Origin of the sequence: Streptomyces sp. CAU 1734 (assembly GCF_039888735.1) — a bacterium.
Lineage (GTDB): Bacteria > Actinomycetota > Actinomycetes > Streptomycetales > Streptomycetaceae > Streptomyces.
In genome coordinates this window covers 288358-398585 of the sequence record NZ_JBDQQP010000008.1, presented here as the reverse complement: position 1 = coordinate 398585, position 110228 = coordinate 288358, and the positions used below count along the sequence as shown (strand labels likewise).

Below are 110228 nucleotides of genomic sequence, written 5' to 3'. Positions count from 1 at the left end.
CGGACACGTGCAGTACACCCGCAACATGGTCACCGGCGCCTCCACCGCCGAGCTGACCGTCGTCCTCGTCGACGCCCGCAACGGAGTGGTCGAACAGACCCGCCGCCACGCCGCCATCGCCGCGCTGCTGCGAGTGCCACATGTGGTGCTGGCGGTCAACAAAATGGACCTGGTCGAGTACGCGGAGCCGGTCTTCGCCGCCATCGCCGAGGAATTCACCACCTACGCCCGCGAGCTGGGCGTACCGGAGATCACCGCGATCCCCATCTCCGCCCTCGCCGGCGACAACGTCGTCGAACCCTCCGCCCACATGGACTGGTACGGCGGCCCCACCGTCCTGGAACACCTGGAGACGGTGCCGGTCAGCCACGATCTGACCAGCTGCCACGCCCGGCTGCCGGTCCAGTACGTGATCCGGCCGCAGACCGCCGAGCTCCCCGACTACCGGGGGTACGCGGGCCAGATCGCCGCGGGCACCTTCCGGGTCGGCGAGCCGGTGACCGTCCTCCCCTCGGGCCGGACGACGACGATCGCCGGGATCGATCTGCTCGGCAAGCCGGTGGACATCGCCTGGACCCCGCAGTCGGTGACCCTGCTGCTCTCCGACGACATCGACATCTCGCGCGGCGATCTGATCGTGCCGTCCGGGGACGCCCCCGCGACCACGCAAGACGTCGAGGCGACGGTCTGCCATGTCGCCGACGAGCCGCTCACCGTGGGCCAGCGGGTGCTGCTCAAGCACACCACCCGCACCGTCAAGGCGATCGTCAAGGCGATACCGTCCCGGCTCACCCTGACCGATCTCTCCCAGCACCCGGAGCCCGGCCGGCTCGTCGCCAATGACATCGGCCTGGTCACGGTGCGCACCGCGGAGCCGCTGGCGCTCGACGCGTACGCCGATTCCCGGCGCACCGGCTCCTTCCTCCTGATCGACCCGGCCGACGGCACCACGCTGGCGGCGGGTATGGCGGGCGACTCCTTCGCGAGCGACGCCAAGGCCGCCCCGGCGGCCGACGACACCGAATGGGATTTCTGATGAGCGATGTGTTCGCTTCCTTCGCGAAGGAGGGCGGCCGTGTGGGCAGCGGCACCCTCGGCGCCGGATCGGGGGGTGTTGCCCGATGTGTCCGATGAACTCCATGGACGCGCTAACCCGAGAGCACCACTGGCACCACCAGCACCACAGACGAAGACAGAGAACCGCCATTGTTCCGGCCGCGCTCTCCCATGGACGAGACCATGGGCGCGATCGCCGGAGCCTCCGAGAGGAAACCCTCCCGTGTCTGCCACCCGTATCACCCTCCGCCGCGGTGTCACCGCGGCGGCCGCCCTGCCGCTTCTGATCGGCGCCCTGGCCTCGTGCGGCTATGGCTCGGACTCCGAGAAGGACGACAAGGCCGCAGTAGCCGCCAAGGGGAAGAAGCTCTCCGCCGACACGGTGAAGGTGGGCTACTTCCCCAATCTGACCCACGCCACCGCCCTCGTCGGTGAGCAGGAGGGCATCCTCCAGAAGGAACTGGGCGGCACCCAGATCAAGTCGACCACCTTCAACGCCGGCCCCTCCGAGATCGAGGCGCTGAACGCCGGCGCGATCGACATCGGCTTCATCGGCCCCTCCCCCGCGATCAACGGCTTCACCAAGTCCAAGGGGAAGAACCTGCGGATCGTGGCCGGCTCCGCCTCCGGTGGCGTGAAGCTGGTCGTCAACCCCAAGAAGATCAAGACGCTGGACGATCTCAAGGGCAAGAAGATCGCCACCCCGCAGCTGGGCAACACCCAGGACGTGGCCTTCCTCAACTGGATAGCCGAGAAGGGCTGGAAGACCGACGCCCAGAGCGGCAAGGGCGATGTCTCCGTCGTCCGCACCGACAACAAGATCACCCCGGACGCCTACAAGTCCGGCTCCATCGACGGCGCCTGGGTGCCGGAGCCGGTCGCGTCCCGGCTGGTGAGCCAGGGTGCCAAGGTGCTGCTGGACGAGGCGACGATCTGGCCCGACAACAAGTTCGTCATCACCCACATCATCGTGTCGCAGAAGTTCCTCAAGGAACACGCCGATGTGGTCGAGGCCGTGGTGCGCGGCTCCGTGAAGACCAACGCCTGGATCAACGCCAACCCGGAGCAGGCCAAGCTCTCCGCCAACGCCAAGCTGAAGGCGCTCACCGGCAAGGAACTGCCGGCCGACATCCTCAACCTGGCCTGGCCGTCGATCCAGTTCACCGATGACCCGCTGGCGTCCACCCTCCAGACCCAGGCCGGTTACGCGGTGAAGGCCGGGCTGCTGGAGGAGCCGGACCTCAAGGGGATCTACGACCTGAAGTCGCTGAACAAGATCCTCGCGGCGGACGGCAAGCCCGAGGTCTCCGACGCCGGTCTCGGCGTCAAGTAAGCCCGCAGCCACGATCCCCAAGAGGTGACGACCATGACCACCCTCACCAAGGACCAGGCCGAGGAGCGAACGACGGCCGGGCACGCCGCCCGAATCGAGCATGTCTCGAAGTCCTTCACCGGACCCGCGGGCCGGCAGCTCGTGCTGGACGACATCACACTCGATGTCGCGCCGGGCGAGTTCGTCACGCTCCTGGGGGCCTCCGGCTGCGGAAAGTCCACTCTGCTCAATCTGGTGGCGGGCCTGGACAAGCCCACCGCGGGGTCGATCGAGACCCCCGGTGGGCGGCCCGCCCTGATGTTCCAGGAACACGCGCTCTTCCCGTGGCTGACCGCGGGCAAGAACATCGAGCTCGCCCTGCGGCTGCGCGGAGTCGCGAAGAACGAGCGGCGCACCGAGGCCGAGCGGCTGCTCGAACTGGTCCGCCTCACCGGCTCGTACGGAAAGCGGGTGCACGAGCTGTCCGGCGGTATGCGGCAGCGGGTCGCCCTGGCCAGGGCGCTGGCCCAGGACAGTCAACTGCTGCTGATGGACGAGCCGTTCGCGGCGCTGGACGCCATCACCCGGGATGTCCTGCACGACGAGCTGACCCGGATCTGGCGGGAGACCCGGGTGTCGGTGCTCTTCGTCACCCACAACGTCCGCGAGGCGGTACGGCTCGCGGAGCGGGTGGTCCTGCTCTCCTCCCGGCCGGGCCGGATCGCCCGGGAATGGACGGTCGGCATCGAGCAGCCGCGCCGGATCGAGGACGCCGCCGTGGCGGAGCTGTCGATCGAGATCACTGAAGAACTGCGTGGGGAGATCCGCCGACATGGCCAGCACTGACACCACCCCGAAGGCCGTCAAGAACGACGACCTGGCCGGGCTGGAGGCGGGACTGGACGCGCTGGACGCGATCCAGTCGCACCGCACCCCGGTGCGCGAGGTCCTGCTCAAGAAGGTGCTGCCGCCGCTCGCGGCGGTGGCACTGGTGCTGGCCGTCTGGCAGATCCTGGTCTGGGCGAAGGTCACCGACGAGGGCAGTCTGCCCGCGCCCACCGCGGTGTGGGACAGCGTCTCCGCCCTGTGGCTGAAGGGCACCCTGCTGGAGGTGGTGTGGACCAGCGTCTCGCGCGGTCTGCTCGGCTTCCTGCTGGCGCTCGCCATCGGTACGCCGCTGGGGCTGCTGGTGGCCCGGGTGAAGTTCGTCCGGGCGGCGATCGGGCCGATCCTCTCCGGTCTCCAGTCGCTGCCGTCGGTGGCCTGGGTCCCGCCGGCGGTGATCTGGCTCGGGCTGAACAACCAGATGATGTATGCGGTGATCCTGCTGGGCGCCGTGCCGTCCATCGCCAATGGGCTGGTCTCCGGTGTCGACCAGGTCCCGCCGCTCTTTCTGCGGGCGGGGCGGACCCTGGGCGCCACGGGGCTCAAGGGCACCTGGTTCATCGTGATGCCGGCCGCGCTGCCCGGCTATGTGGCCGGTCTCAAGCAGGGCTGGGCCTTCTCCTGGCGCTCCCTGATGGCGGCGGAGATCATCGCCTCGTCGCCCGATCTGGGGCTCGGTCTCGGCCAGTTGCTGGAGAACGGCCGCAACAACTCCGACATGCCCGGTGTCTTCCTGGCGATTCTGCTGATCCTGATCGTCGGTATCGCCATCGATCTGCTCATCTTCAGCCCGCTGGAGCGCGCGGTTCTGCGCGGCCGCGGTCTGCTCGTCAAGAACTGAGTACCGCGATGCGTCCTCCCGTTCTCCTCGTCGTCGCCCACGGCAGCCGCGATCCGCGGCACGCCGCGACCGTCCACGCCCTCCTTCGCCGGGTCCGGTCGCTGCGGCCGGGGCTGCGCGTGGAGACGGGGTTCCTCGACTTCAACGCGCCCTCGGTGACGAGGGTGCTGGAACGGCTCGCGGCGGAGGCGGCGGACGGCATCACCGATGTGGTGGCGCTTCCGCTGCTCCTCACCCGGGCCTTCCACGCCAAGTCCGACATCCCCGCGGTGCTCGCCGACGCCTCGGCGCGGCTCCCGGGGCTGCGGATCCGGCAGGCCGAGGTGCTCGGCCCCGATCCACTGCTGCTCGCGGCGGTGGACCGGCGGCTGCGGGAGGCCGGCGTACGGGAGGCGGACAAGCGCTCGACGGGGCTGGTACTGGCCTCGGCGGGCTCCACAGACCCGGAGGCGATCGCAGTGATCGCAGATATGGCGCGGGAGCTGCGGCACACCGGTTGGTGTTCCGTGCGGCCTGCGTTCGCCTCCGCCATCGTGCCCGGGGGTATTCCGCGCACCGGTGACGCGGTGCGCCTGCTGCGGGCGGAAGGCTGTGCGCGGGTGGCGGTGGCGCCCTTCGTCATCGCTCCCGGGCGGCTGCCGGACCGGATCGCGGAGGGCGCGCGGGACGCGGATGTCCTGGCGGATGTGCTGGGACCGGCTCCCGAACTGGCCCGGCTGCTGCTGGACCGGTACGACGAGGCGGCCCTCCGCACATCCGCGGAGGCGGTACGGCTGCGGTTCGCCGGAGCGACCGGGGTCCCGGCGGCGGGGGGCGTCACGGGGCTGCGGATCGGAGTTCCGGCCTGACGCGTACGGACTCCTCGGGTCCGGCTGCCCGGCCGGGTGGTTTCCACCACCCGGCCGGGCTTCCGGCGTTCCGGCACCGGGTTCCTTCCGGCGGTGAACCGTCCCCGGTGACAGATCCGTGGCCTTACGGTGACGGATACGGGGCGCGTATCGCGCACCATCGAGGAAAGGAGGCCCTTATGTCGTTTCACTACCACAAACGGATCACCGTGATTCCCAGGGTGCTGCATCTGAACATCAGCTCGCGCGGCTGGTCCTGGACCTTCGGCACCCGCAGGGCACACATCACCCGGGACAACCACGGGCGCCGCAGCGCCGCGGTCCGTCTGCCCGGGGGTTTCAGCTGGCGGCGCCACTCCCACCGACGCTGACCGGTCCCGCCCGGGCGCGGTTCAGCCGGGCCGGCCGGGGGCGGTCAGTTCGGCGAGCCTGACGACGGTGTTCCAGTTGCGGGTGGTGGCGACCAGGCCCTTGTTCAGGGCGGGCCGGGCCAGCGCCGCGCCCAGCTTGGAGCGGCCGAGTCCGTCGGGCGCGTACAGATAGAGCGCCCGTGCCCCGAGCCGGAACTCCTCGGGCGCGAAGTCCGCCGGAGCGAGGGCGGCGAAGCGTTCGGGGGCGACCGGCTCCGAGAAGTAGGTGACATGGAGCTGCCGGGGCTCCAGACCGGCGGCCGGGAACGGGCAGTCGTCGACGACCGCGCGGAGATACCGTCCGTCGCGGACGAGACAGTCGACCCGGAAGCCGAACCGCCGTTCGATGGCCGCCTCCAGCTCCGCCGCGAGGGCGGCCTCGTCGGCGGGCTCATGGCTGAAGGCGGCATTGCCGCTCTGAAGGTGGGTGCTGACCTCGCCGAACCCCAGCTCCCCCAGGACTTCGCGGAGCGCCGCCATGGGGACCTTCTTGTGGCCGCCCACATTGACACCGCGCAGCAGTGCCGCGTATCTCGTCGTCATGGGGGTTCAGGGTAGATCGTCCCGGCCGGCGCGGGCGGTCGACCCGGGCGCGCCTCGATGATGTGCGGGCCGGGGGCGCCGCGTCTCCGGGCGGCACCGGCCGGAGTCGCGACCGGCACCGCCGCCCTCCCGGGCCGGGACGGAGCGGGACGGGACGGAGCCGGACGGGACGGAGCCGGACATCGGGACGCGGCGGCGGACGGACCCGGGGCCGGGTGCCCTTCCGGGCCCGGGGTCCGGGGCCGCGCGGCACGCCTCCGCGGGGGATGTCAGCGCGGGAGCTCCGCCTCGATCAGGTCGGCGGCCATCGCGGTGCCGCCCTCCCCCGCCATCTCCTGCCGGACCGACTCCAGCCGCCGGGCCACCGCCGGATCGGCGGTCAGCTCCAGCACGGCCGTGCGCAGCTCCCGGGCCGTGGCCGTCAGGGAGTCCATCCGGCGGGCCACACCGAGGGAGACCAGCATGTCGGCGTTGCCGAACTGGTCCACCGCCTGCGGGACCGCGATCATCGGGGTCGCCGTGGCCAGTCCCTCCTGGCTGCCGCCCGCGCCCGCGTGGGTGATGAAGGCGTCCGCCCGCCGGAGAATGGCGAGCTGGGGCACCCAGTCGCGGACCTCCACCGAGGGCGGCACATCGCCCAGCTCGGACTCGTCCACATGACGGCCGATCTGGAGCACGGTGTGCCAGCCGGGCAGGTCGCCGAACGCCTTCACGCACTCGCGGTAGAAGGCCGGCTGCTTGGTGAAGCTGGAGCCGAGCGAGACCAGCAGCACCTTCTCCGTACCGGCCGGGGGCTCCCACTCCCCCTGGTCGGCGCGCTCCCCCTGACAGGCGCCCACAAAGGTGTACACCGCCGGGTCCACCCGGTCCGCATGGGGCTGGAGCGCTCGCGGGATCAGTACGACCGACCGCCGGGGCCTGCCCTGGAAACGGTCGGGATCCGGGTCCAGTCCGTTCTCCCCGAGCCAGGACCGGAAGCGCGCGTAGTACGCACGGCCGCGCTCGGATGCCTTGAGCTCCCGGAAGAGAGGTTCGGCCACCTCCTCCTCGTACCCCTCCCAGGCGACCAGATTGGGGGAGAGCGAGACGGCCGGCACACCCCACCGATGGGCGAGGACCGGTGCCGGATAGGAGGTGATGTCATGGATGACGAGATCGGGTTCATCGCCCTCGAACGCCGCCGCCAGCTGGGGCAGTACCTGCATGGCGTCGCGGAGGAAGGGCTCGATGTTGTCGATCAGCTCGGTGCCCCACGCGTCCGGGTCGTCACCGGTCGGCAGGGTGGAGTCGTAGACCACGGGCACGGCCCCGGCGGCGGCGACCCGGTCGGCGAAGGAGGCCGGGATGGCGTAGCTGACCCGGTGCCCGCGCGCCACCAGCTCCCTGATGACCTCGAGGCTGGGGTTCACATGGCCGGGCGCGGCGATGGAGAACATGGCGATATGGGCGGACCGGTGGGATGTCATACCGCCAAGCTAGCGAGACGAACCGTATCGTGCAAGCCGAATAGATCAGCGCTGATAGCGGGCCAGTACCCGATTCCCGTCCCTGACCAGCCGTTTCTCCAGTTCACCGGCGTCGATCGCACCGGCGTAGTACTCCTGGTACGCCGGGGTCGCCACCTTGTCCTTCCACTCCGGGTAGCCCCGCACCGACTGGGCGGGCGCCGGCCGCAGCCCCTCGGCGAGCGCCGCGCCGACCGCCCAGCCGTCCTCCGCGGTCCGCAGCGAGGGGTCCGCCAGGGCCCGGGTGCCGGTGGGCAGCATCCAGTCGCCCCGGGCGAGGCGCACCATGTTCTCCGGCCGGAGAAGGAAGTCGATGAACCGGGCCGCCTCCTTCTTGTGCCGGCTGTCCCGGGCGATCGACAGGGTCTGCGGGCTGACCCCCTGCACCGGCCCGTCCGCTCCGGCGGGCGCGGGCAGCACCGTCCACTCGAAGCCCTCGGGGGCCTGCTGGGCGATCTGCTGCCGGTAGGCGAAGCCGAGCGGGACCATGGCGTACTTTCCGCCGAAGAGACCGGGCAGCGCGTCGGACCCGCCGGAGCCGAGGGTGGAGCGGGAGGCGGTCCGGTCGGTGTTGACCTGGTCGTGAATGGTCCCCGGGACGACCTCGTCCCCCCGGGTGAAGCGGATGGCGACCCTGGAGTCGGCCCCCCGGTGGAAGAGCCGCCCGCCGGCCGAGAGGCCGAGGTTGAGGGTGACCGAGACCGGCTCCTTGAGCGGCCAGGCGACCGCGTACTTCCCCTGGCCCATGGCGGCCGTCAGGGTCTTGGCGACGGCCCGGAACTCCGGCCAGCTCCAGGGGTGTTCCGGGGTCGGGATCCGGACCCCGGAGGACTCCAGGATCGCGCGGTTGGCGATCAGGACCCGGGGCTCCTGGAGGAAGGGCACCCCGTAGATCCCGCCGTCCGCGCCGAAGGTGGTCGTCTCCCAGCTCCGCGCCGGGATGTCGGAGCGCAGCCGCTCGGAGAGGAGTCCGCGCAGATCGGCGAGGTAGCCGCCGTGGGCGAAGTCCGCGAGGTCGTCGGAGGCGTCATGAATGATGTCGGGCGCCTCGCCGCCCTCGAAGGAAGTCAGCAGCTGATCGTGGACGCTGTCCCAGCTGCCCTGGACGTACTCGACCCGGACGCCGGGATGACGGGCGTTCCACTCCCGTACCAGCTCCTTGTTGGCGTCCACCGACTCCTTCTGCCAGGCCAGCGACTGGAAGGTGAGCCGGATCCGGCCGTCGGAGCTCTCGCCGCCGCCCGCACAGCCGGTGAGCAGCAGGGCCAGTACGGCGGCCACCGCCGGCAGACGGGTGCACCGGGCCCGGATTCCGCTCCTCACGCCTTCACCGCCCCTGTCAGCATGCCGCCGGTGATCCGCTTCTGGATGATCGCGAAGATGATGAGCGAGGGGATCGTGGCCAGGAACGCGGCGGCGGCGAGCGGTCCGAGATCGGCGACGCCCTCGGCGCCGAGGAAGTGGGTCAGCACCACGGGCAGCGTCTGTTTCTCCGGTGTCTTGAGCAGGACGAGGGCGAAGAAGAATTCATTCCAGGCCGTGATGAAGGCGAAGAGCGCGGTGGCGGCGATGCCCGGGGCCAGCAGCGGGGCGACCACCGAGACCAGGGTCCGCAGCCGGCCGGCGCCGTCGACCGCCGCCGCCTCCTCCAGTTCGCGCGGTACGGCCCGGACATATCCGGCGAGCATCCAGAGCGCGAAGGGCAGCGCCCAGACCACATAGACCAGGATCAGCCCGGAGAGCGTGTTGATCAGCCGCAGGTTCTTGAGGATCAGAAAGAGCGGGATGATCACCAGCACAAAGGGGAACGCCTGGCTGATCACCACCCAGCCGGTGGCCGCGGTGGCGAGCCGGGAGCGCCGGCGGGCGATGACATATGCCATCGGGGTCGCGATCACCACACAGATCACTGCCGCGCAGACGGCGGCGATCAGGCTGTTGGCGGCGGCCTGGAGCAGGGGCTGTTCCTCGAACGCCTGGCGGAAGTTGGCGAGGGTCGGATTCCCGGGGATCCAGGTGGGGTGGAGGGAGGCGAGCTCCCGGGCGGGTTTGAAGGAGGTGGAGATCAGCCACAGCAGCGGAAAGGCGAGAAAGACCAGATAGCAGAGGAGGGCGAGGTACTGCCCGGCCCGGCCCGCTCGTCTCGCCGCCGCCGCCCGGCTCGCGGGGGTCACTGGTCGTCGCCTCCCTTGAGCCGCCCCACCAGATACACGGCGAGCAGTACCGAGATCACCGCGACCATCACACAGCTCATGGCGGCGGCGTAGCCGAACTGTCCGTACCGGAAGGCTTCCTCGTACGCGAAGAGCATGGGCAGCCGGGTTCTTCCGCCGGGTCCGCCGTTGGTGAGGACGTACACCAGGGCGAAGGCGTTGAAGTTCCAGATGAAATTGAGGGCGGTGATGGCGAGCGCGACGGGTTTCAGGGCCGGCCAGGTGACGGTGCGGAAGCGGCGCCAGGCGCCCGCGCCGTCGATGGCGGCGGCCTCGTGGAGCTCGCGCGGGGTGTTCTGGAGCCCGGCCAGCAGCGCCACGGTGGTCTGCGGCATCCCGGCCCAGATGCCGACCAGGATCACCGCGGGCAGTGCGGTGGCGAGATCGGTGAGCCAGTCGCGGCCGTCACCGAGGCCGAGGGTGCGCAGGGTCTCATTGAGGATCCCGGCGTCGGGGTTGTAGACCAGCCGCCACATGATGCCGACGACCACCTCGGGCATCGCCCACGGGATGATCGCCAGGGCCCGGGCGAGCCAGCGCAGCCGCAGCCGCTGGTTGAGCAGCAGCGCCAGGCCGAGGGCGAGCAGAAACTGCGGGACGGTGACCCCGACGGCCCACACCAGGCCGATGCCGAAGGAGTCCAGGAACAGGGTGTCGTGGGCGAGATCGCGGAAGTTGAGAAGGCCGATCCACTGGGTGGGTTCGGTCCGGCCGGCCTGGGAGTCGGTGAAGGCGAGGGAGATTCCGTAGAGCAGCGGCCCGACGCTGAGCACCAGGATCGGGATCAGGGCGGGGAGGACGAGGAACCAGGCCCCATGGTCCGGATGCCTTCCGGACCGCGGTGGCGCGGTCGCCTTTGCCACAGTTCGACTCCTCAGGAGTGCTTTCTGATGGTCTGACTGTCCTGGTGGTCCCCGTCATGGTGCTGACGGGCCGTCCGTTCGTCAAGGAGGCCGTGGCCGGATGGCAGACTTTGGCGGATTCGTACTGGTGAGAGCGGGATGGAAAGGGGCGAGGCGCGGCGATGGACGAGACACGTGCCCGGGAGGTGCTCCGCGCGGCGGGGCTGCGGCCGGGGGAGGCGGACGGGGCGGAGCTGCTGGCGCTCGGCGAGAACGCGGTCTTCGCGGCGGGCGGGACGGTCGTCAAGGTCGGCCGGTCGGCCGAACTGCTGGACCGGGCCGAGCGCGAGGTGGCGGTGGGGGTCTGGCTGGAGCGGGCCGGGGTGCCGGCGGTGCGTCCGGCCGAGCCTGCCGCGCGGCTGGTGGACGGGGTGCCGGTGACCTTCTGGCACCGCCTCCCGGACGCGGTGCGCCCGCCGGAACCCGCCGATCTGGCAGCACTGCTGCGGCTGGTGCACGCCCTGCCCGCGCCCGATTTCCCGCTCCCCCGGCGGGAGCTGCTGGGCGGGGTGGAGCGGTGGCTGCGGCTGGCGGGCGAGGCGATCGACCCGGCGGACGCGGAGTTTCTGCGCGCCCGCCGCGACGGCTTCGAGGAGGCGGCGGCGGCGCTGACGCCCCGGCTGCCGGCGGGCCCGATCCACGGCGACGCGCTGCCGCGCAATGTGCACATCGGCCCCGGCGGTCCGGTGCTGGTGGATCTGGAGACCTTCTCCTCGGATCTGCGGGAGCACGATCTGGTGGTCCTGGCCCTCTCCCGGGACCGGTACGGCCTGGCACCCGAGGCGTATGACGCCTTCACCGAGGTGTACGGGTGGGATGTGCGGGAGTGGGAGGGCTGCGAGGTGCTGCGCGGCGCCCGGGAGACGGCGAGCTGTGCCTGGGTGGCCCAGCATGCCCCGGCCAATCCCCGGGCCGGGGAGGAGTTCGCCCGCCGGGTGGCCTCTCTGCGCGACGGCGCGCACGAGGTGCGGTGGTACCCCTTCTGAGCGCCGGGTGACCCCGCGCCGATGCCGGGCGGGCACCGACGGCGGGCCGGCGGCCGGGGCGTACGCCTCCGTCCGGCGCCGGGTGGCGGCTTCCCCGGCACGGTGGCGGGACGTCTCCCCCTCCGCGCCCGCTGCCGGCGGCCCGGGACAGCCGGGCCGCCCCGGGCCCGGCTTCCGCCGTCGGCGCGGGGCTCAGGCGTCGACCGGGGCCGGCTGCCGGAGCGGCCAGTCGGCGTCCACCACCGCGTCCGTGTTCCCCTTCTTCCGCAGAAACGCCTGGAAGCTCTTGGCCCACTCCGCGTACCAGCGCACCTGGGACTCATGGAGGCGCGCCGGGTCGAGCGCCGCCACCGAGGGATGCCGCTCGGCCACCGCGCGGGCCACCAGGACCGCCGCCAGCGCGTCCGAGCCCGCGTCGTGGGCGGTGCCGAGCGGGACGCCGTACTCCGCGCAGACGGCCTCCAGGGTGCGCTTGCCCTTGCGGTACCGGTCGACGGCCCGGTCGATGGTGTACGGATCGATCACCGGGCCGATGGCCCGGCCGCCCAGCCGGTCGCCGAGCGACGGGAGGCCGTACCGCCGCAGCTCGGCGGAGAGCAGCGACAGATCGAAGGAGGCGTTGTACGCCACCACCGGGACACCGCGCGACCAGTGGCCGGTCAACTCCGCGGCGATCTCGTCGGCGACCTCCGGTGCCGGCCGGCCCTCCGTGCGCGCCCGCTCGCTGCTGATGCCGTGGATCGCGGACGCCTGCTCGGGGATGTGCACCCCCGGGTCGGCCAGCCAGCCGCGGCGATACCCGCCATGGCCCGGATCGCCCGCCTCGACCCGTATGACGGCGGCCGTCACGATGCGGGCCTCCAGCGGATCCGTGCCCGTGGTCTCCAGATCGAACCCGACCAGTGGTTCCCCGTGCCAAGCCATGACGGCCCCCTCCTCCATGCTGCTGTGGTGCTCTCCCCCAGTGGTTCCCACCCTGCCACGCGCCACTGACAACTCAGGAAACAGGACGGGAGTCGGCCCATACCGACTCGAATTCCTCCCGGTATGTCTGGAACAGCCCGTGTTCGCCCTCCGCGCCGGCGCGGACGACCGAGCGGCCACCGCCCCGGAGTACGAGCACCGGGGCCTCCATGCCCCGGGCCTTGCGCAGGTAGGTCTGGACGACGGCCAGCCCGTCGGGGCCGTCGCCGTCGACCAGATAGGCGGTGAAGCGGGGCGTCTCGTCGAAGACCTGGATCTCGAAGGCCCCCGGATCCCGCAGCCGGGACCGCACCCGGCGCATGTGGAGGATGTTCATCTCCACGGTGCGGCTCAGTTCACCCTTGCGGATGCCCAGCTCGCGCTCGCGGCGCTTGACCGCGCTGCTGGCCGGGTTGAGGAAGAGCAGCCGGACCCGGCACCCGGACTCGGCCAGCCGGACCAGCCGCCGGCCGGAGAAGTTCTGCACCAGCAGATTGAGCCCGATGCCGACGGCGTCGACCCGGCGCGCGCCGCCGAAGAGGTCCTCGGCCGGGAGCATGCGCTGGAGCCGGACCCGGTCGGGATGGACCGAGACCACATCCGCGTACCGGTCGCCCACCAGATCCTCGACGGCGTCCACCGGCAGCCGGTCGGCGGAGGGCACCCCCGCCCCGCTGCCCAGGATCTCCAGCAGCCGGGCGGACGCCCGCTCGGCCTGGGCGAGCACCGCCTCGTTCAGCGCGCGGTTGCGGGAGACCACATTGCGGGTGACCTCCAGCTCGTCGAGGGCCAGCTCCACATCGCGCCGGTCGTCGAAGTACGGCTCGAAACACGGCCAGTGCTGCACCATCAGCTCGCGCAGCTGGGGCAGGGTGAGGAAGGAGAGCACATTGTCGTCGGCGGGGTCCAGCAGATACCCCTTGCGGCGCGAGACCTCGCGCACCGCCACGGCGCGCTGCACCCACTCCTGCCCCGCCGGTCCGGCGGCGGCCACCACCCAGTCGTCGCCGTGCACCGGTTCATAGATCGGGCGCAGCACGGCGGCGACCACCGCGCGGAGCCGCTGTTCGACCAGGTTCAGCCAGATGTACGCGCGTCCGGCGCGTTGTGCGCGCGTACGCACTTCGCTCCAGGCGTCCGCGTCCCAGTCCAGTTCCGCCCCGATCTCCATCGGTCTGGCGAGCGAGACCGCACCGGGCGGAATGCCGCCGGAGTCCCCCTCGTGACCGATGTCACCGGGGGGTAGCTCCAGACCTCCAGAGCCCACCGCGTACCGCCTTCCCGTCCCCCACCCAACGATCAAGGAAGACTACTCCGCCTGCGGGACGCGGTGCAGCCCGATCGCCGGGGTCCCTTCCCAACTCCGCCGCCCCTCAGCCGGGTTCCCGCTGGCCGGATCGCGCGGAGTGAGCTGATTCATAGCCAAACGGACGCGCCGCGGGCGGTGGGGGGATGAAGGAACCCGATGTTGACCCGCGTCGTCCACCGCCGCCGGGGCGCCGCCGCGATACTTTCGGTGGGGATCCGGCCCATCTGTCCCTCAGCGTCCGGATCGGAAGGGGATGAGTCATCCATGCAGGTCTGGCCGGGACGGGCCTACCCTCTCGGTGCCACCTACGACGGCGCCGGCACCAATTTCGCGGTCTTCTCCGAGGCGGCCCGGCGCATCGAGCTCGCCCTGCTGCACGACGACGGTTCGGAGACGGCGGTCGAGCTGCGCGAGACGGACGCCTTCGTCCGCCACGCCTATCTGCCGGGGGTGATGCCGGGTCAGCGGTACGGATTCCGGGTGCACGGCCCGTACGCGCCCGAGCGGGGACAGCGCTGCAACTCGGCGAAGCTGCTGCTCGATCCGTACGCCCGGGCCATGAGCGGACGGGTGACCTGGGGCGAGTCGGTGTACGGCTACCACTTCGGCCGGCCCGATTCGCGCAATGACCTGGACTCTGCGCCGCACACCATGGCGTCGGTGGTGGTGAATCCGTACTTCGACTGGGGTGACGACCGCTCACCCCGGACGGACTATCACCGCACGGTGATCTACGAGGCCCATGTGAAGGGTCTGACGATGCGCCACCCGGAGCTGCCGCCGGAGCTGCGGGGGACCTATGCGGGGCTGGCGCATCCGGCGGTGATCTCGCATCTGACGGAGCTGGGCGTCACCACGCTGGAATTAATGCCGGTGCATCAGTTCGTCGACGATCACCGGCTGGTGGACGCCGGGCTGAGCAATTACTGGGGTTACAACACCATCGGATTCTTCGCCCCGCACAACGCCTACGCCTCCTGGGGCGACCGGGGCGAGCAGGTGCTGGAGTTCAAGCACGCGGTGCGGGCGCTGCACCAGGCGGGCATCGAGGTCATTCTCGATGTGGTCTACAACCACACCGCGGAGGGGAACCACCTCGGTCCGACCCTCTCCTTCCGCGGTCTGGACAACCGCTCCTACTACCGGCTCGCCGAGGACCGCCGGCATTACACGGACACCACCGGGACCGGGAACTCACTGCTGATGCGCAGCCCGCACGTCCTCCAGCTGATCATGGACTCGCTGCGGTACTGGGTGACGGAGATGCATGTCGACGGCTTCCGCTTCGATCTGGCGGCGACACTCGCCCGGCAGTTCCACGAGGTGGACCGGCTCTCCTCGTTCTTCGATCTGGTGCAGCAGGACCCGGTGGTCAGCCAGGTGAAGCTGATCGCCGAGCCGTGGGACGTGGGCGAGGGCGGCTACCAGGTGGGGAACTTCCCGCCGCTGTGGACGGAGTGGAACGGCAAGTACCGGGACACGGTGCGGGATCTGTGGCGGGGCGAGCCGCGCACCCTCGCGCAGTTCGCCTCCCGGCTGACCGGATCGTCCGATCTCTACCAGGACGACGGCCGGCGCCCGCTGGCCTCGATCAACTTCGTCACCTGCCACGACGGGTTCACCCTGCGCGATCTGGTCTCGTACGACGAGAAGCACAACGCGGCCAACGGGGAGGGCAATCGCGACGGCGAGAGCGACAACCGGTCGTGGAACTGCGGGGCGGAGGGCGAGACGGACGATCCGGCGGTGCTGGCGGTGCGGGAGCGCCAGACCCGGAATTTCATCGCGACCCTGATGCTGTCGCAGGGCGTTCCGATGCTCAGCCACGGGGACGAGTTCGGGCGCAGCCAGAGCGGCAACAACAACGCGTACTGCCAGGACAACGAGGTGTCCTGGGTGCGCTGGCCGGACGGCTCCGGGCCCCCGGACCCGGACGACGGCTCCGCGGCGGGGGACGGGGCCCGGCAGTCGCTGCTCGAATTCACCCGGGCGATGGTCTGGCTCCGCCGCGACCACCCGGTCTTCCGCCGCCGCCGCTTCTTCCGGGGCCGCCCGGCCGAGGGCTCCCCCGACGAGCCGGCCGACATCGCCTGGTTCACCCCCGAGGGCAGGGAGATGACCCCGAGGGACTGGCAGGCGGCCCGGCCGGGCGCGCTCTCCGTCTTCCTCAACGGACAGGCCATCTCGGAGCCCGGCCCGCGCGGCGAACGGATCATTGACGATTCCTTTCTGCTGATGTTCAACGCGGGAGCGGACGAGCTGGATTTCGCGGTGCCGGCCCATCACGGGCGGCGCTGGCGGCTGGTGGTGGACACGGCCGCCGCGCAGGGCGTCCCGCCGGGCGGGGGCCCTTCGGTGACGGCCGGTGAGCGGCTGCGCATGCCCGCCCGGAGCATGACGGTCCTCCGGCGGTACCCCTGACCGGCGGAGGAGTGCCGAGCGGGGCGGCGGACCCGCCCGGCGCCCCGGTGAGGCCGGCCGGCACCGGGGCGGCGCCCCCGCGCGGGCGGGGGCGCGCGGGGCGCGTACGGCCGGGCGCGGGGCGGCTCTCACCCGATCGGCGGCCGATTCCATGACAGAGATGCCCTCAGGGCGGGTACGAACGCCACCATGAAGCCCACCGCCACCTACCGGCTCCAGCTCCAGCCCGCCTTCCCCTTCGCCGCGGCGGCGGCAGCGGTGCCGTACCTCGCCGGACTCGGTGTCTCGCACCTCCATCTCTCCCCCGTGCTGGAGGCCGTACCGGGATCCGCCCACGGCTATGACGTCACCGATCCGACCCGGGTCCGGGAGGAGCTGGGCGGCGAGGAGGGGCTGCGGGCACTCGCCGGCACGGCCCGGGAGCACGGGCTGGGACTGGTGCTGGACATCGTCCCAAATCACATGGCCGCCCACCCCCGCCACAACCACGCCTTCCGGGAGGTGCTGCGCGAGGGGCCGTCGTCGCCGTACGCCCGCTGGTTCGACATCGACTGGGAGGCGGGCGGCGGCAAGGTGCTGCTGCCGGTGCTCGGCGGCCGGATCGGGGACGAACTGCATGCGATGCGGGTGGACGGCGATGTCCTGCGCTACGGCGAGCAGAGCTTCCCGCTCCGCTCCCGGGGCGACGGGGTGCCGCTGCCGGAGCTGCTGGACGGCCAGTGGTACCGGCTCGGCTGGTGGCGGCTGGCCCGTACCGAGCTCACCTACCGGCGGTTCTTCACCATCTCCGATCTGATCGGGGTGCGGGTGGAGGACCCGGAGGTCTTCGCCGCCACCCACGCCAAGATCATCGAGCTGGTGCGGGACGGGGTGGCGGACGGACTGCGGGTCGACCACCCGGACGGGCTCGCCGACCCGGAGACCTATCTGCGGCGGCTGGACGAGGCGGTCGGCGGTGCCTGCTGGACGGTGGTCGAGAAGATCCTCACCGGCGAGGAGCGGCTGCCGCCCGGCTGGCCGGTCGCCGGCACCACCGGCTATGACGCGCTCCACCGGATCGACGGACTCTTCACCGACCCGTCGGGAGCGGCCGAACTCGCCCATCACTACCGGGAGTACACCGGCCAGGCCGGGGACCGGGGCGGCTTCTGGGACGCGACGGTGCGCCGGGCCGCGTACCGGGTCGTCACCCATGAGCTGGCCGCCGAGACGGCCGCGCTCACCCGGCTCGCCGAGCGGGTCTGCGCCGGGGATCCGGCGCTGCGCGACCACGCCCCCTGGGCGCTGCGGACCGCCGTGCGCGAACTGCTGGTGCGGGTGCCGGTCTACCGCCCGTACCGCATCGGCGGCGACGAGGTGCTCACCGTACGGGCGGCGGCGGGCGCCAAGGCGGCGTTCCCGGTCCCGGAGGAGGCCGCGGCGGTCGATGTCGTACGGGATCTGGCCCTCGGCAGGCTCGGCGAGAGCCCCAGCCGCGACGCCTTCCGCGCCCGGTTCGCCCAGACGGCGTCCGCGCTGCGCGCCAAGGCCGTCGAGGACACGGCCTTCTACCGCTACACGCCGCTGATCAGCGCGAACGAGGTCGGCGGCGATCCGGCCAGGCCGGCGGTCGGCCCGGCCGAGTTCCATGCCTACGGGGAACGGCTGGCCCGGGACTGGCCCTCCGGCGGAACCGTGCTGACCACCCATGACACCAAGCGCAGCGCGGATGTCCGGGCCAGGATCGCGGTGCTCTCCGAGTGCCCGGGCGAGTGGGCCGAATTCATCACCCGGGTCACCGCCGAGGCGGAACTCCAGGACGGCGGGCGGGCGCCCGATCCCCATGTGGCGTGGGTGGCCTGGCAGACGGCGGCCGGATTCGGTTTCCCCTACGGGGACCGGCTGCGCGCGGCGCTGCTCAAGGCGGTGCGGGAGGCGGCGCTGCACACCAGCTGGACGGAGCCGGACCAGGTGTACGAGAAGGCCGTCGCCGACTTCGTGGCCGCCGGGCCGGCCGGGCCGCCGCTGTACTCGATGGCCCGGTTCGCCCGTGAACTGGCTCCGTGGGCGCGGGCCAACACCCTCGGGGCGGCGCTGCTCCATCTGACGATGCCGGGCGTGCCGGATCTCTACCAGGGGACGGAGCGGGAGTATCTCGCCCTGGTCGACCCGGACAACCGGCGGCCGTTCGAGGAGGGCCCGCCGGACGAGAAGACGGCGCTGACCCGGGCGGCGCTCGCACTGCGCCGGGAGCGGCCGGCCGTCTTCGGCGAGTCGGGGACCTATGTGCCGCTGCGGGCGGGCGGACCGGCCGCCGACCACTGTGTGGCGTACTGCCGTACGGGAGAGGCGGTCGTGGCCGTCACCCGGCTGTCGCTGCGGCTGGAGCGGGCGGGCGGCTGGCGGGAGACGGAGCTGGTGCTGCCGGAGGGGCGCTGGGCGGATCTGCTCGCGGAGGGGCAGGGGGAAGGGGAAGGCCGGGAGGGGGCGGGCGGGACTCCCGTACGGCTGGCGGAGCTCTTCGCGGACCGGCCGGTGGCGCTGCTGGGACGGGTGCGTCAGTCGCCCTGACCCTCGATCACCGTGCTTCGACCGGATGACGGTGGGTCGACGCGTTTCGGCGACGGGCGGCCGGTCCATGTGGTTCGGTCATATGACGGCCGGTCACCGCATCGCGGTCAGCGGGAGGTCAGCCGGAACCACATCTGGCCGAAGCCGACCATGTCGCCCTCCTGGACCGGTACCGACCCGGTCACCCGGCGGCCGTTGACGGTGGTGCCGTTGGTGGAGCCGAGATCGCGGAGGATCCAGACTCCGTTGCGCATGCTCAGCTCGGCGTGGTGGCGCGAGACGGTGTCATGGCTCAGCCGCAGCCCGTTGTTGGGGTCGCGGCCGATCCGCAGCGGGAAGGGATCGGGCTCGGGCAGCAGCAGTGGCGGCAGCTTCTGGGTGTGCCAGGCGCGCCGGAGGCGTACGACGAAGGCGGAGACCCCGCCCACCGCGCCGACCAGCCGCTGCGAGAGGCCGCCCGGCGCCGCCGTGTCCAGATCGGCGGTGAGTGCCCGCAACTCGCCCTGGCTGCGGGCGACGAGAGCCAGCTCCATCCGGCGCAGAAAGGTGTCGTGTGACAGCTTCCCCTCGGCCGCTCCCTCTCTCAGCAAACCGACGAACCGATCCCGCTCGGCGTCGGAGAGCCGGGCCGGAGCGGGGTGCGCGGGGAATTCGAAGGACGATGTCACTCTGTGATTGTCGGGCCGGGGATTGACCCTGTCCAGAATGAGAACCGGCTCCCGCCGGCGGCCCGCGGCCCGCCGGCCCGCTCCGGGGGGCCGCGGGAAATCGGCTGGACGGTTCCGGAGCTGCCGTCTATGGTGATGATCAACGCCTGAAGTGACGGAGAGGAGGCGAGTGCCGTGTTCACCACATCGTTCCCGCGCTCCCGCCCCGTCCGCCCGGCGTCCGCAGTCTGACCGGGAGCGCTTTCACCGCTTCTCCGGAGGACTCTCCCATGACCGATCTGGTCATCCGCGCGCTCACCGAGCGCGACGCACATCTCTTCGACACCCTTCCCGACCCCCTCGGCGTCGGACAGGCCCTCTCCCGGGTCACCCACCGGCCCGACTGGAAGCGGGTCGCCCTGCGCGACGGCGTGGTCGTGGCGCGGGCCGCCTGGTGGGGCGCGCCCGATGACGAGCGCCCCGTCAATGTGAACTGGTTCGACTTCGCCGACGGCGAGGAGGAGGCGGGCGCCGAGCTGCTGCGCACCTCGCCCCATCGGGCCGAGTACCAGCTGATCCTGCCGAAGGACTGGCGGGCGGATCCGGTGACCGCCGCGGCCGGCGAGGCCCGGCTGCGGGCCGCGAAGGCCGCCGGGATGGAGCTGCTGGTGGAGCGCTACCAGTACCGGTGGACACCCGACTGCGGGCTGCCCGAGCGCCCGGGGCGGCTGGTCTTCCGGCCCGAACCCGACGACGAGGTGATCCTCTCCGTACTGCGCCGGGTGCACTCGGGCACCCTCGACGCGCATGCGCTGCTCGCCATCGCCGAGGACGGGCTCGACCGGGCCGCCCGCGAGGAACTGGAGTTCTTCCACTGGTGCCCGTCACCGCGCGAGTGGTGGCAGCTCGCCTACACCCCCGGCGGTGAGCTGGTCGGACTGCACATCCCGGCGCACAACCCGGCGGGACCGTGCATCGGCTTCATCGGGGTCGTGCCCGGGCAGCGCGGGCACGGCTACGCGTACGACCTGCTGGTGGAGTGCACCCGGGTACTGGCCGAACAGGGCGCGGAATTCGTCGCGGGCGCCACCGACCAGGGCAACTTCCCCATGGCGGCGAACTTCGCCCGGGCCGGGCACCCGATCGTGCAGGAGCGCATCCATCTCGTTCCGGTGCCGGTGCCGCCGGTTCCGGTTGCGCCGGTGCCCGGCGGTTCCGCCGGCTGACGGGTCACGGGGGTGTCCATGGGCTCTCCCGGGCACCCCCCGCGGCGCGGGACACCCGTTCCGTACCGCGTTCATTGCCAGGATGACCTCCGGGGGTCCGGACGGCCGGGCTCCCGTGACGAGGAGGTCGCCGGTGCTGTTCGAGGTGTGGGCCCCCCGGGCCGGAGAACGGGTCGCGCTCTGGCTGGACGGTACGGAACACCCGATGGCCCCGGTGCCGGAACGGGCCGGCTGGTGGAGCGCGGAGGCCGCGGCCGGGGAGGGCGCGCGGTACGGCTTCCGGCTCGACGGGGGGCCGGTCCTGCCCGACCCCCGCTCCCGCCGCCAGCCGCTCGGCCCGGACGGGCCGAGCGCGGTGGCGCTCCCCGACACTCATTCCTGGCGGCACGAGTGGCCGGGCCTGCCGCTGCGCGGCGCGGTGGTGTACGAGCTGCACATCGGCACGTACACCGCCGAGGGCACCCTGGACTCGGCCGCCGGACACCTCGGCGAACTCGCCGAGCTGGGCGTCACCCATGTCGAGCTGATGCCGCTCTGCCCCTTTCCCGGAGTGCACGGCTGGGGCTACGACGGTGTCTCGCTCTGGGCGGTCCACGAGCCCTATGGCGGACCCGCGGCACTGAAACGCTTTGTCGACACGGCACATGCGCACGGTCTCGGTGTGATCCTGGACGTGGTCCACAACCACCTCGGCCCCTCCGGCAACCATCTGCGCGCCTTCGGCCCCTACTTCACCGACACCCACCACACACCCTGGGGAGCCGCGGTCAACCTCGACGCGCCCGGCTCCGACGAGGTGCGGGCCCATCTGCTGGGCAGCGCCCTGCGCTGGCTGCGGGAGTTCCGGCTGGACGGGCTGCGGCTCGACGCGGTGCACGCGCTCGCGGACGGCCGGGCGCTGACCTTCCTCGAGGAGCTGACCAGCGCGGTGGACAAGCTCTCCGTCGAACTGCGCCGCCCGCTCTTCCTGATCGCGGAGTCGGACCTCTGCGATCCGCGCACCACCACCCCCCGCAAGGCCGGCGGCATCGGCGTCCACGCCCAGTGGAACGACGACTTCCACCATGCGCTGCACACGGCGCTGACCGGTGAGGCACAGGGGTACTACGCGGATTTCGCGACCGCGCCGCTGGCCGCCCTGGCCAAGACGCTCACCCGGGTCTTCTTCCACGACGGCACGTACTCCTCCTTCCGGGGCCGAACCCACGGGCGCCCCGTCGACCTCACGGCCACCCCCGCGCACCGCTTCCTCGGCTACTCCCTCACCCACGACCAGGTCGGCAACCGCGCCCTCGGCGACCGGCCGGCGCACTCCCTCTCCCCCGGCCTCCTCGCCTGCGCGGCGGCCCTGGTGCTGACCGGGCCCTTCACCCCCATGCTCTTCATGGGCGAGGAGTGGGGCGCCCGCACCCCCTGGCAGTACTTCACCGACCACACCGATCCCGCCCTCGCGACGGCGGTGCGCGAGGGCCGCAAGCGGGAGTTCGCGGCCCACGGCTGGCCGGCGGCGGACCTCCCGGACCCCCAGTCCCCCGCGACCCGCGCCCGCTCCTGCCTCGACCGCGCCGAACGCCTCCGCGCCCCGCACGCCCGCCTGCTGACCTGGCACCGCGCCCTCATCACCCTCCGCCGCACCCACCCCGACCTCCTCGACCCCGACCTCACGTCGGTCCGTGTGGCATGGGACGAGTCGGCGCGGTGGCTGACACTCCGGCGGGGAGAGGTGTGTGTGGTGGTGAATCTGTCGGGGGGTGGGGGTGGTGCGGTGGATGTGGAGGTGGGTGGGGGTGCTGCGGGGCGGGTGTGGGGGGTCTGGGGGGAGGCGGAGCTGAGGGGGAGGGTGGTGCGGGTGGGTGGGGAGTCGTGCGTGGTCCTGACGGAGTGCGGCTGATCTTGCGGGGGTGCGGGTCCTCGCCGGGGCGGAGCCCCGGTTACGGGAAACGGCCCCCGCAGGAGCACCCCACCCGCACCCGGGGGCACCCCACCCGCGCGGAACAAGCGTCCCGCCGCCCGGAGGGGTCAGGTGACCACGGCCAGGTCGTGGGGCGTGTTGTTCAGGCGGCGCGGCCCCTCCGCCGTCACCGTCACGATGTCCTCGATCCGCACACCGAACCGCCCGGGAAGATAGATCCCCGGCTCCACCGAGAAACACATCCCCGGCACCAGCGGCAGCGTCTCCCCCTCGATCATGTAGGGGGGCTCATGCGTCGTCACCCCGATCCCGTGCCCGGTCCGGTGGATGAACAGGTCTCCGTACCCCGCGTCGGTGATGACCGTGCGCGCCGCCCGGTCCACCTCCTCGCAGGGGACACCCGCGCGCGCCGCCTCGAAGCCGGCCTGCTGGGCCTCGCGCACCACGTCGTGAATGTGCTGTTCGGCGGGGGTGGGCTCGCCCACATGGACGGTGCGGGTGGTGTCGGAGCCGTAGCCGTCCTTGAGGCCGCCGAAGTCGAGCACGACCATGTCGCCGTGTTCGATGGTGCGGTCCCCGGCCTCGTGGTGCGGGTTGGCGCCGTTGGGGCCGGAGCCGACGACCGTGAAGTCGACCTGGGAGTGGCCGAAGCGCCGGAGCAGGGCGGCGAGGTCGGCGGCGACCTCGGTCTCCCTCCGTCCGGCGAAGGGGACCTTCAGGATCTCCTCGTAGGCGGCGTCGGCCGCCGCCCCCGCCGCGGCCAGGCGCTCCAGTTCATGGGAGTCCTTGACCGCCCGCAGCATCGGAAGCGCCTCGGTGAGGGCGGCGTACGTGGTGGACGGGAGCGCCTGCTGGACGCCGAGGAGGTGCAGGGCCCAGGTGTTGTCGCTGACCGCGAACCGGCCGGACGCGGTGAGGAGCGGCGCGGTCACGGCGTACGGGTCGTCCTTGCCGTCCGTCCACGGCCGCAGGGTCGTCGCGGGGGCGCCGGGGGCCCGCTCCGCGTCGGGGGCCTCCAGGGCGGGGACGACGAGGACGGGGTCCCGGTCCGCGGTGAGGACCAGCAGGGTGAGCCGTTCGGTGGCGGCGGGGGGCTGGTAGCCGGTGAGGTGGACCAGGTCGGGGCCGGGGGCGATGAGGATGCCCGCGAGTCCCGCTTCGGCGGCGGACTCGGCGGCCCGGGCCATCCGGGCCCGGTAGTCGTCGGCGGTGAAGGGCGCGGGTGGTGTGGGCATGGGTTCATCGTGCCCGGGGTCGCACGGGCCCGCGACCCCGCGGCTACCCGCGTTCCTCGTTCACCAGCCGTTCCAGGAGCTCCTGGAAGTCCTCCCCCACCACGATCCGCAGCCCTTCGCCGTCGTCGTCCCGGTCGCTGAGCTGGGTGAGCCTGCCGTCGCGCCACCAGTAGACATACGGGCTGATCGCGCCGGGGGTGTCGGTGTACCCGGCGGCGGCGAAGGAGGCCATGGCATTGAGCGCGGGGATCATGCCGGCGTCGTGGATGACATGGAAGGCGAGCTGGTGCCGGAAGGGCATGGCGACCAGTGCGCCGTCCGCCGTCAGCAGGTCGCCGGTGGTCTCGCGGACGACGCTCTCCAGGGCGAGGACCCGGCTGGCGGTGTAGAAGGAGTCCCCGAGGACGACCTCGAAGCGCATGCCGTCGTCGCCCTTGACGGTCTCGTGTCCTTCGATGGCCAGGCCGCGCAGATTGTAGAGCGCCTGTTCCCGCAGGTAGCGGTGGTCTCCGAGGGGTTCGAGGGCGTCGTCGGTGAGCATCATGACGCTCTCCGGGAGGTCGAGCGCGATGATCTCGTACAGGCCGGGCGCGAGCTCGCGGGCGTAGTCGAAGTTCTCGCGCTCGAAGCCCTCGGAGCTCATGATCCGGGGGTAGAGCTGGGAGCGGATCTGCTCGGTGGAGAGGGTGTCGAGCGCGGAGGGCGCGTCCATGGTGCGCAGGACCATGCCGACATGGCGGCGGACCAGTTCGGGCCAGGAGCGCGGGCCTCGGTCGTCGTTGTGGAGGACGGCGGCGAGATTGGCGAGTCCGAACTGGCGGCCGGAGCTGTCGGAGACGACATCGGCGTAGACGGTGACCTCCAGCCCGTGCTCGGCGAAGGCTTCCCGTACCTGGGCACGGAACCGGGTGCCCTCATTGGCCGAGAAGTAGGAGAATTCGGGGTCGCGGGGGGCATCTTGCCCGTCGCGCCTCGGCCCTCGCCGGAACAACCCCACGTCGTCTGCCTTCCATTCGTCCGTCATCCGCGCTGAGAGGGTACCCACCCGTGGCGCTCCCACCCCGCGCGGGGCTGCTCAGTCGATGGGTACGACCAGGTCAGCACGGTTTTTTCGGCGGGCGACGAGTTCGGCGTTGAGCTCGTCGGACCCGCGTACCCAGCGTTCGGCGCCGGCCCGGTCGCGGCCGTGCCGGACATGCCGGTCGATCAGCCTGCGCACCCGTACCGCGGGGTCGGGTTCGAGGTACCAGACCTCGTCGAGGAGTGGCCGGATCCGTGCCCAGGGTCCGTCGTCGTGGAGGAGGTAGTTCCCTTCGGTGACGACGAGCGGGATGCCGGGGGGTACGGGGACGCTGCCCGCGATGGCTTCTTCTAGGGAGCGGTCGAAGGCGGGGGCGTAGACGGTGACGCCGGGCTCGGGGGTGCGGAGCCGGGTGAGCAGGGCCGCGTAGCCGTGCGGGTCGAAGGTGTCGGGGGCGCCTTTGCGGTGGGCGCGGCCGAGGCGGCGGAGTTCGGCTCCGGCGAGGTGGAAGCCGTCCATGGGGACGAGGGCGGCCAGCGGGCCGAGGGCGTCGGTGAGCTGTCCGGCGAGGGTGGACTTCCCCGCTCCGGGTGGTCCGGTGATGCCCAGGACATGGCGGCGGCCCGGGACGGCGAGTGCCCGGGCCCGTTCGAGGAGGCTGGACTGGATTTCGGGCATGGTGCCAGTGAATCACCGGGGCCCGGAGCCGTACGGGGCCGTTGTGCGCGCTCCGTACGGCTCCGCGGCTCAGCTCTCGTCGGGGGTGAGCCGGAGCGAGATGGAGTTGATGCAGTACCGCTGATCGGTCGGGGTCGCATACCCCTCACCCTCGAACACATGTCCGAGGTGTGATCCGCAGCGTGCGCACCGTACCTCGGTACGGAGCATTCCGTGCGAGCGGTCCTCGATCAGCTCGACCGCGTCCGTGTCCTTCGGGTCGTAGAAGGACGGCCAGCCGCAGTGCGAGGCGAATTTGGTGTCGGAGCGGAACAGCTCCGATCCGCATGCCCGGCAGGAGTAGACGCCCTCCGTCTTGGTGTCCGTGTACTCACCGGTGAAGGCGGGCTCGGTCCCGGCCTGGCGGAGCACCTGGTACTCGGCCGGGCTCAGCTCCTCGCGCCACCGCTCGTCCGGCTTCTCGATGTCGTAGGCCATGACAACCGCTCCTCAGCTCGACAGACGGGCCAGGATCTCCGGACCGAGGTCCGTGACGTCGCCCGCACCCATGGTGAGAACGAGATCCCCGGGCTTCGCCATTCCCGCGACCACGGCGGGCACCGTGTTCTTCTCCCCCACCGCTGTGACGTCGGCGCCGGCCGCACGGGCGGCGTCGATGATGATGTCGCTGGTCACACCGGGGATCGGGTCCTCGCGTGCCGGGTAGATGTCCAGCACCACCGAGGCGTCGGCCAGTGCGAGTGCCCGGCCCATCTCGGTGCCGAGCTCCCGGGTGCGGGAGAAGAGGTGCGGCTGGAAGACCACGAGCAGCCGGGCGTCGGCGGCGGCCGACCGCATGGCCTCCAGGTCGGCGGCCATCTCGGTGGGGTGGTGCGCGTACGAGTCGATGACCTGCACCCCGGCCGCCTCGCCCTTGAGCTGGAGGCGGCGCTTGACCCCGGTGTACTTGCCGAGGGCGGAGGCGAGGTTGTGGGCGGGGATGCCGAGGGCGACACCCGCGGCGAGCGCGGCCACCGCGTTGTGGGCGTAGTGCCTGCCGGGGACGGAGACGGTGAAGGTCAGGAAGCGGCCGTCCAGGACCACGGTGACCTCGCTGGTGAGCCCGCGCGGGGTGACCTTGTGAATCCGCACATCGGCGGTCTCGGACTCACCGTAGGTGACGATCTTCACATCCCGCTCGGCGGCGGCGCGGCGCACCCGGCCGGTCAGCTCGACGGCGCCGGACTGGTCGGCGGCCACGACGAGGGTGCCGCCGGGAACGATCCTGCCGGTGAAGGTCTCGAAGGACTCGTGGATCTCCTCCATCGACGCGTAGTTCGCGTGATGGTCGAGCTCCACATTGAGGATGATCGCGACCTCGGGCGCGTAGGCGTGGAAGCTGCGGTCGCTCTCGTCCGCCTCGGCCACGAAGATCGCGCCGTCGCCGTGGCGGGCGTTGGTGCCGGGGCCCCCGAGGTCGCCGCCGATGGCGTACGAGGGGTCCAGGTCGAGCGCGGCCAGGGCCACGGCCAGCATGGAGGTGGTGGTGGTCTTGCCATGGGTGCCCGCCACCGCGATCGGGCGCAGACCGTCCATCAGGGAGGCGAGGGCGTCGGAGCGGTGCACCACCGGAATGGCGAGCTCCGCGGCGCGCACCAGCTCGGGGTTGTCGGCGCGGATCGCGCTGGAGACGACGACACAGCTCGCGTCGGCGGCCAGATGTCCGGATGCGTGGCCGATGTGGACGGTGGCACCGAGGGCGCGCAGGGCGCCGGCGGTGGGTGATTCCTTGGCGTCGCTGCCCGCGACCTTCGCGCCGCGCTCGGCGAGGATCTTCGCGATACCGGACATGCCGGCACCGCCGATGCCGATGAAGTGCGGGCGTTCCATGGCGCTGGGGGCGGCGGATGCCATGCAGATGTCTCCCAATGATTCCGACGGGCGGTCCGGCCCGCGGGACGCGCGGGGCGGTGGTGTGGACGGACGGCAAGCCTATTCGCTGTGCGCGAAGAGTTTGAGCACCGGTACGCCGACCTTGTGGCGGGCCCGCGAGGCCCAGTCGCGGTGGAAGAACTCCTCGACGTAGTGGGGTGCGGTCAGCACGATCACCTCATCGGCGCCGGCCTCGTCCACCACGGCCTTGAGCCGGTCGAGCGGATGTGCCTCCACGACCTGGCCGGTGGCCTCGCAGCCGGCGGCGCGCAGTGCGGCCAGCGAGTGCTCCAGGGCGAGCCGGGCGGGGGCCGCGGCGTCCCGTCCCTCCGGCACCTCGTTCTCGTGCACGGCCTCCCCGAGTTCGCCGAGAGCCACGTCGTCGATGGCCCGCAGCAGGAGATCGGCCTGGTCTCCGCGGGGCTGCATCAGCACGATGAAGGAGATCCCTTCGTCCCCGTGGAGCGTGGTGACGAAGTCCACGTCGTCGGGCGTCAGGGGCTTCTCGATCATCAGTACGCTTGTGAACACGTCGGGACCCTTCTGCGGAAACCATCCTTCCCCGTGCCCGCACGGGGTCTGCGAGAGTAAGTGTGCCCAGCCGAAGCTAACCGGAACGGCAAATTCCGCCGATTGTCAGATGCGACGGTAGCGGGTGAAAAGGAACCCCGCCTCCTCCAGCACCGAAGCCAGGGCAAACCGCTCGGGGACGGCCGTGCCCGGCCCGCCCGCGATCCGCTGGGCGTCCCCCGCCGTCATGGCCGGCGCCACGGTCAGACAGAGCTCGTCCAGGGTCCCGGCGGCGACGAACTGTCCGAGCAGCCGCGGACCGCCCTCGGTGAGCAGCCGGGTCAGACCGCGCTCCCCCAGCGCCCGGACGATCCGGGCCGGCTCCGCCCCGGGGCCGTCCCCGGCGATCACCACCTCCGCACCCGCCCGCTCGGCCGCGCGAATCCGGTCCGGGGGCGCCGCGGCGCCGGTCAGCACCAGGGTCGGCACCAGGGGCTCGGTGAAGAGCGACAGCCCGAAGTCGAGCTCCAGCGAGGCGCTGACCACGGCGATCGCGGGCGCTTGGCCCTGACCGGCGGCGGCCCGCCGGGCGGCGAAGACCTCCCGCGCCCTGGCCGGGCGGTAACCCTCCAGGCGTACCGTTTCCGCACCGACCACGACGGCATCGGCGAGTGCCCGGAGCGTGCCGAAGATCCGCATGTCGGTGTCGCAGGACAGGGGCTGGGAGCGGCCGTCGTGCTGGGCGGCGCCGTCCAGTGAGGACACCATGTTGGCGCGCAGCCAGGGGGTGCCGGACGCGCCCTCGGCCCGGGTGCCGGCCGGATACGCATAGGCGTCGGCCAGCTCGTCGAACGACCACTCACGGTCGTCGGCGGGTGTCTGATCGGTCACAGGGAGCAGGCGTCGCATGGGATGCAGTGTGGCACGCCCCTTACAGTGGGGTTTTGTGTCGACCCGTGCCCCGAGTGCCATATCAGAAGGCGTGCCGCTCTCCCTGTGCGCCCGCGAGCCGTTCGTCCCCGCCGGCCGGCTGGTGGCCGAGATGGTGCCGCCACCGCGTTTCGACTCGGTCCGTTTCGACACCTATGTGCCCGATCCGGGGCAGCCCAGCCAGTCCGAGGCGGTGACCGTCCTCTCGTCCTTCGCGGCGGGTCTCGGCGGTGCCCATGCCGGCGGCGCGGGCAAGCGGCGCTGGTTCGCCCGGAAGCCCGCCCCGGCCGCCGGGCCGCGCGGGGTCTATCTCGACGGCGGTTACGGCGTCGGCAAGACCCACCTGCTCGCCTCGCTCTGGCATGCGACCCCGGCCGAGCCCTCCCTCAAGGCCTTCGGGACCTTCGTGGAGCTGACCAATCTCGTCGGCGCGCTCGGTTTCCAGCAGACGGTGCAGACCCTGAGCGGTCACCGGCTGCTCTGCATCGACGAGTTCGAGCTGGACGACCCGGGCGACACCGTCCTCGTGTCGAGCCTGCTGCGCCGGCTGGTCGAGGCGGGGGTGGCGCTGGCCGCGACCTCCAACACACTGCCCGGGAAGCTGGGCGAGGGCCGGTTCGCCGCCGCGGACTTCCTGCGGGAGATCCAGGGGCTCTCGGCGCACTTCCGCCCGCTGCGCATCGACGGCCAGGACTACCGCCACCGCGGCCTGCCGGACGCGCCCGCCCCGTACTCCGAAGAGGTGGTCGCGAAGGCCGCGTACGCCACCGACGGCGCCTCGCTCGACGACTTCCCCGGGCTCCTCGAACATCTCGCGAGGGTCCACCCGAGCCGGTACGGCGCGCTGACCGACGGCGTGCGCGCGGTCTGTCTCACCGGTGTGGGCCCGGTGCCCGACCAGTCCACCGCGCTGCGGCTGGTGGTACTGGCCGACCGCCTGTACGACCGCGAGGTGCCGGTGCTCGCCTCCGGGCTCCCCTTCGACCGGCTCTTCAGCGACGACATGCTCAACGGCGGCTACCGGAAGAAGTATTTCCGGGCCATCTCCCGTCTCACCGCACTGGCCCGTGACGCGAAGGTTCTGGCGGGGCAGTAGGTTCTGGTGCGTAACCAGCTTTCCGTCAGAAGGGATCCACCACCATGGCCACCACCCGCACGGCGCACACGGTCTGGGAAGGCGAGCTGCTCAAGGGGACGGGCACCGTCACCTTCGACTCGTCCGGCATCGGCTCCCAGCCGGTGTCCTGGCCGTCCCGCGCCGAGCAGGCCAATGGCAAGACCAGCCCGGAGGAGCTCATCGCGGCGGCTCACTCCAGCTGCTTCTCGATGGCGCTCTCGCACGGCCTGACCGGTGCCGGCACCCCGCCGACCCGGCTGGAGACCAAGGCCGATGTCACCTTCCAGCCCGGTGAGGGCATCACCGGAATCCACCTCTCCGTCCGCGGTGAGGTGGAGGGCCTGGACGCGGAGGGCTTCGCCGCCGCCGCCGAGAACGCCAAGCAGAACTGCCCGGTGAGCCAGGCGCTCACCGGCACCACGATCACGCTCACCGCCGAATTGGCCTGACCACACCTGTGACACCGGCGATTTTCGGCGTCTCCTGAGGTCCTGTGGCCCGCACCGTTCACACACCGTCAAGGTGCGTGATACACCGTGCGGGTCACATCTCTGTCCGCCAGCAGGGAGTTGCCTCATGTCAGCGACACGACGTCATGTTCTGGCCCGTACCGGCGCGCTGAGTGCCGGAATCGCGTTCACGGGCGCGCTCACCGAACTCTTCGCGGGAACGGCCGCCGCCCACGGGCGCGGGGGCTATGGGCCGCTGCTCCCCGATCCGGCCGGTCTGCTCGATCTGCCGGAGGGCTTCCGCTACCGGGTGCTCTCCCGCGAGGGGGACCCGCTGCGCTCCGGCGAGGGCCCGGTGCCCGGCCGCCACGACGGCATGGAGGCCCTCGCGGGCCGCCGGGGCAGAGTCCATCTCGTGCGCAACCACGAGAACCGGCACAGCTCCTCCCCCGGCGTCCCCACCGTCGACGGCCTCACCTACGACCCGGCGGCACGGGGCGGCTGCACGGTCCTGGAGCTGGACGGCCGGAACAATGTGCTCTCCGAACGGGTCGGCATCGCCGGTACCGCCGTCAACTGCGCGGGCGGCCGAACCCCCTGGGACACCTGGCTGACCTGCGAGGAGAACGAGGACAAGGCCGGCACCAACGGCTACACCAGGGATCACGGCTTCATCTTCGAGGTGGACGGCGCCGATCCGCGGCGCACCGGTGCGGTACCGCTGACCGCGATGGGCCGGTTCCAGCACGAGGCGATCGCCGTCGACCCGGCCACCGGAATCGTCTACGAGACCGAGGACGCCTTCCAGCCACCGTACGGACTCTTCTACCGCTTTCTGCCGAGGAAGCCGCTGGGCGGTACGGGGTCGCTCCGCGCGGGCGGCGAGCTGGAGGCGATGCGGGTGCCCGGCGTGCCCGATCTGTCGGCGATCGACGAGACAGGGGCGTGTTTCCAGCGGGTGGAGTGGGTGCCCGTACCGGACAGCCAGGCGCGGCAGACACCCGTACGGCTCCAGGACTTCGGCCCCAGGGGCATCACCCGGGCGCAGAAGCTGGAGGGCTGTTACTGGGGCGGCGGTTCGGTGTACTTCGTCTCCAGCTTCGCGCGGAGCGACGAGGGCTCGGCACGGGACCACTTCGGGCAGGTGTGGAAGTACGAGCCGCACCGCAGGCGGCTCACCCTGGTGATCGTCTTCGGCCCGGACACCGACATCCAGCTCCCCGGGGAGTCGCCGGACAACATCTGTCTCACGCCCAGCGGCGGGCTGATGGTGTGCGAGGACGGCGACGGCGCCCAGCACGTGTACGGGCTGACCAGGCGCGGCGACCTCTATGAGCTGGCCCGCAACCGGCAGAACATCGGCTCGCCGGAGAGCCCCCGCTGGGGGGAGTTCGCCGGGGCCTGCTTCTCGCCGGACGGGGAGACGATGTATCTGAACGTCTACCGGCCGGGGACGACCTTCGCGATCACGGGCCCCTGGAGCCACCGGGACTGAACGGCCGCCGGCCGTCTGTCCGCCGTTCGCCCGCTGTCTGCCGTCTGCCGTCTGCCGTCTGCCTGCCATTCGTCCGCCGTGCGCCGTGCGCGCGGGGCGGGTGGGCGGCGGGTGGGCGGCACCCGGCGCTACTCGATGACGAGCTCGACCGGGATGTTGCCCCGGGTGGCCTTCGAGTACGGGCACGTCTCGTGGGTCTTCTTCAGCAGCGCCTCGCCCGCCTCGCCCAGGAGGTGGTCGGGGAGCTCGACCCGCATCACGACGGCGAGCCCGAAGCCGCCGTCGGTGTCCTTGCCGATACTGACCTCGGCGGTGACCGAGACGTCCTTGACGTCGATCTTCTCCATGCGGCCGATCACTCCCATGGCACTCGCGAAACAGGCGGCGTACCCGGCGGCGAAGAGCTGCTCGGGGTTGGTGCCCCTGCCGTCGCCGCCGAGAGCGGCGGGGAAGGCGAGCGGGAGATCGACCTGGCCGTCGGAGCTGACGGCGCGGCCCTCGCGGCCGTTGGCGGTGGCCACAGCGGTGTAGAGCGCGTCCATGAGTGGTGAACCTCTTTCGTCGTCGGCGTTCCCTGATACGAGTGGAGCCAGTAGAGCACGCAATTGAGTTGTGCACAACTGAATGACGTGAGGGGTATGCTGTGCTCATGGAGAGAGCGACGCTCAGCGATGTGCCGGACGAGGACTTTCTGCGCCTGGACCATCAGATCTGCTTCTCGCTGCACGCGGCGTCGCGGGCGTTCAACGCGGTGTACCGCGCCGCGCTCAAGGATCTGGACCTGACCTATCCGCAGTACCTGGTGATGCTGGTGCTCTGGGAACACGGCGAGCTGCCGGTCAAGCGGATCGGGGAGCATCTGCGGCTGGACTCGGGCACACTGTCGCCACTGCTGAAGCGGCTGGAGGCGGCGGGCCACGTGGAGCGCCGCCGCAGCCGCGAGGACGAACGCTCGGTGACGGCCCGCCCCACGGAACAGGGCACCGCGCTGCGGGCCCGCGCGCTTGAGGTACCGCGGCGGATCGCGGCGGCGACGGGGTTGCCGGCGGGGCGGATCGGGGCGCTGCGGAGGGAGTTGGCGGAGCTGACGGAGGCGCTTGATTCGGCGGACGAGGGGATCCTGCGGGGCGGGTGACGCCTTGCGGGGGCGGTTCCGGGGCTCGGCCCCGGGCGGGTGCCTCTGGCGGGGCGGGGTTTGGTCGCCCTTGCGCGGGGTGGGCGCCGCCTCAATCGCCGGCTGGGCTGTTGTTGGTGCGGGTTGCCCGTTTGCTCGGGCTGGGTGCTTGTTGGTGCGGGTTGGGTGCCGCTCCGGTTCGGCACTGGGGCTGCATGATTTACGGCGCGGCCACCCGGTCTTGTTTTGTTCGCCCGGGTTTGCGCCGCAAATCACGCTTGATGCCCCAGTACCGCTCCTGCGCGTCCCCCTTTCCGCGAGTAAGCCCAGTGCGTGATCACCGTGCTCTGGCTGTCCGCGCGTTCCGAGTCGGTTTCACAAGGCGGGGAACCCCGGTCCGGAACGTCACCCAGGGGTCGGATCGTGATGGGCGTCAGAGTGGGCGGGTGCCTCTGGGCGGGCGCTCCCGCACATGCGAGGAGAGCAAACGGAACAAGGGACCGAGGCACCGCAAGGCGGACGCGACACCGCCCACGCACATCACCCCAATGCACAGTCACATTTACCTACAAACACGACATGCTCAGATATTTTTGAGCCATGATCACCCCCGTACGCCGGATGACCGCCGCCCTCACCGCCGCCCTCACTCTCACAGCCTGCGGCGGCAGCGGAGGCGACGGCGAGACCGGTGAGCAGGCCCGCCCCACACCTCACGGCGCCCAGGCGCCCGCCCCCGCGCCGCGGGCCGAGCGCGGGCGGGTGGTGGCTCCCGTCTTCGAACGAGCCGCCGCCCCGGCGGCAGGCGCGGAGAAGACCGTCGCGCTGACCTTCGACGCCGATATGACCGCCGACCAGGGCCCCCGCGCGGCCCGCGGTGAGCGGTTCGACAATCCGGAGCTGATCAACACCCTGCGCGAGCTGAAGGTGCCGTCCACCGTCTTCATGACCGGCCGCTGGGCCGAGGAGTACCCGGCCCAGGCGCGGGCCATCGGTGCCGATCCGCTCTTCGAGGTGGGGAATCACTCCTACAGCCACTACGCCTTCACGGCCGATTGCCACGGACTCCCGGTGGTGGACCGGAGCCGGATGCGGTCCGATGTGGAGCGGGCGGCCGGCTCCTTCCGGAAGACCGGCGTGCGGCGGACCGTGCCGTACTTCCGCTTCCCCGGCGGCTGTTACGACGACGCCGCCCTGCGGGCCGTCGCACCGACCGGGGTGACCGCCGTGCAGTGGGACGTGGTCGGCGGCGACGCCTTCGCGACGGACGCGGACGCCGTGGCCGAGCAGGTGCTGGACGGAGTGCGGCCGGGGTCCGTGGTGGTGCTGCACTGCACCACCAGCGCCGCCCCGGCCACCGAGCGGGCGATCCGGCGGATCGTGCCGGAGCTGCGCGCACGCGGCTACCGGATGGTGCGGGTCTCCGAGCTGATGGGGAACGGGAGCCCGGCGCGGTGAGCCCGCCGGGCTCAGCCCGAGCAGGCCCCGCGCTGCGCTTCCTGCCATTCGCAGACGGGACAGAGCGTCGCGCCCTTCACCGACTCCGGGTACTCCGTCGGTTCCCGGCAGAGGACGCACTCGGCGAAGGGCGGCCCTCCGCTGTCGGACGGGGCAGGGGCCGGAGCCGGCGGCTCACAGGGGTACCGGGGAACGGATTCCATACCCCCGAGAGTACGTCCGCGAAGGGGTCAGCCCGATGCCTTCTGCGGTACCAGCTCGCTGGGACGCACGATGACGAAGCCCTCGCCCTGGAGCATCAGCTGCACCGCCTCGCCGGAGCCGCCGCGCACCATCGAGCCGAAGGACTGGGAGCGGTTGAGCGAGGTCTCCAGCTGGGCGCTCCAGCCGACGACCGCGTCGGTGTCCACATACACCGGCTGCTGCGCGGTGACCGGGATCACGATCGGGTTGCCCTCGCAGATGACGGCGAGCTTCCCGTAGCCGGTGAAGACGCTGTTGAAGAGGCCGCCGCCGGCGGAGCCCACGCCCTTCACGGTCTTGATCTCGTAGGAAAGGGTGGGGTCGAAACAGAGCACATTTCGGCCGTTGATGGTCAGCGCGTCGCCCTGGTCGAGCTCGACGATGAAACAGTTCGCCGCCTCGTGGGCGAACCACGCCTCGCCCTGGCCGCGCACCGCCATCAGCGCCAGGCCCTCGCCCGTGACGGCCCGCTTGAGCATGCCGCCCAGGCCCTGGCCCTTGCGCTCGAACTGAAGGTTGCCGCGGAAGGCGATCATCGACCCCTGGCGCGCATGCATCTCACCGTTGACGACATAGCGGATGGATTTCGCGTTCTGCTGGGACATGCCGGGCACGGTCGCCTGCTGTGCCATGTTCTCCGAGGCGAAAAGTTCACTCTTCATGGAAAGCATCCTCACCCGGAGGGGTGTGTTCCGACAACCATCGCTCCAGGTGGGGGGCGGAGGCCCCGGCGCCGCGGGCTGGCAGACTGGCCGGCGTGAGCAGCGAGAGCGTGAAGCCCGGCACCCTGGAGAACCAGGCCGAGAGGCCCGAGACCGCCTTCCGGCACGAGGCCCGGCAGTTCGTACTGCCGCTGGTGGTGCGGATCGAGAAGACCGCGCCCCCGGCCCGTACGGACGCCCTGGAGACGGCCGCCCGCGCGGTGCTCCGCATCCTCGCGGACGAGCGGTCGCACGGCGACGGGGAGTGGGCCGGGGCCATGCGGGACTGGCAGGACGCCCGGATCCGCAAGGTGGTGCGCCGGGCGCGCGGCGCGGAGTGGCGGAAGGCGTCGGAGCTGCCCGGTGTCACCGTGACGGGCCGGACGGCGGAGGTGCGGGTGTTCCCGCCGGTGCCGCTGGACGGCTGGCCCAGGGAGCTGGCGAAGCTCCAGGTCTCCGGGACGGATCTGGACGACCCCGAGCCGGCCGCCGCCCCGGACCTCTCCGGGCCCGTGCTGTGGATGAGCCCGGCGGTGGAGATGTCGGCCGGGAAGGCGATGGCGCAGTCCGGCCACGGGGCGCAGTTGGCGTGGTGGGAGCTGACGGACGAGGAACGCGCGGCATGGGCGGAGGCGGGGTTCCCGCTCTCGGTGCGCACCCCGGGGGCGGAGCGGTGGCGGGAGCTGGCGGCCAGTGGGCTGCCGGTGGTGCGGGACGCAGGTTTCACGGAGATCGCCCCGGGGTCGGCCACGGTGGTCGCCGACCATCCGGCGCTGCGCGGCGGGCGCTGACCGCAGGGCCGGGTGCCGCGCACCTTGCTGCGGCGCAACCTCAAATGAACCTCTGAACGTCCTCCCTTCCGGATTCGGATTCGCCCGGCGGGGCCATCACCCCTGCACGCACACCGTCATACCGGTGCGGTGGGCGTGAGGAGGGGGACATGGAACTCGGTATCGGAATCGGCTGGCGACCGGAGATCGCCCGGACCGTGGCGGAGCTGCCCGGCATCGACTGGGTGGAGGTGGTGGCGGAGAACATCTGCCCCGGTCATCTGCCCGAACCGCTGGCCCGGTTGCGCGAGCGCGGCACCAGGATCATCCCGCACGGGGTGTCGCTGGGGCTGGGCGGCGCCGACCGGCCCGATGAGCGGAGGCTGGCGGAGCTGGCGGAACGCGCGGTGGCGCTGGGGGCGCCGCTGGTGACGGAGCACATCGCCTTTGTCCGCGGCGGCGGTCCGCTCACCGCGTCGCCCCGACTGGAGGCGGGTCATCTTCTGCCCGTGCCCCGGACCCGGGAGGCGCTGAAGGTGCTCTGCGAGAACGTCCGGATCGCCCAGGACTCGCTGCCGGTGCCGCTGGCGCTGGAGAACATCGCGGCTCTCTTCTCCTGGCCGGACGAGGAACTGACGGAGGGGCAGTTCCTGGCCGAGCTGGTGGAGCGGACCGGGGTCGGCCTGCTGATCGATGTGGCCAATCTGCATACGAACCGGGTGAACCGCGGCGAGGATCCGGCGCGGGCGCTGGACGAGCTGCCGGTCGAGGCCATCGCCTATGTCCATGTGGCGGGGGGTGTGGAGCGGGACGGGGTGTGGCACGACTCGCATGCCCATCCGGTGACGGAGCCGGTGCTGGAGGTGCTCCGGGAGCTGCTGTCCCGGGTGTCGCCGCCCGGGGTGCTGCTGGAGCGGGACGAGGACTTCCCGCCGGCGGCGGAGCTCGCCGCCGAGCTGGAGACCATCCGGCGGACGGTGCTTGAGCCGGCTCTCGTACCGGCCCGCGAACCGGTCACGACGGCGCCGCGCGGGGAATCCGCGCCCGCCCCGGACACCGGCGCCCGGGAGCGGCTGGCGCTCGGGCAGACCGCGCTGCTCTCCGCGCTGGTCGCGGGCACCCCCGCGCCCGAGGGCTTCGACTCCCGGCGGCTGCGGGTGCAGAGCCGCGCGCTGGCGGCCAAGCGGGCCTCGGTGGTGGCCAGGATCGCGCCCGAGCTGCCCGAGATCCTCGGTGCCGACTACCGGACCGGCTTCCTGGCGTACGCCGGGGCCCGGCCCATGCGCGCCGGCTACCGCCGTGACGCGCTGGACTTCGCGGAGCATCTGCTCATCGCGGGGCGGCCCGCCGACGACGGAGCGCGCCGCGAGCTGACCCGGTGGTGGGAGGAGCGGATCGCACCGCATCCGCCCCGCCCGCCCCGCAGGACCGGCCGGATCCTGCGCGCCGCCCGTGCCGTACTCGTCAGGAGGTAGTGCCGTGAACCTGCACACAGCCACGCTCTTCACCTACATCGTGATCGCCGCCTCCACGATCGGGCTGATCGCCGGATGGAGCCGGGTCACCAGCCGGGTTCCGGCCGCGTATCCGCACCGGGCGCGCGGTGGCATGTACGAGGCCGCCTTCCTCAGCGGCGGGCCGGGCAGGGTGGTGGACGCCGCGCTCGCGGAGATGCACGCCGCCGGGGAGCTGCGGATCGGCGGGCCGGGCATCGTCGCCGTGCTCCGCGCCGAGGGCGGGGGCACGGTCGAGCGGGCGATTCTCGATCAGCTCGCGGCCGCCCCGAACGGTTCGCTGAGCGAGCTGCGCCATGCGGTGATGCGGAGCCCTGCGGTCCAGAAGATCGGCGACCGGCTCGCGGAGGAGGGGCTGCTGCTGCGGCCCGGCACGCCCTGGCGCCCCTTCCGGATCTGGGGCATCACCCAGGGGGTGGTCTGCATCGTGGCGATACCGGCCGCGATCGCGCTCACCATCGTGGGTCTCGTCCACGACTGGGAGGGCAATCTCCCGCCGTTCGTGCTGACGGTGCTGCCCGCCCTGCTGGTGGGCAGCGTGAGCGGTTTCATCATGGCGGGCCGCGCCCGGCGGCTCACCGCCACGGGGCGGGCCGTGCTCCAGAAGCACCGGTCGGCGTCCCGCCATGTGACGGGAACCGGCGAACTGGTGGCGCTGCGCGGGCCGTGGCGCGGAATGATGAGCGACCCCTCGGCCGCGTCGGCACTGGCCGCGGCGGCCGTGGCGCCGGTGATCCTCGCCTCGGTGCCGGACGGCGGCCCGGGGTGTGACGCGGGTGCCTCCTGGTGCGGTGCCGGCCCCGGCAGCGGCGGCTGCGGCACCTCGGGCGGGGGCGGTTCGAGCTGCGGGGGCGGCGGGAGCGGCGGCGGCGGCGGTTTCGGCTGCGGAGGAGGAGGCGGGAGCAGCGGCGGTTCGAGCTGCGGCGGCGGGGGCGGGGGCTCCAGCTGTGGTGGTGGGGGCGGGGGCGGGGGAGGCTGCGGAGGAGGAGGCGGCTGCTGATCCCGGACGGCCCGCGCGGACCGCCCCGTACCCGAACAGGGATACGGGGCGGTCCCGCGTACGGGTCGCCCGGACGGTCTCGTTGGGGTCATGCGACGCGACACCCGCCTCCGGTGCTTTACAACTCCCGCCCGCGCACGAAGGATCCCCGGACCGCCGTTCGCGCCGCGGTGGAGTGCCCCGTACGGGACGCCCCGCCGACCGCGCACCACACCGGCCGTCCGCACAAAGGGGAATGCGATGCGATCAGTGGCGAAGTACGGAATCGGGATGGTGGCGGGTTCCCTGGTCGCCGGAGTCCTGACCGCCGCCCCGGCCGGTGCCACCACCACCGACGCGGAGGCCCTGGGCACCGCGCTCGCCGCCCGGCGGGCCGCCGCCGGGGGAATCGACTTCGGGGTCTGCCCGAAGTCCGAGGCACTGCCCGGGCATGTGCGCTGCGGCACCGTCGAGGTCCCGCTCGACTACGCGGCGCCGAACAGCCGGAAGATCAGACTCACGGTGAGCCGGGTGAAGGCGAGCGGCGCACCCGCCGCCCGGCAGGGCGCCCTCGTCTACAACCCGGGCGGCCCCGGCGCCTCCAGTATGTGGTTCCCGCTCGCCGCCGCACTCCCCGAGTGGGAGCGGATCGCGAAGGCGTACGACATCGTCGGCTACGCCCCGCGCGGAGTGGCGAGGTCCGCGCCGCTGAGCTGCCAGGACCCCAAGGGATTCCTCAAGGCGCCCACCCTCGCGCCGACCCACCCCTCCCCCGCCCACAAGGCCGAGCGGATCGCGGAGGCGAAGGCGTACGCGGCGGGGTGCGCGCGCCGGGGCGGCACCGCGCTGCGGCACTACACCTCGCTCAACAACGCACGCGATCTCGACGTCCTGCGGGCGGCCCTCGGCGAGGAGCGGCTGACCTTCATGGGAGCCTCGTACGGCACCTACTTCGGCGCCCTGTACGCGACGCTCTTCCCCTCCCATGTGCGGCGGATGGTCTTCGACTCGGCGGTGAACCCGGAGCGGAGCAGGATCTGGTACCGCAGCAATCTCGAACAGTCGCTGGCCTTCGAGAGCCGCTGGGCCGATTTCCGCGACTGGGTCGCCCGGCACGACGCGACCTACGGCCTCGGGACCACGGCGGCGGCCGTCGCCGAGCGGTACGAGGAGGCGCGGGCCAGGCTGGCGGTCGAGCCGGCGGGCGGGGTGGTCGGGCCCGGTCAGCTCCAGTCGGCGTTTCTGGGCGCGGGTTACTACGACGACTACTGGGTGCCGCGGGCCACCGCGCTCTCGGAGTATCTGCGGGGCAACGCGAAGCCGCTGATCGAGCAGGCGGCGCCGGACCGGGGCGCCGCGGCGGAGGCGGAGAACTCCACCGCCGTGTACACGGCGATCGAGTGCAATGACGCGCCCTGGCCCACCGACTTCGCGGTGTGGGACCGCGACAACACCGAGCTGGCCCGGCGGGCGCCCTTCGAGACCTGGGACAACGTGTGGATGAATCTGCCGTGCGCCTACTGGGAGGGGCCTCGGCAGCAGCCGCTGGAGGTGCGCACCGAGCGGGGTGAGCTGCCGCCGGTGCTGATCCTGGCGGCGGAGCGGGACGCGGCGACCCCGTACGAGGGGGCGAAGGAGCTGGCGCGGCGGCTGCGGGGCGCGGTGCTGATCACCGAGCGCAATGCCGGTACGCACGGTATCGGCGGGGGCGGCAACGAGTGCGTCAACGCCCACCTGGAGAACTATCTGCTGCGGGGGCAGACGCCGGTGCGGCGCGCGTACTGCGCGCCGCACCCGGAGCCGGACCCGGTGTCGCTGGAGCGGCGGGCCGATGAGGCCGGACAGCCCCGCCACGCCCCGGCCGAGAGGGCCGGGGTGCGGGGGCTGCCGCACACCGTCTGATCTTCCGGGTCGGAGGAGCTGGTTCCGCCGGCTGCGGACCGGCTCCTTCGTTCAGGGGGCCGCACCCTCGCGGGTGGCGGCCGGGTCAGGCGAGACCGGCGACCAGTTCCGCGACGGAGCGGAGGCGGCCGGTGTAGAAGGGGACCTCCTCGCGGACGTGCATCCGGGCCTCGGAGGCGCGCAGATGACGCATCAGGTCGACGATCCGGTGCAGTTCGTCGGCCTCGAAGGCGAGGAGCCACTCGTAGTCGCCGAGGGAGAAGGAGGCGACCGTGTTGGCGCGCACATCCGGGTACCCGCGGGCCATCTTGCCGTGGTCGGCGAGCATCCGGCGGCGGTCCTCGTCCGGCAGCAGGTACCAGTCGTAGGAGCGGACGAAGGGGTAGACGCTGACATAGTCGCGCGCCCGCTCGTCGGCGAGGAAGGCCGGGATGTGCGACTTGTTGAACTCGGCGGGGCGGTGCAGCGCCATGTTCGACCAGACCGGCTCCAGAGCGCGGCCGAGCCGGGTGCGGCGGAAGAGGTTGTACGCCTCCTGGAGCTCGTCGGCGGTCTCGGCGTGCCACCAGATCATGAGGTCCGCGTCGGCGCGGAGCCCGGAGAGATCGTAGGTGCCGCGCACGGTGACGTCCTTGGCGGCGAGCCGGTCGAACAGCTCCTGGACCTCCTCGGCGTAACCGGACCGGTCCTCGGGCAGCACATCGCGCAGCTTGAAGACGGACCACAGCGTGTACCGGATGACCTCGTTGAGGTCCTTGGCCTTCTTGCCTGCGTTCGGGATCTTTTCGGGCGCACTCATGACGCTATTGTCCCGCGTCCCGATCAATGCCCCGCGCCAGGGTCGGCGTGGCGAGAATCTCGTCCGCCGCGCGCCGGCCGCCGGCGATGCAGGCGGGGATGCCGACCCCGTCGTGGGCCGCGCCGCAGAGCCCGAGGGCGGGGAGTCCCGCGAGGGCGGCGCGGATGTCCGCGACCCGGTCGAGATGGCCGACCGGGTACTGCGGGAGGCCGTCGGTCCAGCGGGTCACCACGGTGGCGACCGGCTTGGCCCCGACCCCGGTGGCGGTGCGCAGATCGGCGGCGGAGAGCTCGGCGAGCTCGCCGTCCGGGCGGTGCAGATGCTCCTCGTCGCCGTACCGGCCCATGGAGGTCCGCAGCACGAAGAGGTCGGCGGAGCTCTCGGAGACCCAGCGCCACTTCTGGCTGGAGAAGGTGGACGCCTTGATGACCCGGCCGTCGACGGGCGGTACGAGAAAGCCGCTGCCGGCCGGGAGCCCGGCCAGGTCGGCGCGGCGGAAGGCGTGGGTGACCAGGGTCATGGAGGCGTACTCGATCCGGCCGAGTCCGGCCGCGGCGGCGGGCGCCTCGGCGGCGAGGAGCGCGGCGGCGGCCGGGGCGGGGACGGCGAGGATCACCCCGTCCGCGGCGAGGGTGCCGGTGTCGGTGCGGACCAGCCAGCCGGTGGCCGTGCGGTGCAGTGCGCGGACGGGCGTACGGGTGCGGATCTCGCCGCCCCCGGCGCGCACGGCGTCGGCGACGGCCCCGGGGAGGGTGCCCACACCGCCCTCGATGCCGAGGAAGACGGGCCCGTCCTGCTGCTGTGCCCGGATCTCGTCCTGGACCTCGGCGACGGCGCCGAGGAGGGTGGGGTGGCGCCGGGCGGCCTCGAAGAGACGGGGCACGGCGGCGCGCATCGAGATCCGGTAGGCGTCGCCCGCGTACACCCCGCCGAGGAGTGGTTCCACCAGCCGGTCGACGACCTCGCGGCCGAGGCGGGCGGCGACGTGCTCGCCGATGGCGATGTCGTCGCCGAGGTCGGCGGGGGGCAGCTCGCGGTCGCGGGCGATCCGGGCGACGCCCTCCGGGGAGAGCAGTCCGGCGAGGGCCTCGGGGGTGCCGGGCACACCCATCACATGGCCCCTGGGCATGGGGCGCAGCCGGTCCCGGGTCCAGACGGAGGCGGTGTGGGTGGCGGGCGGCCGGAGCCGGTCGCCGAGTCCGGCGGCGCGGGCGAGGTCGATCGCCTCCGGGCGGCGGGCGAGCAGGGATTCGGCGCCGAGGTCGACGGTCACGCCCTCGATCTCACCGGTGCGGAGTTTCCCGCCGAGGCGGTCGCCGGCCTCCAGCAGGGTGACCCGCGCTCCGGCGGTGATCAGCCGGTGGGCGGCGGCGAGACCGGAGATGCCGCCGCCGATGACGACGGCATGGCCGGTTCCGGTGCGGGGTGCGGTGTCCGCATGCGGGGTGTGCTGCATGGCCCCACTCTCTCAAACACCGTTCCGAGTCCCGACCGTGACCGGTTCGGGACCGCCGGACGGAAACCCGGCACGGGGGTGGACCGTCGAAGCCGTGACAGGTTCATTCAGGTTCATTGGGGGGTTTCATGCGGATACGCCGCGGATGTGCCGTGCTGTTGATCGCCGCCTCGCTCGGGGTGGCCGGATGCAGTGCCGGGGACTCGTCGTCGTCGGAGAAGTCCTCCGGGGCCGCAGCGAAGGATCAGATGGCGGACCCCCGGGGCTCGCGGCCGGAGGCCGGGGGCGAGGCGGCGAAGCAGGGGGCGCCGGGCGCCGCCGCCCGGGCGCCGCTGCCCGCGGCTCATGTCATCCGCACCGCCGAGCTGGAGGTGGAGGTGAAGAACTCGCGCCGGGCGGTCGCGGACGCCCGGCGGGTGACGGAGGACGCCGGCGGCCATGTCGCGAATGAGGCGACCGAGCGGGTCGATGACGTACAGCTGTCGTCACGGCTGGTGCTGCGGGTACCGCAGGAGCGGTACGAGACGGTGCTGTCGGAGCTGGCCGGCTCGGGAAAGCTGCTGCTCCGCAAGGCCGGCGCCAAGGACGTCACCGACCAGGTGGTCGATGTGGGGAGCAGGATCGCCACCCAGCGGGCGAGTGTGGAGCGGGTGCGCGAGCTGATGGACCGGGCGGAGAAGCTCTCCGACGTGGTCACCCTGGAGGGGCAGCTGAGCAGCCGCCAGGCGGAGCTGGAGTCGCTGCTGGCCAGGCAGGCGTCGCTGAAGGACCGTACGACCCTGGCCACGATCACCCTGACGCTCTCCGAGGCGCCGAAGCCGGTGAAGGACGACGGCGACTCCACCCCGACCTTCGGGGAGGCGCTCGGCGGGGGCTGGGACGCGCTGGTGGGGACGGTGCGGTGGATCGGGATCGTGATCGGCGCGGTCGCGCCCTTCGCACTGGTGCTGGGCGTGCTGTACGGGCTCTGGCGGGTACTGGGCCGGCCGCTGCGGGCCCGGCGAGCGGCGGACGCGCCGCGGCAGGCCGGGGGCGCGGCCGAAGGGAAGGAGCCCGGGGAGGGCTGACGGACCGCACCCCGTAGCGTGTTCCCCATGACAGAGCGACTGGTCGTGATCGGGGGCGACGCGGCGGGCATGTCCGCCGCGTCGCAGGCACGCAGGCTGAAGGGCCCGGACGAGCTGGAGATCGTCGCGTTCGAACGCGGCCACTTCAGCTCGTTCTCGGCATGCGGCATTCCGTACTGGGTGGGCGGCCGGGTCCAGGACTGTTCCGAACTGATCGCCCGCACCCCGGCCGAGCACCGGGAGCGGGCGATCGATCTGCGGATGCGGACCGAGGTCACCGCGATCGACGTCGCGGGCGGGCGGGTGCGCTCCCGCGACCTGGAGTCGGGCGCGGAGGAGTGGACGGGGTACGACAAGCTCGTCATCGCCACGGGCGCCCGCCCGGTCCGCCCGCCGCTGCCGGGCATCGACGCGCCGGGGGTGCACGGGGTGCAGTCGCTGGACGACGGCCAGGCGCTGCTCGACTCGCTGGTCGCCCTGGAGGGCGGGGGCCGCGCGGTGGTGGTCGGCGCGGGCTATATCGGGGTGGAGATGGCGGAGGCGCTGCTGGACCGGGGCCTGGAGGTGACCGTGCTCAACCGGGGCGCGCAGCCGATGGTGACGCTCGACCCCGACATGGGGCGGCTGGTGCACGAGGCGATGGACGGCCTGGGGATCACCACGGTCAACAACACCGAGGTCACCGCGGTCCTGACGGGCTCCGACGGGCGGGTCCGCGCGGTGGCGACCGGGGACGCGGAGTATCCGGCGGATGTCGTCGTGCTCGGGATGGGCGTCGAGCCGGAGACCGCCCTGGCGGAGGCGGCGGGGCTGCCGCTGGGGAGTTACGGCGGTCTGCTCACCGATCTGTCGATGCGGGTGCGCGGCCGGGAGAACATCTGGGCGGGCGGCGACTGTGTGGAGGTGCTCGACCTGGTCTCCGGCCGGGAGCGGTATGTGCCGCTCGGCACCCATGCCAACAAGCACGGCCAGGTGATCGGGGCGAACGCGGGCGGCGGCTACGGCACCTTTCCCGGTGTGGTGGGCACGGCCGTCAGCAAGGTCTGCGATCTGGAGATCGCGCGGACCGGGCTGCGGGAGCGGGACGCGGCGGAGGTGGGGCTCCAGTACGTCACGGCGACCGTGGAGTCCACCAACCGGGCCGGCTACTACCCGGACTCCGCGCTGATGACCGTGAAGATGATCGCGGAACGGCGCACCGGCCGGCTGCTGGGGGTGCAGATCGTGGGCCGCGAGGGCGCGGCGAAGCGGGTGGACATCGCGGCGGTGGCGCTCACGGCGGGGATGACGGTGGAGCGGATGACGGCGCTGGACCTGGGGTACGCGCCGCCGTTCTCCCCGGTGTGGGATCCGGTTCTGGTGGCCGCCCGCAAGGCCGTGGCGAAGGTGCGCGCGGAGGGCTGAGAACCGCCGCGCGCCCGGTCCGGGCGCGCGGCGGGGTGTTTCAGCGTGCGGTGCGCTCGTGGACGTGGGCGACCAGGCGGGTCAGCGCGTCCGGGTCCATGGACGGCAGCACCCCGTGGCCCAGATTGAAGACATGGCCCTCCAGGCCGGCCGCCGCGGCGAGCACCTCGTCGGTCTTGGCCTCGACGGCGGCGCGCCCGGCGAAGAGCACCGCCGGGTCCAGATTGCCCTGGAGCGCCTTGCCGGGGCCGACCCGGCGGGCCGCCTCGTCCAGCGGTACGCGCCAGTCGACGCCGACGACATCGGCGCCGGCCTCGCCCATGAGGCCGAGCAGCTCTCCGGTGCCCACCCCGAAGTGGATGCGCGGCACGCCGAAGGACTCCACCGCGGCGAAGACCTTGGCGGAGGCGGGCAGCACCGAGCGGCGGTAGTCGGCCGGGGCGAGCGCGCCGACCCAGGAGTCGAAGAGCTGGACGGCGCTCGCGCCCGCCTCGATCTGGACCTTGAGGAAGGCGCCGGTGATCTCGGCCAGCCGGTCCAGCAGATCCGCCCAGAGCTCGGGGTCGCCGTACATCATGGCCTTGGTGTGCTCGTGGTTGCGGGACGGCCCGCCCTCCACGAGATAGCTGGCGAGGGTGAACGGCGCCCCCGCGAAGCCGATCAGCGGGGTGGCGCCCAGCTCGGCGGTGAGCAGCCCGATGGCCTCGGTGACGTACCAGACGTCCTCGGGGGTGAGGTCGCGCAGCCGGGCGAGGTCCGCACGGGTGCGGAAGGGCTCCGCGACGACCGGGCCGACTCCGGGCTTGATGTCGAGGTCGACCCCGATCGCCTTGAGCGGCACCACGATGTCGCTGAAGTAGATCGCGGCGTCCACGCCGTGCCGGCGCACCGGCTGGAGGGTGATCTCCTTGACCAGCTCGGGCCGCATGCAGGAGTCGAGCATCCCGATGCCCTCGCGGACCTTGAGGTACTCGGGCAGGGAGCGTCCCGCCTGCCGCATGAACCAGACCGGCGTATGCGGCACCGGTTCGCGTCTGCACGCCCGCAGAAAGGCGGAGTCGTGCGTTTCGGTGCGGCGGTCCGCGGGCTGGCTCAGGGGGAGGTCGTTGGCGCTCACGCCCCAAATCTTCGCACGGCCGCGGGAAGTGGCGGGCCCGCCCCGGGTGTCCTTCCCTGCGCCGGGGCTCCGTTCCGCCTACTCTTCCCCGCATGGCTGCGGCTCAGGGACACTTTTCCGATCATCCTGATCATTCCAATGGCGCTGACGACAAGGACGGCGCGGAGGGCGACACGGTTCCGCGCGCGTTCCGGCTGGCGGTCGAGGCGGTGCGGGGGGCGCGGCTGCGCCCGGAGATCGAGGTGGACCCGGCGCGCCCGCCGCAGCGGCTCGCGCCCCATGCGTACGCCCTGGAGGCCGCGGTCGTCGACGGCGAGGACGATCTCGCGGACGGGCGGCTGGTGCTGCTGCACGATCCGGCCGGGCACGAGGCGTGGCAGGGCACCTTCCGGCTGGTCACGCTGGTCCGCGCCGAGCTGGAGCCGGAGATGGCGGCCGATCCGCTGCTGCCCGAGGTGTCCTGGTCCTGGCTGACGGGGGCGCTGGAGGCCCGGGGGCTGGCGTACGGGGAGCCGAGCGGGACCGTCACCCGCGCGGGGTCGCACTACTTCGGCGGACTGAGCTCACGGCGGCCCGCCACCCAGATCGAGATCCGGGCGTCCTGGACGCCCGAGACCGGCCCGGACGGGGTGCCGGACACCGCCGGGCACCTGGTGGCCTGGTGCGATCTCCTCTGCCAGCTGGCCGGGCTGCCGCCGTCGTCCGCCGGCTCCCCGGAGACGGGGACGGGGACGGGTGTGGTCTCGCTGCCGCAGCGCCGGGGGCCGCAGCACCGGTGAGCGCGGGGCTGTGCCTCCCGGGGACTTCGCGGGGCTCCTTCGGTAGCGGGGTGCGCGGGGGGCGTGCGCCCCTGGCCGGCCGGTGACTCTCCGCTTTCCGGATCACTCCTTCGATGACAATCCGTCAGGTTGTTCGTAGGATGATCGATCACTAGTCCGAATTGCCCCAATTGTTACTCACTAAATCGTGATCATTCTCTAAAGGCGATCAGGTTTGGTGCCGAAGAGGTCAATGACCCTGACAGCACGGTTCGCCCCGGCTTCATCCCCGAGCCGGCCCCACCCCACCTTCCCCCAGGAGGCCTGGTGTCCGTTCTACTTGAGCAGCCCGCAAGCCTGGTCGCCTACCGCCCGAACAAGCCGACGGCCATGGTCGTCGTGGCAGATCCGCGCGTACGCTCCACCGTCACCCGGCATCTGTGGGCGCTCGGAGTGCGTGACGTGATCGAGGCTTCGTCCATCGCGGAGGCCCGTCCCCGCATCGGCAACCCGCGCGACATCTGCGTTGCCGACGTCCACCTGCCCGACGGTTCCGGGCTGACCCTCCTGTCCGAAACCCGTGCCGCGGGCTGGCCCAATGGCCTCGCCCTCTCCGCGGCCGATGACATCGGCGCCGTGCGCAACGCACTCGCGGGCGGCGTCAAGGGCTATGTCGTCACCGGCACCCGTACCAATATCGGCCACCCCGGCCGCCCCGGCGCCGCCCCCATCGGCGCCGCGGCAGCCCGGCTCGGCCACCGCCGCCCCCCGGGCGCCCCGAGCCACCCGGGCGGCTACCGCGAGCTGTCCGGCCGGGAGGTCGAGGTCCTCAGACTGGTCGCGGAAGGCCAGTCCAACAAGGCCATCGGCGTCTCCATGGGCCTCTCCGCCCTCACCGTGAAGAGCCACCTCGCCCGGATCGCGCGCAAGCTCGGCACGGGTGACCGGGCCGGAATGGTCGCGGTCGCCCTGCGTACCGGCATCATCCACTGACCGTTCACCACTCCCGCGCGCCTGTCGACGGAACGTTCCGTCGACAGGCGCGCTCCGTTCACGGATACCCTTGACACGTGACCGACGCCCAAGACACCGCAGCAGAGACCGCACTGCGAACCGCCGGGGGCGCTCCCCCGGACGCCGGCGTCGCAGCCGCAGAGGCCCCCGTACCCCTGCTGGAGCCCCGCGAGGGGGTTCCGCCCGTCGTCGCCGACGCCCAGGGGCTCGCCGAGGTGATCGCCGCCTTCGCGGCCGGAAGCGGCCCCGTGGCCGTGGACGCGGAGCGCGCCTCCGGCTACCGCTACGGCCAGCGGGCCTACCTCGTCCAGCTCCGCCGGGAAGGCGCGGGCAGCGCCCTGATCGACCCGGTCGGCTGCCCCGACCTCTCCGGCCTGGGCGAGGCGCTCGCCGGTACCGAGTGGATTCTGCACGCCGCGACCCAGGACCTGCCGTGCCTGCGGGAGATAGGCATGGTCCCCACCAGCCTCTTCGACACCGAGCTCGCCGGCCGGCTGGCCGGCTTCCCCCGGGTCGGCCTCGGCGCGATGGTCGAGTCGGTGCTCGGATACGCCCTGGAGAAGGGCCACTCCGCCGTCGACTGGTCCACCCGCCCGCTGCCCGAACCGTGGCTGCGGTACGCCGCGCTCGACGTCGAACTCCTCGTCGACCTCCGCGACGCGCTGGAGAAGGAGCTGGACCGGCAGGGGAAGCTCGACTGGGCCCACCAGGAGTTCGCCGCGATCGTGGCCGCGCCGCCCGCTCCCCCGCGCAAGGACCCGTGGCGGCGCACCTCGGGCATGCACAAGGTGCGGCGCCGCCGTCAGATGGCGGTCGTCCGCGAGCTCTGGACGGCCCGCGACCGGATCGCCCAGCGCCGTGACGTCTCGCCCGGGAAGGTGCTGAGCGACGGCGCGATCATCGAGGCGGCGCTGGCGGTGCCGGCCAATGTGCACGCGCTCACCGCGCTGACGGGATTCGGCCATCGGATGGGCCGCCGCCAGCTCGAACAGTGGCAGTCCGCGGTGGAACGGGCGAAGGCGCTCCCCGACGCGGAGCTCCCCCAGCCCGGCCAGCCCATGAACGGCCCGCCGCCGCCGCGCGCCTGGGCGGACAAGGACCCGGCGGCGGCGGCGCGGCTCTCGGCGGCACGGGCCGGGGTGTCGGCGCTCGCGGAGGAGCTGAACCTCCCCCAGGAGAACCTGATCACACCGGACACCGTGCGGCGTGTGTGCTGGGAGCCGCCGGCGGACGCCTCTCCCGAGGGCGTGGCCCGCGTCCTCGAGGCCCTGGGCGCGCGGGCCTGGCAGGTGGAACTGGTCTCCCCCCTCCTCTCGGAGGCCCTGACGACGGAGTAGCCCCGCGCTTGGGGTGGGGTGCGGGGTGCTTGTCCGGGGCTCGGCCCCGGGTCCGGCGCGGCTGCCTTCGGCGGGGCTGTTGTTGGTGCGGGTTGCCTGTTTCCCCGGGTGGGGTTCTTGTGTGTGCGGGTTGGGTGCCGCTCCGGTTCGGTACTGGGGCTGCATGATTTACGGCGCGCGCACCCGGTCTTGTTCTGTGCACTCTCCTTTGCGCCACAAATCACGCTTGATGCCCCAGTACCGCTCCTGCGCGTCCCCCCTTCCGCGAGTAAGCCCAGTGCGTGATGACAGTGCTCTGTCTGTCCGTGCGTTCCGGGACGGTTTCACAAGGCGGGGAACCCCGCTTCGGAAGGTCACCCAGGGGTGGGTGGGTGAAGGGCGTCAGAGTGGGCGGGTGCCTCTGGGCGGGCGCTCCCGCACCAGAAACAAGCGGCTCGGGGACAGGGGCCGCCTATCGGGCGACGCCCGTGGAGGGGGTGTGCAGGGTCGTCCCCGGAAGAGCCGGCGGTAAGACCCGGGTGATCAGTGCAAGCGGGCCGGTTTCCGCTGGCTCTGAGGAGTCGAGCCCGGAGGACCCCCGGGCCGCACGAATGCGAAGGTGTCCCGCCCCGTACCCGCGCCCCGGACACGACCGGGCTGGACAAGACCCCGAGGCACCGCAAGGCGCCGAAGGTGCCTGAAAGCCCGCCCCCCGGACAACCCGAACAACACGTGCGAGGACGCCACACCGCCCACGCACCGGCCCGCACCAGCGAACGAGGGCGAGCAAAATTCAGCCTCGCTGGGGGTACCTCCCAGGCGAAGCTCTGGGGGAGTTTGAGGCGCCGGGCCCGGGGCGGAGCCCCGGAAAGGCACCAGCACCCGGGGCGAGGGCGCCACAAACTCAGCCTCGCCGGCGATTGAGGCGCCGGGCCCGGGGCGGAGCCCCGGAAGAGCACCCGCACCCCCGGGCGACCCGAACGACGCGGGCGAGGATGCGACACCGCCCCCACACCAACCCGCACCCGCGAACGAGGGCGCACAACACCCCGCCCCGCCGGAGGCAGCCGCGCCGGGCCCGGGGCGGAGCCCCGGGAAGGGACCCGCACCACGGGCAGGGGCGCACAAGACTCCGCCCCGCCGGAGGCAGCCGCGCCCGGGTCCGGGGCGGAGCCACGGACGAGCACCCGCGCCCGCGACCCCAAGGGCACCCGCGTGTGTGACCTTCGCCGCTCCCCGCAAGGGGACCACCCCAGGTACTGGGCACAATGGTTACCCACAAGTAGCATGGCGACAAGCGCATGCTTAGCCCGTGCGCCCCGCAGCAGTGCCACCCCGCACCCTGGAGGAGAGCTCGTGCCTCGTACCGTCAGGGATGTCGTCTTCGTCGACGGCGTCCGCACCCCGTTCGGCAAGGCGGGCCCGAAGGGCATCTATCACGAGACACGGGCCGACGACCTCGTCGTCAAGGCCATCCGGGAGCTGCTGCGCCGCAACCCCGGACTCGACCCCGCCCTGATCGACGAGGTCGCCATCGCCGCCACCACTCAGATCGGCGACCAGGGGCTCACCCTGGGGCGGACCGCCGGGATCCTCGCCGGGCTGCCGCAGTCCGTGCCGGGGTACTCCATCGACCGGATGTGCGCCGGCGCGATGACCGCGGTCACCACCACCGCCGGGTCGATCGCCTTCGGCGCGTACGACGCCGTCATCGCGGGCGGTGTCGAGCACATGGGGCGCCACCCCATGGGCGAGGGCGTCGACCCCAATCCCCGCTTCGTCAGCGAGAAGCTGGTGGACGAGTCGGCGCTCTTCATGGGCATGACCGCGGAGAATCTGCACGACCGCTACCCGGCCATCACCAAGCTCCGCGCCGACGAGTACGCCGTGCGCTCGCAGGAGAAGGCCGCCAAGGCGTACGCCAACGGCGCCATCCAGCAGGACCTGGTGCCGATCTCGATCCGCCGCACCAGCCCGGAGGCCGGGGAGACCGGCTGGGGACTGGCCACCCGCGACGAGCCGATGCGTCCCGGCACCACGCTGGAGAACCTGGCCGGGCTGAAGACCCCCTTCCGCGCGCACGGCCGGGTCACCGCCGGCAACGCGGCCGGCCTGAACGACGGCGCGACCGCCTCGCTGATCGCCTCCGAGGACTTCGCCCGCGCCAACGACCTCCCGGTGCGGATGCGGCTGGTCTCCTTCGCGTACGCCGGTGTCGAGCCCGAGGTGATGGGGTACGGCCCCATCCCGGCGACCGAGAAGGCCCTCGCCAAGGCGGGGCTGGCCATCGGCGACATCGGTCTCTTCGAGATCAATGAGGCCTTCGCCGTACAGGTGCTGGCCTTCCTGGAGCACTACGGCATCGCCGACGACGACGCGCGCGTCAATCAGTACGGCGGCGCCATCGCCTACGGCCACCCGCTGGCCTCCTCCGGTGTCCGGCTGATGACCCAGCTGGCCCGGCAGTTCGAGGAGCAGCCGCAGGTGCGTTACGGCCTCACCACCATGTGCGTCGGCTTCGGCATGGGCGCTTCGGTCATCTGGGAGAACCCGCACTTCGACGGAGGAAGCAAGTGAGCACCACGGCTGAGCTGCTGAAGGGCGCTGCGGAGCTGTTCCCGGACGAGGTCGTCACCAGCGCGCACGTCCGCCATCTCGACCTGCCCGCCGGGGCCGGCAGGTTCGCCCTGATCACGCTGGACAACGGCCTGGACCACACCAAGCCGACCACCTTCGGCCCGCAGTCGCTGGCCCATCTGAATGCCGCGATCGACCAGGTGGAGCAGGAGGCCGCGGCCGGCTCGATCGTCGGTGCCGGTCTGACCGGCAAGCCGTTCATCTTCGCCGTCGGCGCCGACCTCAAGGGTGTCGAGCTGCTGAGGAGGCGCGAGGAGGCGCTGGCCATCGGCAGGAGCGGCCACGATGTCTTCAAGCGTCTCGCCGGGCTGGCCGTGCCGACCTTCGCGTACTACAACGGCGCCGCGATGGGCGGCGGCGTCGAGGTCGGGCTGCACTGCTCGTACCGTACGGTCTCCCGGGCCATCCCGGCCTTCTCGCTGCCCGAGGTGTTCCTGGGCCTGGTCCCCGGCTGGGGCGGCTGCGCGCTGCTGCCGAATCTGATCGGCGCGGACCGGGCCGTCAGTGTGATCATCGAGAACTCGCTCAACCAGAACCGCCAGCTCAAGGGTGCGCAGGTGTTCGACCTCGGGATCGCGGACGCGATCTTCGACGGCGCGGACTTCCTGGAGCGCTCGCTGGTGTGGACGGCCGCCGTGCTGAACGGCGAGACCGTGGTGGAGCGGGCGGAGATCGACCGCGGTGAGGCGTGGGACGCCGCCGTGGCGCGGGGCAGGTTCATCGCCGACTCCAAGGTGCACGGGGCGGCCCCGGCCGCCTATCGCGCGCTGGAGATCATCGCCGCCGCCAAGGACGGCGATCTCCAGGCCGGTTTCGACGCCGAGGACACCGCGCTCGCCGATCTGATCATGGGCGGCGAGCTGCGCAGCGGGATCTACGCCTTCAATCTGGTGCAGAAGCGCGGCAAGCGCCCGGTCGGCGCCCCGGACCGCGGTCTGGCCCGCCCGGTCACCAAGGTCGGTGTGGTGGGCGCGGGTCTGATGGCCTCGCAGCTGGCGCTGCTCTTCCTGCGCCGGCTGGAGGTGCCGGTGGTGCTCACCGACATCGACCAGGAGCGGATCGACCGGGGTGTGGGGTATGTCCACGCCGAGATCGAGAAGCTGCTCGGCAAGGGCAGGATCGGCCAGGACAAGGCGAACCGGCTGAAGGGCCTGGTCACCGGTGTGCTGGACAAGGCCGATGGCTTCGCCGACGCCGATTTCGTGATCGAGGCCGTCTTCGAGGAGATGGGTGTCAAGCAGCAGGTGTTCGCCGAGGTGGAGGCGGTCGCCCCGGCTCACGCCATCCTGGCGACCAACACCTCCTCGCTGTCGGTTACGGAGATGGCGTCGAAGCTGAAGAACCCGGAGCGGGTCGTCGGCTTCCACTTCTTCAACCCGGTGGCGGTGCTGCCGCTGCTGGAGATCGTCCGCGGCGAGCGGACCGATGACGCCTCGCTGGCCACCGCCTTCGGCGTGGCGAAGAAGCTGAGGAAGACCGCGGTGCTGGTGAAGGACGCGCCGGCGTTCGTGGTCAACCGGATCCTGACCCGTTTCATGGGCGAGATCCAGAACGTCATCGACGAGGGCACCCCGGTCGAGGTGGCGGAGCGCGCGGTGGAGCCGCTGGGTCTGCCGATGTCCCCGCTGGTGCTGCTGGAGCTGGTGGGTCCGGCGATCGGTCTCCATGTGTCGGAGACCCTCAACCGCTCCTTCCCGGAGCGCTTCACCGTCTCCCCGAATCTCAAGGCGGTCGTCGAGGCCGGCAAGCGCGGCTTCTATGTGTACGACTCCGGCCGGCCGGAGCTCGACCCGGAGGTCGCGGCGCTGCTGCGGCAGGGCGACACCGTGCTGACCGAGGAGCAGGCGCGCGTCCGGGTGCTGGACGCGGTGGCGCGGGAGATCGGCCTGATGCTGGAGGAGGGTGTGGTGGCCGAGGCGCAGGACATCGACCTCTGCCTGATCACCGGCGCGGGCTGGCCGTTCCATCTGGGTGGCGTGACACCGTATCTGGACCGTGAGGGTGTCTCGGAGCGGGTGAACGGGAAGCCGTTCCTGGCACCGGGTGTGGCGAGCGTGCCCGCGTAGGGTCGCGGACGCGCGAGGGGCCGTACGGGGCGTTCCCGTACGGCCCCTGTGTGCGTTGTTCCGAGTGGAGGGCGGGTGGTCGGGGTGCCGGTGGCACTGCTGGTGGTCGACGGCGCGAATGTCGTCGGTTCGGTCCCGGACGGCTGGTGGCGCGACCGTCGCGGGGCGGCGGTACGGCTGCGGGACGGGCTGGTGCGGTACGCCGCCGAGGGCGCCGCGGGCCTGCCCGGTCCGCTGGAGGTCGTCCTGGTGGTGGAGGGGGCCGCCCGCGGGGTGGCGTCGGTGCCGGGCGTACGGGTGGAGTCCGCCCGGGGCAGCGGTGACGATCTGATCGCCGGGCTGGCGGCCGGTGCGGCGGGCCGGCCGTGTGTGGTGGTCACGGCCGACCGTGAGCTGTGCGCCCGGGTGACGGCCGCGGGCGCCCGTACGGCCGGTCCGAGGACGGTGTACGGGCGCGGGAGCCGCTGAGCTTCCTCCGGGGCCGGGAGCGGGTCAGGAGCCCGGCGTACGGCTGCCGGGGCCGCCTCCCCCGTGCGGCACCGCGGCGCCCGGTTCGAGCCTGCTGTGGCGGCGCCCGTAGAGGAAGTAGACGACGACGCCGATCAGCATCCAGGCGCCGAACCGCAGCCAGGTCTCGGTGGGCAGATTGATCATCAGCCAGAGCGAGGCGGCGACGGAGGCGATCGGCAGCCAGGGCACCAGCGGGGTGCGGAAGGCGCGCGGGAGGTCGGGACGGGTGCGGCGGAGGATCACGACGCCGATCGCGACGACCACGAAGGCGAAGAGGGTGCCGATGTTCACCAGGACGGCGAGTTCCTCGATGCTGGTGCAGCCGGCGACGATCGCGATGACCACACCCAGGAGCACGGTGGCCCGGTAGGGGGTGCGGAAGGTCGGGTGCACCCGGGAGAAGAAGCGCGGCAGCAGTCCGTCCCGGCTCATCGCGAAGAACACCCGGGTCTGGCCGAGCAGCAGGATCATGCAGACGGAGGTGAGGCCGACGACCGCCCCGAAGCTGATGACACCCGCGTACCAGGGGTGGCCGGTGGCCTTGAAGGCGTCGGCGAGCGGGGCGTCCACGGAGAGTTCCGTGTAGTGCTGCATACCGGTGACGACGAGCGAGACCGCCACGTACAGCGCGGTGCAGATGAAGAGGGAACCGAGGATGCCGCGGGGCATGTCGCGCTGGGGAAGTCTGGTCTCCTCGGCCGCGGTGGCCACCACGTCGAAGCCGATGAAGGCGAAGAAGACGACGGAGGCGGCGGTGAAGATCCCCATGACGCCGAAGTTGGTGGGGGCGTAGCCGAACATCAGCTGGATGAGCGGTTCCTTGAGGCCGGAGCCGCCCTCGGTCGCCACGGCCGGGGGGATGAAGGGGTCGTAGTTGGACGCCTTGATGAAGAACGATCCGGCGATGATGACCAGCAGGACGACGCCGACCTTGATGGCGACGATCAGCGTGGTGACCCGGGCGGAGAACTTCATCCCGATGACCAGGATCGCGGTCAGGACCAGGACCAGCAGGAATGCCAGCAGGTCGAAGGCGAAGCCGCTCTCGCCGGTCCCGGAGAGGGCCCGCGGCAGCTCCCAGCCGATGTTCTCCATCAGGGAGCGCAGATAGCCGGACCAGCCGACGGCGACCACCGCCGTGCCGAGGGCGAACTCCAGCACCAGGTCCCAGCCGATGAGCCAGGCGGGGAGTTCACCGAGGGAGGCGTAGGAGAAGGTGTAGGCCGATCCCGCGACGGGGACCGTGGAGGCGAATTCGGCGTAGCAGAGCGCCGCGAGTCCGCAGACGACTCCGGCGACGGCGAAGGCCAGCGCGGTGGCCGGGCCCGCGTTCTCCTTGGCGACCGTTCCGGTGAGGACGAAGATCCCGGTGCCGATGATGACACCGACTCCGAAGACGGTGAGATCGAGGGCGGAGAGCGACCGCCGCAGTGCGTGTTCCGGTTCCTCCGTGTCGCTGATGGACTGCTCGACGGTCTTCGTCCGGAAGACGCCCCGCCTGCCCGCGGGGTCTGTCTCTGTGCTCACGTGCACCTCCACGCTTGTTGTCCCCGACATGATCGGGACTACGGGGAAGCGACCGGCGTCCGAGCGGGGGGATTTCACGCGAATGGGCCGGGAGGACCACCCATCCAGGGTGCCCCCGCCCGCTCCTCCCGCACGGACGTGCTCGTACCGGGAGGGCGGGCGAGGAGGCGGGATCGCCCCGGCCCGCGCCGGGCGGGGCAGGGCCCGGGTACGCGTCCGGGGGTACGGGACCGGGACCGCCGCCCGGAGGCCGTCAGGGGAGCCCGTGCGGGCAGCGGCGGGCGTGCGGTACGGGCCCGGGGTGCCCCCGTGTGCCCGTACCGCGTCCCGACGCGCCGCGGGGCCGGTCCCCGGCGGCTGAGCGGCGAGGAGCGGCCCCGGGGGCGCACGGGGGTGGATCAGTCGCGGACCGGCTCCTCCACCGGCTCGCCCGCCGCCTCCGCGGCGGAGCCGAAGCGGCCGTCGAGACGGGAGACCAGACCGGTGACCTGGCGGGCGATGTCCGGCGCGGTCAGTCCGATCTCGGCCATGATCTCGTTGCGCGAGGCATGGTCGAGGAACCGCGGCGGGATGCCGAAGTCGCGGAGCGGCACATCGACGCCCGCGTCGCGCAGCGCCTGCGCGACGGCGGAGCCGACACCGCCGACCCTGCTGTTGTCCTCCACGGTGACGACGACCCGGTGCTGTTCGGCGAGCGGCGGAAGCTGTTCGTCCACCGGCTTGACCCAGCGGGGGTCGACGACGGTCGTGGAGATGCCCTGCTTGTCGAGGAGGTCGGCGATCTCCAGGCACATCGGGGCCAGCGCGCCGACGGATACCAGCAGCACATCGGGCGTGTCGGAGCCGGGCCTGCGCAGTACGTCCATGCCGCCGACGCGGCCCACGGCCTTGACGGAGGGGCCGACCGCGCCCTTGGAGAAGCGCACCACGGTCGGCGCGTCGTCCACCGCGACGGCCTCGCGGAGCTGGGCGCGGACCTGGTCGGCGTCGCGCGGGGCGGCGATCCGCAGGCCGGGGACGACCTGGAGGATCGACATGTCCCACATGCCGTTGTGGGAGGCGCCGTCGGTGCCGGTGACGCCCGCGCGGTCGAGGACGAAGGTCACACCGCACTTGTGCAGGGCGACATCCATCAGGACCTGGTCGAAGGCGCGGTTGAGGAAGGTGGCGTAGACGGCGAAGACGGGGTGCACCCCGCCGGTGGCGAGACCGGCGGCGGAGACCGCGCCGTGCTGCTCGGCGATGCCGACGTCGTACACCCGGTCCGGGTACGCCTTGGCGAACTTGTCCAGGCCGACGGGCTGGAGCATGGCGGCGGTGATCGCGACGACGTCCTCGCGCTCGGCGCCGAGCTTGACCATCTCCTCGCCGAAGACGGAGGTCCAGTCGAGGCCGGAGCTGGCGATGGGCAGCCCGGTGTCGGGGTGGATCTTGCCCACGGCGTGGAAGCGGTCCGCCTCGTCCTGGAGGGCGGGCTGGTAGCCGCGGCCCTTCTCGGTGAGGCAGTGGATGATCACGGGCCCGCCGAAGCGCTTGGCGCGGATGAGCGCGGACTCCAGGGCCTCGATGTCGTGCCCGTCGATGGGGCCGACGTACTTGAGGCCGAGGTCCTCGAACATGCCCTGCGGGGCGATGAAGTCCTTGAGGCCCTTCTTGGCGCCGTGCAGGGTCTCGTAGAGCGGCTTCCCGACGACGGGGGTACGGCCGAGGATGTCCTTGCCGCGGGCGAGGAAGCGCTCGTAGCCGTCGGTGGTGCGCAGGGTCGCCAGATGGTTGGCGAGGCCGCCGATGGTGGGCGCGTAGGAGCGCTCGTTGTCGTTGACGACGATGACGAGCGGGCGGTCCTTGGCCGCGGCGATGTTGTTCAGCGCCTCCCAGGCCATGCCGCCGGTGAGCGCGCCGTCACCGATGACGGCGACGACATGGTCGTCCTTCTTCAGGACCTCATTGGCCTTGGCCAGGCCGTCGGCCCAGCCGAGGACGGTGGAGGCGTGGGAGTTCTCGATGAAGTCGTGCTCGGACTCGGCGCGCGCGGGGTAGCCGGAGAGGCCGCCCTTCATCTTGAGCCGGGTGAAGTCCTGGCGGCCGGTGAGCAGCTTGTGCACATAGCTCTGGTGCCCGGTGTCCCAGAGAACCTTGTCCTTCGGGGAGTCGAAGACCCGGTGCAGGGCGATGGTCAGCTCGACCACACCGAGGTTGGGGCCGAGATGTCCGCCGGTCTTGGAGACGGCGTCCACGAGGAAGGTGCGGATCTCTGCGGCCAGCTGATCCAGCTGCTCCGGGCTGAGCCGGTCCAGATCGCGCGGTCCCCTGATACGGGTAAGCAGTGTCACCCGTGCCTCCTTGCGTATTGAGCTGGGTGTATTGAGCTGGGTGTGACAGCCGGTTCGAGCCTTGCCGATTTGGACGAGTCTAATGTTCCGATCTGAACCATGGTTCCCGGGCGGTCCGATAGGAGTCATGCCAATGGCCGATTTCCTCCGCGGGTGGTCCGGATGCGCGACAATGCCCGGCACCGCGCGGGCGGTGCCGGGCACCGGGTCCGGCCCCGGCCGGGGTGCCGGAGCGGGTCCGGCGGGGAGGGAATCCGCTGGTGCGGACGGGTGTGGCGGGGGACGGGCGGCGGGTGGGCGGTTCTAGGGCCGGCCGGCGGTGCGGCGGGTTGGGCGGGTGAGGGAGTCGATCACCACAGTGGCGAGCAGCACACCACCGGTGATCATGAACTGCACCGGGGACTCGATGCCCTCCAGCGCCAGCCCGTACTGGATGGAGACGATGACCAGCACGCCGAGCAGGGCGTTCCAGGTGCTGCCGCGTCCGCCGAAGAGGCTGGTGCCGCCGATGACGGCCGCCGCGATCACATTCATCAGGAGTTCACCGCCGCCGGCGCTCTGATTGGCGGCGGCGATCTTGGAGGCGAGGAAGAGTCCGCCGATGGCCGCGAAGGTGCCCGCGACGGCGAAGACGGAGACACGGACGGCAGTGACATTGACACCGGCCCGGCGGGCCGCTTCCACACTCCCGCCCAGGGCGAGGACCCTTCGGCCGCAGAGGGTGCGGCGGAGCACGAAATCGGTGATCACCAGGACGGCGAGGAAGAGGACCACCGCCAGCGGCAGGCCCTTGTACTGGTTGTAGGTGAAGGCGGCGCCGAAGGAGACCAGCGCGAGCAGGGCCGTGCGCAGCACGATGCCGGCGAGCGGGCGGGCGGGTACGCCCGCGGCGGTGCGGCGGCGGCGGTCGAGGAATCCGGCGAGGAAGTATCCGGCGACGGCGGCGGCGGCGAGTCCGTGGGCGGCGGCCACATCGGTGAAGTAGTACGTGGTGAGGCTGCCGACGATGCCGTCGTCCGCCAGGTTGACGGTGCCGCTGTCGCCGAGCAGCTGGAGCATGAAGCCCTGCCAGAAGAGCAGCCCGGCCAGGGTCACGGCGAAGGCCGGGGCGCCGACACGGGCGAAGAAGAAGCCGTGCAGGGCCCCGATGGCCGTGCCGCCCGCGACGGCGGCCAGGACCGCCAGCCATTCCCGGACGCCGTGGGAGACGCTCAGTACGGCGACGATCGCGCCCGAGACACCGCTGACGGCGCCCACGGAGAGATCGATCTCGCCAAGGAGCAGGACGAAGGTGATGCCGACGGCCATCATTCCGGTGCCGACCATCGAGACCGTGATGTTGCTCAGGTTCTCGGCGGAGAGGAAGCCGCCGTTCATGTGCTGGAAGGCAGCCCAGATGAGGACCAGGCCGATGATCACCGGGGTGGAGCCGAGGTCGCCGGCACCGGCCCGGCGCCGGAGGCCGGCGAGATGTCCCGTGAGGCCCCGCTCCCCGGCGAGCGGCCGGGGGTCCGCGGCGGTGACGGCCGGCGCGGTGTCCTTCGGGAGGTCGGCCGGGGTGAGGTCCTTCGGAGGGCCGGCCGGGGTGAGGGCCTTCTTCCGGAAGCCGGCCGGCGCGGTGTCCTTCCGGAGGTCGGCCGGGTCCGGAGCCGCTTCCGCGGAATCCGGCGGGTCCGCTGGTGTCACCGGGTGACCTCCTCCGTCTCGTGGGGATCGGGCCCGGGCGCCGCCGGGGGCCCCGCGCCGCGCGCGGCCCGGCGGGTCACGGCGTTCTCGGCGGCGCCGGTGATGGCGGAGACGATGTCCTCCCGCGAGGTGTGGCGGACATCGAAGTCACCGTTGTTCCGGCCCAGGCGCAGCACGGCGACCCGGTCGGCGACCGCTCGGACATCGGCCATGTCGTGGCTGACCAGGATGACGGCGAGGCCGCGCTCGCGGAGCCGTTCCACCAGGTCGAGAACTTGGGCGGTCTGTTCGACGCCGAGGGCGGCGGTGGGTTCGTCCAGGACGACCAGCCGCGGTTCGCCGAGCAGGGAGCGGGCGATGGCGACCGTCTGCCGCTGGCCGCCGGAGAGCGAGGCGACGGGGACGCGGACGCTGGGGATGCGGATGGAGAGCGTACCGAGGAGTTCGAGGGTGCGGCGCTCCATCTCCACCTCGTCCAGGACACCCCGGGTGCGCAGCTCCCGGCCGAGGTGGAGATTGCCGACGACATCGAGGTTGTCGCAGAGCGCGAGGTCCTGGTAGACGGTGGCGATGCCGAGTTCCCGCGCGTCGTGCGGGCTGCCGACCGACACCGGCCGGCCGTCCCACTCGATGGTCCCGTCATCGATGGGATGGACCCCGGCGATGGCCTTGACCAGGGTGGACTTTCCGGCGCCGTTGTCGCCGACGAGGGCGACGACCTCTCCGGCGCGGACCTCCAGCTCGACATCGGTGAGTGCCCGGACGGCACCGAATCGCTTGGAGACTCCGCGCAGCGCCAGTACGGGTGGGGCGGACATCCGCATCATCCCCTCACTTCAGGCCGAGCTTGTCGCAGGCGGCCTCGTAGGCGGGTGCGCAGATTTCCCGGATGGTCCAGATGCCGTCCCTGACGACCGTGTCGGCGATGTTCTCCCTGGTCAGGGAGACCACTGGGACCAGCACCGAGGGCACTCCCCGTACCGTCGGGCTGTCGACCGTGTCCTCGGCGATGCCCGCGAGATCCTCGCCCCTGGCGAGGGCCACGGCCATCTCCGCCGCCGCGCTCGCCTCGCCGGCGTAGGGCTTGTAGACGCTCTGGTACTGCTCGCCGGCCACGATCCGCTGGACGGCGGCGAGTTCGGCGTCCTGGCCGGTGACCGGTGGCAGCGTTGCCGGACCGGCGCCCTTGAGTGCGGTGATGACGCCGCCCGCCATGCCGTCGTTGGCGGCGTAGACGCCGGCGATCCTGTCCTTGCCGAGGGCGGAGATGGCCGCCTCCATGTTGGCGTTGGCGTTCTCCGGCTTCCACTCCTTGGTGTCGTACTCCTTGCCGATCCTCACCTTGCCGTCGAGCACCGCGTGCGCACCCTTCTTGTAGAGCGCCGCGTTGGGGTCGGTGATGGAGCCGTTCATCATGACGATCAGGCCGGAGCCGGCCTTGTCGCCGAGCGCGTCGAGGAGGGCCTGTCCCTGGACGCGGCCGACCTCCTCGTTGTCGAAGGAGGTGTAGGCGTCGATCGGGCCCTCGGCGAGCCGGTCGAAGGCGACGACCGGGATCCCGGCCTCATCGGCCTTGCGCACCCCGGCCGCGACGGCCCTGGAGTCGACCGCGTCCAGGATCAGCACATCGACCCTGTTGGTGATCATGGTGTCGATCTGCTGGGCCTGGAGCGCGGCGTCCTGCTTGGCGTTGGCGTACACCATCTCGGCCTTCCCGTCGGTCAGTTCGGCGAGCCGCTGCTCGATCAGCGGCTTGTCGAACCTCTCGTAGCGGGCGGTCTGGTTCTCGGGCAGGAGGAGGCCGACCGAGATGTCGTCGCCCTGCGCACCGCCGGACGCCTTCCCCTTCGCCTTGTCCCCCGACTCCCCGGCACTGCCGCAGGCGGCGAGTGAGACGGCCATCGCCGAGGCGGCGGCGGCAACGGCGGCCCGGCGCAGTTGTGCGTTCATCTCTGAACCTCCCTGACGGGGCCGCGACATCGCGGCCGAGGTGGCAGGCAGTCAACTCGGCCCCGGAGTCGGCGTCAAGGAGTAAATCCCCGACAAGATGACAACGGTGCCATGCGTTCTCTAGATGAACACTGAATCCGTACCGGGGAGTTCGCTGTCGAGCAGGGCGCCGTCGCCCATCTCGCTCAGCACCAGGGCGAGGGCGCCCAGCACCTCGGCGCGCGGGCCGAGGGCACCGGTGACGAGGGAGAGCTGCCGGGCCGCGCTCGGGATGGCGTACCGGGCGAGGGATTCCCCGACGGGGCCGAGGACCAGGTCCCCCGCGTCCGCCAGATCACCGCCGATGATCACCCGGCTGGGATTGAGGAGATTGCAGAGGACCGCCACCCCGCTGCCGATGTGGCGGCCGGCGTCGGCGATGACCCGGCGGCAGCCGGGGTCCCCCTGCCGGGCCAGCCGGACCACCTCCTCCATCGTGAGACCGGGGCCGTGGCTGGTGTGGAGCAGCGGGAGCACATGGCGGGCGGCGGCGAAGGTCTCCAGACATCCCCGGTTGCCGCAGCGGCAGACCGGACCGGACTCGTCCAGGGTGATGTGGCCGATCTCGCCGGCCGTGCCGCCCGGCCCCCGGTAGACCCGGCCGCCCATCACCAGACCGGCGCCGACCCCGCCCGCGACCTTGATGTACGCCAGATCCCGCACGCCCCGGCCGGCGCCCCAGACGAGCTCGCCGAGGGCCCCGAGATTGGCATCGTTGTCCACATGGACGGGGACTCCGAGCCGACCGGACATCTCCTCGCCGGGGTTGGTGCCGATCCAGCCGGGCAGCATCGCGGTGGAGCCCAGGATCCCGGAGGCGCCGTCGATGGGCCCGGGCAGCCCGAGCCCGACCCCGATGACCTTGTCCTGTACGGTCCCCGCGGTGGCGATCATCTGCTTGACCAGGCGTTCGGCCCGGTCGAAGCCCTCCGCGGCCGAAGCGTCCACGGCGAACGGCTCGGACTCCTCGGCGAGCACCCGATGGGTGAGATCGGCGATCGCCACCCGCAGATGGGTATGGCCGAAATCAACGCCCACCACACAGCCCGCGTCCCCGCTGAGCGAGATGGAGCGGGCACGGCGACCGCCGGCCGAGGTGGGGGTGACCTCCACGGTCCCGCCCTCTTTGAGCTCGCGGACGATGTTGGAGACCGTGGCCGCCGAGAGACCGGTGCTCCGCGCGATCTCGGCCTGGGTCAGCGAACCGGCCATGCGCACCGCGCGCACCACCCGTTCGAGATTGGCCCGGTGCAGTGATGTCTGCGATCCCGGAGTCCCCATTGGCTCACCACTCCCGCCCCGGGGCCGGCACGATGGCCCGCCCCCGTCCGGGGCCGGCTCGGGCCGCCCCGGATTTCTCCAACTTGTGAAGCCTAAGCTCACTGTCCGGTGGGTATTCCGTCAAGAGCCGATCTCACCGGCGGGACGACGAAGGCCCCCGGCGGAGAGTTCCGCGGGGGCCGTCGCCTTCACTGTCGTACGAGAGGGGTCACGGTCGTACGAGAGGAGTTCGTTGGGTTCGAGTCCACCAGGGTCCGCACGAGACCTGCTGGAGCCGTACCGGAGTGGCGGGCGGCGTCCGGCCGGGCCGGAGGCGTACCGCCGGGGCCGCTACTTCACCGCCCCCGCCGTCAGTCCGGCGACCACCTGGCGCTGGAAGATGATGTACGCCGCCAGCACCGGCAGCATCGCCATCACCAGACCGGCGAAGAGCCCGGACCAGTCGCCCTTGTAGCCCTGGCTGACCGCGAGCTGGACCAGGCCCTGCGAGAGCACCTTCTTCTCCGGGTCGGTGTTGAGCACCGTGGGCAGCAGATACTGGTTCCACTGTCCCAGGAAGTTGAAGATACCGACGCTGATCAGGCCGGGCTTCGCCATCGGCAGCATGACCTGGAAGAACGTCCGGGTGTGCGAGGCGCCGTCCATGAAGGCCGCCTCCGCCACCGAGGACGGCAGGGTCCGGAAGAACGCCGTCAGGAAGAAGACGGTGAACGGCAGCGAGTAGGCGATGTAGACCAGGATCAGACCGTGCAGGGTGTTGACCAGGGCCATGTTCTGGAGCACGTAGAAGAGCGGCACCAGAGCGAGGATGACCGGGAAGCTCATTCCTCCGATGAAGAGGAAGTAGAGGAACCGGCTTCCGGGGAACTCGAAGCGCGCCAGCACATAGGCGGCCATCGAGCCGAAGAGCAGGGTGCCGAAGAGCGATCCGCCCACCACCAGGATGGTGTTGAGGAAGTAGTCGCTCATATGGGCTTCGGTCCAGGCCCGCGACCAGTTCTCGAAGTGCAGCTTGTCCGGCAGTGCCCACGGATCCGTGAAGATCGACTTGTCGTTCTTGAACGAGGTCATGACCGCCCACAGCAGCGGCATCACCACCATGATCGCCCAGAGGATCAGCACACCGTGGGAGAAGACATTGAGGACGCCGCCCTCGGACTTCGCCTTCTGCTTGGCCGCGCTCCCGCTGGGGGCGCTGGTCTTCGTCTCGGTTCCGCCGGTGGCGGTGGCCTCGACGGAGGTCTCGGTCGTCTTCATCAGAACTCCAGCCGCTCGCGCCGGCCCAGCTTCATCACCACGGCCGCGAAGAGCATCGTGACGATGAGCAGTGCGACACCGATCGTTGTTGCGTAGGCGGCCTGACCGTCACGGAAGGCCTTCTGGTACACGTACAGCGGCATGACGATCGTGGAGAAGTCGGGGCCGCCGCCATTGGGGCCCACCGTCATGATCTGCACAACCGCGAAGGACTCCGCGCCCAGCGCGAGGATGCCCATGTAGACCCAGCCGGACTGCACGGTGTCCCAGAGCAGCGGCAGCGTGATCTTGAAGAAGGTGGTGAAGCGGCTCGCGCCGTCCAGCAGCGCCGCCTCGTAGAAGTCCTTGGGGATGGAGGCCATGCCCGCGGAGAAGAGGACCACGAAGAAGCCGACCGTGGACCAGATCAGCACCGCCATCACACACCAGAGCGCGAAATCGGGGTCACCGAGCCAGTCCGGCAGGCTCTCCTCGCCCACGCCCACCGCCTTCAGCGCGGAGTTGATCGCGCCGCTGTTGGGGTTGTAGGCGAACTGGAAGAGCAGCGCCACGATCGCGATCGACAGCACCTGGGGGAAGAAGTACACGATCTTGTAGAACGACGATCCGCGCACACCCGAGATGGCCGCACCCTTGCGGCGCCGGCCACCGACATTGAGCATGAACGCGAAGAACAGCGCCAGGCCCACCGTGGCCACCGGCAGCAGCAGCGCGAAGGTGAGGCTGTGCTGGAGCGACTTCCAGAAGACGGTGTCGTCCAGCATCCTGCTGTAGTTGTCGAACCCGATCATCTTGAACTCGGGGCTGAGACCGCTCCAGTCCGTGAACGAGTAGTAGATGGACTGAATGAATGGCCAGATGACAAACGTCGCGTACAAGGCCAGGGGCGCCACCAAGAACCCCACGATGAAACGGTACTTTCCGTGCTGCATTTTTTACCGACCCCGATCTTCCTGCGGAGGCGCCGCTGGTGCACCGCGTGCGCGCGTGGAGAAACCGGGGCCCCGCTCCCGGTCGGCGGACATGGGGCCCCGGCTGTGATCACTGGTGCTTGTAGTGCTTGATGGAGGTGTCCTTGGCAGCCTCGTCGGCGTAGCCCTGGATCTTCTTGATGGTCTCCGCCGGGGTCAGCCGGCCGGCCATCATCTCGCCGAGACCACCGGTACCGATCTTCTCCGCCTGAAGCGCCCTGTACCAGTCCTGGAGGCGCGGGTTGACGACATTGTCGCCGGCCTTCTCCAGCGCGGCCACGGCGGACGCCAGTCCCGGGGTCAGCTGCAGACCGTCGGTACCGCCGTTGAACGCGGTCAGGGACTTCACCTGGCCGGTGAAGTTCTTGGAGGACGCCTCGCTCAGCATGATGCGGAGCTGCTCCATGCCGCCGTCGGGGTTCTTGGCCTTGGACGGGACGATGAAGGGCTCACCGCCGGACGCCCACAGGGTGCCGAAGGGCATCTTGTCCGAGGAGTCGATGCCGGTCGGCGCCGCAACCGCGAGGTTGAAGTCCTTGGGCATGGTCTTCGCGGCCTCGTTCTCGACCCACGAGCCGTTGGGGAGGAAGAGGGCCTTGCCCTCGGTCCAGGCGGTCTGCGACTGGATGTGGTCCAGACCGGGGGTGCCCCGAAGGATGTAGCCCTTCTTGAAGAGCTCGTAGTAGGCCTCGAAACAGGTCTTGACCGCCGGGTGCTTCCAGGCGTTCGGCTCCAGGTTGTCGATCGCCTTGAGCACATCGGCGCCGCCGACCTTGGCGATCATCGGGTAGAGCGAGAAGGGGATGTAGTACGGGTGCTTGCCCGCGTACGTCCAGCCCGCGATGTCCTTCTTCTTCGCCTTGGCACAGACGTCGAGCATCTGGTCCCAGGTCTCCGGGTACTCGACCTCGAGCGAGTCCAGGGCCTTCTGGGAGTACCAGACGCCGTAGACGGTGTAGGCGTAGTAGAGGACCCAGACGGGGTCGCCCTCGAACTGGCCCATCTCGACGATGCCGGGCCGCAGGGTGTCGCGGACCTTCTTCGACGGGTCGTCGATGGAGGCGGCGTCCAGCAGCGTGGTGAGGTCGGTGAGCTGCTTCTGGCCGACCAGGACGCCCATGTCCATCTGCTCGGCACCCGAGTTGTCGATCAGGTCCGGCGGGGTGCCGCCGTTGAACCGGGGCTGGAGCTCGGTGGTGATCTTCTGGGTGGCCTGGAACTTGACCTTGGCCTTGGGGTAGGTCTTCTCGTAGACCTTGACCGCGTCCTTGGCGTACTGCTGGCCGAACCCGCCATCGAAGATGACGAACTCAAGAGGCGCTGAGGCGTTGACGCCCAGCGGGTTCTTGTCCGACTTCGTACCCTTGTCGACCTTCTTTTCGCTGCCGCTGTCGCCGCTGGCGCAGGCCGAGAGGAAGCTCATCGTCGGAATCGTCAGTGCGCCGATCGCGGCGGACCGCTTGATCAGACTACGACGGCCGAGACCGCCCTCATTGTTGTGCGCGGAAGTGGATCCCATGCTCAAGTCCTCACCTTCATCAGGACTCAGGCGGTGAACCGGTCGCCCGTCCGTCGCTCAGGCGAAGGGCCCCGTTACCGCGGTCAGTTGCTGTGTTTCCCCAGGGGAAAATCAGTTGAAGCTTGGGTTGTCTGCACAGTCGGCAGGGTGAACGGCACACGGGCAGCTGAATATGAGCGCACGGCTGCCCGTCTCCCCCGGTCCCCCTGGGCCCCGCACGCTGTGCAATGGCTGCGCGGGTGCCGACAGGTATAGTCCACTTCCCGTCAAGGGAGCAAGATCGAAAGCAAGGTTGCGCAGGAGTCTTTCCCGAGTTGAGACCTCGCGGATATCTGAGGCGCAGATGGAACCAAACGGCCAGTTCTTCCATCCGCCCCTGATCATTTCACTGGCGACACCACGCCAAAACCCTTGACACCGCCACGAACTCACCTCCCCGCTGATGCCTGTACGCCACACTGACAACGTTGTCCCGCACTCTTCCGAAACGACTCCCCCCAACGAGGGAAAGTCGGCGACGGCCGGACCCGGGCCCCGGCGGAGCCCAAGTCCGGTCCTCACGGCCGCCACTGGCCCACCGCCGGCGGCGCGCCCGCCGGCCGCCGTCGCCATTCCCGCGGCCGGGGCCGCCCCACCTGCGGAACGCGAATTCACCACCTCCCTCGAATCGGATGAACGCCGACCGGAGCGACGTAATACCGTTGATATCAGCTCGGACGGCAAGAAAAGGGCTTTCGACGCCAATGGCGGATTCCTCATCGGCATACCGGGCAATATCACCGATAAGGTGATCGATCTGCATGCCGGTGGTGAACACGCCGCGACCGGGGAGGCCAAGGAGAATCCAGCCGTTCTCCAGCCGGCCACCGCATGGCCGGAGTTCGGCGCCGGCGCCCCGGTGGAGGCCGCGTTCTCCGTCCCGACCTCGGCCGATGACCCCGAATCGCGCGAACCGAGGGGCCGGCCCCTCAAGGGATCCGCCGGCCGCGGGCAGTGCAGGGGTCCCCGGCCGGCGCCGGACGGGCGGGCGCTTCGCGACCGGACGCACACGATCGGCGGCTCGGCCGGGCCGAGCGCACACCGCCGTTCCGCCACGGCGACGAGACGGCACGCTCTCATGACCGCCCAGTCACTTTCGGGCACGGCATCCGCGCCGAGTTGACCCCGCCCGGCCGTGCCGCCATGATGCGGTTCACCTGTCCGGGTGAGGACGGCAGCGCCGCCCTCCACAGCGCGACGGGCATGGCGGACTCTCCACGGGCGCGACCCGCCTCTTCGTGTACGGAGTCCTCGACGCGCCCGGTGCCGGGGATCCGTCACCGGACCCGGCGGGGTGAGCGGACACCCCCGCCCCGACGCCGGCCCGGACCGCGCCGTCACCGACTCCCGGCGGACCGCCCGGCCCGCGTACTCCCTGCTCACCCCGCGCAAGGCGGTCGAACCGGCCGACGGCTTCGCCCAGCGGCGCTGTGCCGGGCACCGGCTCCGATGCCGTCGTCGCGGACGCCCGGGTGAGGAGCGTCCGCCGCACCGCGAGGCGGTGTACGGGACGGCGTACCGGGCGGTGCGCGAGACGGCGCCGGGGGAACGCGACCGCCGTCCCACCTCGCCCGGTGTGGGCCGCGAGGGGATGGAGACGTCCCCCTTGACCGGATACGCCTCCACGAGGACACACGAGGGCCTGTCGTGGCCCCTGGAGGGGTATCTCAACGACCGCGGACTCGCCGGGACGGGCCGGGCGCTCTTCCAGGCGTACCGCACCACCCCGGAGACCGTCTCCCCCGCATGCGCCGGCTCCCGCGGCGGGGTGGTCCAGGAGGTGAGGGAGGCCCGCGACGCGCGGATGGGCGGGTACGGGCGCTCCAACCCCTTCGCCCGGTACACCATTTACCCGTACGACACCGCGTCGCGTCCATGGCGGACGCGGGAGGAGACGCGGGAGGTGTTCTCCCGGCTCTTCTCCGCGCCCGGCTTCCGTCCGGCGGCGACGGGGAGCGGGGAGTATGCCATCGGCTCCCGATTGTTCACCAGGGCGACCGCGCGTCCGGACAATGGCCGGACGCCGGAGGTCGGAGCTCAGAACAGCTGTGTCCGGGGGCTGCGGGTGAGCGGGAGCGAACGCCGGCACCGGACGGTCGCGCGCGGCGGGACCTGGCCTTCGGAATGGGCCCGAAGCCTTCAGCCCTCGGCCCGGGGCTCTCCGCCCTCAGCCCTCCCCGGGTATGGAGACCGAGCAGCTCGCGGGCCGGAACGGCACCGGGGCCGCGCCTCCGTGGTGTACGGAGGAGCGGCCCCGGTGCTCTTCGGGCCCGTGCCGTCAGCCGCGGATGAGGTTCCGCAGCACGTACTGCATGATGCCGCCGTTGCGGTAGTAGTCCGCCTCGCCGGGGGTGTCGATACGGACGACCGCGTCGAACTCGACGCCCGTGTCGGTGGTGACCTTGACGGTGCGCGGGGTGACGCCGTTGTTGAGCTCGGTGACGCCGGTGAAGGAGAAGGTCTCCTCACCGGTGAGCCCGAGGGCCTCGGCGCTCGCGCCCTCCGGGTACTGGAGCGGGAGGACGCCCATGCCGATGAGGTTGGAGCGGTGGATCCGCTCGTACGACTCGGCGATGACGGCCTTCACACCGAGGAGCGCGGTGCCCTTGGCGGCCCAGTCGCGGGAGGAGCCGGAGCCGTACTCCTTGCCCGCCAGGATGACCAGCGGGATGCCCTGGTCGATGTAGTTGCGCGAGGCGTCGTAGATGAAGGACACCGGCGCGTCGGCCTGCGTGAAGTCGCGGGTGAAGCCGCCCTCGGTGCCGGCCGCGATCTGGTTCCGCAGCCGGATGTTGGCGAAGGTGCCGCGGATCATGACCTCGTGGTTGCCTCGGCGGGAGCCGTAGGAGTTGAAGTCGCGGCGCTCGACGCCGTGCTCCGTGAGGTACTTGCCGGCCGGGGTGTCGGCCTTGATCGCACCGGCCGGGGAGATGTGGTCGGTGGTGACCGAGTCGCCCAGCTTGGCCAGCACCCGGGCGTCGGCGATGTCGGAGACCGGGGTGGTCTCCATCTGCATGCCCTCGAAGTAGGGGGGCTTGCGGACGTAGGTGGACTCGGTGTCCCACTCGAAGGTGTTGCCGGTCGGGATCGGCAGCGCCTTCCACTGGGCGTCGCCCGCGAAGACGTCCTGGTAGGACTTGTTGAACATGTCCTCGCCGATGGAGTTGGCGACGACGTCGTTCACCTCGGCCTCGGTGGGCCAGATGTCCTGGAGGTAGACCGGCTTGCCGTCCTGGTCGATGCCGAGGGCGTCGCGGGTGATGTCCACCTTCATGGAGCCCGCGATGGCGTAGGCGACGACCAGCGGCGGGGAGGCCAGGTAGTTCATCTTGACGTCGGGGTTGATCCGGCCCTCGAAGTTCCGGTTGCCGGAGAGCACCGAGGTCACGGCCAGGTCGTGCTCGTTGACGGCCTTGGAGACCTCCTCCGGCAGCGGGCCGGAGTTGCCGATGCAGGTGGTGCAGCCGTAGCCGACGAGGTTGAAGCCGACCTTGTCGAGGTAGGGGGTGAGCCCCGCCTTGTCGAAGTAGTCGGTGACGACCTTGGAGCCGGGCGCCAGGGTGGTCTTGACCCACGGCTTGCGGGTCAGGCCCTTCTCGACCGCCTTCTTGGCCACCAGCGCGGCGGCGACCATGACGTACGGGTTCGAGGTGTTGGTGCAGGAGGTGATCGCGGCGACGGTCACGGCGCCGTGGTCGATCTCGTACGTCGAGCCGTCGGGGGCGGTGACGGTGGTCGGACGCGACGGCACGCCATTGGCCGAGGCCGGCGAGTCGGAGGCCGGGAAGGACTCCTTGCCCGCCTCCTCGTCGTCCGAGACGTAGTTGCGCACGTCCACGGCGAACTGCTGAGCGGCGTTGGCGAGGACGATCCGGTCCTGCGGGCGCTTCGGTCCGGCGATGGAGGGGACGACGGTGGCGAGGTCGAGCTCCAGCTTCTCGGAGAAGTCGGGCTCGGCGGCCGGGTCGAGCCAGAGGCCCTGCTCCTTGGCGTACGCCTCGACCAGCGCGACCTGCTGCTCGTCGCGGCCGGTGAGACGCAGGTACTTCAGGGTCTCGCCGTCGATCGGGAACATGGCGGCGGTGGAGCCGAACTCCGGCGACATGTTGCCGATGGTGGCGCGGTTGGCGAGCGAGGTGGCGGCGACGCCCTCACCGTAGAACTCGACGAACTTGCCGACGACCCCGTGCTTGCGGAGCATCTCGGTGATGGTGAGCACCAGGTCGGTGGCGGTGGTGCCGGGGGTGAGCTCACCGGTCAGCTTGAAGCCGACGACGCGCGGGATGAGCATGGAGACCGGCTGGCCGAGCATCGCGGCCTCGGCCTCGATGCCGCCGACGCCCCAGCCGAGCACACCGAGGCCGTTGACCATGGTGGTGTGCGAGTCGGTGCCGACGAGGGTGTCGGGGTACGCCTGGCCCTTGCGGACCATGACGGTGCGGGCCAGGTGCTCGATGTTGACCTGGTGGACGATGCCGGTGCCCGGCGGGACGACCTTGAACTCGTCGAACGCGGTCTGGCCCCAGCGGAGGAACTGGTAGCGCTCGCGGTTGCGGCCGTACTCCAGCTCGACGTTCTGCGCGAAGGCGTCGCTGGTGCCGAACTTGTCGGCGATGACGGAGTGATCGATGACCAGCTCGGCCGGGGCCAGCGGGTTGATCTTCGCCGGATCGCCGCCCAGCTCCTTGACGGCCTCGCGCATGGTGGCGAGGTCCACGACGCAGGGCACACCGGTGAAGTCCTGCATGATCACGCGAGCCGGCGTGAACTGGATCTCCTGGCTGGGCTGCGCCTGGGAGTCCCAGCCGCCCAGCGCCCGGATGTGGTCGGCGGTGATGTTCGCGCCGTCCTCCGTGCGGAGCAGGTTCTCCAGCAGCACCTTCAGGCTGTACGGGAGGCGCGCGGAGCCCTCGACCTTGTCCAGCCTGAAGATCTCGTACGACTCGTCGCCCACGCGCAGCGTGCTGCGGGCGTCGAAGCTGTTCGCCGACACGACAGTCTCCTTCATCAATGTGCGCGTACTACGTCCATGCTGCCGCCACGGCTTCTCACCGATCCGCTAAGGTAGGGCTTAGTTAGGTCACCCTTACCGAGTGGCGGCTGCGGCACGTCTTCGGCAGATATCTCGATGTCGAGATAACTCTAGTACATCGGTGCGGCTGGGTCATGCCCGGGCGCCCGTGACCCGCGTCATCAAAGCGATGACACGGGCCGCCGTACGGCCGTATCCCTCCGCCCGGCCGGGCGGAGGGATACGGATCATTCCCGCCCGGGCGGCGGGGCGCCGGACGGTGTCGCGAAGGCCGGAGCCCCGGACGAGCCGGATCCGCCACGGCTCGACGCGGACCACCCCGCACCCGGAACCCTCCGCCCGGCCGGCGACGGCCCGGGACGGTGTGCGGACTCTTCCCCGGATGGACCAACCCGACCGGGACCACGGCACGCGGTCGGCCGGCCCGCCGGCCCACACCGATGACGGACAGCGCGAGGGCACCCCGGAGCGCCGGCCCGTTCCGCACCCCCTAAAGAAAGGGGACGAGCGGGAACAGAATCCGACGAATCCGGCGGAGAGCTCCGCCGGTCCGGGCCGGCGCGAGGTGAGGGTGCACGGGCCCGGCGCGCGTATACCCGGATGGCGCCGCACCACTTGACGGGTTCCGGCCCCCGACGGATCGTCAGAACGCGAGCCCTTGTGTGTGCGACTCACCCATCCGCCACCCCCAGCGCGCGCCTCATCTCATATCTGAGATAGCCTCACGCTCATGGCAGACGACTACCTCGTACGCATCGGCAAGCTCATCCGTGATGCCCGGCAGCATCGCGGCTGGACTCAGACGCAACTGGCGGAAGCGCTCAGCACGAGTCAGAGCGCGGTCAATCGCATTGAGCGCGGTAACCAGAACATCAGCCTTGAGATGATCGCGCGCATCGGTGAGGCGCTCGACAGTGAAATCGTGTCGCTCGGCTATGCCGGACCCATGCATCTGCGCGTGGTCGGCGGTCGCCGTCTCTCGGGTGCGATCGACGTCAAGACGAGCAAGAACGCCTGTGTGGCGCTGCTCTGCGGCTCGCTCCTCAACAAGGGCCGTACGGTGCTGCGCCGGGTGGCGCGCATCGAGGAGGTCTTCCGTCTGCTGGAGGTTCTCAACTCCATCGGGGTGCGCACCCGCTGGATCAATGAGGGCGTCGACCTGGAGATCGTGCCCCCGGCGCAGCTGGACATGGACGCGATCGACGCGGACGCGGCCCGCCGCACCCGCTCCATCATCATGTTCCTCGGTCCCCTGCTGCACCGGATGGACTCCTTCAAGCTGCCGTACGCGGGCGGCTGCGATCTCGGCACCCGGACGATCGAGCCCCACATGATCGCGCTCCGCCGGTTCGGCCTGGACATCACCGCGACCGAGGGGCTGTACCACGCGGAGGTCCGGCCCTCGTCCCCCGACCGCCCGATCGTCCTGACCGAGCGCGGCGACACCGTGACCGAGAACGCCCTGCTGGCGGCTGCCCGCCACGACGGTGTCACGGTCATCCGGAACGCCTCGTCCAACTACATGGTCCAGGATCTCTGCTTCTTCCTGGAGGCCCTGGGCGTACGGGTGGAGGGGGTCGGCACCACCACGCTGACCGTGCACGGTGTGCCCACCATCGACGTGGATGTCGACTACTCCCCGTCCGAGGACCCGGTGGAGGCGATGAGCCTGCTCGCCGCCGCCGTGGTGACCGAGTCGGAGCTGACGATCCGCCGGGTGCCGATCGAGTTCCTGGAGATCGAGCTCGCGGTGCTGGAGGAGATGGGCCTCGACCACGACCGCTCCAGCGAGTACACCGCGGACAACGGACGCACCCGGCTGGTCGATCTGACGGTCCGCCCCTCCAAGCTGGAGGCGCCGATCGACAAGATCCACCCGATGCCCTTCCCCGGTCTGAACATCGACAATGTGCCGTTCTTCGCGGCTATCGCGGCGGTGGCACAGGGCCAGACCCTGATCCACGACTGGGTGTACGACAACCGGGCGATCTATCTGACCGACCTGAACCGCCTGGGCGGCCGGCTCCAGCTGCTCGACCCCCACCGGGTCCTGGTGGAGGGCCCCACCCGCTGGCGCGCGGCGGAGATGATGTGCCCGCCGGCCCTGCGTCCCGCGGTGGTGGTGCTGCTGGCGATGATGGCGGCGGAGGGCACCTCGGTGCTGCGGAATGTGTATGTCATCAACCGGGGGTACGAGGAGCTGGCCGAGCGGCTGAACTCGGTGGGCGCGCAGATCGAGATCTTCCGCGACATCTGACCTGCCGCCGTACATGGACGACTTCCTTGGCGAAGTCGATGTCCTCCAGAGCGAGCCCGAGCGCTTCCCTTGCCGGAGTCCGAGACCCGCCGCGATCACGAGGAGAAGCCGGTAACGGTCCGGCAAGGCCGCCCGTACCGCCAGCACCTGTTCGGCTGACGCAGTAGCGGGTGCACTTGCCGTACAGGGCGGTGCGTTCACGTTTGCCAGTTTCGGGTTCGGGCGCTTCTTCAGCCATCGGTCTTCTATGTAGCCGGCCAGGTGGAACTCCTTGGTGATGAGGGTGACGGCGGCGTTCTACGGCGCAGGAGGCCGTGTCAGGCGGTGGTAAAGCGGGCGGAACGCCCCTGCGGCCGGACGCTGAGTGGGTTGAGGGTGGCGTTGGAGCGGCAGTCGGCCTGCTCCTGTTCGCGGACCCAGGCATCGAGGGCTTCCACTCGGTACATGACGCGACCGCGGGGGCCCATGCGGAAGCTCGGCGGTCCCTGACGGAGGTGGCGCCGGACGTAGAGGGTGTGGGGTGAGAGGCCGAGGTAATCGGCGGCCTCCTTCACGGTCAGGAAGGCCGTGCGTACCGCCGCGGAGGAAGCAGTGGGCGCAGGCAAGGGTCGTGCAGGCATTTGGGGTTCTCTGTGAGGGACGGGAGAGGCGAGCCCGGCTGGGCGGAAACCACTGGTCCGCCCAGCCGTTGCCTGTCGTGAGGCAGGGAAGAATCGCGGACAAGCCGCGACCCGGTGTGCCGCTACGGACGCCGTGCGGTCGAAGTCGGCTGGCTCGGCAGGTCAGGAAGGGTCAAGGCAGCTTCGAGTCGGTCCCAAGGGATCTCGTCCCGTGTCGGCTTGCGAAGGCAGTTCGCGAAGCGCTCAGCGAGGCGAGGAGCGCCCATTCCGGCGCATTCGGCCACCGCAAGGATGTGGCCCGCCGTCTGGTCGCCGTTCTTCAGCCACGCCGCGATGCGCGCGTCACGGAGAGCCGATACATGCCTACCGAGCGCGAGTCGAGTTCACGGGCCTGCAGAACCGCCGCCCGCGCTTGCCGCCAAACCTTCCGGTAGACCTCGGCGGTAAGCGGCCGTCCATCGTCGAGAACGAATATCGCGTCCTCAGGGCCGAGAACGCGCCGGATGATCTCCTTCTTCAGGATCACCGCCAACTCACGGCAGACGGGAACACGCCGTAAAACGCCCGCGCGGTCCGAACCCTTCTCGCGGCGCTCTTGAGCCTGAGAGTGAACCAGGAGCCAACCCGCTCTTCACTAACAACTGTGGCCATGACAATGCTCCTTGGGGGTGTGAGGTGGGGATAGACACCACTGTCCAGCCATCGCATGCGAATCGCACGGCGGCCGAACTTCTCCAATGGTCCGGAGAATCGCCGGCTTGGGTAACCGGCGATCCCGTGCTACGGCACGCCGCTCACGCACATACTCTTCCGCAAGCTGATCTAGGTTCGCTTGCTTCGCCGCACGTTTCCAGTCACTTCCGGGATCAATATGTCTGCCGTCGGCGAACCACACGGCAAACCGCCACGCTGGTGCCGAAAACACCAGGGTCGACCCATCGAGCACTCGGCCCTGAACGAGCGAAAGCGTTTTAACAGAGCAGGCGCCTTCTAAGTACCTGCTCTACCGGCTCCTCACCAACACGGTCGGAACGCCCTCTGAACGCGGGGACCGCCGACTCCTGCCACCTACCGCGACCGGTCATCGTGGCGCACTCTTCGGGCCCTGAGCGACTTGGGCCGCCTCCTCATACGCCCCCGAGCCCGGAAGAGAGCCGGAGAGGGAGGGTGATCGCGAACAGGACCAGCCGGTCAGCCCGCTGCGACTACGATTCCGTACAGGTCCGGGGCATGCGCCGGACCCGGCCCGCACCCCGGCGCCCTCCACCGTTCGTGAAGCCCGTCCCCGCCTGTCCCGTACCGGAGGTCCCCAGGTGTCGTCGACTCCCCGGCCGTCCGCTCCTCGCCCCGGTCCGCCGCTGGCCCGTGAGCACTGGTTTCAGCCGCGTCGTTCCGGTTTCCGCTGGGAGCAGGAGGGCCTGGACCACATCCGTCGGCTGATGCCGGCGACCGAGCCGTACCGGGCCTGGGCCACCTTCCAGTTCACCGGCGTCACCGGTCGGGTCAACGAGTGCGATCTGCTGATCGCGGTGCCCGGTGGCGTGTACCTCCTGGAGCTCAAGGGACATCCAGGCCGGGTGGTGAACCACGGTGACACCTGGCAGTTCCACAGCGACCGGGTGCGCACGCTCCGTAATCCGCTGCACCTGACCGATCTCAAGGCCAAGGAACTCAAGGCCCAGCTGGAGCAGGCAGCCCGCGCCTCCGGTATCGATCCGCGCAAGGTGCCCTTCATCAAGCCGGCCGTTTTCCTGCACGACGCCGCCCTGGTGAGCGAGCTGGACGAGTTCCAGCGCACCGCCGTCTACGGGCTGAACGACTCCGGAAGCGGGCTGCCCGGCATCTGGGACGGACTGCTCGGACTCCCTCCGGAGCGGGAGAGCTGGCGGGTTACCCCGCAGGACAGCGCCCGCCTCGAACAGCTGATGAAACGCGTCGGGATCAGCCACTCCACCGCTCATCTGCGGTACGGGGACGACTGGCGCCTCGAGCCGCGGGCCCTGGACGCGGGCCCTGGGTGGGAGGACCGCCTCGCGGTCCGCGACGACAGCCTGGCCAAGGAGAGCGGCCGGGTCCGGATCTATCTGTCGGGGCAGGACTCGTCCGCCGAGCAGCGCAGCCGCCTCGACCGTGCGGCCCGTCGCGAGTACCAGGTCCTGCAGGGGATCAACCACCGCGGCATCGTCCAGGCCGTGCAGATCCGCGAGCACCAGGGCGGCCCGGCGATCCTCTTCCGGCACCGCAAGGCCGATCTGCGGCTGGACGCCTACCTGAACGCCTATGGGGGCCTCCTCTCCCCCGCGATGCGTCTGGATCTGGTGCGCCAGCTCGCCGAGGCCGTGCGGTACGCGCACAATCGCTCGCTCTACCACCGGGCGCTGGCCGCCCGCTCGGTGTACGTCAGCGCCCGCGAGGACGGCACGGACCCGACCTTGCGGATCGCGGACTGGCAGACGGCCGCCCGGGACTTCGAATCCAGCTCCCATCTTTCGCTGGCCGACACTCCGCTGGACTCCGGTCTGGTGGCCGACACGGCCCAGGTGTATCTCGCCCCGGAGACGTCCCGGGAGTTCGCCGACCCGGTCGACCTGGACATCTTCGGCCTCGGCAGCCTCTCCTACCTCCTGCTGACCGGGAAGCCGCCCGCCGAGGCACGCAGCTCCCTGGTGGACCGGCTGGCCGCCGAGGGCGGACTGCATCCGTACGCGGTCTCCGACAGTGTCTCGGCCACCCTGGACGACCTGGTCTTCCGGGCCACCGCCTCCGATGTGCAGCACCGGCTCACCTCGGCCGAGGAGTTCCTGCGGCTGCTCGACGCCGCGGAGGCCGAGTTCGCGCAGACCGGACGGTCGGCTGCGGTGACGGTCGACCCGCTGACCGCCAAGGCCGGGCAGTATCTGGACCAGGAGTGGGAGGTCGTACGGGTCCTCGGCACCGGCGCTACCGCCCGCGCGATCCTGGTCGCCCGCCGCACCGAAGAGGGCGCCTACGACGAAGCCTCCCTGCGGGTGTTCAAGGTGGCTCTCGACCGTGAGAAGGACGCCCGTCTCTACGCCGAGGCGAAGGCGCTGCGCGAGGTCGGCGGCAGCCGCATCGTCAAGCTGCTCGCCGACCCGCGTGAGGTGGGCGGCCGCACCGTCCTGGAGATCGAGTACGCGGGCGGGTTCCGTTCCTCCCAGGACCGGGAGCCGGTCAGCCTGGGCTCGCGGCTGCGCGGTGAGGGGCGGCTCGGGTACGGACAGCTGGAGCGGTTCGGCACCGACCTCTTCGACGCTCTGGACACTCTCGCCGCCCGTGGGGTACGCCACCGTGACATCAAGCCGGACAACCTCGGCCTGTTCAAACGCAACGACGGTTCCTGGCAGTTGATGCTGTTCGACTTCTCGCTGGCCGACGCACCCGACCAGGATCTGCGGGCCGGCACCCGCGGCTATCTCGACCCGTTCCTGGGCAGTAGCCGTCGTTCCCGTTACGACGATCACGCCGAGTGGTACGCGGCGGCGGTCACCCTGTACGAGATGGCCACGGGCGAACGACCGGTGTGGGGCGACGGCCAGGCGGATCCGCTGACCGTCGCGGACGCCGAGCTCCATGTCGCTGACGAGCTGTTCGAGTCCGCCCTGCGCGAGGGACTGACCAGTTTCTTCCACCAGGCACTGCATCGAGATCTCGATCAGCGCTACGGCAGTCTGCGTCTGTTGCAGGATGCCTGGCGGGACGTCTTCCGCCGGGCGGACTCGGCACGGCCCCCTACCACCCCGGCCACGGTGGACCGGCAGGCCGAGGACGTGGAGGACGCCCGGGAACAGGCGGCCGCGGCTGCCGGGCCGAAGACCTCGCTGGACGCGGCGGGGCTCTCGCCGCGGGCCGTCTCGGTGGCGGCCGGTCTCGGAGCCTCCACCGTGGAGGCGCTCCTGGACATCCCGGCGTACTCGATCTCCCGTGCCCGGGGCGCCGGGAACGTGATCCGCAAGGAGCTGAACCGGCGGCGCAAGCAGTGGCTCCAGGAGCTGCGGCAGCGCCCTGCGGGGAGAAGGCCCGTCTCGCTGCCCGCCGACGCTCCCGAGGAGGCGCTGGAGTCGGTGGAGACCCTGGCCGCCCGGCTCACCCCGGCGGCGACGACCGGACGGCGTACCCGGCCACGGCCGGACGTCGTCCTGGCCACCCTGGGTCTGCCCGGTGCCGCCCTGGCCGAGAGCTGGCCCTCCCAACCGGCCATCGCCAGGGCCCTGGACATCAGCCAGCCGACCGTTTCGCAGCACCAGAGCGCCGCTATAGGGCAGTGGGCCGCACTGCCCTGGCTCGGCCGGGTCCGCGACGAGCTGGTGACCGTACTGTCCGAGCAGGGCCGGGTGATGACGGCCGCCGAGCTCGCGGCCGAGCTCCGGGTCAGGCACGCCCCGCAGGACGCGGACGACGACACGGACCGCGCGGACCTGCAGGCGCTGGCGCTGGCCGTGGTACGGGCCGCGGTCGAGGCCGAGTCGCGCCGGCCGGACGAGGCCCACGGGATCGAGCACGGGGACGGAGACGGGGAGGGGTCCGCTCCTCTGCCCCGGATCGCCGTGCTGCGGCGCGGCGGCACGGTCCTGCTGGCTCTGGAGGACCTTCCCGGAAGCGACGACCCGACCCCGGTGGAGCTGGCCGATCACGCGACCGAGCTCGGCCACGCCGCCCAGGCCCTGGCGGCCCGCGATCCGCTGCCGGGCAAGGAGGCCGTCCTGCGCGAACTGCGCGCGGTGCCCGCGCCGGAGGGGATGGCCCCCCCGGCCGACACCCGTCTGGTGGCGCTGGCCGCGTCGATGGCCGGCGGTGTCGGCGTCTCTCCGCGGTTCGAGCTGTTCCCCCTGGACCTCGGTCTGGACCGGGCACTTCGCGTCTCTCAGGCGGCGGCCGGGGTGCGGCGCGCCATCGGCATCGGGGCCGATGACCTGCTGGCCCGGCTCCGCTCCCGCTTCCCGGGTCTGGCGGTACTGGCCGACCTCACGTACGTGGAGCTGGAGGAGGCCCTGGACAAGGCCGGCTTCCCGCTGGAGTACGACCGGGACCGCTCGCTATTCTTCCCGCCCGCGCGCGACCCCGACCGGAGCCGTCCCGCGTACACCATGACGTCCGTGCCGGGGACCGGCACCCTCTACGGCGACGCGCAGGCGGAGCTGGCCGAGGGGCGCGATCCGCGCCGGGTCCTGACCCTGCGCCTCGACGACGCGCTGCGCCGGGGCGGTTTCATGGCGTTGACCGTCAGAGGCGCCTACCTTCCGGGTCTCGCCGAGCGGCTGGCCGAGCGCTGCGGTGTACTCCCGATCGCCCTGGACGACCTGTTCCTCACCGCGCTGCGCGAGCTGGCCGAGGAGCAGGGGGTGCCCTGGCGGGCCCTGCTGAAGGCGGACGCCGGATTCACCGCCACCGGCCTCCTCGGCACCGCTCTGGGTTCCTACACCCGACTCGCCGCCGAGCGCGTGGCGCGGCGGTGCGCGGACCTGGCCGAGGAGGCGGGCCCGCGCACCGTCCCGCTGCTGCATCGGGCCGGCCTGGTGGCCCGCTACTGGGAGGCCGGCGGCCGCGAACTCCTGGTCTCCCTGCAGCAGTCGGCCCGCCGCCCAGCCGACACCCCGCACGGCCTGTGGCTGCTCGTCCCGATGGACGACCCGCAGGCCACCCCGGCGCTGGAGGGACGCACGGTGGACGTGGTGGACCGGGTGAGCGAGTGGGTGGTCCTCGAAGGGCTGCCGTTGAGGGAGCTTCGCGGCGAGGAGTGAGGGCAAGGGGGAGCGGCGGCACGGCGTCGGGCCCTCTTCCCTCACCCGCTGTCCCTGACGCAAGCTCAACCGCCGACGGCCTGCGCGAATTCACCCCTTCGGAGCAGCCTCGCCGCTTATGATCAGCGGCGTGCCGGATGATGACGCAAGAGCCCAGGACGCGGTGATGGAGCAGCAGTACGCCCTCGCCGGAGCGCGGCATTACCACGATGCCGTCTATCTCTGTGGCGACCAGCGGTGGCCGACCGCCGACCACCTCTTCGGGTTCGCCGCCGAGTGCGCGCTGAAGAGCCTGTTGCTGCGGTTCGCGGTGCACGACGTGTCCACGTACCGCAACGGGAATGCGGTGAACCGGGCACGGTGGGTGAATCCCCGGACCGGAAAAGAGGACTGGCTGGGCCACATCAACCAGGTCCTGGGGGCGGCCCCGCTGCTGGCGTACGGCCGCGGCGGCCCCGCGTTCGTGGAGGCCGTCGACAGGCTGAACGTCTTCGCGTCCTGGGACCTGGCGGACCGTTACCGGGACGGCAGGCAGGTCTCCGACTCGGTCGTGGCCGACCGCCAGGAGGCCGCGCGCCTCGCCCTCTCCTTGTACGAGCTGTACGAGCTCACCGGAAGGACCTCATGACCGCGTACGACGTCCCGGTCCGCTTCGACAGTTCCCGCCCGATCGCGTTCGGGATCGCACGGGACGTGGCGGAGGAGGGGTACGACGTCGTGCTGGTACGGGACGTGCTCGGCCGGTTCACCCTTGTCGTCGACGACAGCGAAGGCGTGGATGCCGGACAGCACGAGCGCTGGTCGGCGACCTTGCAGGACCGGCTCGGCCCGTACTGCGGCAAGCGGCGGGTCCTGCTGAAGTCCCGGATGTTCTCAGCCGACGTCCTGCTCAGGTCCCCTCGTGCGATCGACGCCCCCGACGGGTCCACCTCCGTCGGCCCCGTCCGGTTCCTGGACAACACCGTGGTCGGCGAGGGCTGGACCCAGGTCTCCACGCCGTCCGCACCGAAGCTCGGGCCCCGTACCCATCGCACCGCTCTGTACGGTTTCAAGGGCGGCGTCGGCCGCACCACGGCGACCTCGGTCCTCGCCCGCTCCCTCGCCGACACCGGCAAGATCGTGCTGGTGATCGACCTGGACCTGGAGTCACCGGGTATCGGCCCGCTGCTTCTCGGGACGGGGCGGTTGTGCCGCCACGGTGTCGTCGACCACCTCGTGGAGGCGGCTCTCGGCAACGAGGAGGGCCTGGAGATCGTGGCCAGATCGGGGTACGAACCGCGCAACCGGGGCGAGCTGTGGATCGCCCCTGCTCGGGGGGCGGGCGACGACACACCCAACGCCTACGTGGACAAACTCAACCGTGTCTACGCCGATTCGCCGGGCGCGAGTTTCGCGGACCGACTGGAGGCGACCGTCCGTGCCTGCGAGGAGGCGGTGGAGAAGAGCGACAGCGGGCGCCGCCCCGATGTGGTGCTGCTCGACAGCCGGGCCGGCATCCACGACGTCGCCGCCGTGACCATCTCCCGGCTGTGCGACCTCGCGCTGCTCTTCGGCGCGGACAACGCGCAGACCTGGTCGGGGTACCGGGACCTCTTCGAGGCGTGGGCGGCGTCAGGGCAGGGCCCGGACATCCGGCGCAAGCTCCGCATGGTTGCCTCGATGGTGCCGGACTCGGTCCACCACCCGATGGAGATCTACCTGAGGTCCTTCCGGCTGAATTCCTACGACTGCTTTTCCACGCTCTACGACGAGGTCTTGGCCGAGGGCACGGCTGAGGATCCGCAGCGGTCGGATTCCGGTGAGGGGACCACGGGCAGTGTTCCATTCGCCCCGTCCCCGGAGGACGACTCCGCTCCTCATCACCCGGTCCCGATCCTCTTCGAGCCGGGCCTGGTCGGCATGAACGTCCCGGACTCCCCGCAGTGGCAGGAGCGAGTCTTCGTACGGGCCGCGTACCTTGAGTTCCTCGCGACGGTCGTTCCGCTGGTCCTGGCCGACCCGGTCAACGGGAACGACGACGAGGAAGAGACGGGATGACCGAGCCACTGAGCGCCGACGCCTACCGCGACCTGCTGTCGAGGGCACTGGAGGGCACGGTCGACGCGGACACCCGGCGGCCGGACTCGCACTCGCTGTACATGCCGGATCTCCACCGGTCCGCCCTGTACGTGGACTCCACGGTGGTCGAGGGCGGCCGGGGTGACGGAAAAACCTTCTGGGCGCGGTCCCTCCTCGACCCGGTCCTGCGGGCGGCGGCGGCGGCCGAGTACCGCATCAACCGGCTCAACAAGCTGCGGGTCTCCCCCGGCTACGGCCAGGACATACGGTCGGACTCCTATCCTGGCCCGATGGCGCTGCCCCGTCTGGTGGACGGTGGTGCTCTGGCGGAGGAGATCTGGTACGCCGTGCTGCTCACCGCGCTCGGGCAGCCGGAACTGCGCGCGCTCCCCGAGTGGGGCGACAAGCTCTCCTGGCTCCGGGCGAACCCCGGTCCGGCCGACCGGACCATCGAGGAGGCGGACGCCCGGGCCTTCGCCGAGGACGTGGTGCATCTCCTGGTCTTCGACGGCCTGGAGCATCTGCACCCCGATCAGCGCGTCGTGGACCGGCTGATCGCGGGACTACTCAGGGTCGCCCAGCGGATGCGCTTCGGCACGCGCAACATCCGTTTCAAGGTGTTCCTGCGTCCCGACATGTTCGAGGCCGCCAAGCAGCTCTTCCCCGATGCGTCGAAACTGTCGGGGAACGCGGCGGAGCTGACCTGGTCCCGTACCGATCTGTACGGGCTTCTCTTTCATCATCTGGGCAACGAGGGCGGCGCGGACGCCGAGCGGTTCCGCCGGATCACCGGCGGCTGGGAGAGCACGCCGGGGCCGGACGGGGTGTCGTCAGCCCGGCATGTCCCGCCGATCGCCCTGCGCAACGACGCCAGGGCCCAGACGGAGCTGTTCGAGCAGATCGCCGACCCGTACATGGGCAGCAACGTCCGCCAGGGACGCCCTTACACCTGGCTGCCCAACCACCTCATGGACAGCAAGGACCGGATCAGCCCGCGCAGCTTCCTCAAGGCCCTGTCCGAGGCGGCCGAGGTCACCCGGCCGGGGCACGACCGTGCGCTGCACCACTCCGCCATCCACAGCGGGGTGCGCGCGGCGTCCAGGGTGCGGGTGGACCAGGTCGGCGAGGACACCCCGTGGGTCAGGACCGCGATAGAGCCGCTGTCCGGCTGCCAGGTGCCGATCACCCAAGGGAAGATCATCGAGATCTGGCAGGAACACGATCTGCCGAGCGAGCTGCGCCGGGACTCCGCCCGCTACACCCAGCACGACCGGCCCGAGCTGGTCGTCACCGGCCCCCGCGACCCCGACGACCTGCCCCGCCTGATCCAGGAGCTGGTCGACCTGGGCGTGATGCGCCGGCGCGACAAGGAGCGGGACGAGCACGCGCTGCTCGACCTGCCCGACATCTACCGCCTCGCCTTCGGCCTCGGACGCAAGGGCGGCATCCCGCTGACCGGCCGCAGGTAGCCGCCAGCACCGGACCCCGACCTGGCAGGATGGACGGACGGACCCGCGAGGACGAGCGACCTCGCGGGACGACGCTCCGGAGAACCAGGAAGACGAGGTGCCGCCCGTGCCCCCCGAGGACGCACGCACGCCCGAGACCACGGAGGCCACCACCGCCTCGCAGGACCGTGACGTGCTGCTGAAGGATCTGCAGAAGCAGGTCGCCCTCCTGGTGGAGGACCTGCGGGAGCGCGAGGCGGAGGGCGGCGAGGCGAAAGCCGCCCTGACCGCCGAGTACCAGCGTGCCCTGGACGCGGAACGCACCTCCCTGCGGTACGAGGGCTGGCTGGACGAGCGCCTGGTCCAGATCGCCTCGGCCTGGGTGCTCGCCTGCGTCTTCGTCCGGTTCTGCGAGGACAACCGCCTCGTACGGGAGGCCCGCCTTGCCGGTCCCGGTGAGCGGCTGACCGAGGCCCAGGACAACCACGACGCGTTCTTCCGCCGCCACCCCGAGAAGAACGACCGTGACTGGCTGCAGGAGTCCTTCCGGGCACTGGGCCGCGAGCACGAGATCACCGAGGGGCTCTTCGACCCCGCCCACAACCCGCTGTGGGAGCTGAATCCGTCCTACACGGCGGGGGCCCGGCTGCTCGCCTTCTGGCGCGAGCGGGGCGCCGACGGCACCCTGCGCCACGACTTCACCGACCCCGCGCTCGACACCCGCTTCCTCGGCGACCTCTACCAGGACCTGTCCGAGCACGCCCGCAAGACCTACGCCCTGCTCCAGACCCCGGACTTCGTCGAGGAGTTCATCCTCGGCCTCACCCTGGAGCCGGCGGTAGAGGAGTTCACCCTGGAGCCGGTGTGGAAGCACCGTCCGGTAAACTGGGACGGCGAGATGTACGACACCGACGACCCGGAGAATCCGGAGGTACGGGGTCTGCGCTGCATCGACCCGGCCTGCGGTTCCGGTCACTTCCTGCTCGGGCTCTTCCGCCGGATCCTCGCCAAGTGGCGCGAGGCAGCCCCGGGCGAGGAGGACTGGCTGCTGATCCGCCGCTCACTGGAGGCGGTGCACGGAGCGGACAAGAACCCCTTCGCCGTCGCCATCGCCCGCTTCCGGATGCTGGTCGCCGTGGTCCAGGAGTGCGGGGTCAGGACGATCTCCGCCGCCCCCGGAGTGCCGATCAACATCGCGGTCGCCGACTCCCTGCTGCACGGGCGCGAGGCCGGCCGGAAGACGGACGCCACGCTGGACGACGTGGCTCGGGGCGGCGAGGTCTTCACGTACCGGACGGAGGACGTCCAGGACTACGTCAAGCGGGTGGACCTGCTCGGGCGCGGCTCGTACCACGTGGTGGTGGCGAACCCGCCGTACATCACGGTGAAGGACCCCCTGGAGAACGCGAACTACCGCAAGGCATACTGGACTTGCTCCGGGAAGTACGCCCTGTCCGTGCCCTTCGCCCAGCGGATCTTCGAGCTGGCGGTACGGGCGGGCGGATCACATCGCGACGGCGGGTTCACGGGGCAGATCACGGCGAACTCCTTCATGAAGCGGGAGTTCGGGTCGACACTGATCCAGTCCTTCTTCCAGGGTGGCCCCTACAAGGACCCGGTCACCCGACGCAAGGACAACTACGCGGGCGTCGACCTCACCCACGTCATCGACACATCCGGCGCGTTCATCCCCGGCCACGGCACGCCGACCGTCATCCTGGCGGGCCGCCACCAGATGGCCCGGCAGAGCCTGCCGATCCGGGCCGTCCTGGGCGTGCGGGGCGAGCCCGGCCAGCCGGAGAAGGGGAAGGAGGCGAAGGGCAAGGTCTGGCAGGCGATCGTCTCGCAGTGGCGGAAGCCGGGGAGCGAGTCGGAGTGGGTGAGTGTGGAGGACGCGGAGCGAGCGCGGTTCGCGGAGCACCCGTGGTCACTGAGCGGAGGTGGGGCGGGGAACCTGTTGGAGCGGATCGAAGATGCTTCGGCAGCCCGCTTGAGCAGCGTCGCCGAGTCGTTGGGGATTACCTCGTTCACGCTTGAGGACGATCTCTACCTGCTGCCGCAGCGCGCCGTGAAGACCTCCGGAATTCCGGAGGAATGGACGCGTCCCATGGTCACCGGAGACCTCCTCCGGGACTGGAACGGCGGAGATTTTGAAGCTGCCCTGTTTCCGTACTCACCGGAGTTCGAACCAATTGACGTGGAGGACATCGAACCTCTCCACCACTTCATGTGGCCGAGCCGGACCAGCATTGCGAACAGCATCCTCTTCGGCAGGAAGACCAAGGTCGAGGGCGGTCTGAAGTGGTCGGAGTACGGACGGCTGACCACAAGCAAGCTGCGGACGCCGCTGTCGATCGCGTACGGCGAAGTCTCCACGCACAATCACTTCGTGCTGGACCGGGGCGGGAAGGTATTCAAGCAGACCGCTCCGGTGATCAAGCTGCCGGAGGGGGCGAGCGAGGAGCGGCATCTTGAGCTGCTCGGGGTGTTGAATGCGTCGGTCTCCTGCTTCTGGCTCAAGCAGATGTGCCACGACAAGGGAATCCGTGGAGAAGGCGGAGGATTCACCAGCTCCGAATGGGAGCGCTTCTACCAGTTCAACTCAACGAAACTTCACCAGTTCCCCCTTCCTTCCGCGCTTCCGCTCTCCATTGCTTCCGAACTCGACTCTCTGGCTCAGCAAATGAGCGCGCATGAACCGTCCTCGGTCTCGGCCACGGCCACCCCCACGCGCGCCGCCCTCGACGAGGCCCGCTCCGAGCAAGACCGCATTCGCGCCCGAATGATCCTCCTCCAGGAGGAGCTGGACTGGACCGTGTACGGGCTCTACGGCCTCCTCACCCCCGAGGAGGCCGAACGGACCACCCTGCCCGGCAGCCTCGACACACTGACCGACGCAGACGTGCCCCAACTCGCCCTGGGACAGCGTGCGTTCGAGATCGCGCTCGCCCGCAGCGACGCGGAGACCGCCTGGTTCACCCGGCACCACTCCACCCCCGTCACGGAGATCCCCGCCGACTGGCCCGAGTCCTACCGCCGTGTGGTCGAGGCCCGCCTGGACCTCATCGCGCACAACAAGGACATCCGGCTGATCGAGCGCCCGGAGTTCAAGCGCCGCTGGTCCACCGAGCCGTGGGAGAAGCGGGAGGCCGCCGCCCTGCGGACCTGGCTGCTTGACGCCGCCGAGCGCAAGGACCTCTGGTACACGGACCGGGACGGTTTCGACTCCGCCTGCCCGATGACCATTTACCAGCTCGCCGACCGGCTCCGCCACGACGAAGACGTACAGACCGTCGCCGCGCTCTACGCCGCCGACCATCTCGGCCAGCGAGAGGCCCGGCTGTCCACGGTTCTCGCCGCCGTCATCGAGACCGAGCACGTGCCGCACCTGGCGGTCCTGCGCTACAAGGAATCCGGGCTGCGCAAGCGCGCACAGTGGGAGGAGGTCTGGGAGCGTCAGCGGGAAGAAGACAAGTCCGGCGAGCGTCTCGACATCAAGGTCCCGCCCAAGTACACCTCCGCGGACTTCCTCAAGCACAGCTACTGGTCGAACCGCGGCAAGCTCGACGTGCCCAAGGAACGGTTCATCTCCTACCCGGGTTCCGCTCCCGACGGCGACCCCTCGCTCCTGATCGGCTGGGCCGGCTGGGACCACCGCGAACAGGCCGAGGCGCTGTCCGGTCTCATCACCGACCGCCTGGAGCGGAACGGCTGGCCCCGCGAGGATCCCCGGTACGTACCGCTCCTGGCCGGTCTCGCCGAGGTCCTGCCCTGGGTCGAGCAGTGGTACGACGCGTACGACGAGGACTGGGGCAGCAACGCGGCTGAGGAGTTCCGCACCGCTCTCAAGATCGCTCTGGAGGCTCGCGACCTCTCCCCCTCCGACCTGCGGGACTGGCGCCCCGAGCCGAAGGGGCGCGGGCGCGGGGCGAAGTAGCCCGGACAGCACGGAGGGGGTGGGTACCTCACTCGCGAGGCGCCCAGCCCCTCCGCGTCCGTCAGCCGCGCCCCGCGATGTGCAGGAACGCGGCCCACTCCTCGGCCCCGACGGCGAAGGTCGGTCCTTCGGCTCGCTTGGAGTCCCGTACGTGGACGGCATCGACGGTAGCGTCGACCTCGACGCACTGGCCGCCCTCGCCACTGCTGTAGCTACTCTTCTTCCAGCCAAGTCGGCACGCCTGGACATCCGTATCGAGGTTCATACCTCTCCCAGCAACTTCCCGATGTACGCCAGAGCTTCACTCGGCGTAGGGGCTTGTGCACGGATGATTCCATACTGCGCTTCGAGCTCACGAACCGCTTTCCGCTCGGTGCGCAGGCTGCTGACGCTGGCTACTTGGGCATAGACGACGCACCGCTGCCCTGCCGTCCCGATCAACGTGAACGGGCCGCTGAGACCCGCATGATCAACGCGGGTGGTCGGCATGACCTGCACCTCCACGTTGCAGTTATCCGACCAGCAGGATCTGCTCCAGCTGCCCTCGTAGCACTTCGATCCCACCCACTGGGCGGTGCAGGACAACCTCTTCGATGACGGAGCTCATCAGCGGCCTCGACCTCCGGGAGAAGGTCTTTTGCCGCGCGATCCTTGCGGCCACTCATTGCTCGACCGTCTCCTCGTCGAGCAACGGGCGCCTCATCGCGAACACCGCCCGCGCATATTCCGGGGTCTGCAACAAGCCGTTCACGATGTGGTTGTGGTAGACGTGCAGCTCCACTGCTTCGGTCTCCAACCGGACGTACTGCCGGGCGAACCCCGGATACCGCGCCCGCCCCACCTCCTCCTTCATCGCCGCGAGGACCCCGCCCGCCCCCACCGCCCGAACCCCCGTCGCCTGCGCGCCACAGGTTCCCCCGTGTGAGTGTCCCGTACAACCCGTACAGTCTTCCCGTCCGCCCTCACAGTCACGCCCCGTACGGGTTCCGTTCCTGGCCGTGGCCCGGCCGCCCGCGTCATCGTCGGCACATGACGACCTCGCACCCCACGGACGACTTCACCCTCCGCTTCACCGCCACCCCGCGGGGCCCGCCTCGCCCGCCGTCTGGCCACCCACCGGCTGCACATCTGGGGACACCACTACGGCTCGGAGACGAACGACGCCTTCGCCCTGGTGGTCGTCGAGCTGGCGGCGAGGACTGGGGGTGCGGCCCCGCGAGGGCGCACCCGGCAAGATCGTGTGGGCCTGCCTCCGCCCTTCCGGAGCCCCTGGCTGATCCGCTCCCGCCGTCCCGATCCGGACTCCTCCACCCGGGTGAGCTGGCAGGATGGAGGGGACGCCCGGCCGTGGTGGTGCGGCAGTGCGGGGCGAGGACGCTGTGGGGAGATGGAGCTGCTGATGGCCAGGGGCAACGGGACCGTGCTGAAGGACGTTCTCGACATCAAGGAGGACGCACACGCCGGCGACTTCAAGATCGAGCTGTCACAGGGTTTCGCCGGGAAGTCGGCCGGCTCCATCGCCGAGTACGTGGCCACCCCGCAGCTCGCGAAGGAGTTCGACAAGGCGTTGCGACTGGTCCGCGACGCCCTGCGGAAGAACACCTCGTACGCCGCCTACCTGCACGGATCCTTCGGCGCCGGTAAGAGTCACTTCCTCACGGTGCTGCACGCCGTGCTCAACGGGGACCCGGCCGCCCAGACCAAGGAACGCCTCGGTGCGGTGGTGGCCGGGCACCAGGAGTGGCTGCGGGACAAGAAGTTCCTGATGGTGCCGTTCCACCTGGTCGGCTACCCCAGCCTGGAGGGGGCGCTGCTCGGCGGCTATGCCGACGCCGTGCGCAAGCTGCACCCCGACGAGGCCACCCCCCTGGTCTTCCGGGCCGACTCCCTGCTCGCCGACGCCCGAAACCTGCGCGCCTCCATCGGCGACGAGGCGTTCCTCCGGCTGCTCCCCGCGCCCAGGTCGCAGAAGGCCCCCGTATCGCCCGCCGCCCCGGCCGGCGGAGACGACGAGGCCGAGCTGCGGCCGATCGGCACCGCCCCCGCCGAGGGCTGGACGGCCGCCGCGCTCGACGCCGCACTCGACGCCCCCGCCGGCGACCCGGGCCGTGACCAGCTGGTCACCGCACTGTTCGACGGTCCGATGAAGTCGTACGCGGGCAGCACCGGCGGCGAGGAGAGGGCGTACATCCCGCTGGACGACGGGCTGAGCGAGATCAGCAAGCACGCCAAGGGCCTCGGCTACCAGGGTGTGGTGCTGTTCCTGGACGAGCTGGTGCTGTGGCTGCAGGCCAAGATGTCCGACCGCACCTTCATCAACGAGCAGATCCAGAAGACCGTCAAACTGATCGAGACCACCAACCCCGACCGGCCGGTGCCGATCATCTCCTTCGTCTCCCGGCAGCGTGACCTCTCGCAGCTCGTCGGCAAGGACGTCCTCGGCTCCGACGTGGAGAACCTCAACCACGCTCTGAAGTACCTCGAAGAGCGCTTCGAGGTGATCAACCTGGAGGACCGCAACCTCCCGGAGATCATCAAGGAGCGGGTCCTCAGGCCGCGCCCCGGCCAGGAGGCGGTCCTCGACGCCGCGTTCGCCGGGATCGACCGGACCAGCCAGATCGTGAAGGACGTTCTTCTCGACGGGGACGGCGCCACCGGCTCGCGCTGGGAGGACTTCCGGTCGGTGTACCCGCTCTCCCCGGCCCTGCTCAACGTGCTGGTCGCCCTGTCCGGCGCGCTCCAACGCGAGCGCTCGGGCCTGAAGCTGGTGCAGCAGCTCATGGAGCTCAACGCCGACACCGAGCTCGGCAGCCTGATCCCGCTCGGTGACCTGTGGGACGTACTGATCCACGACACCGGCACCGCCTTCACCGACAAACTGAGCCAGGAGTCGGAGTCCGCGACGCGGTTCCACGCCAAGGCCCGGGCACACCTCCTGGAGAAGTACGGCAGCGCGGACCACATCGACTTCCGGGCCGACGAGCGCTTCGTCAAGACCCTGCTGCTCGCCGCGCTCGCCCCCGACGTGCCCGCGCTGCGACGGCTGACCGGCACCCGGCTCGCCGCGCTCAACCACGGCTCGGTCCGCTCCCGGACCGTCCCTGTCGGTGAGCGGGTGCGGGAGCGGATGAAGGCCCTGCAGCTGGAGTTCCCCGCCGAGCTGCGCGCCGAGGGCGGGGACGATCCCGCCTTCTCCATCCATCTGTCCGACCTCGATGTCGAGCCGATCCTGAATTCCGTGGTCCGCGAGGACAAGACGGGGGTCCGCCAGAGCTGGGCACGGGAGCGGATGCGGCAGGAACTGGGACTGGGCAAGGGGGCGGAGCAGCTCCTCGACACCAAGAAGATCATCTGGCGTGGTTCCGAGCGCACCGTGGAGTTCTTCTTCGGGTCGGTCCACTCCCCCGTCAGCATCACTGACGAACAGTTCACCGTCTCCGAGCCGGGCCGTATCAGGATCATCTTCGACTACCCCTTCGACGAGAGTCACCGCCGCTCCCCCGACGACGCCTACCACCGGGTCCAGGGGCTGATCAACAGCGGTCACGACGCCCCCGTCCTGGTCTGGCTGAGCGACTACCTCTCCGAGCAGCGCAAGGCCCAGCTGGGGCGGCTGATGCGGATCAACTTCCTGCTCGAGCGCGACCGGCTCTCCGAGTACACCCGCAACTTCCTGCCCGAGGAGCGGACCAAGGCCCGCAACCAGCTGGAGCGGGCCCGGGAGACGCTCACCGAGACCCTGGCCGGCGCGCTGAGCGAGGTCTACGGCCTCACGCAGGCCAAGGAGGGAACCGTCGGCGCGGAGGTGACCGACGGCCGGCACCTCCTGTCCCTGCAGCCCGAGCACCCGCGCCCGCAGCCCCCGGGGAGCAGGCAGTTCCCGCAGGCGGTGACGCAACTCGCCGACGGCCTGTTCTCGGCGATGTACGACAAGCACCCCGACTTCGGTCCCGGCGCCGGCTCCGTACCCAAGGCGGTCAGTCAGAACGAGCTGAACACCGCCTTGAAGTGGATCACCCTGGCGCTCGGCGAGAGCGACACCCGTATCGAGGTCGACTCCAAGGACCTGCGGGCCGTCAGGCGGGTCGTGGAGCCCCTGGGCCTCGGCACCGTCCACGAGGGGCCGCTGATCCTGAAGCGGGAGTGGTGGACCCGCATCAACCAGGTGGCCTCCCTCAACGGCCAGAAGGACGCCGCCGAGCTGAGCGCCGAGGACATCCGCCGCTGGATCACCCGTCCCGCCGAGGACAAGGGACTGGGGTACCGCGGCCTCGACAAGCAGATCACCAGCCTGCTGATCGCCGTCTACGCCCTGCTCGACAACCGCACCTGGGAGAAGTACGGAGCCGTCGAGGCGGCCCCCCCGCTGGACGAGATCGGCCCCGGGTGGTCGTTGCGTGCCAAGGAGATGCCCGGCGAGGAGGAGTACGCGGCGGCCCGGACCCGCGCCGGACGGCTGTTCGGCGTCCCCGCCAAGCCCGCCCTGTTCGCCCGCAACGTCCACGAGCTGGCCGCCGGCGTCCACGCGAAGGCATCCGCACACGAGAAGAGCGTGGGAGACGTCCGGTCCGTCCTCAAGCGCCACGCCGTGCTCCTCGGTCTCGACGCACCGGAGCAGGCCCCGCGCACCGAGAGCCTGCACACGGCCGCCGCGCTCCTCGCCCGGCTCGTCCGGCACGGCGACGACCCCACCGCCCTCGTACGCGAACTGGCCGCCCTGTCGTACGAGACACCGGACCTTGAGCTCTCGCACACCATGGACAGTGCCGCGGAACTCGCCGCGGCCCTGGACGGCACCGACTGGGCGCTCCTCGAACGCGTCCGCAAGCTCAGCGCGCGGGACGACACCGTGGGCGACCGGGCCCAGCGGTTCCTGGACCGGATCAGGGAGGCCGCCCGGGACACGGAGAAGGAGCGGTCCCTGATCCCCGTGCTCAAGGAGGTCCGGGAGAGTGCCCACGCGCTGATGGACGCGGCCCTCCAGCTGGAACCGCCCGCCCCCGCCCCCGGCCCACAGCCACCGGTGGACGCCGAGCAGGTCCCCCTGTCCCAGCACGGCGTCCCGCCGGTGCCCTCGCAGCCGACCGTTCCCGGCCCCTCCCAGCAGCTCCGCATCCCGCCGGCCGACGAGCGCTCCGGAGACGACCGCCGGCCGGAAGACCACCTTCCGGCCGTCCCGCACGTCGTGGACGCCGGCCCCTCCGGAGCCACCGCGCTCCCCCGGAAGCTGACCGCCGTACGGGAGGAGATCGAGGCCTACCGTGCCGCGCACCCGGACGCGGCGGTGCGGATCGTCTGGCAGGTCGTCGGCGACGGCACCGTACAGACGTGGGAAGGCGAACAGGGATGAGCACCACCCGTCCCGTCGCCGGCCGCCGGGCCGTCGAGGTACTCCTGGAGACCGAACTCGCCCGCGCTCCCGGCTGCCGGCTCGTCCTGGTCGACGCCGTCTGGGACAGCGCGGACAAGGACATGGAGTTCACCGTGCGGGTCGGGACCGCGCACCGCCGGGTCCTCGTCACCGACCAGGACTCCCCACTCGGCATCGCCGACGCCTGGAACCGCCACCTCGCGCAGGCTGAGGACGGTACCGGTGACGACAGTGTCCTCGTCGTCACCGGTACCGTCCCGCCCGACCAGCTCGGCTGGGACCTGCGCGCCCACGCACCGCACCGGCGGCCGCTGCCCGTGAACCGGACCGAGATCGTCGCCCAGATCTTCGGGGCGGCCGACCTCGACCCCCGGATGCTCGGCGAGCACTGGCTGCTCGATGCCCTCTTGGCGGCCGAACCCCTCGACGGTTGGCCCCGCACCAGTGGCGTCCTCACCCGCGACCGGGCCGTACGCGCCCTGCTCGCGGCCCGGCTCGGCCTCGGCGACACCGAGGCCGACACCCTGGATCTGGACGCCGACACCCTCTTCTCCTGGACCCGCGGCGCCTCGGGCCCCGCACGATTCGCCGCACTGCCCGAGGACGAGCGGCGCGGTCTCGGCGAATGGCTCGGCCGGGCTGCCGGAGAAGCAGCCCCCATCCTCCTCACCCTGGCCGCCGAAGGACGGGGCGCCGACGCCCTGCCGCTCGGCGCACTGGCCTCCGCCGCCCTCGCCTCGTCCCGGTCCGAAGCCGCTGTCTTCGCCCTCGGCTCGCTCTTCGGTAGCGCGCTCACCGCCTTCGACCGGCTGAAGCCCTTCGCGGAAGCAGCCACCGGGGTCCTCACCCGCTGGACCGCGCAAGCGGAAGGCGGGGGGGCCCAGGCCGACCAGGCCCGGCACCGGCTCCTCAGCGTCCTCGAACGCGCCGACCGACTGGCCGCCGGAGCCCGGCTCGACACCCTGATCGCCTCGGACCGCCTGCTGCCCTCCGGCTACCGCGGCCGGCTGCGCGCCTTGGCCACCGCCCTCACCGAGGGTGCGCACGCCGGGAGCGGCGATGCGGCCGGAGGCGCCGAATCAGCACTGAACGACCTCGCCGCGCACCAACTGGCCGCCGTGTACGGCCACTCGACCGAGACCGCGCACACCGCGGTCCGCCTGCTGCGCCGACTCGCCGTGCCACCGCCCGCCTTCTCCCACGTCGGCCAGGCCGTACAGGAACACCTCGCCGACACCGGCTGGGTCGACCTGGCCGTCGGCATCCTCGCCGAGGGCGACGAGTCACCCGACCCGGTCATCGGCGAGGCCTACCGGCGGCTCATAAGAGCCGTACGGGAGCGCCGGTCCGCCATCGACGAGGCGTTCGCCGCGCTGCTCGCCCGCTGGACCGAGAACGCGGCCCAGCAGGCCGACGGGGGCGCCCTGCTCATCGAGGACGTGCTGGGCCGGGCCGCGGCCCCGCTGGCCCGCGACGGCGGCCGGCCGCTGATCGTCGTACTCGACGGAATGAGCGCGGACGTCGCCGTCCGGCTCGCCGGTGAGCTGGACCGGCGGGTATGGACCGAGATCGTCCCTTCCCCCTGCAGGGGTGCCCTCCCCGCCCGGCAGGCGGCGGTCTCAATGCTGCCCTCCGTCACCCGGGTCAGCCGGGCCTCCCTGCTGTGCGGGCGGGCCTCCGAAGGCGGGCAGGACGCGGAGCGCTCGGGGTTCGCCGCCTTCTGGCGCAAACGCCACCGGGAGGGTCGGCTCTTCCACAAGGGCAGTTTCGAAGGCGCGGCCGGGCACCGCCTCGCCCCCGAGTTCGTCGAGTCGCTCGCCTCGGACGAGGTGGTCGCGGTCGTGGTCAACACCATCGACGACGCGCTGTCCAGCGGCCGGGAGGGCACCAGCGGACGTTGGGGACTGCATGACATCGGCAAACTGCCCGACCTTCTGAACGCGGCCCGCAACCACGGTCGCCCCGTCCTCCTGGTCTCCGACCACGGACACGTCATCGACCGTACCGATCGCGGGAATCCGCCCCTCCAGGTCACCGGCATCAAGGGAACCCGCTGGCGTACCGGCACCCCCCAGGACGGGGAAGTGTCGCTGAGCGGGCCGCGCGTCCGGACCGACAGCGGCCGCGCAACCCTGGCCTGGCGCGACGACGTCCGCTACACCGCACGGCAGGCGGGCTACCACGGCGGCGCCTCACTCGCCGAGGTCACCGTCCCCGTCATCACCCTGATTCCGGCCGAAGGAGTCGTGCCATCGGGATGGGTCTTGCTGCCCTCCGAAGCGACCGAACCCGGGTGGTGGAACTCCTCCTCGGGGGCGGGTACCGCTCCGTGGCACACCCGGACCACGGATGCCGCCGCCTTGGCGAGGACCCCGGACCCAGGACCGGAGAAGACCGACAGCCCACCGAAGGCCGCCGGACGACAGAAGGCCGAGCGGGTTCCCGCCACGGCTGCCTCCGGCTCCCCTGTTCCGGTCGCGCTCCGGGCCGTCGACGTGGACGCCGCTCCCCGCCCGCTCCCCCGGACGAGCCTGGGCGAGCACGTCGTGCGCAGCCTCCCGTACAAGGCGCAGAAGGAGTTCGTACGTCTGGCTCCCGGTGAGAAAGCCGTCGCGGCCGTCCTCGACGCACTGGTCGCAGCCGGCGGGAGGCTCTCGCCGGGTGCGGTCGCCGCAGCCGCCCGGGCCGCCACCGGCAAGTCGCAGCGCAACCCAGAGCGCTTCGCCACCGTCCTGGAGCGGCTGCTCAACATCGACGGCTATCCCGTGCTCCGGCTCATCGAGTCCGGCCGCACCGTCCAGCTCGACAAGGCCCTGCTCGAGGAGCAGTTCCTGGAAGGCGGCCCCGCATGACCCGGCCGACACCCGACATCAGCACCGCGCGGCGCCAGGACGTCCTCGACGCACTGCGGCGCGGCACCGTGCCCCAAGCGGGACTCGGCCTGTTCGCCGTCGGCCTGACCCGCTTCGAGGCGGCGCTCGACGACAACCTGAACACGGTCACCCGCGGCGGCTCCGCCTTCCACGCCCTGCGCGGCGAGTACGGCTCGGGCAAGACCTTCTTCGCCCGCTGGCTCGCCGAGAACGCCAAGCGGCGCGGGCTCGCCGTCAGCGAGGTGCAGATCTCCGAGACCGAGACCCCCCTGCACCGCTTGGAGACCGTCTACCGCAAGCTCACCGAACGCCTCACCACGGCCACCCACCAGCCCTCCGCGCTGCGGGCGGTGATCGACTCATGGCTGTACGCCCTGGAGGAGGAGGCCCTCGCGTCCGGTGAGATCGAGGACGACGACGAGGGCGGCCTCGCAGCCGCGGTGGACGAGCTCCTGGAACTCCGGCTCGCCGCCGTCGCCCGCACTACGCCGGCCTTCTCCGCCGCGCTTCGCGGCTACCACCGGGCCGTGGCCTCGGGGGACGGGCCGCAGGCCGAAGCGCTCATCGCCTGGCTCGGCGGACAGAAATCCGTGGCCGCCGCCGCCAAACGCTCCGCCGGAATCCGTGGCGACCTCGACCACTTCGGCGCTCTGGGATTCCTCCAGGGGCTGCTGACCGTCCTGCGCGACTGCGGGCATCCGGGCCTGCTGCTCGTCCTCGACGAAGTGGAGACCCTACAGCGAGTGCGGGGCGACGTACGGGAGAAATCCCTCAACGCACTGCGCCAGCTCCTCGACGAGATCGACAGCGGCCGGTTCCCCGGGCTGTTCCTCGTCATCACCGGTACCCCTGCCTTCTTCGACGGGCCGCAGGGCGTCCAGCGCCTCCCCCCGCTGGCCCAGCGCCTCGCCACCGACTTCACCACCGACCCCCGCTTCGACTCCCCGCGGGCCGTGCAGCTTCGCCTGCCAGGATTCGACCTGGCCTCGCTCGGCGAACTGGGCCGCAAGGTCCGCGAGATCTACGCGGCCGACGCCCGCCGACCCGACCGTCTCACCACCCACGCCGACGACACCTACCTGGAAGAACTGGCCCGCTCGCTCACCGGATCGCTCGGTGGCAAGGTCGGCATCGCACCACGCCTGTACCTGCGCAAACTCGTCGCCGACGTGCTGGACCGGATCGACGAGTTCGACGACTTCGACCCACGCAAGCACTACGCACTCACCCTGGACAGCGCCGAACTCACTCCCACGGAACGCAACGCGGCCGGCGCCGACGACATCGAGCTGGAACTGGAACCGTTCGAGGACACCGCTTCCGAGCCGAGTACGGAATCGAAGTCGTCATGACGGTCCCCCCGGCTCCCGGCCCAGATGACGTATTCGACCTGCTCGACCCGGTCCTCGGGCACCACATCGTCAACACCCTCGGCTGGCGCGGGCTGCGACCGCTGCAGGCGGAAGCCGTCACACCGCTGCTCGCCGGTGAGGACGCCCTCCTGCTCGCCCCCACCGCCGGAGGCAAGACCGAGGCCGCGGTTTTCCCCCTGCTGACGCGGATGAACCAGCAGGGCTGGACGGGCACCGGCGTGTTGTACCTCTGCCCGCTCAAGGCACTCCTGAACAACCTGGCGCCCCGGATCCACGGCTATGCCCAGTGGGTGGGACGCCGAGCCGCCCTGTGGCACGGGGACATCCCCGAGTCCGTACGCCGCCGTATCCGGACCGATTCCCCGGACTTCATGCTCACCACACCCGAGTCCCTCGAAGCGATGCTCATCAGCGTCAAGACCGACCACACGCACACACTGGGCCGGGTGCGCGCCGCCGTCGTCGACGAGGTGCACGCTTTCGCCGGGGACGACCGCGGCTGGCACCTACTCGCCGTACTCGAACGCCTGGAACGGCTGACCGGCCACCGCATCCAGCGCATCGGCCTTTCCGCCACCGTAGGTAACCCCGACGCCCTGCTCACCTGGCTCCAGGGCGCGAGCTCCACCGGCCGGTCGGGCCGAGTCATCGCCCCGGGCGTCACCCTGCCCTCCTGTGACAACACCTCTGGTTCCGGTGGTCTCCCCAGCCCCGACGGAGATGTCGAACTCGACTACGTCGGCTCGCTCGCCAATGCCGCCAAGGTGATCTCCGCCCTGCACCGCGGGGAGAAGCGGCTGGTCTTCTGCGACTCCCGCAAGCAGGTGGAGGAGCTCGGCGCGGCTCTGCGCGCCCGCGAGGTCACCGTCTTCCTCTCCCACGCCTCCCTCTCCACCGACGAACGCGCACGCTCCGAGCAGGCGTTCGCCGAGGCGCGCGACTGCGTCATCGTGTCCACCTCCACCCTGGAACTCGGTATCGACGTCGGCGACCTCGACCGAGTCGTCCAGATCGACTCCCCCGGCACCGTCGCCTCGTTCCTGCAGCGCATCGGCCGCACCGGACGCCGCAGCGGCACCACTCGCAACTGTCTTTTCCTCGCCACCCGGCCCAGCAGCCTGCTCCAGGCCGCCGGCCTGCTCACCCTCTGGTCCCGCGGCTGGGTGGAGGCCGTCACTCCGCCGCCGTCTCCCCGCCACCTCGTCGCCCAGCAACTCCTCGCCGTCACCCTGCAGGAGCACCGCATCGGTGACCGGCTGTGGCCCAGGCAGTGGAATGGACTAGTCCCCTTCGACCGGTCCGCCGCGCCACTCCTCTCGCACCTTGTCTCCAAAGGTTTTCTCGACAACGACGGCGGCATGCTGTTCATCGGCCCCGAAGCCGAGAAGCACTTCGGGCGTCGGCACTTCATGGAACTGACCGCCTCCTTCACCGCGCCTCCCGAGTTCACCGTGCTCGCCGGACGTACTGAGATCGGCACCACCGACCCCACTGTCCTCACCGAGGAACGACAGGGGCCGCGCAGGCTGCTCCTGGCCGGCCGCAGCTGGCAGGTCACCTTCATCGACTGGGCCCGGCGCCGCGCCTTCGTCGAACCCGTCGAGGACGGCGGCGTCGCCAAATGGCAAGGCAACGAAACCCGTGGTCTGTCGTACGCGCTCACCCGCTCCATGCGTGACGTCCTCCTCGGTACCGACCCCGACGTCCGCCTCACTCGCCGCGCCACCGTGACCTTCGCCGAACTCCGAACGGACCGCGCACCCCGCGAAGTTCACCCTGCGGGCTCCCTCCTGGTCCGCGACGCGGACGCCGCCCGGTGGTGGACCTGGGCCGGCTACCGCGCCAACGCCACCCTCGCCGCCTCCCTCGGCAACCTCGCCGACCCTGTGCAGCGCCCCACCGACACCCACGTCCGGCTCCGCCAGGACCTCTCCCCCGCCGACTGGAAAGCCGCCCGCGCCGAACTCCCCGACTCCCTCACACTGCCCACCGTCGACCCACGGGCCGTCCGCGGCCTGAAGTTCTCGGCAGCCCTCCCACCCCGTATCGCCACCACGACCCTCGCCGAACGCCTCGCCGACCTCGACGGTGCCCTTGCCTCGGCCCGTGAGCCCGTACGACTGGAATGGCACACCTGACCCGTCACGGACGCCGCTGGCCACGGCGCTGCCGAGGTCGGGCCACGACGGGACGGTTGGGCCCTGAGGATGCGCCACACGCAGCCAGGTGCGCGGGACAACCGCCGGGCAGGCCAGTTTGCTCGGCGACGTCATCACCTCCGCAGCCACCCTGGTCGAGGTCATCCACCCCCGGATCAACCGCCCTGCCCTGCAGTGGCCGCTCTCCCGGCTGGTCGCGGAACCCGGTCAACGACCCCCTCGCCCGGCACGCCGCCACACTTCTCGCCGACGCAGACCTCCACGGTCGCGAGTACGCCATCGACGCCACACTCGCCGCGACCGCACTCGCCGCCAGGAGGACGCCTGCCCTCAGCTCCACCTCCACCCCACCGAGGCCGCCTCGTGACCCGAGGACAGCTGCCGGAGCGGACCGAACACCACCGTCTGCTCCTCAGCGACATCCTTGACCTGGGCCACCCCTACGGTCTGACCCTGATGGGCGGCATTGCCGTCCAGGCACACGACCTCGCGCACCGCCCCAGTCAGGATCTCGACTTCGCCACTGAGCATCCTGACGCCTTGGCACAGATCGCCGACCACCTGCTCGAAGGGCTGAGCGGACACGGATGGCGGATCTCCGCACTGCATTCCACGCCCGGGCTTTCAGGCAGTCATCTCGTCTGAAACCCCGTCGGAACGAGGGTCATCTCAGCGTCAAGATATCGCCCGTAACGCCCACAGTGCACATAATACTCACCGACAAAACCACAGGTCAGGAGCCCTTTTCCGCCGGTTCAGGATCGCCACACACTCCACATGGTGCGTCATAGGAAACAAATGCGCCCGGATCCGGGGGGCCGGCCCCACGACGGGGGTCGCAACTCGCTGACTGCCTCCGCGGCCAGATGGCGTCACCCCTCTCCACGTCACTATCCGTCCTGTCGTTCCGGCCCGTAAGGGCTCCACCCCTTCAAATATGGTTTGAGCTCTTCCGGTTTCGGATCGCTCGGAACCGGCATTCCCAGAGGCTGATTCAAGGAGTCCGTCACCTTCCCGTACTCACGCGCCCACTCCAGCCACCACACTGCCGATTCCAGAGCCGGCCCGACCAAGGCTCCGCCCGACTCGGCAAGACGACGTTCCCCCTGGCCCGCTCCTCGTTCTCTCGGCGCTGAGCGTCAGCCAGCGCTCGCGCCTCGATCTCCCCGAGAACCACGCCCAGGCTGTCCTCAAGCGTCCGCCCCTTTCGATCCCGCCACCGGCCGGGCCTACTGGACCGGCCGTGGTCGAGTTCGATAGCGAGACGTGCGGTGCGGTCCGGATTCGTGGACTGCGGGAACTCCTGCCTGACGGTGACCGTGTAGGCGAAGCCGTCAACGACGACGTCCACTCCGCCTTCGCGCAGCGAATAGTACGATCGCCCTTCCGTCACCTCGTACCCACGCCGTACCGATTCGGCCGCCAGGGCCTGCAGCATCAGGAGTGACCTGCGACGGAGCACAGGCGGAATCACCAGTTGCCCCTCATGGTCCCTGATCGCGGCAACGGCTCGACGAGGTGAATTCAGTCTCGTGGGAACGGGCACGGCCGAGATGTCTGTCTTCGGCCGCTGGCTCCGCGAGTTTGGGTGTGGGCCTTCTGCAAGGAACATCTCCAGCCCACGAGCGCCGAAGCCGACCTTCTCGATGCGCTTACCCGGCGGCTCCAGGCCGTACCGCTTGGCGTAGTTGACGACAGGCCGCCATTCCGCGACCTCGTCGTCACTTGGGTCGACGAAACGGACATGCCCCTTGGCAGCCAAGCGGTCGACCAATTCCCGCGCTTTCTCCCGCCGAACCCGAGTGATGGGCCGCTCGTTGTAAGGCGTCGGGCTCCGCTTGCGCTTCGTGGCATGGTGCCGCCCGCGGCTGTCCGTCGACGCCTGGACGACTCCATCCGCAAACGCCGGGTCGTCGGGATGATGGCCATGGTGAAGGTAGAACCGGCCGGCCTCGGTGACCTCCATATGCACGTCACCACCAACTCGGCTGATCTTCAGGAGGCCACGGTCGCGCAGGGCATACGCCGAGGGCCATTCACCCGGCGCCCAGGCATGGGGTTCCTCTCCGTCCGCGAGGCTTTCGAGCAGGACACGTTGCCGATCGTTCAGGGCAGACCGCCGATGCACACGGACCAGCCCACACCGCACCGTCATCCTCTGCATAGAGCCGAAAGAGTGAGGACGGGCAGTGGGATTTCCCTGGGACTTCACTGGGACTTCCGGCTGCATCAACGGGCATGACCATGAAACACCCGAAGGAACATTCACGCAGGTCAGAAGCCTGGCACCAGTAAACGTGGCAGGTCACAGACCCGGCTGGTCTCTTCCGCGACATCTGACGCGCGGATGCCGCCGCACCTCTCCCCGGCCCGCCGCGCGGCGGGCCGGGGAGAGGTGCGGCGGTGGTGCCGGTGGAGGCCGGTCGGTCAGACGCGGTCCGCGGCGATCAGCAGGTACTGGAAGGAGCCGTCCCGGTACGAGTTGATGAACGCCTCCTCGATCCCGGTGACCAGGCTGGAGGTGGCCCTCAGCTCCCAGTACGGCAGGGTCGCCTCGGTGAGGTCGATGACGGTCTGCGGGACGAGACGGTTGTCCGCCATGGCGCGCAGATACTCGCGGCGGGAGTGGATGTTGCACTCGAAGTGCGCGTTGATCTGCGAGACCCACTTGGACGGCTGCCCGTAGACGGGGTTCCAGCAGCCCGTGATGGTGACATACCGGCCGCCGGGGGCGAGGATCCGGGCGTGCTCGGCGAAGAGGTCGTGCAGATCCACGTACATGCTGGACTCGTTGTTCCAGGAGGCCCTGGCCTGCCCGGTCGAGAAGGGCATGTTCAGCATGTTGCAGACCTGCGCCCGTACGGACTTCTCGCAGTCGAGCGCGCGGGCGCGGTCATTGGCGAAGTCGGCCTGCTTGGCCGAGAGGGTGACTCCCTCGACCTGGCAGCCGAAGCGCTGGTGCGCCATGACCATCGAGCCGCCTCGGCCGCAGCCGGCGTCCACGAGTATGTCGTCGCGCTGGACCGGGCCGAGGTGGTCGAGGAGGAGATCGGTCTGGGCGGACTCCAGCCGGTGCAGTTCGGCGATCAGACGCTGCTCGTGGCCGGGTGCGCCGGGGTCGCCGAGGGCGGCCCGGTCGATGTCGCCGATGCCGTAGTGGTGGTGGTAGAGGCCGTCGACGTCGCCGAGCCTCAGATTGACGGGTCTGGCCTCGTGGTTCCAGTAGCGGGCGATATCGCCCTGGTAGGGCGTCGCCGTCGCGGGGATGACGGTCTCGCGGCGGGTGGTCAGTTCAGGCGTGGTCACGGACGGTGTTCCTTCCTCACCAGAAGTCCGGCAGGCTGTAGCGGTAGGTGTTGTTCTGATGCCAGTGGTGGTTGCCGTCGACCCACACGGCGACTCCGCGCAGAAAGCGCAGCAGCGTGGGCAGCGGGCAGGCGGCGGCGAGGGCGGCGGCCTCGGCCTCGAAGTCGTGCATGAGCTCGTTGTGGATCTCGACGGCCTTGAGGTAGGCGTCCTTCTCGGGACACTTCTCGCGTTCGGCGATCACCACGGGGAGGTTCAGATGCCGCCCCGGGCTGTCGAGTTCCTTGGTGTAGGAGTAGAGGTCGTTGACGATGGTGGTGGCGTTGGAGGCGAGCGCGATCACTCGCTGAAGGGCCGGGCGGGCGTGCAGGTCCGCCGGGAGTTCATAGCCGCCGACGGTGTCGGTGATGGTGGGGCAGGGGCGGAAGTTGTTGAACTGGCGCATCGCCAGGTACTCCCACACCTCGGGGACGTGGTCGGTCTGGTCCCATGCCGCCTCGGCGAGATAGCCGAGGTGCAGCCGGGCCATGTCGTGCCGGAACCGGTCCGCCTGGGAGGCGGCGGCCGCCCGGAGGAAGTACTCCATCGCGGAGTGGTACGCCCGCCGGGGCGCGTCCGCACCGAGGGACCGCTCCCACTCCGGCACGTACTCCCGCGCGGTGTGCAGCGGGTCGAGCACCGTGTGGGCCAGCAGCAGCCGGCCGCCGAGTCCGACGGGCGAGCCCCCGTGGTCCTCGCAGTAGACATCGTCGACCGCGTTCTCGGCGACCATCAGCCGGGCGGCCACCAGCACATGCTCGGTGGTGGGCGCGTCCGGGTGGCAGACGGTCATGTAGCGGCCCACACCGAAGCCGTCGAACTCCTCCTCCCACTCGGGGGGATACAGCTCGATCTCGTCGATCGCCCATTCCTTGATCCGGCGGCCGACCTCGGCCGTCCGCACGGGGTCGGGTTCCGGTACGGGGTGGTGGTACAGGCCCGGTACGGGGCGGCCGGCCACGGCCGCCGGACGCACGGGCGGTGTCGGGTACAGCCCCGACGTGCCCAGACCGGTCGGGCCGCGCAGAATCCGGTTCAGGGCATCGGTGCTCATGGTCGCACCACTACTCCTCGGGTGAGGTGGTCTGTCGGGGGTGCCGGCCGGGGCCGGGGCGCGCGGCACGAGCCCTGGGACGCCCGGCGGGCACCGGGGCGGCGGCCCGGCGGAGGCGGGCCGTCCGGGCGGGTTCAGCCGCCGACGCGGGCGATCTGTACGTTCTCCAGGACGCCGAGCGCGTCGGGCACCAGGACGGCGGCGGAGAAGTAGGTGGTGACCAGGTAGGAGATGAGCGCCTGGTCGTCGATGCCCATGAACCGCACCGAGACGCCGGGCTCGTACTCGTCCGGAAGGCCGGTCTGGTTGAGCCCGATCACGCCCTGGTTGTCCTCACCGGTGCGCATCACCAGGATCGAGCTGGTGTTCTCCTTGGTGATCGGGATCTTGTTGCACGGCAGGATGGGCACCCCGCGCCAGGCGGGCACCTGCTGGCCGCCGACGTCGACATGGTCGGGGTAGAGGCCGCGGGCGTTGAACTGGCGGCCGATCGCGGCGATCGTCCTGGGGTGGGCGAAGAAGTACTTCGAACCGCGCCGGCGGGAGAGCAGTTCGTCGAGGTCGTCCGGGGTCGGCGGGCCGGAGTGGGACTGGATCCGCTGGTTGAAGGCCGCGTTGTGGAGCAGACCGAACTCGCGGTTGTTGATCAGCTCGTGCTCCTGGCGCTCGCGCAGGGCCTCCACCGTGAGCCGGAGCTGCTGCTCGGTCTGGTTCATCGGTTCGTTGTAGAGGTCGGCGACGCGGGTGTGGACCTTCAGCACCGTCTGCGCGATGGAGAGTTCGTACTCCCGGGGGTTGAGCTCGTAGTCCACGAAGGCGCCGGGGAGCTCGAACTCTCCGGTGTGGCCGGCGGACATCGCGATCTCCGCCTCGCCCCGGCGGTTCTGCCGCTGTCCCGACAGGGTGCGGAACTCCCGGAGATGCGCCTCCAGGGCCGGGGATCCGGCGGTCACGGAGGCGAAGTCGTCGCGGGAGAGAGTGAGCAGGGTGCCGGCGGTCCGGGCGACGGCGGTGTACTCCCAGACGGCGTCCGGGTCGAGCAGCGCGGACTGGCCGAAGCGGTCGCCGTCCGCGAGAACGCCGGTGACGTTCTCCTCGCCGTACGGGCCGGTGGAGATCTTCTCGACCCGGCCGTGGGCGATGAGGTGGATGCGCTCGGCCGGGGAGCCGCGCTCGGCGAGCACCTCGCCCTCGCGGAAGTCGCGCTGGACGCACCGGGCGGCGATGGCGGTCAGTACGGCGTCGTCGTCGAAGCCCCGGAGCAGGGCCAGCTCGCCGAGCTCGCGCGGAATGACCCGGACCTCGGCCCCGTCCTGGATGAAGTCGATCCGGCCGTCGCCGACCGTGTAGGTCAGACGGCGGTTCACCCGGTAGGCGCCGCCGGCCACCTGCACCCACGGAAGCATCCTGAGGAGCCAGCGGGAGCTGATCTCCTGCATCTGCGGGACGGACTTGGTCGTGGTGGCGAGGTTGCGGGCCGCCGCGGTACTGAGGCTGCTCTGGGGGCGCGGTTGCTCGGACGCTTCCTGGCTGGTCTCCACGGTCACGGGCAGTGCTCTCCTTCAACAGAGGCGGTCACCTCGTCGCACGCGCGGGGCGGAGCGAAGGCGCGGCGAACGCCGGTGCGGGGGTGGAATGGGGCGAGGCGTCCCAAACCACGAGAACCGTAGGCTCCCGCTCCCCGCCTGGGCCATTGGAGGCATGATCCATCGCTCGATGCAGTGAACTTGAGCCATGGGATGTTTACTTCCGCCACGACGGTCCTCGCGCGCCCGGTTAGGACAGGCGCCCCGGTGATCGTTCGCCGGCGCCTCGGCACACGCGCCGCGGCGGCGCTCCCGCGGCCCCGGGAGATCGCGAAGACGCCGGCCGGAGCCGCGGAACGGGAGCCGGCGCCGGAGGCGGACCCGCCGGTCTCCTCGGCGGTGGCGGACGAGCGGCGGACAGGTTCCGGACGGACGGAACCGCGGGGCCCGGGAGTTCTCCCGGGCCCCGCGGCGGTGGTCTCCGTGGTATGTCAGATGCCGATGGTGGTGAAGGGGAGACACCGGAAGGGCTTGGAGTGTTCCGGGTCGAGCCGGTTGAGCACCAGCTGGGCGACGTTCGGGTCGATGGCCACACCAAGATGGCCGGCCGTGTCCAGCGCGCACTTGTCCTGGAGCACGATGTTGGTGACATTGGCCGCCGGGGCGAGCAGACCGCTGGTGTAGGGCGTGACGACCCTGTCGTAGCGGGTCACGATGCTGGTGTACGTCGGTCCGGGCACGGCGACGGGTCCGTCGTTGAGCTCGGCGAGGAAGGCCGAGCCGGGCAGATAGTCCGTACAGGCCCCGCAGCCGACGCCGGTCAGCAGGCCCTGGAGCTTGAGGGCGGCGGCCAGGGTCGCCAGACCGTTCAGTGTGGTGCCGCGGAAGTTGGAGCCGAATCCGATGAAGTCGTCGACCTCGGCCGCTCCGCCCAGGTACTTGAGGTAGTACGCGGGAACGGTGGTCCCCTCGGAGTGGCCGACGATGTCGACCTTCGCCGCGCCCGTCGCGGCGCGCACCCGGTCGACGAAGGCGCCCACTTCGGCGGCGCTCTCCGCCATCGGCGCGAGGCCGCCGGCCAGCCCGCCCAGCACCGTTCTGCCGTAGGTCTCGGAGTAGACGCAGTAGCCGGCCGAGCGGAGGGTGGGCGCCAGGGTCAGGAAGTTGTCCCAGCTGTTGCCGCCGAGCCCGTGGACGAGGATCACCGGCTCGGGGTGGGCGGCGCTGGGCCGGCAGGACCAGTTGTTCCATCCCGACCTCGGCGGCGTGTCGGCCGCGGCGGAGGGGGAGGCGGTCGCGGTCAGAGCGGTGGAGGCGAGTACGGACAGCACGAGCGCTGTCAGGAACGTGCGGAGCTTGGCCATGGGGCGACTCCTTGTTCGCGGTAGGTTACCCGGAAGTACAGCACGTCCCCTTATTAGGAACAAGGCATCGTTTCCAAAGAAGGCCGAGGAATTCCATCCGGGGGGCGAGGGGCCTCCGGCGATACGGCGGTGGTGAATTCAGCGCGTCCGGCGGCTTCGGCGAAGGGGCGTCCGGCGGCCTTGACGGAGAGTCAGGAGTTGGCGAGTCCGGAGCTGATCACCGTGTAGAAACGGTCGAGCCCGTCCTGGAGCGAGGCGCGGTCGGCGGGCCGGTCGGTGCCGTTGTCCAGCAGCCAGTCGGCGATGATGTCGAAGAGGCCGCCGATCAGCCCCATGGCCACCACATGCGCATGCGGGCCGGTGGCGACCCCCAGCCGGCGCCAGACCATCTCGACGAAGCCGGCCGCCCACCGGCGGTTGGTACGGCGATGTGTCTCGGCCAGCGGCGTGACGGCCCGGCCCTCGCCGAAGGTCACCCGCGCCACGCGGACATCGTCCACGAAGGCGTCCGCGAAGTGCCTGATCAGGGCCCGTGCGGCATCGCTCTCGTCCGGATCGCCGTCCGGAGTGTCCAGGCCGTCCAGCGCGGAGGTGAGCCGAGCGGTCACATCGGCCACGATGCGGTCGAGCAGCGCCAGATACAGGGCTTCCTTGCCGGTGAAGACCTCGTAGAAGCTCTTGGTGCCGACATACGCCCGCTTGCAGATCTGCTCGATCGAGGTGTCCTGATACCCCTGGGCGGAGAACAGCTCCAGCGCCGCGTCCAGCAGATCCTCGCGCCGCCTGGCCCGCCGCTCCGCGGCGTCCAGCCCGCGGATCCGCCGGCCCCCCGCGCCCTCGTCCTTCACCACTGAACCGGCCACTGGCCCAAGATACAGGCCGCCGGTTCAGTGGATCACGCGTGATCACGCGAAGGGCGGGCGGCCCGGGTCCGGGCCCGGGCCCATGTTCGGGCTCAGGCTCCGGGCGGCCCTCCGCCCTTCAGCCGTTCCAGGTCGGAGGCGCGGACCTGGATCACCACCAGGGCGATGACCGCCGCGATCGCGGTGAAGATCGCGGCCATGACGAAGGCGGCCGAGATGCCGGAGGAGAGCACTTCCTCGCTCCACGGCGAGGGCAGCTGCCCGGTCCGCTCGAAGGCGGCCTTCTCGGCCGGTGTCGCCTGGGCGAGGAACTCCGGAATCTGGTTCCGGGCGTCATTGCGGCTCGCCGTGCCGAACACGGTCACCAGGATGGAGAGTCCCAGCGAGCCTCCCACCTGCTGCATCACATTGAGCAGCCCGGACGCGGCACCCGACTCCGCCCGTTCGACCCCCGACAGCGCCATCAGGGTGAGCGAGACGAACTGCATTCCCATGCCCAGGCTGAAGACCAGCATCGGGCCGAGAATGCTGCCGAGATAGGTGGAATGGATATCGGTCTGGGTCAGCCAGGCGAGGCCCGCCGCCGCCAGCAGCGCGCCGGTCACCATGAAGGGTTTGGGCCCGTACCGGGGAAGCAGCCGGGAGGTCACCCCGGCGCCGACCGCGATCAGCACGCTCACCGGCAGAAAGGCGAGTCCGGCCCGGAGCGGGCTGAATCCCAGCACGTCCTGGACGAAGAGGGTCAGGAAGAAGAACATGCCGAAGATCGCGGCGGCGAGGCTGAGCATGATTCCGTAGGTGCCGGCCCGGTTGCGGTCGGCGAACATGTGCAGCGGGGTGATGGGCTGCCGGGAGCGCCGTTCGACCATGATGAACGCCGCCAGCAGCAGTACGGCGGCGGCGAACGACCCGAGGGTGAGCGGGTCGCGCCACCCCTCCTGGGCGGCGCGGATGAATCCGTAGACCAGGGCGACCAGGCCGAGCGTCGAGGTCAGCGCGCCGGTGAGGTCGAAGTGTCCGGGGTGGCGCTCGGACTCCTTGATGAAGCGCGGGGTGGCCGCCAGGATCAGCAGCGCGATCGGCACATTGACGAAGAACACCCACCGCCAGTCGAGCCATTCGACGAGGATTCCGCCCGCCAGCAGGCCGATCGCGCCGCCGCCCGCCGACACCGCGGCGAAGACGCCGAACGCCCGGTTCCGCTCGGGGCCCTCCCGGAAGGTGGTGGTGATCAGCGCGAGCGCGGTCGGTGAGGCGATGGCGCCGCCCACCCCCTGGAGCGCGCGGGAGGCGAGGAGCTGGCCGGAGTTCTGCGAGAGCCCGCCGAGCAGGGAGGCGAGCGCGAAGAGCGCGACGCCGAACATGAAGACCCGGCGGCGGCCGAGGATGTCACCGGCCCGGCCGCCGAGCAGCAGCAGGCCGCCGAAGGTGAGGGTGTAGGCGTTGACGACCCACGACAGGCTGGTGGTGGAGAAGTTCAGCGAGTCCTGGATGTGCGGCAGCGCGATGTTCACGATGGTGATGTCGAGGACCACCATCAACTGGCAGGACGCGATGATGAACAGCGCCACACCGTCGCCACCGCCCTTGTCCCGGGCGGTGGCCGTGGTACGGGAAGTGGCCGGTTGCGGGGTCGTCATGGCGCTCCCTCACCTGGAACGGGTCGGGCACCGAGCCCGCGAATCCCTCATTGAACGTAAACCCGACATTCGGGTGTCACCAGTCGATCAAGGCCCCGATCGTTCGCCGGCCGCGGTGAAGAGCGGGAGATCCGGCCGGGGCGTTCCGGCGGAGCGGGGATCCGGACACCTACAGTGATCGGGTGGCCGAGCAGCGCACCCCCAGCTCCATGATCGTCACCCTCTGCGGCACCTACGGCCACGCCCG

82 protein-coding genes and 2 pseudogenes (1 of these 84 running past the window's edge) are annotated in these 110228 nt (G+C 71.0%); 41 read left to right on the top strand and 43 right to left on the bottom strand.

Annotated features, from left to right (window positions below; translation table 11 throughout):
* The 6 genes from AAFN69_RS18150 to AAFN69_RS18125 form a co-directional block, all read left to right on the top strand.
* Window positions 1-1036, top strand: a 1036-nt coding sequence (locus AAFN69_RS18150; RefSeq protein WP_347729572.1) for a GTP-binding protein, incomplete at its 5' end; no start/stop codon positions are given.
* A 243-nt stretch (window positions 1037-1279) separates the two neighbouring features.
* Entirely contained in the window at window positions 1280-2389 is a 1110-nt protein-coding gene (locus tag AAFN69_RS18145; protein ID WP_347729571.1) for an aliphatic sulfonate ABC transporter substrate-binding protein, read from the top strand.
* Between the two features lie 33 nt (window positions 2390-2422).
* Window positions 2423-3214, top strand: coding sequence for an ABC transporter ATP-binding protein (locus AAFN69_RS18140; RefSeq protein ID WP_347729570.1), 792 nt, complete (start codon window positions 2423-2425; stop codon window positions 3212-3214).
* Entirely contained in the window at window positions 3201-4094 is an 894-nt protein-coding gene (locus AAFN69_RS18135; RefSeq protein WP_347729569.1) for an ABC transporter permease, read from the top strand. Before AAFN69_RS18140 ends, AAFN69_RS18135 begins: the two co-directional genes overlap by 14 nt.
* Before the next feature lie 8 nt (window positions 4095-4102).
* Entirely contained in the window at window positions 4103-4942 is an 840-nt protein-coding gene (locus tag AAFN69_RS18130) for a CbiX/SirB N-terminal domain-containing protein (protein ID WP_347729568.1), read from the top strand.
* A 179-nt stretch (window positions 4943-5121) separates the two neighbouring features.
* On the top strand, window positions 5122-5313 hold the full coding sequence (locus AAFN69_RS18125) for a DUF4236 domain-containing protein (protein ID WP_347729567.1): 192 nt from the start codon (window positions 5122-5124) through the stop codon (window positions 5311-5313).
* Between the two features lie 21 nt (window positions 5314-5334).
* On the opposite strand, the gene AAFN69_RS18120 is transcribed toward AAFN69_RS18125, so the two are convergent.
* From AAFN69_RS18120 to AAFN69_RS18100, 5 genes are all read right to left on the bottom strand, one after another.
* Window positions 5335-5895, bottom strand: a complete 561-nt coding sequence (locus tag AAFN69_RS18120; RefSeq protein ID WP_347729566.1) for a DUF1697 domain-containing protein — start codon at window positions 5893-5895, stop codon at window positions 5335-5337.
* Between the two features lie 269 nt (window positions 5896-6164).
* Window positions 6165-7361, bottom strand: coding sequence for a macrolide-inactivating glycosyltransferase (gene mgt, locus AAFN69_RS18115; protein WP_347729565.1), 1197 nt, complete (start codon window positions 7359-7361; stop codon window positions 6165-6167).
* A gap of 45 nt (window positions 7362-7406) precedes the next feature.
* The gene (locus AAFN69_RS18110; RefSeq protein WP_347729592.1) at window positions 7407-8711 is read right to left on the bottom strand and encodes an extracellular solute-binding protein; all 1305 of its coding nucleotides are present in this window, start codon (window positions 8709-8711) and stop codon (window positions 7407-7409) included.
* Between the two features lie 8 nt (window positions 8712-8719).
* Window positions 8720-9574, bottom strand: coding sequence for a carbohydrate ABC transporter permease (locus AAFN69_RS18105; RefSeq protein ID WP_347729564.1), 855 nt, complete (start codon window positions 9572-9574; stop codon window positions 8720-8722).
* A complete protein-coding gene (locus AAFN69_RS18100; RefSeq protein WP_347729563.1) occupies window positions 9571-10476 on the bottom strand; it encodes a sugar ABC transporter permease in 906 nt (301 codons plus the stop codon). The genes AAFN69_RS18105 and AAFN69_RS18100 overlap by 4 nt, the downstream gene beginning before the upstream one ends.
* Window positions 10477-10637: 161 nt before the next feature.
* Here AAFN69_RS18100 and AAFN69_RS18095 point away from each other — a divergent pair, with 161 nt between their 5' ends.
* Window positions 10638-11501 carry an aminoglycoside phosphotransferase family protein gene (locus tag AAFN69_RS18095; RefSeq protein WP_347729562.1) on the top strand — a complete coding sequence of 288 codons (864 nt, stop codon included), beginning with the start codon at window positions 10638-10640 and terminating at the stop codon, window positions 11499-11501.
* A gap of 192 nt (window positions 11502-11693) precedes the next feature.
* On the opposite strand, the gene AAFN69_RS18090 is transcribed toward AAFN69_RS18095, so the two are convergent.
* Window positions 11694-12425 carry a 3'-5' exonuclease gene (locus AAFN69_RS18090; RefSeq protein WP_347729561.1) on the bottom strand — a complete coding sequence of 244 codons (732 nt, stop codon included), beginning with the start codon at window positions 12423-12425 and terminating at the stop codon, window positions 11694-11696.
* Between the two features lie 73 nt (window positions 12426-12498).
* The gene (locus AAFN69_RS18085) at window positions 12499-13731 is read right to left on the bottom strand and encodes an SAV2148 family HEPN domain-containing protein (protein WP_347729560.1); all 1233 of its coding nucleotides are present in this window, start codon (window positions 13729-13731) and stop codon (window positions 12499-12501) included.
* A gap of 306 nt (window positions 13732-14037) precedes the next feature.
* Between AAFN69_RS18085 and glgX the strand changes: the two genes are divergently transcribed.
* The gene (glgX, locus tag AAFN69_RS18080; protein WP_347729559.1) at window positions 14038-16194 is read left to right on the top strand and encodes a glycogen debranching protein GlgX; all 2157 of its coding nucleotides are present in this window, start codon (window positions 14038-14040) and stop codon (window positions 16192-16194) included.
* A gap of 189 nt (window positions 16195-16383) precedes the next feature.
* A complete protein-coding gene (gene treY / locus AAFN69_RS18075; protein ID WP_347729558.1) occupies window positions 16384-18744 on the top strand; it encodes a malto-oligosyltrehalose synthase in 2361 nt (786 codons plus the stop codon).
* A 107-nt stretch (window positions 18745-18851) separates the two neighbouring features.
* Here treY and AAFN69_RS18070 read toward each other — a convergent pair whose 3' ends face one another.
* Window positions 18852-19412 carry a DUF1707 and FHA domain-containing protein gene (locus tag AAFN69_RS18070; protein ID WP_347729557.1) on the bottom strand — a complete coding sequence of 187 codons (561 nt, stop codon included), beginning with the start codon at window positions 19410-19412 and terminating at the stop codon, window positions 18852-18854.
* A 269-nt stretch (window positions 19413-19681) separates the two neighbouring features.
* Between AAFN69_RS18070 and AAFN69_RS18065 the strand changes: the two genes are divergently transcribed.
* Together AAFN69_RS18065 and treZ are read left to right on the top strand one after the other, a co-directional pair.
* Window positions 19682-20617: a GNAT family N-acetyltransferase gene (locus AAFN69_RS18065; RefSeq protein WP_347729556.1), complete on the top strand. Its 936-nt coding sequence runs from the start codon at window positions 19682-19684 to the stop codon at window positions 20615-20617.
* A 133-nt stretch (window positions 20618-20750) separates the two neighbouring features.
* Entirely contained in the window at window positions 20751-22508 is a 1758-nt protein-coding gene (gene treZ, locus AAFN69_RS18060; RefSeq protein WP_347729555.1) for a malto-oligosyltrehalose trehalohydrolase, read from the top strand.
* Window positions 22509-22636: 128 nt separating this feature from the next.
* Here the strand turns inward: treZ and AAFN69_RS18055 are convergent, their stop codons facing one another.
* The 7 genes from AAFN69_RS18055 to AAFN69_RS18025 form a co-directional block, all read right to left on the bottom strand.
* The gene (locus tag AAFN69_RS18055; RefSeq protein ID WP_347729554.1) at window positions 22637-23764 is read right to left on the bottom strand and encodes an aminopeptidase P family protein; all 1128 of its coding nucleotides are present in this window, start codon (window positions 23762-23764) and stop codon (window positions 22637-22639) included.
* Between the two features lie 43 nt (window positions 23765-23807).
* The gene (locus AAFN69_RS18050; RefSeq protein WP_347729591.1) at window positions 23808-24761 is read right to left on the bottom strand and encodes a hypothetical protein; all 954 of its coding nucleotides are present in this window, start codon (window positions 24759-24761) and stop codon (window positions 23808-23810) included.
* Window positions 24762-24839: 78 nt separating this feature from the next.
* Window positions 24840-25463 carry a nucleoside/nucleotide kinase family protein gene (locus tag AAFN69_RS18045; RefSeq protein WP_347729553.1) on the bottom strand — a complete coding sequence of 208 codons (624 nt, stop codon included), beginning with the start codon at window positions 25461-25463 and terminating at the stop codon, window positions 24840-24842.
* 69 nt (window positions 25464-25532) lie between these two features.
* A complete protein-coding gene (gene msrB / locus AAFN69_RS18040) occupies window positions 25533-25940 on the bottom strand; it encodes a peptide-methionine (R)-S-oxide reductase MsrB (RefSeq protein ID WP_347729552.1) in 408 nt (135 codons plus the stop codon).
* A 12-nt stretch (window positions 25941-25952) separates the two neighbouring features.
* Complete coding sequence (gene murC, locus AAFN69_RS18035; protein WP_347729551.1) at window positions 25953-27356, bottom strand: UDP-N-acetylmuramate--L-alanine ligase; 1404 nt, start codon at window positions 27354-27356, stop codon at window positions 25953-25955.
* A gap of 78 nt (window positions 27357-27434) precedes the next feature.
* Window positions 27435-27905, bottom strand: a complete 471-nt coding sequence (locus AAFN69_RS18030) for an indole-3-glycerol phosphate synthase (RefSeq protein WP_347729550.1) — start codon at window positions 27903-27905, stop codon at window positions 27435-27437.
* A 105-nt stretch (window positions 27906-28010) separates the two neighbouring features.
* Window positions 28011-28793 (bottom strand): pyrimidine reductase family protein, encoded by a 783-nt coding sequence (locus AAFN69_RS18025; protein ID WP_347729549.1) that lies wholly within the window; start codon window positions 28791-28793, stop codon window positions 28011-28013.
* On the opposite strand from AAFN69_RS18025, the gene zapE reads away from it, so the two are divergent.
* The 3 genes from zapE (at window position 28792) to AAFN69_RS18010 (ending at window position 31875) form a co-directional block, all read left to right on the top strand.
* Window positions 28792-29910 carry a cell division protein ZapE gene (gene zapE, locus AAFN69_RS18020; RefSeq protein ID WP_347729548.1) on the top strand — a complete coding sequence of 373 codons (1119 nt, stop codon included), beginning with the start codon at window positions 28792-28794 and terminating at the stop codon, window positions 29908-29910. The two genes, AAFN69_RS18025 and zapE, sit on opposite strands and share 2 nt — an antisense overlap.
* 44 nt (window positions 29911-29954) lie before the next feature.
* Complete coding sequence (locus tag AAFN69_RS18015; protein WP_347729547.1) at window positions 29955-30380, top strand: OsmC family protein; 426 nt, start codon at window positions 29955-29957, stop codon at window positions 30378-30380.
* Window positions 30381-30507: 127 nt separating this feature from the next.
* Window positions 30508-31875 carry an alkaline phosphatase PhoX gene (locus tag AAFN69_RS18010; protein WP_347729546.1) on the top strand — a complete coding sequence of 456 codons (1368 nt, stop codon included), beginning with the start codon at window positions 30508-30510 and terminating at the stop codon, window positions 31873-31875.
* Window positions 31876-32003: 128 nt separating this feature from the next.
* Here the strand turns inward: AAFN69_RS18010 and AAFN69_RS18005 are convergent, their stop codons facing one another.
* On the bottom strand, window positions 32004-32417 hold the full coding sequence (locus AAFN69_RS18005) for an organic hydroperoxide resistance protein (protein WP_347729545.1): 414 nt from the start codon (window positions 32415-32417) through the stop codon (window positions 32004-32006).
* A 107-nt stretch (window positions 32418-32524) separates the two neighbouring features.
* Between AAFN69_RS18005 and AAFN69_RS18000 the strand changes: the two genes are divergently transcribed.
* Both AAFN69_RS18000 and AAFN69_RS17995 read left to right on the top strand, forming a co-directional pair.
* Complete coding sequence (locus AAFN69_RS18000; RefSeq protein WP_347729544.1) at window positions 32525-33010, top strand: MarR family transcriptional regulator; 486 nt, start codon at window positions 32525-32527, stop codon at window positions 33008-33010.
* A 579-nt stretch (window positions 33011-33589) separates the two neighbouring features.
* The gene (locus AAFN69_RS17995) at window positions 33590-34447 is read left to right on the top strand and encodes a polysaccharide deacetylase family protein (RefSeq protein ID WP_347729543.1); all 858 of its coding nucleotides are present in this window, start codon (window positions 33590-33592) and stop codon (window positions 34445-34447) included.
* A gap of 11 nt (window positions 34448-34458) precedes the next feature.
* Here AAFN69_RS17995 and AAFN69_RS17990 read toward each other — a convergent pair whose 3' ends face one another.
* Both AAFN69_RS17990 and AAFN69_RS17985 read right to left on the bottom strand, forming a co-directional pair.
* Window positions 34459-34650, bottom strand: a complete 192-nt coding sequence (locus AAFN69_RS17990; RefSeq protein ID WP_347729542.1) for a hypothetical protein — start codon at window positions 34648-34650, stop codon at window positions 34459-34461.
* Between the two features lie 27 nt (window positions 34651-34677).
* Complete coding sequence (locus tag AAFN69_RS17985) at window positions 34678-35352, bottom strand: AIM24 family protein (RefSeq protein ID WP_347729541.1); 675 nt, start codon at window positions 35350-35352, stop codon at window positions 34678-34680.
* A 110-nt stretch (window positions 35353-35462) separates the two neighbouring features.
* Here AAFN69_RS17985 and AAFN69_RS17980 point away from each other — a divergent pair, with 110 nt between their 5' ends.
* The 4 genes from AAFN69_RS17980 (at window position 35463) to AAFN69_RS17965 (ending at window position 40556) form a co-directional block, all read left to right on the top strand.
* Window positions 35463-36182, top strand: coding sequence for a peptidyl-tRNA hydrolase (locus AAFN69_RS17980; protein ID WP_347729590.1), 720 nt, complete (start codon window positions 35463-35465; stop codon window positions 36180-36182).
* Between the two features lie 149 nt (window positions 36183-36331).
* Window positions 36332-37636, top strand: a complete 1305-nt coding sequence (locus tag AAFN69_RS17975; protein ID WP_347729540.1) for a DUF692 domain-containing protein — start codon at window positions 36332-36334, stop codon at window positions 37634-37636.
* Window positions 37637-37640: 4 nt separating this feature from the next.
* A complete protein-coding gene (locus AAFN69_RS17970; RefSeq protein ID WP_347729539.1) occupies window positions 37641-38675 on the top strand; it encodes a TIGR04222 domain-containing membrane protein in 1035 nt (344 codons plus the stop codon).
* Between the two features lie 240 nt (window positions 38676-38915).
* A complete protein-coding gene (locus AAFN69_RS17965; RefSeq protein WP_347729538.1) occupies window positions 38916-40556 on the top strand; it encodes an alpha/beta hydrolase in 1641 nt (546 codons plus the stop codon).
* An 85-nt stretch (window positions 40557-40641) separates the two neighbouring features.
* Here the strand turns inward: AAFN69_RS17965 and hemQ are convergent, their stop codons facing one another.
* Together hemQ and hemG are read right to left on the bottom strand one after the other, a co-directional pair.
* Entirely contained in the window at window positions 40642-41355 is a 714-nt protein-coding gene (hemQ, locus tag AAFN69_RS17960) for a hydrogen peroxide-dependent heme synthase (RefSeq protein WP_347729537.1), read from the bottom strand.
* 4 nt (window positions 41356-41359) lie between these two features.
* Window positions 41360-42811 carry a protoporphyrinogen oxidase gene (gene hemG / locus AAFN69_RS17955; protein ID WP_347729536.1) on the bottom strand — a complete coding sequence of 484 codons (1452 nt, stop codon included), beginning with the start codon at window positions 42809-42811 and terminating at the stop codon, window positions 41360-41362.
* 152 nt (window positions 42812-42963) lie between these two features.
* Here hemG and AAFN69_RS17950 point away from each other — a divergent pair, with 152 nt between their 5' ends.
* Both AAFN69_RS17950 and AAFN69_RS17945 read left to right on the top strand, forming a co-directional pair.
* The gene (locus AAFN69_RS17950; RefSeq protein WP_347729535.1) at window positions 42964-43878 is read left to right on the top strand and encodes a DUF4349 domain-containing protein; all 915 of its coding nucleotides are present in this window, start codon (window positions 42964-42966) and stop codon (window positions 43876-43878) included.
* A gap of 27 nt (window positions 43879-43905) precedes the next feature.
* Window positions 43906-45282: an FAD-dependent oxidoreductase gene (locus AAFN69_RS17945; RefSeq protein WP_347729534.1), complete on the top strand. Its 1377-nt coding sequence runs from the start codon at window positions 43906-43908 to the stop codon at window positions 45280-45282.
* Between the two features lie 40 nt (window positions 45283-45322).
* Here AAFN69_RS17945 and hemE read toward each other — a convergent pair whose 3' ends face one another.
* Window positions 45323-46399 carry a uroporphyrinogen decarboxylase gene (gene hemE / locus AAFN69_RS17940; protein WP_347729533.1) on the bottom strand — a complete coding sequence of 359 codons (1077 nt, stop codon included), beginning with the start codon at window positions 46397-46399 and terminating at the stop codon, window positions 45323-45325.
* A 92-nt stretch (window positions 46400-46491) separates the two neighbouring features.
* Between hemE and AAFN69_RS17935 the strand changes: the two genes are divergently transcribed.
* The 6 genes from AAFN69_RS17935 (at window position 46492) to AAFN69_RS17910 (ending at window position 54658) form a co-directional block, all read left to right on the top strand.
* Entirely contained in the window at window positions 46492-47178 is a 687-nt protein-coding gene (locus AAFN69_RS17935; protein WP_347729532.1) for a DUF3000 domain-containing protein, read from the top strand.
* 306 nt (window positions 47179-47484) lie between these two features.
* The gene (locus AAFN69_RS17930; protein ID WP_347729531.1) at window positions 47485-48150 is read left to right on the top strand and encodes a response regulator transcription factor; all 666 of its coding nucleotides are present in this window, start codon (window positions 47485-47487) and stop codon (window positions 48148-48150) included.
* Between the two features lie 77 nt (window positions 48151-48227).
* Window positions 48228-49508 carry a ribonuclease D gene (locus tag AAFN69_RS17925; RefSeq protein ID WP_347729530.1) on the top strand — a complete coding sequence of 427 codons (1281 nt, stop codon included), beginning with the start codon at window positions 48228-48230 and terminating at the stop codon, window positions 49506-49508.
* 1335 nt (window positions 49509-50843) lie between these two features.
* On the top strand, window positions 50844-52064 hold the full coding sequence (locus AAFN69_RS17920) for an acetyl-CoA C-acyltransferase (protein WP_347729529.1): 1221 nt from the start codon (window positions 50844-50846) through the stop codon (window positions 52062-52064).
* A complete protein-coding gene (locus AAFN69_RS17915) occupies window positions 52061-54190 on the top strand; it encodes a 3-hydroxyacyl-CoA dehydrogenase NAD-binding domain-containing protein (RefSeq protein ID WP_347729528.1) in 2130 nt (709 codons plus the stop codon). Before AAFN69_RS17920 ends, AAFN69_RS17915 begins: the two co-directional genes overlap by 4 nt.
* Before the next feature lie 75 nt (window positions 54191-54265).
* A complete protein-coding gene (locus AAFN69_RS17910) occupies window positions 54266-54658 on the top strand; it encodes an NTP pyrophosphohydrolase (protein WP_347729527.1) in 393 nt (130 codons plus the stop codon).
* Window positions 54659-54682: 24 nt separating this feature from the next.
* On the opposite strand, the gene AAFN69_RS17905 is transcribed toward AAFN69_RS17910, so the two are convergent.
* The 11 genes from AAFN69_RS17905 to acnA form a co-directional block, all read right to left on the bottom strand.
* Complete coding sequence (locus AAFN69_RS17905; protein ID WP_347729525.1) at window positions 54683-56227, bottom strand: amino acid permease; 1545 nt, start codon at window positions 56225-56227, stop codon at window positions 54683-54685.
* Window positions 56228-56625: 398 nt separating this feature from the next.
* A complete protein-coding gene (dxs, locus tag AAFN69_RS17900) occupies window positions 56626-58560 on the bottom strand; it encodes a 1-deoxy-D-xylulose-5-phosphate synthase (protein WP_347729524.1) in 1935 nt (644 codons plus the stop codon).
* A gap of 303 nt (window positions 58561-58863) precedes the next feature.
* The gene (locus AAFN69_RS17895) at window positions 58864-60246 is read right to left on the bottom strand and encodes a sugar ABC transporter permease (RefSeq protein ID WP_347729523.1); all 1383 of its coding nucleotides are present in this window, start codon (window positions 60244-60246) and stop codon (window positions 58864-58866) included.
* On the bottom strand, window positions 60243-61073 hold the full coding sequence (locus AAFN69_RS17890; protein WP_347729522.1) for an ATP-binding cassette domain-containing protein: 831 nt from the start codon (window positions 61071-61073) through the stop codon (window positions 60243-60245). Before AAFN69_RS17890 ends, AAFN69_RS17895 begins: the two co-directional genes overlap by 4 nt.
* A 4-nt stretch (window positions 61074-61077) precedes the next feature.
* On the bottom strand, window positions 61078-62196 hold the full coding sequence (locus tag AAFN69_RS17885) for a substrate-binding domain-containing protein (protein ID WP_347729521.1): 1119 nt from the start codon (window positions 62194-62196) through the stop codon (window positions 61078-61080).
* Between the two features lie 120 nt (window positions 62197-62316).
* Window positions 62317-63516: an ROK family transcriptional regulator gene (locus AAFN69_RS17880; protein WP_347729520.1), complete on the bottom strand. Its 1200-nt coding sequence runs from the start codon at window positions 63514-63516 to the stop codon at window positions 62317-62319.
* 330 nt (window positions 63517-63846) lie between these two features.
* On the bottom strand, window positions 63847-64773 hold the full coding sequence (locus tag AAFN69_RS17875; protein ID WP_347729519.1) for a carbohydrate ABC transporter permease: 927 nt from the start codon (window positions 64771-64773) through the stop codon (window positions 63847-63849).
* A complete protein-coding gene (locus AAFN69_RS17870; RefSeq protein WP_347729518.1) occupies window positions 64773-65705 on the bottom strand; it encodes a sugar ABC transporter permease in 933 nt (310 codons plus the stop codon). Before AAFN69_RS17870 ends, AAFN69_RS17875 begins: the two co-directional genes overlap by 1 nt.
* Window positions 65706-65814: 109 nt before the next feature.
* Window positions 65815-67263, bottom strand: a complete 1449-nt coding sequence (ngcE, locus tag AAFN69_RS17865) for an N-acetylglucosamine/diacetylchitobiose ABC transporter substrate-binding protein (protein ID WP_347729517.1) — start codon at window positions 67261-67263, stop codon at window positions 65815-65817.
* Between the two features lie 1887 nt (window positions 67264-69150).
* On the bottom strand, window positions 69151-69273 hold the full coding sequence (locus tag AAFN69_RS17860) for a hypothetical protein (protein WP_347729516.1): 123 nt from the start codon (window positions 69271-69273) through the stop codon (window positions 69151-69153).
* A gap of 307 nt (window positions 69274-69580) precedes the next feature.
* Window positions 69581-72295, bottom strand: coding sequence for an aconitate hydratase AcnA (gene acnA / locus AAFN69_RS17855; protein ID WP_347729515.1), 2715 nt, complete (start codon window positions 72293-72295; stop codon window positions 69581-69583).
* Between the two features lie 769 nt (window positions 72296-73064).
* Here acnA and AAFN69_RS17850 point away from each other — a divergent pair.
* A complete protein-coding gene (locus tag AAFN69_RS17850) occupies window positions 73065-74591 on the top strand; it encodes a UDP-N-acetylglucosamine 1-carboxyvinyltransferase (protein ID WP_347729514.1) in 1527 nt (508 codons plus the stop codon).
* 317 nt (window positions 74592-74908) lie between these two features.
* On the opposite strand, the gene AAFN69_RS17845 is transcribed toward AAFN69_RS17850, so the two are convergent.
* Entirely contained in the window at window positions 74909-75211 is a 303-nt protein-coding gene (locus tag AAFN69_RS17845) for a helix-turn-helix domain-containing protein (protein WP_347729513.1), read from the bottom strand.
* Between the two features lie 319 nt (window positions 75212-75530).
* Window positions 75531-75737, bottom strand: a complete 207-nt coding sequence (locus AAFN69_RS17840) for a hypothetical protein (protein ID WP_347729512.1) — start codon at window positions 75735-75737, stop codon at window positions 75531-75533.
* A 787-nt stretch (window positions 75738-76524) separates the two neighbouring features.
* On the opposite strand from AAFN69_RS17840, the gene pglW reads away from it, so the two are divergent.
* The 5 genes from pglW to pglX all read left to right on the top strand — a co-directional run bounded on the left by pglW (window position 76525) and on the right by pglX (window position 88413).
* A complete protein-coding gene (gene pglW / locus AAFN69_RS17835) occupies window positions 76525-80970 on the top strand; it encodes a BREX system serine/threonine kinase PglW (protein WP_347729510.1) in 4446 nt (1481 codons plus the stop codon).
* Window positions 80971-81100: 130 nt separating this feature from the next.
* Window positions 81101-81598, top strand: a complete 498-nt coding sequence (locus tag AAFN69_RS17830; protein WP_347729509.1) for a hypothetical protein — start codon at window positions 81101-81103, stop codon at window positions 81596-81598.
* A complete protein-coding gene (locus AAFN69_RS17825) occupies window positions 81595-83007 on the top strand; it encodes an AAA family ATPase (protein WP_347729508.1) in 1413 nt (470 codons plus the stop codon). Before AAFN69_RS17830 ends, AAFN69_RS17825 begins: the two co-directional genes overlap by 4 nt.
* Window positions 83004-84497 (top strand): hypothetical protein, encoded by a 1494-nt coding sequence (locus AAFN69_RS17820; RefSeq protein ID WP_347729507.1) that lies wholly within the window; start codon window positions 83004-83006, stop codon window positions 84495-84497. The genes AAFN69_RS17825 and AAFN69_RS17820 overlap by 4 nt, the downstream gene beginning before the upstream one ends.
* 106 nt (window positions 84498-84603) lie before the next feature.
* A complete protein-coding gene (gene pglX / locus AAFN69_RS17815) occupies window positions 84604-88413 on the top strand; it encodes a BREX-2 system adenine-specific DNA-methyltransferase PglX (protein WP_347729506.1) in 3810 nt (1269 codons plus the stop codon).
* A 61-nt stretch (window positions 88414-88474) separates the two neighbouring features.
* Here pglX and AAFN69_RS17810 read toward each other — a convergent pair whose 3' ends face one another.
* Entirely contained in the window at window positions 88475-88678 is a 204-nt protein-coding gene (locus AAFN69_RS17810; RefSeq protein ID WP_347729505.1) for a DUF397 domain-containing protein, read from the bottom strand.
* Window positions 88675-89293, bottom strand: a pseudogene (locus AAFN69_RS17805) (DUF5753 domain-containing protein); the annotation flags it as partial. The pseudogene AAFN69_RS17805 and the gene AAFN69_RS17810, both read right to left, overlap by 4 nt.
* 519 nt (window positions 89294-89812) lie before the next feature.
* On the opposite strand from AAFN69_RS17805, the gene AAFN69_RS17800 reads away from it, so the two are divergent.
* The 6 genes and pseudogenes from AAFN69_RS17800 (at window position 89813) to AAFN69_RS17775 (ending at window position 100834) form a co-directional block, all read left to right on the top strand.
* Window positions 89813-93763, top strand: a complete 3951-nt coding sequence (locus AAFN69_RS17800) for a hypothetical protein (protein ID WP_347729504.1) — start codon at window positions 89813-89815, stop codon at window positions 93761-93763.
* Window positions 93760-96636, top strand: coding sequence for a BREX-2 system phosphatase PglZ (gene pglZ, locus AAFN69_RS17795; protein ID WP_347729503.1), 2877 nt, complete (start codon window positions 93760-93762; stop codon window positions 96634-96636). Before AAFN69_RS17800 ends, pglZ begins: the two co-directional genes overlap by 4 nt.
* Complete coding sequence (brxD, locus tag AAFN69_RS17790; RefSeq protein ID WP_347729502.1) at window positions 96633-98009, top strand: BREX system ATP-binding protein BrxD; 1377 nt, start codon at window positions 96633-96635, stop codon at window positions 98007-98009. The genes pglZ and brxD overlap by 4 nt, the downstream gene beginning before the upstream one ends.
* Window positions 98006-100168, top strand: a complete 2163-nt coding sequence (locus AAFN69_RS17785) for a DEAD/DEAH box helicase (protein WP_347729501.1) — start codon at window positions 98006-98008, stop codon at window positions 100166-100168. Before brxD ends, AAFN69_RS17785 begins: the two co-directional genes overlap by 4 nt.
* Before the next feature lie 88 nt (window positions 100169-100256).
* Window positions 100257-100503 (top strand): annotated as a pseudogene (locus AAFN69_RS17780) (hypothetical protein); the annotation flags it as partial.
* Window positions 100504-100552: 49 nt separating this feature from the next.
* Window positions 100553-100834 (top strand): hypothetical protein, encoded by a 282-nt coding sequence (locus AAFN69_RS17775; RefSeq protein WP_347729593.1) that lies wholly within the window; start codon window positions 100553-100555, stop codon window positions 100832-100834.
* Between the two features lie 361 nt (window positions 100835-101195).
* Here AAFN69_RS17775 and AAFN69_RS17770 read toward each other — a convergent pair whose 3' ends face one another.
* The 7 genes from AAFN69_RS17770 to AAFN69_RS17740 form a co-directional block, all read right to left on the bottom strand.
* Window positions 101196-102155, bottom strand: a complete 960-nt coding sequence (locus AAFN69_RS17770) for a hypothetical protein (protein ID WP_347729500.1) — start codon at window positions 102153-102155, stop codon at window positions 101196-101198.
* Window positions 102156-102616: 461 nt separating this feature from the next.
* The gene (locus AAFN69_RS17765; RefSeq protein ID WP_347729499.1) at window positions 102617-103495 is read right to left on the bottom strand and encodes a geranyl diphosphate 2-C-methyltransferase; all 879 of its coding nucleotides are present in this window, start codon (window positions 103493-103495) and stop codon (window positions 102617-102619) included.
* A gap of 16 nt (window positions 103496-103511) precedes the next feature.
* Window positions 103512-104726: a family 2 encapsulin nanocompartment cargo protein terpene cyclase gene (locus AAFN69_RS17760; RefSeq protein WP_347729589.1), complete on the bottom strand. Its 1215-nt coding sequence runs from the start codon at window positions 104724-104726 to the stop codon at window positions 103512-103514.
* Window positions 104723-106135, bottom strand: a complete 1413-nt coding sequence (locus AAFN69_RS17755; protein ID WP_347729498.1) for a family 2B encapsulin nanocompartment shell protein — start codon at window positions 106133-106135, stop codon at window positions 104723-104725. The genes AAFN69_RS17760 and AAFN69_RS17755 overlap by 4 nt, the downstream gene beginning before the upstream one ends.
* A gap of 470 nt (window positions 106136-106605) precedes the next feature.
* Window positions 106606-107478 carry a lipase gene (locus AAFN69_RS17750; RefSeq protein ID WP_347729497.1) on the bottom strand — a complete coding sequence of 291 codons (873 nt, stop codon included), beginning with the start codon at window positions 107476-107478 and terminating at the stop codon, window positions 106606-106608.
* A 191-nt stretch (window positions 107479-107669) separates the two neighbouring features.
* Window positions 107670-108341, bottom strand: coding sequence for a TetR/AcrR family transcriptional regulator (locus tag AAFN69_RS17745; RefSeq protein WP_347729496.1), 672 nt, complete (start codon window positions 108339-108341; stop codon window positions 107670-107672).
* 92 nt (window positions 108342-108433) lie between these two features.
* The gene (locus AAFN69_RS17740; protein WP_347729495.1) at window positions 108434-109981 is read right to left on the bottom strand and encodes an MFS transporter; all 1548 of its coding nucleotides are present in this window, start codon (window positions 109979-109981) and stop codon (window positions 108434-108436) included.
* Between the two features lie 182 nt (window positions 109982-110163).
* On the opposite strand from AAFN69_RS17740, the gene AAFN69_RS17735 reads away from it, so the two are divergent.
* On the top strand, window positions 110164-110228 hold the 5' portion of the coding sequence (locus AAFN69_RS17735) for a PaaX family transcriptional regulator C-terminal domain-containing protein (RefSeq protein WP_347729494.1). It continues 760 nt past the right edge of the window; only the first 65 of its 825 coding nucleotides appear in the window; the start codon lies at window positions 110164-110166; its stop codon lies beyond the right edge, outside the window.

Coding starts and splice junctions, on each gene's coding strand:
- AAFN69_RS17850 (WP_347729514.1), top strand. CDS start 73,065: ATGGCAGACGACTACCTCGTACGCATCGGCAAGCTCATCCGTGATGCC.
- AAFN69_RS17965 (WP_347729538.1), top strand. CDS start 38,916: ATGCGATCAGTGGCGAAGTACGGAATCGGGATGGTGGCGGGTTCCCTG.
- AAFN69_RS17820 (WP_347729507.1), top strand. CDS start 83,004: ATGACCGAGCCACTGAGCGCCGACGCCTACCGCGACCTGCTGTCGAGG.
- AAFN69_RS17870 (WP_347729518.1), bottom strand. CDS start 65,705: ATGCAGCACGGAAAGTACCGTTTCATCGTGGGGTTCTTGGTGGCGCCC.
- AAFN69_RS17975 (WP_347729540.1), top strand. CDS start 36,332: ATGGAACTCGGTATCGGAATCGGCTGGCGACCGGAGATCGCCCGGACC.
- AAFN69_RS17995 (WP_347729543.1), top strand. CDS start 33,590: ATGATCACCCCCGTACGCCGGATGACCGCCGCCCTCACCGCCGCCCTC.
- AAFN69_RS18140 (WP_347729570.1), top strand. CDS start 2,423: ATGACCACCCTCACCAAGGACCAGGCCGAGGAGCGAACGACGGCCGGG.
- AAFN69_RS18025 (WP_347729549.1), bottom strand. CDS start 28,793: ATGCGACGCCTGCTCCCTGTGACCGATCAGACACCCGCCGACGACCGT.
- AAFN69_RS17860 (WP_347729516.1), bottom strand. CDS start 69,273: ATGGCATACTCCCCGCTCCCCGTCGCCGCCGGACGGAAGCCGGGCGCG.
- AAFN69_RS17845 (WP_347729513.1), bottom strand. CDS start 75,211: ATGCCTGCACGACCCTTGCCTGCGCCCACTGCTTCCTCCGCGGCGGTA.
- AAFN69_RS18000 (WP_347729544.1), top strand. CDS start 32,525: ATGGAGAGAGCGACGCTCAGCGATGTGCCGGACGAGGACTTTCTGCGC.
- AAFN69_RS18130 (WP_347729568.1), top strand. CDS start 4,103: ATGCGTCCTCCCGTTCTCCTCGTCGTCGCCCACGGCAGCCGCGATCCG.
- AAFN69_RS17945 (WP_347729534.1), top strand. CDS start 43,906: ATGACAGAGCGACTGGTCGTGATCGGGGGCGACGCGGCGGGCATGTCC.
- AAFN69_RS18125 (WP_347729567.1), top strand. CDS start 5,122: ATGTCGTTTCACTACCACAAACGGATCACCGTGATTCCCAGGGTGCTG.
- AAFN69_RS17935 (WP_347729532.1), top strand. CDS start 46,492: ATGGCTGCGGCTCAGGGACACTTTTCCGATCATCCTGATCATTCCAAT.
- AAFN69_RS17875 (WP_347729519.1), bottom strand. CDS start 64,773: ATGAAGACGACCGAGACCTCCGTCGAGGCCACCGCCACCGGCGGAACC.
- AAFN69_RS18120 (WP_347729566.1), bottom strand. CDS start 5,895: ATGACGACGAGATACGCGGCACTGCTGCGCGGTGTCAATGTGGGCGGC.
- AAFN69_RS18045 (WP_347729553.1), bottom strand. CDS start 25,463: ATGCCCGAAATCCAGTCCAGCCTCCTCGAACGGGCCCGGGCACTCGCC.
- AAFN69_RS18055 (WP_347729554.1), bottom strand. CDS start 23,764: ATGCCCACACCACCCGCGCCCTTCACCGCCGACGACTACCGGGCCCGG.
- brxD (WP_347729502.1), top strand. CDS start 96,633: ATGACCCGGCCGACACCCGACATCAGCACCGCGCGGCGCCAGGACGTC.
- AAFN69_RS18015 (WP_347729547.1), top strand. CDS start 29,955: ATGGCCACCACCCGCACGGCGCACACGGTCTGGGAAGGCGAGCTGCTC.
- AAFN69_RS17750 (WP_347729497.1), bottom strand. CDS start 107,478: ATGGCCAAGCTCCGCACGTTCCTGACAGCGCTCGTGCTGTCCGTACTC.
- AAFN69_RS17785 (WP_347729501.1), top strand. CDS start 98,006: ATGACGGTCCCCCCGGCTCCCGGCCCAGATGACGTATTCGACCTGCTC.
- AAFN69_RS18065 (WP_347729556.1), top strand. CDS start 19,682: ATGACCGATCTGGTCATCCGCGCGCTCACCGAGCGCGACGCACATCTC.
- hemQ (WP_347729537.1), bottom strand. CDS start 41,355: ATGAGTGCGCCCGAAAAGATCCCGAACGCAGGCAAGAAGGCCAAGGAC.
- AAFN69_RS18090 (WP_347729561.1), bottom strand. CDS start 12,425: ATGGCTTGGCACGGGGAACCACTGGTCGGGTTCGATCTGGAGACCACG.
- AAFN69_RS17770 (WP_347729500.1), bottom strand. CDS start 102,155: ATGGAGGTCACCGAGGCCGGCCGGTTCTACCTTCACCATGGCCATCAT.
- hemG (WP_347729536.1), bottom strand. CDS start 42,811: ATGCAGCACACCCCGCATGCGGACACCGCACCCCGCACCGGAACCGGC.
- AAFN69_RS17990 (WP_347729542.1), bottom strand. CDS start 34,650: ATGGAATCCGTTCCCCGGTACCCCTGTGAGCCGCCGGCTCCGGCCCCT.
- AAFN69_RS17825 (WP_347729508.1), top strand. CDS start 81,595: ATGACCGCGTACGACGTCCCGGTCCGCTTCGACAGTTCCCGCCCGATC.
- ngcE (WP_347729517.1), bottom strand. CDS start 67,263: ATGGGATCCACTTCCGCGCACAACAATGAGGGCGGTCTCGGCCGTCGT.
- AAFN69_RS18010 (WP_347729546.1), top strand. CDS start 30,508: ATGTCAGCGACACGACGTCATGTTCTGGCCCGTACCGGCGCGCTGAGT.
- mgt (WP_347729565.1), bottom strand. CDS start 7,361: ATGACATCCCACCGGTCCGCCCATATCGCCATGTTCTCCATCGCCGCG.
- murC (WP_347729551.1), bottom strand. CDS start 27,356: ATGGCATCCGCCGCCCCCAGCGCCATGGAACGCCCGCACTTCATCGGC.
- zapE (WP_347729548.1), top strand. CDS start 28,792: ATGGGATGCAGTGTGGCACGCCCCTTACAGTGGGGTTTTGTGTCGACC.
- AAFN69_RS17800 (WP_347729504.1), top strand. CDS start 89,813: ATGGCCAGGGGCAACGGGACCGTGCTGAAGGACGTTCTCGACATCAAG.
- AAFN69_RS18005 (WP_347729545.1), bottom strand. CDS start 32,417: ATGGACGCGCTCTACACCGCTGTGGCCACCGCCAACGGCCGCGAGGGC.
- AAFN69_RS17885 (WP_347729521.1), bottom strand. CDS start 62,196: ATGAACGCACAACTGCGCCGGGCCGCCGTTGCCGCCGCCGCCTCGGCG.
- AAFN69_RS17985 (WP_347729541.1), bottom strand. CDS start 35,352: ATGAAGAGTGAACTTTTCGCCTCGGAGAACATGGCACAGCAGGCGACC.
- AAFN69_RS17890 (WP_347729522.1), bottom strand. CDS start 61,073: ATGATGCGGATGTCCGCCCCACCCGTACTGGCGCTGCGCGGAGTCTCC.
- AAFN69_RS17740 (WP_347729495.1), bottom strand. CDS start 109,981: ATGACGACCCCGCAACCGGCCACTTCCCGTACCACGGCCACCGCCCGG.
- glgX (WP_347729559.1), top strand. CDS start 14,038: ATGCAGGTCTGGCCGGGACGGGCCTACCCTCTCGGTGCCACCTACGAC.
- pglZ (WP_347729503.1), top strand. CDS start 93,760: ATGAGCACCACCCGTCCCGTCGCCGGCCGCCGGGCCGTCGAGGTACTC.
- AAFN69_RS17880 (WP_347729520.1), bottom strand. CDS start 63,516: ATGGGGACTCCGGGATCGCAGACATCACTGCACCGGGCCAATCTCGAA.
- treY (WP_347729558.1), top strand. CDS start 16,384: ATGAAGCCCACCGCCACCTACCGGCTCCAGCTCCAGCCCGCCTTCCCC.
- AAFN69_RS17810 (WP_347729505.1), bottom strand. CDS start 88,678: ATGAACCTCGATACGGATGTCCAGGCGTGCCGACTTGGCTGGAAGAAG.
- AAFN69_RS18135 (WP_347729569.1), top strand. CDS start 3,201: ATGGCCAGCACTGACACCACCCCGAAGGCCGTCAAGAACGACGACCTG.
- AAFN69_RS18095 (WP_347729562.1), top strand. CDS start 10,638: ATGGACGAGACACGTGCCCGGGAGGTGCTCCGCGCGGCGGGGCTGCGG.
- msrB (WP_347729552.1), bottom strand. CDS start 25,940: ATGGCCTACGACATCGAGAAGCCGGACGAGCGGTGGCGCGAGGAGCTG.